At 69.5% G+C, this 111,733-nt stretch carries 110 protein-coding genes, 1 tRNA gene and 2 riboswitches (2 of these 113 only partly in view); of the genes, 39 read left to right on the top strand and 72 right to left on the bottom strand.

Features of this window, described 5'->3' with window-relative positions; genetic code table 11:
* Together ABFX55_RS38240 and ABFX55_RS38235 are read right to left on the bottom strand one after the other, a co-directional pair.
* A protein-coding gene (locus tag ABFX55_RS38240) for a 2-keto-4-pentenoate hydratase (RefSeq protein WP_346127978.1) crosses the window boundary here: on the bottom strand, positions 1 to 444 show its 5' portion. 351 nt of this gene lie to the left of the window's left edge; only the first 444 of its 795 coding nucleotides appear in the window; it begins with the start codon at positions 442 to 444; its stop codon lies beyond the left edge, outside the window.
* A complete protein-coding gene (locus ABFX55_RS38235) occupies positions 437 to 1,846 on the bottom strand; it encodes an aldehyde dehydrogenase family protein (protein WP_346127977.1) in 1,410 nt (469 codons plus the stop codon). Before ABFX55_RS38235 ends, ABFX55_RS38240 begins: the two co-directional genes overlap by 8 nt.
* Positions 1,847 to 1,927: 81 nt before the next feature.
* Here ABFX55_RS38235 and ABFX55_RS38230 point away from each other — a divergent pair, with 81 nt between their 5' ends.
* The 4 genes from ABFX55_RS38230 (at position 1,928) to ABFX55_RS38215 (ending at position 4,568) form a co-directional block, all read left to right on the top strand.
* Positions 1,928 to 2,650: an IclR family transcriptional regulator gene (locus tag ABFX55_RS38230; protein ID WP_346127975.1), complete on the top strand. Its 723-nt coding sequence runs from the start codon at positions 1,928 to 1,930 to the stop codon at positions 2,648 to 2,650.
* A 129-nt stretch (positions 2,651 to 2,779) separates the two neighbouring features.
* Positions 2,780 to 3,244, top strand: coding sequence for a VanZ family protein (locus ABFX55_RS38225; RefSeq protein ID WP_346127973.1), 465 nt, complete (start codon positions 2,780 to 2,782; stop codon positions 3,242 to 3,244).
* Positions 3,245 to 3,417: 173 nt separating this feature from the next.
* Positions 3,418 to 4,173, top strand: coding sequence for a GntR family transcriptional regulator (locus ABFX55_RS38220; protein WP_346127971.1), 756 nt, complete (start codon positions 3,418 to 3,420; stop codon positions 4,171 to 4,173).
* Between the two features lie 122 nt (positions 4,174 to 4,295).
* Entirely contained in the window at positions 4,296 to 4,568 is a 273-nt protein-coding gene (locus ABFX55_RS38215) for a hypothetical protein (protein WP_346127969.1), read from the top strand.
* Positions 4,569 to 4,653: 85 nt separating this feature from the next.
* Here the strand turns inward: ABFX55_RS38215 and ABFX55_RS38210 are convergent, their stop codons facing one another.
* Positions 4,654 to 5,913 carry an MFS transporter gene (locus ABFX55_RS38210; protein ID WP_346127968.1) on the bottom strand — a complete coding sequence of 420 codons (1,260 nt, stop codon included), beginning with the start codon at positions 5,911 to 5,913 and terminating at the stop codon, positions 4,654 to 4,656.
* A 69-nt stretch (positions 5,914 to 5,982) separates the two neighbouring features.
* On the opposite strand from ABFX55_RS38210, the gene ABFX55_RS38205 reads away from it, so the two are divergent.
* Complete coding sequence (locus tag ABFX55_RS38205) at positions 5,983 to 6,978, top strand: ArsR/SmtB family transcription factor (RefSeq protein ID WP_346127966.1); 996 nt, start codon at positions 5,983 to 5,985, stop codon at positions 6,976 to 6,978.
* A gap of 31 nt (positions 6,979 to 7,009) precedes the next feature.
* Here ABFX55_RS38205 and ABFX55_RS38200 read toward each other — a convergent pair whose 3' ends face one another.
* Positions 7,010 to 8,005: a DivIVA domain-containing protein gene (locus ABFX55_RS38200; protein WP_346127964.1), complete on the bottom strand. Its 996-nt coding sequence runs from the start codon at positions 8,003 to 8,005 to the stop codon at positions 7,010 to 7,012.
* Between the two features lie 441 nt (positions 8,006 to 8,446).
* Between ABFX55_RS38200 and ABFX55_RS38195 the strand changes: the two genes are divergently transcribed.
* Positions 8,447 to 8,968 (top strand): gamma carbonic anhydrase family protein, encoded by a 522-nt coding sequence (locus ABFX55_RS38195; protein WP_346127962.1) that lies wholly within the window; start codon positions 8,447 to 8,449, stop codon positions 8,966 to 8,968.
* Here ABFX55_RS38195 and ABFX55_RS38190 read toward each other — a convergent pair.
* A complete protein-coding gene (locus ABFX55_RS38190; RefSeq protein WP_346127960.1) occupies positions 8,940 to 9,833 on the bottom strand; it encodes a DUF1349 domain-containing protein in 894 nt (297 codons plus the stop codon). The genes ABFX55_RS38195 and ABFX55_RS38190 overlap by 29 nt on opposite strands.
* 44 nt (positions 9,834 to 9,877) lie before the next feature.
* Between ABFX55_RS38190 and ABFX55_RS38185 the strand changes: the two genes are divergently transcribed.
* Together ABFX55_RS38185 and ABFX55_RS38180 are read left to right on the top strand one after the other, a co-directional pair.
* The gene (locus ABFX55_RS38185; protein ID WP_346127959.1) at positions 9,878 to 11,671 is read left to right on the top strand and encodes a hypothetical protein; all 1,794 of its coding nucleotides are present in this window, start codon (positions 9,878 to 9,880) and stop codon (positions 11,669 to 11,671) included.
* Between the two features lie 195 nt (positions 11,672 to 11,866).
* On the top strand, positions 11,867 to 12,028 hold the full coding sequence (locus ABFX55_RS38180) for a hypothetical protein (protein WP_175589978.1): 162 nt from the start codon (positions 11,867 to 11,869) through the stop codon (positions 12,026 to 12,028).
* 87 nt (positions 12,029 to 12,115) lie between these two features.
* Here the strand turns inward: ABFX55_RS38180 and ABFX55_RS38175 are convergent, their stop codons facing one another.
* The 7 genes from ABFX55_RS38175 to ABFX55_RS38145 form a co-directional block, all read right to left on the bottom strand.
* Entirely contained in the window at positions 12,116 to 12,397 is a 282-nt protein-coding gene (locus tag ABFX55_RS38175) for a metal-sensitive transcriptional regulator (protein WP_183653791.1), read from the bottom strand.
* Between the two features lie 17 nt (positions 12,398 to 12,414).
* On the bottom strand, positions 12,415 to 13,479 hold the full coding sequence (locus tag ABFX55_RS38170) for a glycosyltransferase (RefSeq protein ID WP_346127956.1): 1,065 nt from the start codon (positions 13,477 to 13,479) through the stop codon (positions 12,415 to 12,417).
* A complete protein-coding gene (locus ABFX55_RS38165; RefSeq protein WP_346127954.1) occupies positions 13,476 to 14,348 on the bottom strand; it encodes a hypothetical protein in 873 nt (290 codons plus the stop codon). The genes ABFX55_RS38170 and ABFX55_RS38165 overlap by 4 nt, the downstream gene beginning before the upstream one ends.
* A gap of 109 nt (positions 14,349 to 14,457) precedes the next feature.
* Positions 14,458 to 16,551, bottom strand: a complete 2,094-nt coding sequence (locus ABFX55_RS38160) for a (Fe-S)-binding protein (RefSeq protein WP_346127952.1) — start codon at positions 16,549 to 16,551, stop codon at positions 14,458 to 14,460.
* Between the two features lie 79 nt (positions 16,552 to 16,630).
* Complete coding sequence (locus ABFX55_RS38155; protein WP_346127951.1) at positions 16,631 to 17,206, bottom strand: TetR/AcrR family transcriptional regulator; 576 nt, start codon at positions 17,204 to 17,206, stop codon at positions 16,631 to 16,633.
* A 2-nt stretch (positions 17,207 to 17,208) separates the two neighbouring features.
* Entirely contained in the window at positions 17,209 to 18,015 is an 807-nt protein-coding gene (locus ABFX55_RS38150; RefSeq protein WP_346127949.1) for a class I SAM-dependent methyltransferase, read from the bottom strand.
* 40 nt (positions 18,016 to 18,055) lie between these two features.
* The gene (locus ABFX55_RS38145; protein WP_346127947.1) at positions 18,056 to 18,865 is read right to left on the bottom strand and encodes a sugar phosphate isomerase/epimerase family protein; all 810 of its coding nucleotides are present in this window, start codon (positions 18,863 to 18,865) and stop codon (positions 18,056 to 18,058) included.
* Between the two features lie 39 nt (positions 18,866 to 18,904).
* On the opposite strand from ABFX55_RS38145, the gene ABFX55_RS38140 reads away from it, so the two are divergent.
* The 5 genes from ABFX55_RS38140 to disA all read left to right on the top strand — a co-directional run bounded on the left by ABFX55_RS38140 (position 18,905) and on the right by disA (position 23,321).
* Positions 18,905 to 19,603, top strand: coding sequence for a class I SAM-dependent methyltransferase (locus tag ABFX55_RS38140; protein ID WP_346127945.1), 699 nt, complete (start codon positions 18,905 to 18,907; stop codon positions 19,601 to 19,603).
* Between the two features lie 40 nt (positions 19,604 to 19,643).
* Complete coding sequence (locus tag ABFX55_RS38135; protein ID WP_346127943.1) at positions 19,644 to 20,018, top strand: MerR family transcriptional regulator; 375 nt, start codon at positions 19,644 to 19,646, stop codon at positions 20,016 to 20,018.
* On the top strand, positions 20,015 to 20,320 hold the full coding sequence (gene trxA / locus ABFX55_RS38130) for a thioredoxin (protein ID WP_183653773.1): 306 nt from the start codon (positions 20,015 to 20,017) through the stop codon (positions 20,318 to 20,320). The genes ABFX55_RS38135 and trxA overlap by 4 nt, the downstream gene beginning before the upstream one ends.
* Before the next feature lie 306 nt (positions 20,321 to 20,626).
* Positions 20,627 to 22,039: a DNA repair protein RadA gene (gene radA / locus ABFX55_RS38125; RefSeq protein ID WP_183653771.1), complete on the top strand. Its 1,413-nt coding sequence runs from the start codon at positions 20,627 to 20,629 to the stop codon at positions 22,037 to 22,039.
* A 196-nt stretch (positions 22,040 to 22,235) separates the two neighbouring features.
* Entirely contained in the window at positions 22,236 to 23,321 is a 1,086-nt protein-coding gene (gene disA, locus ABFX55_RS38120) for a DNA integrity scanning diadenylate cyclase DisA (protein WP_346127941.1), read from the top strand.
* A gap of 5 nt (positions 23,322 to 23,326) precedes the next feature.
* On the opposite strand, the gene ABFX55_RS38115 is transcribed toward disA, so the two are convergent.
* Complete coding sequence (locus tag ABFX55_RS38115) at positions 23,327 to 24,019, bottom strand: hypothetical protein (protein WP_346127939.1); 693 nt, start codon at positions 24,017 to 24,019, stop codon at positions 23,327 to 23,329.
* A gap of 184 nt (positions 24,020 to 24,203) precedes the next feature.
* On the opposite strand from ABFX55_RS38115, the gene ABFX55_RS38110 reads away from it, so the two are divergent.
* Positions 24,204 to 24,953 carry an HhH-GPD family protein gene (locus tag ABFX55_RS38110; RefSeq protein ID WP_379479085.1) on the top strand — a complete coding sequence of 250 codons (750 nt, stop codon included), beginning with the start codon at positions 24,204 to 24,206 and terminating at the stop codon, positions 24,951 to 24,953.
* A gap of 208 nt (positions 24,954 to 25,161) precedes the next feature.
* On the opposite strand, the gene ABFX55_RS38105 is transcribed toward ABFX55_RS38110, so the two are convergent.
* From ABFX55_RS38105 to ABFX55_RS38080, 6 genes are all read right to left on the bottom strand, one after another.
* Positions 25,162 to 26,037, bottom strand: coding sequence for a TIM barrel protein (locus ABFX55_RS38105; protein ID WP_346127935.1), 876 nt, complete (start codon positions 26,035 to 26,037; stop codon positions 25,162 to 25,164).
* A gap of 573 nt (positions 26,038 to 26,610) precedes the next feature.
* Positions 26,611 to 29,115: an ATP-dependent Clp protease ATP-binding subunit gene (locus ABFX55_RS38100; protein WP_346127933.1), complete on the bottom strand. Its 2,505-nt coding sequence runs from the start codon at positions 29,113 to 29,115 to the stop codon at positions 26,611 to 26,613.
* Positions 29,116 to 29,428: 313 nt separating this feature from the next.
* Positions 29,429 to 29,761, bottom strand: coding sequence for a histone-like nucleoid-structuring protein Lsr2 (locus ABFX55_RS38095; protein WP_183653762.1), 333 nt, complete (start codon positions 29,759 to 29,761; stop codon positions 29,429 to 29,431).
* Between the two features lie 390 nt (positions 29,762 to 30,151).
* Complete coding sequence (locus tag ABFX55_RS38090; protein ID WP_346127931.1) at positions 30,152 to 30,643, bottom strand: RDD family protein; 492 nt, start codon at positions 30,641 to 30,643, stop codon at positions 30,152 to 30,154.
* A gap of 97 nt (positions 30,644 to 30,740) precedes the next feature.
* On the bottom strand, positions 30,741 to 31,949 hold the full coding sequence (locus ABFX55_RS38085) for an RDD family protein (protein ID WP_346127929.1): 1,209 nt from the start codon (positions 31,947 to 31,949) through the stop codon (positions 30,741 to 30,743).
* 206 nt (positions 31,950 to 32,155) lie between these two features.
* Entirely contained in the window at positions 32,156 to 32,725 is a 570-nt protein-coding gene (locus ABFX55_RS38080; protein WP_346127927.1) for an amino-acid N-acetyltransferase, read from the bottom strand.
* 274 nt (positions 32,726 to 32,999) lie between these two features.
* Positions 33,000 to 33,149: riboswitch (cyclic di-AMP (ydaO/yuaA leader) on the top strand.
* A gap of 5 nt (positions 33,150 to 33,154) precedes the next feature.
* Here ABFX55_RS38080 and ABFX55_RS38075 point away from each other — a divergent pair.
* A complete protein-coding gene (locus ABFX55_RS38075) occupies positions 33,155 to 34,198 on the top strand; it encodes a C40 family peptidase (protein WP_346127925.1) in 1,044 nt (347 codons plus the stop codon).
* Between the two features lie 5 nt (positions 34,199 to 34,203).
* Here ABFX55_RS38075 and ABFX55_RS38070 read toward each other — a convergent pair whose 3' ends face one another.
* Both ABFX55_RS38070 and ABFX55_RS38065 read right to left on the bottom strand, forming a co-directional pair.
* Positions 34,204 to 34,416 carry a LuxR C-terminal-related transcriptional regulator gene (locus ABFX55_RS38070; protein WP_346127924.1) on the bottom strand — a complete coding sequence of 71 codons (213 nt, stop codon included), beginning with the start codon at positions 34,414 to 34,416 and terminating at the stop codon, positions 34,204 to 34,206.
* 224 nt (positions 34,417 to 34,640) lie between these two features.
* Positions 34,641 to 35,051, bottom strand: a complete 411-nt coding sequence (locus ABFX55_RS38065) for a winged helix-turn-helix transcriptional regulator (RefSeq protein WP_346127922.1) — start codon at positions 35,049 to 35,051, stop codon at positions 34,641 to 34,643.
* A 78-nt stretch (positions 35,052 to 35,129) separates the two neighbouring features.
* Here ABFX55_RS38065 and ABFX55_RS38060 point away from each other — a divergent pair, with 78 nt between their 5' ends.
* Entirely contained in the window at positions 35,130 to 36,059 is a 930-nt protein-coding gene (locus tag ABFX55_RS38060) for an NADP-dependent oxidoreductase (RefSeq protein ID WP_346127920.1), read from the top strand.
* 106 nt (positions 36,060 to 36,165) lie between these two features.
* Here ABFX55_RS38060 and lysX read toward each other — a convergent pair whose 3' ends face one another.
* Entirely contained in the window at positions 36,166 to 37,659 is a 1,494-nt protein-coding gene (gene lysX, locus ABFX55_RS38055; RefSeq protein WP_346127918.1) for a bifunctional lysylphosphatidylglycerol synthetase/lysine--tRNA ligase LysX, read from the bottom strand.
* A 137-nt stretch (positions 37,660 to 37,796) separates the two neighbouring features.
* On the opposite strand from lysX, the gene ABFX55_RS38050 reads away from it, so the two are divergent.
* Complete coding sequence (locus ABFX55_RS38050) at positions 37,797 to 38,291, top strand: hypothetical protein (protein WP_346127917.1); 495 nt, start codon at positions 37,797 to 37,799, stop codon at positions 38,289 to 38,291.
* 39 nt (positions 38,292 to 38,330) lie between these two features.
* Here the strand turns inward: ABFX55_RS38050 and ABFX55_RS38045 are convergent, their stop codons facing one another.
* From ABFX55_RS38045 to ABFX55_RS38025, 5 genes are all read right to left on the bottom strand, one after another.
* Positions 38,331 to 39,113, bottom strand: coding sequence for a type III pantothenate kinase (locus tag ABFX55_RS38045; RefSeq protein WP_183653741.1), 783 nt, complete (start codon positions 39,111 to 39,113; stop codon positions 38,331 to 38,333).
* Complete coding sequence (locus tag ABFX55_RS38040) at positions 39,113 to 41,563, bottom strand: L-aspartate oxidase (RefSeq protein ID WP_346127915.1); 2,451 nt, start codon at positions 41,561 to 41,563, stop codon at positions 39,113 to 39,115. Before ABFX55_RS38040 ends, ABFX55_RS38045 begins: the two co-directional genes overlap by 1 nt.
* A gap of 74 nt (positions 41,564 to 41,637) precedes the next feature.
* Positions 41,638 to 42,459, bottom strand: coding sequence for a pantoate--beta-alanine ligase (gene panC, locus ABFX55_RS38035; protein ID WP_346127913.1), 822 nt, complete (start codon positions 42,457 to 42,459; stop codon positions 41,638 to 41,640).
* Positions 42,460 to 42,507: 48 nt separating this feature from the next.
* Positions 42,508 to 43,398 (bottom strand): Rossmann-like and DUF2520 domain-containing protein, encoded by an 891-nt coding sequence (locus ABFX55_RS38030; RefSeq protein ID WP_346131378.1) that lies wholly within the window; start codon positions 43,396 to 43,398, stop codon positions 42,508 to 42,510.
* A gap of 272 nt (positions 43,399 to 43,670) precedes the next feature.
* Positions 43,671 to 43,901, bottom strand: coding sequence for a chaplin (locus ABFX55_RS38025; protein WP_346127911.1), 231 nt, complete (start codon positions 43,899 to 43,901; stop codon positions 43,671 to 43,673).
* A gap of 192 nt (positions 43,902 to 44,093) precedes the next feature.
* On the opposite strand from ABFX55_RS38025, the gene ABFX55_RS38020 reads away from it, so the two are divergent.
* Genes ABFX55_RS38020 through ABFX55_RS38010 form a run of 3 tightly spaced genes read left to right on the top strand, consistent with a single transcriptional unit; the run spans position 44,094 to position 46,716 of the window.
* Complete coding sequence (locus tag ABFX55_RS38020) at positions 44,094 to 45,056, top strand: SAM-dependent methyltransferase (RefSeq protein ID WP_346127909.1); 963 nt, start codon at positions 44,094 to 44,096, stop codon at positions 45,054 to 45,056.
* Between the two features lie 4 nt (positions 45,057 to 45,060).
* Positions 45,061 to 45,543, top strand: a complete 483-nt coding sequence (locus ABFX55_RS38015; RefSeq protein WP_183653725.1) for a cation:proton antiporter regulatory subunit — start codon at positions 45,061 to 45,063, stop codon at positions 45,541 to 45,543.
* Complete coding sequence (locus ABFX55_RS38010; protein WP_346127907.1) at positions 45,544 to 46,716, top strand: cation:proton antiporter; 1,173 nt, start codon at positions 45,544 to 45,546, stop codon at positions 46,714 to 46,716.
* Between the two features lie 36 nt (positions 46,717 to 46,752).
* Here ABFX55_RS38010 and ABFX55_RS38005 read toward each other — a convergent pair whose 3' ends face one another.
* On the bottom strand, positions 46,753 to 47,943 hold the full coding sequence (locus tag ABFX55_RS38005) for a cytochrome P450 (RefSeq protein WP_346127905.1): 1,191 nt from the start codon (positions 47,941 to 47,943) through the stop codon (positions 46,753 to 46,755).
* Positions 47,943 to 48,674, bottom strand: a complete 732-nt coding sequence (locus ABFX55_RS38000; RefSeq protein WP_346127903.1) for a TerC family protein — start codon at positions 48,672 to 48,674, stop codon at positions 47,943 to 47,945. The genes ABFX55_RS38005 and ABFX55_RS38000 overlap by 1 nt, the downstream gene beginning before the upstream one ends.
* Before the next feature lie 84 nt (positions 48,675 to 48,758).
* Positions 48,759 to 48,874, top strand: a riboswitch (SAM riboswitch).
* Positions 48,875 to 48,920: 46 nt separating this feature from the next.
* On the opposite strand from ABFX55_RS38000, the gene ABFX55_RS37995 reads away from it, so the two are divergent.
* Entirely contained in the window at positions 48,921 to 50,165 is a 1,245-nt protein-coding gene (locus tag ABFX55_RS37995) for an aminotransferase class V-fold PLP-dependent enzyme (RefSeq protein WP_346127901.1), read from the top strand.
* Here the strand turns inward: ABFX55_RS37995 and ABFX55_RS37990 are convergent.
* Positions 50,162 to 50,662: a DoxX family protein gene (locus ABFX55_RS37990; RefSeq protein ID WP_346127899.1), complete on the bottom strand. Its 501-nt coding sequence runs from the start codon at positions 50,660 to 50,662 to the stop codon at positions 50,162 to 50,164. The genes ABFX55_RS37995 and ABFX55_RS37990 overlap by 4 nt on opposite strands.
* Positions 50,663 to 50,755: 93 nt before the next feature.
* Between ABFX55_RS37990 and ABFX55_RS37985 the strand changes: the two genes are divergently transcribed.
* Positions 50,756 to 51,901: an NADH-quinone oxidoreductase subunit D gene (locus ABFX55_RS37985; RefSeq protein ID WP_346127897.1), complete on the top strand. Its 1,146-nt coding sequence runs from the start codon at positions 50,756 to 50,758 to the stop codon at positions 51,899 to 51,901.
* Positions 51,898 to 52,980 carry an acyltransferase family protein gene (locus ABFX55_RS37980; RefSeq protein WP_346127895.1) on the top strand — a complete coding sequence of 361 codons (1,083 nt, stop codon included), beginning with the start codon at positions 51,898 to 51,900 and terminating at the stop codon, positions 52,978 to 52,980. Before ABFX55_RS37985 ends, ABFX55_RS37980 begins: the two co-directional genes overlap by 4 nt.
* A 3-nt stretch (positions 52,981 to 52,983) precedes the next feature.
* Here ABFX55_RS37980 and ABFX55_RS37975 read toward each other — a convergent pair whose 3' ends face one another.
* From ABFX55_RS37975 to dacB, 11 genes are all read right to left on the bottom strand, one after another.
* Complete coding sequence (locus tag ABFX55_RS37975; RefSeq protein ID WP_346127893.1) at positions 52,984 to 53,445, bottom strand: DUF3180 domain-containing protein; 462 nt, start codon at positions 53,443 to 53,445, stop codon at positions 52,984 to 52,986.
* Positions 53,442 to 53,945: a 2-amino-4-hydroxy-6-hydroxymethyldihydropteridine diphosphokinase gene (gene folK, locus ABFX55_RS37970; protein ID WP_346127891.1), complete on the bottom strand. Its 504-nt coding sequence runs from the start codon at positions 53,943 to 53,945 to the stop codon at positions 53,442 to 53,444. Before folK ends, ABFX55_RS37975 begins: the two co-directional genes overlap by 4 nt.
* Complete coding sequence (gene folB, locus ABFX55_RS37965; protein ID WP_346127889.1) at positions 53,942 to 54,307, bottom strand: dihydroneopterin aldolase; 366 nt, start codon at positions 54,305 to 54,307, stop codon at positions 53,942 to 53,944. Before folB ends, folK begins: the two co-directional genes overlap by 4 nt.
* Positions 54,297 to 54,743: a nuclear transport factor 2 family protein gene (locus ABFX55_RS37960; RefSeq protein ID WP_183653700.1), complete on the bottom strand. Its 447-nt coding sequence runs from the start codon at positions 54,741 to 54,743 to the stop codon at positions 54,297 to 54,299. Before ABFX55_RS37960 ends, folB begins: the two co-directional genes overlap by 11 nt.
* Positions 54,740 to 55,582: a dihydropteroate synthase gene (gene folP / locus ABFX55_RS37955; protein ID WP_346127887.1), complete on the bottom strand. Its 843-nt coding sequence runs from the start codon at positions 55,580 to 55,582 to the stop codon at positions 54,740 to 54,742. Before folP ends, ABFX55_RS37960 begins: the two co-directional genes overlap by 4 nt.
* 152 nt (positions 55,583 to 55,734) lie before the next feature.
* Positions 55,735 to 56,313, bottom strand: coding sequence for a GTP cyclohydrolase I FolE (gene folE, locus ABFX55_RS37950; protein WP_183653697.1), 579 nt, complete (start codon positions 56,311 to 56,313; stop codon positions 55,735 to 55,737).
* Positions 56,310 to 58,307 carry an ATP-dependent zinc metalloprotease FtsH gene (gene ftsH / locus ABFX55_RS37945; RefSeq protein WP_183653695.1) on the bottom strand — a complete coding sequence of 666 codons (1,998 nt, stop codon included), beginning with the start codon at positions 58,305 to 58,307 and terminating at the stop codon, positions 56,310 to 56,312. Before ftsH ends, folE begins: the two co-directional genes overlap by 4 nt.
* 232 nt (positions 58,308 to 58,539) lie before the next feature.
* A complete protein-coding gene (gene hpt / locus ABFX55_RS37940; protein ID WP_312895753.1) occupies positions 58,540 to 59,097 on the bottom strand; it encodes a hypoxanthine phosphoribosyltransferase in 558 nt (185 codons plus the stop codon).
* Between the two features lie 10 nt (positions 59,098 to 59,107).
* Complete coding sequence (gene tilS / locus ABFX55_RS37935) at positions 59,108 to 60,106, bottom strand: tRNA lysidine(34) synthetase TilS (protein WP_346127884.1); 999 nt, start codon at positions 60,104 to 60,106, stop codon at positions 59,108 to 59,110.
* A 139-nt stretch (positions 60,107 to 60,245) separates the two neighbouring features.
* Entirely contained in the window at positions 60,246 to 61,352 is a 1,107-nt protein-coding gene (locus ABFX55_RS37930) for a zinc-dependent metalloprotease (RefSeq protein ID WP_346127882.1), read from the bottom strand.
* A gap of 151 nt (positions 61,353 to 61,503) precedes the next feature.
* Positions 61,504 to 62,667: a D-alanyl-D-alanine carboxypeptidase/D-alanyl-D-alanine endopeptidase gene (gene dacB / locus ABFX55_RS37925; RefSeq protein WP_346127880.1), complete on the bottom strand. Its 1,164-nt coding sequence runs from the start codon at positions 62,665 to 62,667 to the stop codon at positions 61,504 to 61,506.
* Positions 62,668 to 62,975: 308 nt separating this feature from the next.
* Here dacB and ABFX55_RS37920 point away from each other — a divergent pair, with 308 nt between their 5' ends.
* A complete protein-coding gene (locus tag ABFX55_RS37920) occupies positions 62,976 to 63,476 on the top strand; it encodes an inorganic diphosphatase (RefSeq protein WP_346127878.1) in 501 nt (166 codons plus the stop codon).
* A gap of 50 nt (positions 63,477 to 63,526) precedes the next feature.
* On the opposite strand, the gene ABFX55_RS37915 is transcribed toward ABFX55_RS37920, so the two are convergent.
* The 5 genes from ABFX55_RS37915 to ABFX55_RS37895 form a co-directional block, all read right to left on the bottom strand.
* Positions 63,527 to 64,708 (bottom strand): C40 family peptidase, encoded by a 1,182-nt coding sequence (locus ABFX55_RS37915; protein ID WP_346127877.1) that lies wholly within the window; start codon positions 64,706 to 64,708, stop codon positions 63,527 to 63,529.
* Positions 64,709 to 64,794: 86 nt separating this feature from the next.
* The gene (locus ABFX55_RS37910; RefSeq protein WP_346127875.1) at positions 64,795 to 65,436 is read right to left on the bottom strand and encodes a hypothetical protein; all 642 of its coding nucleotides are present in this window, start codon (positions 65,434 to 65,436) and stop codon (positions 64,795 to 64,797) included.
* A 5-nt stretch (positions 65,437 to 65,441) separates the two neighbouring features.
* Positions 65,442 to 67,085, bottom strand: coding sequence for a sigma-70 family RNA polymerase sigma factor (locus ABFX55_RS37905; RefSeq protein WP_346127873.1), 1,644 nt, complete (start codon positions 67,083 to 67,085; stop codon positions 65,442 to 65,444).
* Positions 67,086 to 67,387: 302 nt separating this feature from the next.
* Complete coding sequence (locus ABFX55_RS37900) at positions 67,388 to 68,191, bottom strand: hypothetical protein (protein ID WP_346127872.1); 804 nt, start codon at positions 68,189 to 68,191, stop codon at positions 67,388 to 67,390.
* A 64-nt stretch (positions 68,192 to 68,255) separates the two neighbouring features.
* On the bottom strand, positions 68,256 to 69,866 hold the full coding sequence (locus ABFX55_RS37895; protein WP_346127870.1) for an ABC-F family ATP-binding cassette domain-containing protein: 1,611 nt from the start codon (positions 69,864 to 69,866) through the stop codon (positions 68,256 to 68,258).
* Positions 69,867 to 70,053: 187 nt separating this feature from the next.
* On the opposite strand from ABFX55_RS37895, the gene ABFX55_RS37890 reads away from it, so the two are divergent.
* A complete protein-coding gene (locus tag ABFX55_RS37890) occupies positions 70,054 to 70,593 on the top strand; it encodes a dihydrofolate reductase family protein (RefSeq protein WP_346127868.1) in 540 nt (179 codons plus the stop codon).
* 32 nt (positions 70,594 to 70,625) lie between these two features.
* A complete protein-coding gene (locus ABFX55_RS37885; RefSeq protein WP_346127866.1) occupies positions 70,626 to 71,417 on the top strand; it encodes a hypothetical protein in 792 nt (263 codons plus the stop codon).
* 11 nt (positions 71,418 to 71,428) lie between these two features.
* Here ABFX55_RS37885 and ABFX55_RS37880 read toward each other — a convergent pair whose 3' ends face one another.
* Complete coding sequence (locus ABFX55_RS37880; protein WP_346127864.1) at positions 71,429 to 72,172, bottom strand: hypothetical protein; 744 nt, start codon at positions 72,170 to 72,172, stop codon at positions 71,429 to 71,431.
* Between the two features lie 137 nt (positions 72,173 to 72,309).
* Here ABFX55_RS37880 and ABFX55_RS37875 point away from each other — a divergent pair, with 137 nt between their 5' ends.
* The 3 genes from ABFX55_RS37875 to ABFX55_RS37865 are packed head-to-tail and all read left to right on the top strand — an operon-like array spanning position 72,310 to position 75,127.
* On the top strand, positions 72,310 to 73,419 hold the full coding sequence (locus ABFX55_RS37875) for a glycoside hydrolase family 183 protein (protein WP_346127862.1): 1,110 nt from the start codon (positions 72,310 to 72,312) through the stop codon (positions 73,417 to 73,419).
* On the top strand, positions 73,416 to 74,366 hold the full coding sequence (locus ABFX55_RS37870; RefSeq protein ID WP_346127860.1) for a DUF4432 family protein: 951 nt from the start codon (positions 73,416 to 73,418) through the stop codon (positions 74,364 to 74,366). Before ABFX55_RS37875 ends, ABFX55_RS37870 begins: the two co-directional genes overlap by 4 nt.
* Entirely contained in the window at positions 74,363 to 75,127 is a 765-nt protein-coding gene (locus ABFX55_RS37865; protein WP_346127859.1) for an SDR family NAD(P)-dependent oxidoreductase, read from the top strand. Before ABFX55_RS37870 ends, ABFX55_RS37865 begins: the two co-directional genes overlap by 4 nt.
* Before the next feature lies 1 nt (position 75,128).
* On the opposite strand, the gene ABFX55_RS37860 is transcribed toward ABFX55_RS37865, so the two are convergent.
* The 6 genes from ABFX55_RS37860 to ABFX55_RS37835 are packed head-to-tail and all read right to left on the bottom strand — an operon-like array spanning position 75,129 to position 82,878.
* Positions 75,129 to 76,349, bottom strand: coding sequence for an enolase C-terminal domain-like protein (locus ABFX55_RS37860; protein ID WP_346127857.1), 1,221 nt, complete (start codon positions 76,347 to 76,349; stop codon positions 75,129 to 75,131).
* A complete protein-coding gene (locus ABFX55_RS37855) occupies positions 76,336 to 79,308 on the bottom strand; it encodes a glycoside hydrolase family 38 N-terminal domain-containing protein (RefSeq protein ID WP_346127856.1) in 2,973 nt (990 codons plus the stop codon). Before ABFX55_RS37855 ends, ABFX55_RS37860 begins: the two co-directional genes overlap by 14 nt.
* Positions 79,305 to 80,117 (bottom strand): carbohydrate ABC transporter permease, encoded by an 813-nt coding sequence (locus ABFX55_RS37850; protein WP_346127855.1) that lies wholly within the window; start codon positions 80,115 to 80,117, stop codon positions 79,305 to 79,307. Before ABFX55_RS37850 ends, ABFX55_RS37855 begins: the two co-directional genes overlap by 4 nt.
* The gene (locus tag ABFX55_RS37845) at positions 80,114 to 80,959 is read right to left on the bottom strand and encodes a carbohydrate ABC transporter permease (RefSeq protein ID WP_346127853.1); all 846 of its coding nucleotides are present in this window, start codon (positions 80,957 to 80,959) and stop codon (positions 80,114 to 80,116) included. Before ABFX55_RS37845 ends, ABFX55_RS37850 begins: the two co-directional genes overlap by 4 nt.
* Positions 80,956 to 82,185, bottom strand: a complete 1,230-nt coding sequence (locus tag ABFX55_RS37840; protein WP_346127851.1) for an ABC transporter substrate-binding protein — start codon at positions 82,183 to 82,185, stop codon at positions 80,956 to 80,958. Before ABFX55_RS37840 ends, ABFX55_RS37845 begins: the two co-directional genes overlap by 4 nt.
* A gap of 15 nt (positions 82,186 to 82,200) precedes the next feature.
* Positions 82,201 to 82,878, bottom strand: a complete 678-nt coding sequence (locus ABFX55_RS37835) for a FadR/GntR family transcriptional regulator (protein WP_346127849.1) — start codon at positions 82,876 to 82,878, stop codon at positions 82,201 to 82,203.
* A gap of 38 nt (positions 82,879 to 82,916) precedes the next feature.
* On the opposite strand from ABFX55_RS37835, the gene ABFX55_RS37830 reads away from it, so the two are divergent.
* On the top strand, positions 82,917 to 83,057 hold the full coding sequence (locus tag ABFX55_RS37830) for a hypothetical protein (RefSeq protein ID WP_346127847.1): 141 nt from the start codon (positions 82,917 to 82,919) through the stop codon (positions 83,055 to 83,057).
* An 88-nt stretch (positions 83,058 to 83,145) separates the two neighbouring features.
* On the opposite strand, the gene ABFX55_RS37825 is transcribed toward ABFX55_RS37830, so the two are convergent.
* Both ABFX55_RS37825 and ABFX55_RS37820 read right to left on the bottom strand, forming a co-directional pair.
* Positions 83,146 to 83,661, bottom strand: a complete 516-nt coding sequence (locus ABFX55_RS37825) for a DUF305 domain-containing protein (protein WP_346127845.1) — start codon at positions 83,659 to 83,661, stop codon at positions 83,146 to 83,148.
* Positions 83,646 to 84,488, bottom strand: a complete 843-nt coding sequence (locus tag ABFX55_RS37820) for a lytic polysaccharide monooxygenase (RefSeq protein ID WP_346127843.1) — start codon at positions 84,486 to 84,488, stop codon at positions 83,646 to 83,648. The genes ABFX55_RS37825 and ABFX55_RS37820 overlap by 16 nt, the downstream gene beginning before the upstream one ends.
* 213 nt (positions 84,489 to 84,701) lie before the next feature.
* Between ABFX55_RS37820 and ABFX55_RS37815 the strand changes: the two genes are divergently transcribed.
* The 4 genes from ABFX55_RS37815 (at position 84,702) to ABFX55_RS37800 (ending at position 88,264) form a co-directional block, all read left to right on the top strand.
* Positions 84,702 to 85,607 carry an ABC transporter ATP-binding protein gene (locus ABFX55_RS37815; RefSeq protein WP_346127841.1) on the top strand — a complete coding sequence of 302 codons (906 nt, stop codon included), beginning with the start codon at positions 84,702 to 84,704 and terminating at the stop codon, positions 85,605 to 85,607.
* 137 nt (positions 85,608 to 85,744) lie between these two features.
* Positions 85,745 to 86,440, top strand: coding sequence for an ABC transporter permease (locus tag ABFX55_RS37810; RefSeq protein WP_346127840.1), 696 nt, complete (start codon positions 85,745 to 85,747; stop codon positions 86,438 to 86,440).
* Positions 86,441 to 86,442: 2 nt separating this feature from the next.
* A complete protein-coding gene (locus tag ABFX55_RS37805) occupies positions 86,443 to 87,642 on the top strand; it encodes a histidine kinase (protein WP_346127838.1) in 1,200 nt (399 codons plus the stop codon).
* Positions 87,635 to 88,264 (top strand): response regulator, encoded by a 630-nt coding sequence (locus ABFX55_RS37800; RefSeq protein ID WP_346127836.1) that lies wholly within the window; start codon positions 87,635 to 87,637, stop codon positions 88,262 to 88,264. Before ABFX55_RS37805 ends, ABFX55_RS37800 begins: the two co-directional genes overlap by 8 nt.
* A 112-nt stretch (positions 88,265 to 88,376) precedes the next feature.
* Here ABFX55_RS37800 and ABFX55_RS37795 read toward each other — a convergent pair whose 3' ends face one another.
* Positions 88,377 to 89,147 carry an SDR family oxidoreductase gene (locus ABFX55_RS37795; protein ID WP_346127835.1) on the bottom strand — a complete coding sequence of 257 codons (771 nt, stop codon included), beginning with the start codon at positions 89,145 to 89,147 and terminating at the stop codon, positions 88,377 to 88,379.
* 96 nt (positions 89,148 to 89,243) lie between these two features.
* Complete coding sequence (locus ABFX55_RS37790; RefSeq protein WP_346127833.1) at positions 89,244 to 91,778, bottom strand: LuxR C-terminal-related transcriptional regulator; 2,535 nt, start codon at positions 91,776 to 91,778, stop codon at positions 89,244 to 89,246.
* 95 nt (positions 91,779 to 91,873) lie between these two features.
* Between ABFX55_RS37790 and ABFX55_RS37785 the strand changes: the two genes are divergently transcribed.
* Together ABFX55_RS37785 and ABFX55_RS37780 are read left to right on the top strand one after the other, a co-directional pair.
* Positions 91,874 to 92,242: a hypothetical protein gene (locus ABFX55_RS37785; RefSeq protein WP_346127832.1), complete on the top strand. Its 369-nt coding sequence runs from the start codon at positions 91,874 to 91,876 to the stop codon at positions 92,240 to 92,242.
* A gap of 121 nt (positions 92,243 to 92,363) precedes the next feature.
* On the top strand, positions 92,364 to 92,678 hold the full coding sequence (locus ABFX55_RS37780) for a RidA family protein (RefSeq protein ID WP_346131376.1): 315 nt from the start codon (positions 92,364 to 92,366) through the stop codon (positions 92,676 to 92,678).
* Between the two features lie 120 nt (positions 92,679 to 92,798).
* Here the strand turns inward: ABFX55_RS37780 and ABFX55_RS37775 are convergent, their stop codons facing one another.
* From ABFX55_RS37775 to ABFX55_RS37765, 3 genes are all read right to left on the bottom strand, one after another.
* Positions 92,799 to 93,203, bottom strand: coding sequence for a hypothetical protein (locus ABFX55_RS37775; RefSeq protein WP_346127830.1), 405 nt, complete (start codon positions 93,201 to 93,203; stop codon positions 92,799 to 92,801).
* Positions 93,204 to 93,447: 244 nt separating this feature from the next.
* Positions 93,448 to 94,677 carry a serine hydrolase domain-containing protein gene (locus ABFX55_RS37770; RefSeq protein ID WP_428834794.1) on the bottom strand — a complete coding sequence of 410 codons (1,230 nt, stop codon included), beginning with the start codon at positions 94,675 to 94,677 and terminating at the stop codon, positions 93,448 to 93,450.
* Between the two features lie 465 nt (positions 94,678 to 95,142).
* Complete coding sequence (locus ABFX55_RS37765) at positions 95,143 to 95,529, bottom strand: VOC family protein (RefSeq protein WP_346127826.1); 387 nt, start codon at positions 95,527 to 95,529, stop codon at positions 95,143 to 95,145.
* 12 nt (positions 95,530 to 95,541) lie between these two features.
* Here ABFX55_RS37765 and ABFX55_RS37760 point away from each other — a divergent pair, with 12 nt between their 5' ends.
* On the top strand, positions 95,542 to 95,844 hold the full coding sequence (locus ABFX55_RS37760; protein ID WP_346127824.1) for a hypothetical protein: 303 nt from the start codon (positions 95,542 to 95,544) through the stop codon (positions 95,842 to 95,844).
* A gap of 252 nt (positions 95,845 to 96,096) precedes the next feature.
* Here the strand turns inward: ABFX55_RS37760 and ABFX55_RS37755 are convergent, their stop codons facing one another.
* Complete coding sequence (locus ABFX55_RS37755) at positions 96,097 to 96,993, bottom strand: LysR family transcriptional regulator (protein WP_346127822.1); 897 nt, start codon at positions 96,991 to 96,993, stop codon at positions 96,097 to 96,099.
* Between the two features lie 368 nt (positions 96,994 to 97,361).
* Positions 97,362 to 97,751, bottom strand: a complete 390-nt coding sequence (locus ABFX55_RS37750) for a hypothetical protein (RefSeq protein WP_346127820.1) — start codon at positions 97,749 to 97,751, stop codon at positions 97,362 to 97,364.
* A 309-nt stretch (positions 97,752 to 98,060) separates the two neighbouring features.
* Here ABFX55_RS37750 and ABFX55_RS37745 point away from each other — a divergent pair, with 309 nt between their 5' ends.
* Positions 98,061 to 98,366 (top strand): DUF7677 family protein, encoded by a 306-nt coding sequence (locus ABFX55_RS37745; RefSeq protein ID WP_346127818.1) that lies wholly within the window; start codon positions 98,061 to 98,063, stop codon positions 98,364 to 98,366.
* Positions 98,367 to 98,468: 102 nt separating this feature from the next.
* On the opposite strand, the gene ABFX55_RS37740 is transcribed toward ABFX55_RS37745, so the two are convergent.
* From ABFX55_RS37740 to topA, 9 genes are all read right to left on the bottom strand, one after another.
* Positions 98,469 to 98,545: transfer RNA gene (locus tag ABFX55_RS37740), tRNA-Thr, on the bottom strand.
* A gap of 56 nt (positions 98,546 to 98,601) precedes the next feature.
* Positions 98,602 to 100,080 carry an alpha/beta hydrolase gene (locus tag ABFX55_RS37735; RefSeq protein WP_346131375.1) on the bottom strand — a complete coding sequence of 493 codons (1,479 nt, stop codon included), beginning with the start codon at positions 100,078 to 100,080 and terminating at the stop codon, positions 98,602 to 98,604.
* A gap of 91 nt (positions 100,081 to 100,171) precedes the next feature.
* Positions 100,172 to 101,017, bottom strand: coding sequence for a PSP1 domain-containing protein (locus ABFX55_RS37730; protein WP_346127816.1), 846 nt, complete (start codon positions 101,015 to 101,017; stop codon positions 100,172 to 100,174).
* Positions 101,018 to 101,098: 81 nt separating this feature from the next.
* A complete protein-coding gene (locus tag ABFX55_RS37725) occupies positions 101,099 to 101,749 on the bottom strand; it encodes a permease-like cell division protein FtsX (RefSeq protein ID WP_346127814.1) in 651 nt (216 codons plus the stop codon).
* On the bottom strand, positions 101,746 to 102,258 hold the full coding sequence (locus ABFX55_RS37720; protein ID WP_346127813.1) for a SigE family RNA polymerase sigma factor: 513 nt from the start codon (positions 102,256 to 102,258) through the stop codon (positions 101,746 to 101,748). Before ABFX55_RS37720 ends, ABFX55_RS37725 begins: the two co-directional genes overlap by 4 nt.
* Positions 102,259 to 102,423: 165 nt before the next feature.
* Positions 102,424 to 103,599, bottom strand: coding sequence for a DNA polymerase III subunit delta' (locus ABFX55_RS37715; protein ID WP_346127811.1), 1,176 nt, complete (start codon positions 103,597 to 103,599; stop codon positions 102,424 to 102,426).
* 10 nt (positions 103,600 to 103,609) lie between these two features.
* On the bottom strand, positions 103,610 to 105,634 hold the full coding sequence (gene tmk, locus ABFX55_RS37710; protein ID WP_346127810.1) for a dTMP kinase: 2,025 nt from the start codon (positions 105,632 to 105,634) through the stop codon (positions 103,610 to 103,612).
* Positions 105,635 to 105,707: 73 nt separating this feature from the next.
* Complete coding sequence (locus ABFX55_RS37705) at positions 105,708 to 106,907, bottom strand: metallophosphoesterase (protein WP_346127809.1); 1,200 nt, start codon at positions 106,905 to 106,907, stop codon at positions 105,708 to 105,710.
* A gap of 56 nt (positions 106,908 to 106,963) precedes the next feature.
* The gene (topA, locus tag ABFX55_RS37700; protein ID WP_346127807.1) at positions 106,964 to 109,630 is read right to left on the bottom strand and encodes a type I DNA topoisomerase; all 2,667 of its coding nucleotides are present in this window, start codon (positions 109,628 to 109,630) and stop codon (positions 106,964 to 106,966) included.
* 177 nt (positions 109,631 to 109,807) lie between these two features.
* On the opposite strand from topA, the gene ABFX55_RS37695 reads away from it, so the two are divergent.
* Complete coding sequence (locus ABFX55_RS37695) at positions 109,808 to 109,993, top strand: DUF5703 family protein (protein ID WP_183653586.1); 186 nt, start codon at positions 109,808 to 109,810, stop codon at positions 109,991 to 109,993.
* 445 nt (positions 109,994 to 110,438) lie between these two features.
* On the opposite strand, the gene ABFX55_RS37690 is transcribed toward ABFX55_RS37695, so the two are convergent.
* Positions 110,439 to 111,733: the 3' portion of a chaplin family protein gene (locus ABFX55_RS37690; protein WP_346127805.1), read on the bottom strand. The gene runs 667 nt beyond the window's last position; 1,295 of the gene's 1,962 nt are visible here — the last part of the coding sequence; its start codon lies off the right edge, out of view; its stop codon occupies positions 110,439 to 110,441.

The raw sequence follows: 111,733 nt of genomic DNA, 5'->3' as shown, positions 1-111,733 counted from the left end.
GACGCGCGAGTCGACGATCTCGATCGCGGGCAGCGCGAAGTCCACGGCCCTGATCACCTCGGCGACCGTGAAGGGCCCGCCGACCAGGTCACGGCCGAGCACCAGCGCGACCTCCGCCTCCGCCTTCGGCTGCAGGAACCTCTCGTACGGCACCGGCAGCCCGTCCAGGTAGGCCATGTCGGCGAAGAGCATGCCGAAGTCGGGAGAGTCCACGCCCAGCTGCTTCTGCACGGCGAGGTTCGTCAGGCCGATCTTGCGCCCGACCAGCCTGCGCCCCTCCTCCAGCGCCCTGCGGGTGTTGATCTCCTGTACGGCGTAGCCCTCTCCGGCTGTCGCGACCAGGTCCCTGACGGGCGCGCATGGCTTGCCCGAGCGCACCGCCTCGAGCAGCCGGTCGGCCGCCTGGGTGCGCACGTCGACGGCCTCGGACCACTCGTCATTCATCGGAAGACTCCAGCTTGATCGTGATCGTGGTGGGCTCAGAGTAGAAGTCGAGCGACTGCGTGCCGCCCTCGCGGCCGATGCCGGACAGCTTGACGCCGCCGAACGGGGTCCGCAGGTCGCGCAGGTACCAGGTGTTGACCCAGACGAGCCCCGCCTCGAGGCGCTGGGCGACGCGGTGGGCCCTGTCGAGGCTCGTGGTCCACAGGGTGGCGGCCAGGCCGTAGTCGGAGTCGTTGGCCAGCGCGACCGCCTCCCCCTCGGTGTCGAAGGGGCTCACGTGGCAGACAGGTCCGAAGATCTCCTCCCTGTTGAAGCGCGAGCTCTCCGGCAACCCGGTCACCACGGTGGGCTCCACGAAGTATCCGGGCCCCTCGGGCGCGCTCCCGCCGGTCAGGAACTTCGCGCCCTCCTCGCGGGCGAGCGCGTAGTAGGACAGGACCTTCTCCCTGTGCTCGGCGGAGATCATCGGCTGCGGGGTCACCGACGCCGCCCTCTCGGCCAGCCTGGCGCAGAACTCCTCGAAGATCGGGCGCTCGACGTAGAGCCGCTCGGTGCACAGGCACACCTGGCCGCCGTTGGTGAACACCGACCTCACGCTGCCCTCGACCGCCCTGTCCAGGTCGGCGTCGGCGAAGACCAGGCCGGCGTTCTTGCCGCCCAGCTCGAAGGAGATCGGCTTGACCCTGTCGGCCACCGACTTCATGATCGACGATCCGGTGCGGGTGGAGCCCGTGAAGGTCACCCCGTCGACCCCCTCGTGCGAGACCAGGAGCTGCCCCGTCGTGCCGTACCCGTGGATCACGTTGACCACCCCGGGCGGCAGGCCCGCGTCGGCGCAGATCTGCGCGAACAGGGCGGCCGAGCCGGGGGTGTTCTCCGACGGCTTGATCACGACGGTGTTGCCCGCGACCAGCGCGGGCCCGAGCTTCCACGTCATCAGCAGGAACGGCAGGTTCCACGGGACGACGACCGCGACCACACCGAGCGGCCTGCGCACGGTGTAGCTGAGCACGTCCGTCAGGTGGAAGGCCTCGGAGGGACGCTGGGCGGCGATCTCGGCGAAGGCGCGGAAGTTGGCCGCGCCGCGCGGGATGTCGAGGGTGCGGGTCTGATCGAGGGGCTTGCCGGTGTCGGCGATCTCGGCGGCGACCAGATCGTCGAAGCGGGCCTCGATCCCTTCGGCCAGGCGGCGCATCCACGCGGCCCGCTCGGCGACGGGCATGGCGGCCCATCCGGGCGCCGCCTGCCTCGCCGCGCGCACGGCCCTGTCCACGACGGCCGAGTCCGCCTCGTGGACCTGCCTGATCACCCGACCGGTCACCGGGTCATAGGACGGGAAGGGCTCGCCCTCGGCCACCCATGTGCCACCGATGAAGTGGGCTACCTGCTCAAATGACATCATTCCTCCACCAAGGGGTATAGAACTTCCCGGCGGTTTGGGACAAGAATGCGTTCCGTGACACGGAACCCCGATCGTCTGTCGATGCTCGAGAAGTCGTGGCTGGTGCTGGACGCGTTCCGTCCCACCGGCGGCCCGCTCAGGCTCATGGACGTCGCCCAGCACTGTCATCTCCCCAAGACCACCGCCTTCCGGCTGCTCACCGAGCTGACCGAGATCGGCGCGGTCGCGCGCAAGGAGAACGGCTACTACCTCGGCCGCCGGCTGTTCGAGCTAGGTAGCATCGTCCCTCTCGAACGCGACCTGCGCCATGCCGCGCTGCCGTTCATGCACGATCTCTACGAGGCCACCAGGGAGACGATCCACCTGGGCGTGCGCGACGGGCTCGACGTGGTCTACGTCGAGAAGATCCGCGGCCACGAGTCGTTCTCGCTGCCCTCGCGGGTGGGCGGGCGGCTGCCGCTCACCTGCACGGGCGTGGGCAAGGCGCTGCTGGCCTACTCGGGGCCCGAGTTCATCGAGGAGGTGCTCTCGCGGCCGCTGCGCAGGCTGACCCCGCACTCGATCGTGGATCCCAAGCGCCTGGAGGAGGTCATCGGCCAGGTGCAGGCGTCGGGGCTGGCCTACGAGCGGGAGGAGGCGCAGCGCGGAGGGGCGTGCATCGCCGCGCCGGTCTTCAGCGGAGGGGCCGTGGTCGCCGCGCTCTCGGTGTCGGTGCCGCTGGCCCGCTTCCACCCGACCCGGCTGGCACCCGCGGTGAAGACGGCGGCCTTGGGAGTGTCGCGGGCGCTGACCCGGTCCATCTGACTTGTCCCATGGCACCCGAGATTTGGCTGTCCTTTCGGACAGTATTGCGTTTCCCTCAACCCGCATTATGGTCCGGTGGGCCAAACCTGGGAATTGTGGGGAAATATCGTCATTGCTGGGCTTTTGGGGGTGCCGCTGGCCGTCCTGACCGCCCTGACACTCGCCCGGACCCGCCGGCGCCGCGGACATCCCGCGCCCACGCGCACGGCGGTGGCCGACGTGGGCATCGTCGCAGGCACGGCCCCCTGGATCTGGATGATCCTCACGCCCTTCGACGGTCAGAGCGGTGTCAGTCTCGTCCCGTTCACCGACCTGGCCGCGCTCGCCTCCGCCGCGCCGGCGACGGTGTTCGTGCAGGTCGGAGGCAACCTCCTGGTCTTCGCCTGCCTGGGCGCGCTGCTTCCCGTCCGCTCTGTCCTGTTCGCCGGGCTCGCGCGGGTGGCGGCCGTGGCCGCGTCCGCCTCGCTGACCGTCGAGCTGCTGCAGTACGGCCTGCGCCTCGGCCGCCACTCCTCGATCGACGACGTGTTGATCAACACCGCGGGAGCGGTCTTGGCCGCTTTGGTTACTCGCCGCTGGTGGAGGTCCCTATAGCGGCCAGGACCGTTCCACAGTAACGGCCCGCGAAAACTCGCGAGGATCACCACACGGGCACGATCCACTCAAAAGAAGCACGGGACCAACCTGCGTATCTGTGCGATCGTGGACAAGGCGGGGCAAGTTCTCTGGAGACGCCAAACCCGGTTGGTGACAGAGGGTGATCAAACGTGTCTGAATCCTCCCCGGTACCCCACGAGCCCCCTATCTATCGCCGCATCGCCGACGGCCTGCGCGCCAGGATCCTGTCCGGCGAGCTGCGCGACGGGGACCGACTACCGGGCGAGAACGCGCTCATGGCAGAACACGCAATCGCTCGAGCCACCGCCCGCCAGGCGCTGGCCGTGCTGATCAACGAAGGGCTGGCGGTGCCGAAAAGAGGTTCGGGGGTTTATGTGCGACAGTTCAAGCCGATCCGCAGGCACGGATCGCGACGCCTGTCCCGTGAGCAATGGGGCCAGGGACGGGCTATCTGGGACGCCGACACGCGCGGCCGTCCCTTCACCGTGGACGAGGTGGCGGTCGTTCGCGAGCAGGCGAGCGAGGCGACCGCGGGCGTCCTCGACAGCACCGAAGTGTGGATCAGGCGCCGCCGCTACTCGGTGGACGCGAGACCTGTCCAGTTGGCCACCTCCTACTTTCCCGCCGACCTGGTGGAAGGCAGCGCGATCACGCTGCAGGACACGGGTCCCGGCGGTGTCTACGCGCGGTTGCGGGACCTCGGCCTGCCGCCGGCGCACTTCACCGAGGAAGTGCGCGCCCGCATGCCGCACCCTGCCGAGGCCCGGCTGCTCGAACTGCCCGCGGGCACCCCGGTGATCGCGATCTCCAGGACCGCCTACACGACCGGCGGCCTGCCCGTCGAATACAACGAGATGGTGCTCGACTCCGCGTCCTACGTACTCCAATACGACTTCGACGCTTAGGTCAAGCCGAAATGTCAAGCGATAGGTTGACCTGTCCCTTGCGATCATTGATTTCTCTAGAGATGTGACGCACCTTCTAGAGAGAGACAAGCACGAGTGGGGACCCCGGGAAGGGTGACCAGATGTCCTTTGACCGGCATCTAGCCGAGATCGCCCGGGAGTACCCCCACTGGACCATCTGGCGGAGCGACGCGGGCCGCTGGTGGGCCACGCGACACCACCCGCTCAGCGCCGCGCAGCGCGACGCCGGGTGCGCGATGACCATAGACGCCGACGACCCGGAGGGGCTTCGCGAACAGCTGAGAGACCAGGATCGGCGAACCGGGTTCGCCGGTCCCGACCACCTCCACGAAGAAGTGAATGACGAGGAGCGGCGGCCTGGGCCCGCCCCTTGACGCGCGTGCTGTGGATCGTTCTAGGCGGGGGATCCACGGCACGCGTCCGGCCTCTCGTGAGGCCAAGAGCAGCCCGGTGCCGGGTTCAGCGTCTCGGCGGCTCCGGCACCGGGCCCCCAGGCGCGGAAGTCTCCGACCCTATCGGGGGCGGGGGCTTCCGCCCTGAACGTTGCGGCGCCCCCTCCTCGGGGGAGTGGCGCAGCCGAGGCGCCAGAACGAGCGTCACGGCGACGGAGGCCGTCGCCATGACCGCCATCGCCGTCCCCGGCGAGGTGTGCTGGGCGACGGCGCCGGCGAGAGCCGCGCTCACGCCCTGCAGGGTGAGCACCCCCGACGACCCCAGCCCGAGCGCCTGGCCGCGCGCCTGCGCCGGCGTGAGCGCCACCAGCCGCTCCTGCAGCAGCAGGCTCGCCGAGTAGCCGACCGACGCCAGCGTGACCACTACCAGCGCGACGGGCAGCCCGGGTTCCAGCACCAGCACCAGATAGGGGACCGCGAGCAGCAGCCTGAGCGGTGCGCCGAGCCGCGCCCTCCACCGGTGCGGAACCAGCCTGCCGATCGCCGCGTCGCCCACCAGCATCCCGAAGGCGGCGAAGGCGAACAGCAGCCCGGCGTGCCGCGGGTCGTAGGCGACGAACAGCGACTCGCACCCGACGATCAGCCCGTTGGGCACCCACATCGCCAGGTAGACGTGCCTGCGCGGCGGCGACGACCACAGCCGCCCGTTGGCCCGCCAGGTCTCGGCCACCGAAGGCCGCCCTGCCGCCCTGGCAGGCCGCCCGCTGAGCCCGAACCTGGCCAGGCACGCCGCGACCAGGTAGAGACCCGCCGCCGCCACGAGCGTGCCGCGAGGCGACAGCACCGTCAGCAGCACCCCGCCGAGAGCGAACCCGCCGATCTGCATCGCGCCCGTCGACATGTTGAGCACCGAGCGGCCCAGCACGTAGCCGTTCTCGGGGAGGATCTCGTCCAGAAGGCCGAGCCGTACCCCGCCGCCGAGCGAGCCGACCATGCCCAGGGCCAGCAGGATGACGAAGATCGCCCACAGCGGCAGCCCCGGCAGCGCCTGCGCCGCCGTGCCGAGGCCCGACACCAGCGCTATACCTGTCAGCGCGAGACGCGGGGGCAGCCTGTCGGCGGCCGACAGCAGCACGGCCGCGCCCGCCACCTGGGCCAGAGAGGCGCCGAACATGCTGAGCGCGGACAGCAGCGGCGATCCCGTGGCCGCGTACACGAGCGTGCCGAGCGCGAGCCCGCTGGCCGTCGAGGCCGCCACCTGCGCCGAGGCGGTGAGGAAGAACGGCGTGAACTCCGGCGCTTCGAACAGTTCCCGATAGGTCCGCATGGCGGGAAGTCTCATGAGCCGCCGCGAGGGAACGTTAGAGTTTCGCGCCGGCGCGAAAGGAGGACCGCCGTGGGCTGGTGGCAGGTCAACGCCGACACCATGGCCGAAGGCAGGTTCGCGCTCTCTCCCCTGGCCGAGACGACCGCGGCCCTCTTCGCCCTGCAGGCGGGGCTCGCAGGGCACCCGGGCCAGCGCGCATGGCTCGACGCCCATCTGCCCGCCTACAGGAAGCGGCTGGCGACCGACCCGATCACCACTCTGCTCCTCGGGGCGGCGCTCGGCCGTGCCTGGACCGCCGACTTCCTGACCCCCGCCCCGACGGGCGAGGACGAGCCCTCCTTCGCCGACGAGCTGGCGAGGATCCGCGCCACCCCGCCGCAGACCGCCGTCTCGGACCTGGCACTGTCGGCGAGCGGCCCTGTACCGGCCGAGTTGCACCGCTCCGACCTGCCCGAGCGCGCGGCGGACCTGCTGGAGTGGGTGTGGAGCGAGACCGTGCTGCCGTCGTGGCCGCAGCGCAGGCGCGTCCTGCACGCCGACATCGTCGCCAGGACCAGCCTTCTCACGCAGGGCGGCTGGGCCGCGGCGCTGGACGGCCTGCGGCCGGGGATGCGCTGGCTCGGTGACGGCAGGCTGCGGATCAACGCCCTGGACAACCCGCCAAGGGAGATCTCGGGCGCTCGACTGCTGTTCGTCCCCGTCACCCCGCTCACACCGAGGCAGGGCTGGATCGGGTGGAGCCTGCCGAGCCGGTATGCCGTGGTGTACGTCTGCTCGGGTGTCCTGGCCGAGGCGAACACCAGCCCTGTTCCCCAGGCGCTGGGGGCGTTGATCGGAGCGGGCCGCGCCAGGGTGCTCGTCCTGCTCGACACCCCGAAGAGCACGACGCAGCTGGTGGCGCTGACCGGCCAGGGGCTGGGCTCGGTGGGCCGCCACCTGAGGATCCTGCTCGACGCCCACCTCGTACGGCGCCGCCGAGCGGGCCGTTCGGTGCTCTACTACCGGACGACCGCGGGGGACGCGCTCGTCGAGGCAGGAGCCGGGCAGCCCGCCGGATCACGGTGAACCGGCGGGCCTGCCGTACGGACGCTGAAGGTTACTTGTGGGCCAGCGTGCCCAGGTTGACGTCGGTGTCCTCGGAGACGTGGCCGTCGGCGGGCGGGGCCGGCTCGGAGGTCTCGGAGATCTCGGCGGGCTCGGTGGGCTCGGTGGGCTTGGTGGGCTCCTCCTCGATGATCATCCGCACCTCCTCGACCTCCTCCACCGCGGGCTCGGCGACGACCAGCGGTCCCGAGGAGTTCTCCCTTCGCATGAGGTCGCCCAGCACCGAGCTGATCTCGTTGAGCCTGCGCACGACCTCGCCGTGCGTGTCGGTCAGGTAGGTGACCCGCCTTCCCGCGTGCTCGTCCAGCGAGTTGACCCGCTGCTGCGCCGCCTCGAGCGCCGACTGCGCCTCGGCCCGCGCGTTGGAGAGCGTGGCCTCCGCCTCCGCGCGGGCGCTGTCCACGGTCTGCTCCGCCTCCGCCCTGGCGGTGGTGAGCAACCTGTCGGACTCGGCCCTCGCCGCGCGCAGGGTCTCGTCGGCCTCCGCCCTGGCGGTGGTGAGCGTCTCCTCGGCGTCCGCACCCGCCTGGGCCAGCATGCGCTCGGCCGCGCCCGTGGCCTCGCCCACGCGGCGCTCCGCCTCGGCCTGCGCGCTGGTGAGGATGTTGTCTGCGGTCTCACGCGCGGAGGTGACCATGCGCTCGGCCTCCGCGGAGGCCGTCTCACGGAGCCTGGCGGCCTCGGACTCCGCGTCCTCGCGCTTGGCGGCCGCCTCCTCCTCGCCCAGCCTGAGAATCTGCGCCAGCCTCGGGCTGAGGTCGTCGTAGCTCTGGGGAGCCTCGACCATGCGGCGCCTGGCCTCGGCCAGCTCGATGCGGCCCTGCTCGGCCTGGTCGATCGCGCGCGCCAGCCGCTCCTCCAGGTCCCTGATCTGATTGCGTGAGCGGATCATGTAGTCGTGTACCTGACGCCGGCTGTAGCCGCGCATGACGACTTCGAAGGAGTCTTCCTGCATCAGGTCGGGGAAGCTCTCGTGCTGGTTTGTCATCTGGTATGTGGCGCTTCCCCTCTGTCCAAGGGTCGAGGAAGGCCACCCCTCCTTTCGAAAACTCTACGGAAAAAACCGATCACTTTCAGTCATGTTCGACGCACGAGGTGAACGGGGCAGGCGGGGCGCGATGACGCTGGGCACATCGGCCGGCACGGGTACGGAGCTGCCCCCGTCGGTGCGGACACGCCTCACTCCACCGGGGGACGGGGCCGAGCGGTGGGCGCACGCTACCGGCCTCCCTTCAACCAGACGGGACCGTGGGAGCAAGCCGCCGGCTCCAGCCGGTGGCGGGTGATGCGGAGTGCCTGGGCGGAGGGCTTGCGGTTTGTGAGGGTCCGACAACGACGTGTCAGGGAATGACTTTCCTGCCATCTGCCCAAGTCCGCAACCCGAACGCCATACCTGCCCGGGAAATCTCGGACTACTACGATGTCCAAGATGTACATCGCAGCGCTGGACGAAGGCGCAGTTCCCGACATTCACCCCGATGCCTACATCGCCCCTGGTGCGGTGGTGGTCGGCAGCGTCAGGGTGGGCAGGGGAGCCAGCATCTGGTACGGCTCCGTCCTGCGCGGTGACGACGAACGTGTCGAGGTCGGCGAGGAGTGCAACATCCAGGACCTGTGCTGCCTGCACGCCGATCCGGGCGAGCCCGCCGTCCTCGAGCCGAGGGTGAGCCTCGGGCACAAGGCGATGGTCCACGGCGCGCACGTCGAGACCGGCGCGCTGATCGGCATCGGCGCGATCGTGCTCGGCGGCGCCAGGATCGGGGCAGGCACCCTGGTCGCGGCCGGCGCGCTGGTCGGGCCTGGCAAGAAGATCCCGCGGGGCGTCCTGGTGGCCGGCGTGCCCGGCAGGGTCGTGCGCGAGCTCACCGACGACGACAGGGCGAGCTTCGCGCAGACCGCCGACAGGTACATGGCCAAGGCGCTCAGGCACCGGCAGGCGTCAGCAGTTTGACCAGCACGCCGTCCGGGACCGTCATCAGGTCGGCGCCGTCGGGCGTGGCGGGACGCAGGAAGCGCGCGTAGTCCACGGTCATCCTGACGTCGGGCAGGCCCTTGACGGCCTTGGCGTTGGCCTTGGCCGCGTCCTTCTTGAGTGCGCCGTAGCTGTCCCAGTCGGTGTAGCCGGTGATGCCCCACTGCAGCACCTTCGGCAGGTCGTCCCTCACCCAGCGCTGGCCGACCTTCCAGGTGCCGCCCTCCTCCTTGTACAGGGCGGCCACCACCCCGCCCGCCCTTGCCAGCACCAGCTCCATCCAGCCCTCCTTGACGGCCACCTCCTTGGGCTTGGAGCTGCCGTTCAGCGTGCTCTTGGCCTCCACCCTCTTGGCGTCGTCGCCGGTGCCCGTGGTGACGGAGACCCAGTTCGGCTTGGCGTTCGACTGCGGCACGCGCAGCATCACGCCGCCGAGCGAGAACTTCCGCTCGGGCTGGCTCTTCTTCTTGCCCTCGACCTTGACCCGTACGTGCATCACGATGTCGCCGGCCAGTTCCTGGTAGACGAAGGGCCCGCGGAAGGCGTCGAACCAGGTGGAGGTCTTGGGCTCGAGGTAGAGAGCGTTCTTGGCGGTGGCGTTGACGTCGAGCTTCGCGATCCTGTTCAGGTCGCCTTCGGTGTCGCTCAGCTTGCTCCACACGCTCAGCTCCGCCGTGTCGGCGAACTCGCTCGACGCCGTGCCGATCTCGCCACCGGGGTCCGGCGGCCGCACCCCTGCGACCGTGAGCGCCTTGGCGGAGGCCTGTGGAGCCTGCCCGGACGCCGTCCCACAACCCGCCAGCAGTCCGGCGGCGGCCACGGACGCGGCAATCTTCGCTCTCATAACGGACATTCTGCCTCGTCTTTACCTCGGGCTACGATGCCGCCATGCGGTTCACGGCCATCGAGGCGGATGTCCGCGCGATGGTCACCGACCCGCGCTGGACGGCGCTCCCCCTCCAGTCGCGCGCCCATGCGATCGCGTCCAGGGCGCTGGCCACGCCTGACGGCGGCAGGTGGATCTTCGGTGCGCACGCCCGTTGGTACCTCCAGGATCCCGGTGACGGCCGCTGGCACCTGACCGCCCCTCCCCGCCACTGTCCCGCGCGCATCGAGCCGCACACCGGCGTCCTGCTGCCGCACCTGGTGCCGCGCGGGCCCGACTTCGCCTTCAGCGGCTGGTCCAGCCAGGCCTTCGTCGGGCCCGACGTGCCCTCGGCGCTCACCTCCGAGATCCGCGCCCTGGTCAGGGCGAACGGCAGGCGCTCGGCCGACGAGTTCCCCCTCAGCTCCTTCCGCGAGGTCTTCGCGGGCGACGTGCCGGGCACGGTGGCGGCGATCTGGGCCACGATCATGTGGTGCGCCTACGCCCCCGCCTTCGACGGCAACGAGCAGTTGCTGTCGGTGTTCGGCGAGTACCTCGGCCGCCCGCTGCCCGGTGACGAGTGGGTGCGCTGGCTGCCCTCTCCGCCGCTGACCGCCCTCGTCACCCTGTACGGCGAGCGGGTCAGGGCCGGCGCCCCTCGGGCCGCGCTGCGCCTGGCCGCCCTGATGGCCGACACGGCGGGGATCCTCGCCGCCGACGCCCGGTTCGCACCGAGGGCCCAGGCGCTCATCGCGATGCTGGAGCCCAGCCTGCGCAATCCCGTCCTCGACCACCAGACGGCCACAGGCCCCCTCCCCGCGTACCGGCCACCCCTGGCCCCGCAAACGCGCGGCACGGGCCCTCTCACCCCACCTCCGGTCCACAGGGACACCACCTTCCCCCCACCCACCGTGGGCGAAAGTCCTGGACGGGCCACCACCGGCCATTCCCACGACACCTCGGGGCGGGCCACCACCGGCCATTCTGGCGAGACCTCGGGGTGGGCGCCCGCCGGTCACTCGGGCGAGACCTCAGGCCGATCACCGCATCACCCGGGCGAGACCACGGGGCGGGCACCCACCGGTCACTCGGGCGAGACCTCAGGCCGGCCACCGCATCACCCGGGCGAGACCTCAGGCCGATCACCACGTCACTCGGGCGAGACCACGGGGTGGGCGCCCACCGGTCACTCGGCCGAGACCTCAGGCTGGTCATCGGGTCACTCGGGGGAGGCCACGGGGCGGACCGGTGCGGCCCGATCGCGTGCCGTCCCGCAGTGGGCGCCCTCCACCGACCCGCGTGAGGTCGCCCGCGCGGCCGCCGCCGACGACGCGCTGCGCTGGACCTGGCTGGCCAGGGTGCCCGACCGCCTGGCGCGGGCCGTCCTGGCGGAGACCGACCCCGGCGAGCACCTTCGCCACACGGTCGGCGACCTCCTGGAGGCGGTGGCGTTCTCCCCCGACCCGCACAGGACGGCAGGCGCCCTGCTCGCGGCCGACCACGCCGACACCCCAGAGGGCCTGCCCACCGTGGCGGCCTGGCTGGACCACCGCCTGCGCCACGCCCTCCACACCCAGCTCGCCACCCCGCGAGGCGACACCACCGAGCCCGACGGGTTCGAGGTGGGGCCGCGCTGGCTCGACGCCGTGCCGCCCACCCGGGAGGGAGCCGCCGCGGTGCTGGGCGCCGCGTACGCCTCAGGGTTGGCGTGGTGCCGGCTCACCGGCACGTCCGTGCCGGGCGACGGCTTTCCCGGAGCGGCCGCGATCGTTCACAGGCTCATCCATGAGCGCGACGATCCCCATCTAAACCACTAATGCCGTTATTTCACCCTTACTCGGTAAATATCGGCCCAGTGCGCGGATTCTCCGAATTGTGATCTCGGAAACGGGAAATGATCCGTGTGGGGGCAGGGCGGCGACGCAAGGAATGACCCCGATGGGCCATGTCGCCTGAAGGGCCCCCGCCGTAACCTCGAAGAGGGTGTGGGCTGCGGAAGGAAGGACGACGCGGTGGGGCACGACGACCTGGACTCTCGGGTCCACGACCGTGTCGCGTTGGACGAGATTGCGCTCTACGCCGAGGTGCTCACCGCTGTCGCGATCAGCGAGCGGCGGTTGACCTTGGACGAGCTCGACGACGCGCTCGGATTGCGGACTTCGGCGAGCCGCTGAAGACCATCACATTGACCTAGTCCCGGACTCCCGCGGGGTCCGGGACATGGTTTTTTCTGATAGCTCACCGAAGCTCGAGATGACTAGTCACGAACGGACGAGCCGAGCGATCGCCGCCGACGCCTCCTTGACCTTCGCCTCGGCCTCCGGGCCCCCGGTGTTGATCGCGTCGGTCACGCAGTGGGAGATGTGCTCTTCCAGCAGCCCGAGCGCCACCGCCTGAAGCGCCCGCGTGGCCGCCGAGACCTGGGTGAGGATGTCGATGCAGTAGGCGTCGTCCTCCACCATGCGCTGCAGGCCCCTGATCTGACCCTCGATTCGCCGCAGACGGGTCAGATAAGCCTGCTTGTCTCCGCTGTACCCATGCATGCATCAAAGGTACCCAGTCAGCGGAGGTCACCGATCAGTTGTTCCCACTGCGCCGCGACTTGGGCCGCCGCGTGCCCCGTCGCGGTCTCGAGCGCCCCGGCGGCGAGGGACCTGCGCCGACGGTCGTCGTCGACCAGCGCGAGCAGGGCCGCGGCGTACATCTCGATCTCGCCCTCGGGCACGAGGACGCCGTTGTAGCCGGTCACGATGTACTCCGCGGGCCCGTTGGCCCCGTCGAAGCCCACCACGGGCACGCCGCAGCCCATCGCCTCCAGGACGGTCATGCCGAGCGTCTCCGCGCGTGACGTGGTCGCCACGATCGACGCCTTGGCGAACTCCCCCGCCAGGTCGGGCGTGGTCCCCATGAAGTAGACGTGGTTGTGCAGGTTCAGGTCGCGGACCAGGTCGCGAAGCCTGCGCTCCTCCGGGCCCGAGCCGTACAGCCGCAGCCTCCAGTCGGGGCGCTTGTCGGCCACGATCGCGAAAGCCCTGATCAGCCGGTCGTAGGCGCGGGCGGCCACCAGGCGCCCGCCGGTCGCCACGATCCTGTTGTCCATCCGCGAGCGCGGCCACAGCCCGCCGGGCAGGGCGTCGGGCACCACGTGGACAGGCGGACCCGCCGTCTCCAGCAGCCGCCGCCAGTCGTCCCTCGCGCCCTCGGTGGAGGTCACCACCGCGTCCAGCCGGGGATAGAACCGCTTCACGGGAGCCGGTACGGCAGGCCGCCCCCACTCCCAGGCGATCTTCACCGACTCCCTGGGCGCCGATCTGGCCGCCTGGACACTGATCCCAGGCCGGGTGGTGATGAGAACATCACTCTTCAGTGTGCGCAACAGGCGCCACAGCGCCACCTCGGTGCGCATCTGCCCGCGCGGCAGCAGTTGCCTCGACCCCGGCCTCGCTTCGATCAGCGAGCGCATCGCCACCTGCCCGCTGACGGGGAAGAACGGCTTCTCCTTCTGCCGCCTGACGCTGATGACCTCGACCTCGTGCCGCTCGGCCAGGTCGGAGGCGAGGTTGAGGATCGAGCGCACGTCCCCGCGCATCACGTAGGCGGAGGGGAGGACGAGGCTGACCTTCACACGCCCACCTCGATCCGCAGTTCGTCGTCGGCGGTGTAACAGGGCCTGACGGGCACGCCGTCCACGCGCATCGCCGGATAGTGCAGGCGGCGGCGCTTGCCGTCGACGTCGTCGAGCCGCGAGGCGAGTCGCAGAGGCGCAGGCACGCCCTCCACCTCCAGCGAAGGCTCCCATGTGCCCGCGCCCTCGGGATCGGCCGCTACCACGTCGACCAGCGAGACGGCGGCGTGGAAGCGCACTCCCTGGACGGTCGCGACGGCGGCCACCGTGGTCTCCGCCGCCCCTTCCCCTGTGTCACCGCCCGGCCTGTCGGGAGCCTGCGCGGGGCCGCTGCGGTGCAGCGAGAGCGTGGCCTCGTGCCTGGAGTCGTCGTCGTCGAGCCCCGTGTAGGCCAGCAGGCCCGTGACCTCGAAGCGGCCCTCCCTGAACCAGACCGCGCGCACCTCGGCGGCCGGCTCGGCCGCGCAGATCTTCAGCGCGAGGAAGCCGTTCCTGGTGCGGTAGGCCCTGTAGGCGAGCGTGCGCCTGGACAGCGCGTAGGTGTCGAGGTGGTCGAGGGAGAAGCCGGGGTCGACGCTCCTGATGCGGGTGCGGCCCTCCTCGTCCCCCAGGTAGGCGTCCCATCTGCCCGAGGTCAGCGTCAGCGGAGACAGCGAGACCGCGAGGGCGGCGTCGCGCACCTCCACGCCCGCCGCGCTCAGCGCGATCTGGCGCTCCACCCCCGTCGCGCGGTGGCGCAGGACCAGCTCCATGCCGGGTTTCAGCGGTCTGTCGACGGCCAGTCTGAGGGAGAGCACGTCAGCCAGGGTGACTTCGGCGTCGGTCACGACGACGCGCATCCGCAGCCCCTCCCCGTCGAATGAAGCCATGCGACGTTGAGGTTACCGTGATTTTCCCGTTATGTGGAGAAAGCTTTTCGGCTTCGTCGCGCGTCTGACATGGGAAAGTCCGCAACACCAGGTGTTGCGGACTTCCGACTCAGCCCTTGACAGACTTGATCAGCAGCTGCGCCACGTCGACGACTTCCAGCGTCTCCTTGGCCTCGCCGCTGTTCTTCTTCTCGTTGATCGCGTCGCCCAGCATCACCATGCAGAACGGGCAGGCGGTGGAGACGGTGTCCGGATTCGTGGTCAACGCCTCGTCCACGCGCTCGGTGTTGATGCGCTTGCCGATGCGCTCCTCCATCCACATGCGCGCGCCACCGGCTCCGCAGCAGAAGCCCCTGTCCTTGTGCCTGTGCATCTCCTGCGTCTGCACGCCGGGCACCTTCGACATGATGTCGCGGGGCTGGCTGTAGACCTTGTTGTGGCGGCCGAGGAAGCACGGGTCGTGGTAGGTGATCTTCTCCTCGATCGGGGTGATCGGGGTGAGCAGGCCCTCGTCCACGAGCTTGGCCAGCAGCTGCGTGTGGTGCACGACCTCGTAGGTGCCGCCGAGCTGCGGGTACTCGTTGGCGAGGGTGTTGAAGCAGTGCGGGCAGGTCGCGACGATCTTCTTGACGCCCGCCTCGTTCAGCGTCTCGATGTTCTGCTGGGCGAGCATGTTGAACAGGAACTCCATGCCCAGGCGGCGGGCCGGGTCACCGGTGCACGCCTCGGCTGGGCCGAGCACCGCGAACTTCACGCCGGCGATGTGCAGCAGCTCCGCGACCGCCTTCGTGGTCTTCTTCGCCCGGTCCTCCAGGGCGCCCGCGCAGCCGACCCAGAACAGGTACTCGGTGTCCTCGGGCATCTTCTCGTCGATGAGCGTGACCTCGAAGTCGAGCTCCTCGATCCAGTCGGCCCGCTTCATCTCGGACATGCCCCACGGGTTGCCCTTGTTCTCGAGGTTCTTCACCATCACCCCCGCCTCGGACGGGAACGACGACTCGACCATCACCTGGTAGCGGCGCATGTCGAGGATGTGGTCGATGTGCTCGATGTCCACGGGGCACTGCTCGACGCAGGCGCCGCAGTTGGTGCACGACCACAGCACGTCGGGGTGGATGACGCCGTCCTCGCCGACCAGCGGCTTCTCCAGCAGCGCCAGCACGTCGGTGTCGGCGTGGCTGGTGTCACCCTGCAGCAGGTACGGCGCGACCTTGAAGGCGTGGTCGCGCTGGTCGAGGATGAGCATCTTCGGCGACAGCGGCTTGTCGGTGTTCCACGCGGGGCACTGCGACTGGCAACGGCCGCACTCGGTGCAGGAGTAGAAGTCGAGGAAGCCCTTCCACGTCGTGTCGCCGATCTTGCCCCTGCCGAGCTTCTCGGGGTCGAGGTCCTCGTCCTCGAAGTCGACGGGCTTGCCGTCGACCGTCATCTCGGGCGCGGCGCCCAGCCCGTCGGGGCGGCGGGAGAACAGCACGTTCAGCGGCGCGGTGAAGATGTGCAGGTGCTTGGAGTTCACCACGATGACCAGGAACACCAGCATGAAGCCGATGTGCAGGAGCAGGGCGATCTCTTCGAGCAGCGGGCTGGCGGGCAGGACGTTCCCCAGAGCCAGCGAGACGAAGGCGCCGCCGTCGTAGGGAAGGTTGCCGTTGGCGGCCGCGGCGCCGCGCGCCAGGAACAGCGTCCAGATGATGTTGAAGATCATGAACAGGACGAGCCACGCGCCACCGAGGTGGGAGCCGGAGAAGCGCGACTTGCGGCCCAGCGTCTTGGGCGAGTTCCTGACCCTGATCACCGCGAACGCCACGAGGCCGAGCAGACAGGCGACCGCGATGAAGTCCTGGAGGAAGCCCAGCACCGACCACTGACCGATCAGCGGGATGTGGAAGTTCGGCCGCCCGGTGATCGCGCCCTGGATGATCGAGCCGTAGGCCTCGATGTAGACGGTCAGCAGGATGAAGAAGGCCCACATGACGAAGAAGTGCGCCACGCCCGAGGGCGTCCACTTCAGCAGCTTCTTCTGGCCGAACACCTCGACCAGCTGCGCCTTGGCCTCGGCACCCGCGTGCGTCTTGGCGTACTCGATCCGTTCGGGCGCCGGTGGACCGACCGTCGCCAGCTTGAACAGGAACTGCGCTCGACGGCCCGCCACGGCGACCGCAGCGACGGTCATCGCGAGCCCGATGATGGCTACCCAGAGCACGATTCCTCCCACAGACGGCGTCAGGCCAATCCTACCGGTGAGTAACTTTGCACCGATACGGCCATATTAGAACATTGCTCTACGGAGTCAGATAGCGCTGCACCGTCGGCGCGAGCAACTCCACCAGTTCCTCCAGATCGGCGGAGGCCAGCGGCTCGAGCGCGAGCACGTAGCGTGCCAGCACCACACCGATGAGCTGGGCGAAGGCCGCCTCCATCCGCAGGTGCGGCACACCGAGCCCGTCGGCCACCTTATACAGCAGCGCGTTGGTGATGAACTCCCGGATCGTGCTCACGACCTGCTCGTTGGTCATGGCCGATCGCATCAGCGCGAGCACGGGCTCCCTGGCCTGCGCGTCGGACGTGACTGTCAGGATGATCCTGACGAGCCGCTCGCCGACCTCCTCGCGTGGGCCCTCCAGCAGCCTGGGCAGCACCTCCACCGGGTCGATCGGCAGGCGCATGGCCGCGACGAACAGGCCCTCCTTGGTGTCGAAGTAGTGGTGGACGAGCGCGGGATCGACCGCGGCCTCACGGGCGATGCCGCGGATCGTCGCCTTGTCGAAGCCCTTCTCCGCGAACACCTGCCTGGCCGCGGTGAGGATCTCACCGCGTGTGTCGCCCGCTCCCGGTCTGCGTCCCGTGCGCCGCTTCACGGTCACCTGCCGACCGCCAGGTAGACGCGCATCGGCACGGAGAGCAGGCCGTCGGGGAAGACCCTCATCAGCTCGGCCCGCTGCCTGGCCACCAGTTCGTCGGCGGCCTCCTGGGTCAGGGCGGCCATGTAGGAGTGGGAGCGCAGGTCGAGCAGGAACTCCTCGACGGCCACCAGGCGGGTCCAGTGCAGCCAGCGCTCCTCGACCCGCAGGGCGGCGGCGATCTGCGGCACCCGCCACTCGGGCAGCGCGGGCCCCCAGTAGGTGGGGCAGGACTCGGCCAGGCGCACCTCGTAGGCGGCCAGCCAGTCGGCCTGGCCCGCGTCGGTCGTGTTCCACCAGGCGGCGATCGCGCCCCCGTCCCGCAGGGCCCTCCTCGCCTCGGCGACGGAGGCCACGGGGTCGAGCCAGTGCCACGACTGGGCGTAGGTCACGAGGTCGGCGCCGCCGTCCCTGATCGGCAGCGTGTTCCCGTCACCCTGGACCGCGGCGAGGCCGTCGCTTCCCGCGCGTGCGGCCTCCGGGGGCTCTGCCGTCCTGGCGGGACGGCCGCGCGCCACGAGCCTGGCGAGCATCTCGCGCCCCGGATCGACCGCCACCACCCTGGCGCCGCGGGCGCGCAGCGCGCGGCTGGAGATGCCGGTGCCCGCGCCCACGTCCACCACCGTCGCGCCTGCCAGCGGGACACCCGAGACCTCCGACAGCGCGCGGAACAGGTCGTCGGGGTAGCCGGGCCTGCCGGCGTCGTAGGCATCGGCGACCCGGTCGAACACCCTGCCAAGCGCGCGAGAGGGGCCAGTGACACTCATGAGAACACTTTGCCCCACACAATGACCATCTAGACGCCGCTCACCGGGTCGCCGCGAGATGCAGTCTGGCGAAGGCCAGCCCCTCGGCCAGATCGTCGATCCTCTCGGTACGGCTGGTCGCCTTGCGCGTGTTGACCTCCAGCACGACCAGCCCGTCGAACCCGGTGTTGGCCAGCCGTTCGAGGACAGGCGCGCACGGCTGGTTGCCCCTGCCAGGCACCAGGTGCTCGTCCTTGTTGCTCACCCCGAGGCCGTCGGCCAGGTGCAGGTGCGAGAGCCTGTCACCGAGCTTGACCGCCATCTCCATCGCGTCGGAGCCCGAGACGGCCGTGTGCGACAGGTCGAGCGTGACCTGCGGGAAGGCGTAGTCCATCGGGTTCCAGTCAGGTGAGTACGGCACGACGTCGTTGCCGCGCGCCTTCAACGGGAACATGTTCTCCACCGCGAAGATCACGTCGGTCTCCTCGCGCATCCTCGCCAGGCCGTCCTCGAAGTCACGCGCGTAGTCGCGCTGCCAGCGGAAGGGCGGGTGCACCACGACGGTGCGCGCGCCGAGCCGCTCGGCCGCCTTCTGGGCCTTGAGCAGCTTGGCCCACGGGTCGCGGCCCCACACGCGCTGGGTGACCAGCAGGCAGGGGGCGTGGATCGCGAGGACGGGCACGCCGTAGTGGCCGGACAGCCGTTCGATCACGTCGATGTCCTGGCTGACTGGATCTGCCCCCACCATGATCTCGACGCCGTCGTAGCCGAGGCGCGCGGCCAGCTCGAAGGCGTCCGGAGTGCGTTCCGGATATACCGAAGCCGTGGACAATGCGATCTTCGCATTGGGCACGCGGATGACATCTGCCACGCTGCCAGCGTATGCCGCCGGACCTCGTACCGTTGAACCATGCCGCGCATAGCGAATGGGGCGATCCCCAGCCCCAACATCTGGAACGCCCCGAAGGTCTACGAGCTGGAGAACCGCGCGGTCGATCCCGAGGGCAGGGCGAACGCGGCCATGCGAGCCATCCGCCCATGGGACGGCGCGACCGTCCTCGACATCGGGTGCGGCGCCGGTTACCACCTGCCGATCTTCGCCGCCTCCGCGGCGAGCGTGACGGGCGTGGAGCCGCACGGCGACCTGGTCGAGCTGGCCAGACGCCGCTGCGCGGGCCTGCCCAACGTGAAGATCCACGCGGCCACCGCCCAGAACCTGCCGCTGCCCGACGCGAGCGTCGACGTCGCCGTCGCCCGCTGGGCCTACTTCTTCGGCCCCGGCTGCGAGCCCGGCCTGCGCGAGCTCACCCGAGTCGTACGGCGCGGCGGCGCCGCCTTCGTCATCGACCTCGACGCCACCCGCGGCGCCTTCGGCCGCTGGTTCCAGCGCACGGTGCCCTCCTACTCGGCCAGGGCCGTGGAGAACTTCTGGTCACGACAGGGCTGGCAGCGCGACAAGCTCGACCTTCGCATGGTCTTCCAGCGCAGGGCCGACCTCGAGGACGTGCTGCGCATCGAGTTCGCCCACGACGTCGCGGAGGAGGCCATCGCCGAGACCCCCGGATTAGAACTCCCCTACCCGAACGTCCTGCGCTGGCGCTACTTCTGAGCTTGACCTTGTCACCGGTGTCAGGGTTTAGCGTGGAAACATGCGGATCGGAGAGCTTGCCGAACTGACCGGCGTGAGCGCCCGCTCCCTGCGCTACTACGAGCAGCACGGACTGATCAAGGCACGCAGGGAGTCCAACGGCTATCGCCACTACGACCCTTCGGACGTCGAGCTGGTCAGCGAGATCCGCGCGCTGCTGACCGTCGGCTTCACGCTGGAGGACGCCAGACCGTTCGTCGACTGCCTGCGCGCGGGGCACGCCACGGGCGCCTCCTGCGCCGAGTCGATGGCCGTCTCGCGGCGCAAGCTCGCCGAGATCGACGAGGAGATCCGCGTCCTGCTGACCCGGCGCGCCGAGGTGGCAGGCCAACTCGGCCAGACCTGCTCTGGATGCTTCGCCAAGGGAGAATCATGATCAAGCTGACCACCGACAACTTCGAGGAGCTCGTGCTCAAGAGCTCCGAGCCCGTCCTGGTGGACTTCTGGGCGGAGTGGTGCGGCCCCTGCAGGATGGTCGCTCCCGTTCTCGAGCAGATCGAGGCCGAGCGGGGGCTCAAGATCGGCAAGCTGAACACCGACGAGAACCCGGAGATCATGACCCGCTACGGCATCATGGGCATCCCCACGCTGCTGCTGTTCGAGAACGGCGAGCCGGTCAAGCAGGTCGTCGGCGCCAAGCCCAAGCGCCTGCTCGAGGCCGAACTCGGCCTCTCCTGACCAGCACTACCTCTCCTGACCAGCACTGCCCGTTCCTGACCCGTCGATCATCCGTCCGCCCTGACGCGCTCGGCCCGCCTTGACGCGCTCGACCTGGTCTGAGGTGCTCAAGTCTGCTGAGGTGGCCGGGCTGCCGAGGTGGCCGGGCTGCCGAGGTTCCCGGGTCGCCGAGGTTCCCGGGTCGCCGAGGTTCCCGGGTCGCCGAGGTGGCCGGGTCTCTGAGGTGCCCAGGTCGCCGAGGTACCCGGGTTGCCGAGGTGCTCGGGCTGCGGCGGATTGTCGGCGGCTCAGGCTAGCCTGCTCGGCATGGCACCCAAGACCGCACAGAAGCCCGGTTACCGCTGCGCCGAGTGCGGCTGGCGCACCACCAAGTGGGTCGGCAGGTGCGGCGAGTGCCAGGCATGGGGCACGGTCGACGAAGAGGGCGCGAGGGCCGGCGTCCACGTGGTGCAGGCCGGGGCCACCAGCGGCCCGGCCGTCCCGATCGGCGACGTCAAGGCGGAGATCGCGACCGCCCGCACCACGGGCGTGAGCGAGCTCGACCGCGTGCTGGGCGGCGGCCTGGTCCCCGGCGCGGTCGTGCTGCTGGCGGGCGAGCCCGGCATCGGCAAGTCCACCCTGCTGCTCGAGGCCGCCGCCCGCATCGCCGAGCGCACCACCGTCCTCTACGTCACGGGCGAGGAGTCCTCCGCCCAGGTCCGCCTGCGCGCCGACCGCATCGGCGCGATCCGCGACAACCTCTACCTCGCCGCCGAGACCGAGCTGTCGGCGCTGATGACCCACGTGGAGAAGGTGCAGCCGCAGCTGCTCGTCGTCGACTCCGTGCAGACCGTCGGCTCGGCGCAGACCACCGGCGTCCCCGGCGGCGTGACCCAGGTGCGCGAGGTCGCCGCCAACCTCGTACGGCTGGCCAAGGAGCGCAACATGGCCACCGTGCTGGTCGGCCACGTCACCAAGGAGGGCTCGATCGCGGGCCCTCGTACCCTCGAGCACCTGGTCGACGTCGTGCTCAGCTTCGAGGGCGACCGTCACTCACGCCTGCGCATGGTCCGCGCGATCAAGAACAGGTTCGGCCCCACCGACGAAGTGGGCTGCTTCGACCTGCACGAACGCGGCATCGAGGGCATCACCGACCCCAGCGGCCTGTTCGTCTCGCGGCGTAGCGAGCCCGTCCCCGGCACCTGCGTCACCGTCACCGTCGAGGGCACCCGCCCGCTGCCCGCCGAGGTGCAGGCGCTCGTCGCCCGCACCGAGGCCCAGCAGCCGCGCCGCAGCTCCTCGGGGCTCGATCCCTTCCGGGTGCAGATGATCCTCGCCGTGCTCGAACGCAGGCTCAACGCGCGGCTCGGCGGCTGCGACGTCTTCACCGCCACCGTGGGCGGCATCAAGCTGGCCGATCCCGCGGTCGACCTCTCCGTCATGCTCGCGGTGGCCAGCGCGGCAGGCGACAAGCCGCTTCCCTCCGGCCTCATCGCGCTGGGCGAGGTGGGGCTGGCGGGCGAGCTCAGGCCGGTGCGCGACGTCCGGCGCCGCCTGTCCGAGGCGGCACGGCTGGGGTTCAAGAGGGCCCTGGTGCCGCGCGGATCCCTCGAGGAAGGCGGCCGCCGCCGCCCCGACGAGGAGCGCGCTCTGGTCCCCGTCGGGCCCGTCGCCTTCGCGCCCGGGTTCGAGGTCATGGAGGCCGAGAACGTGTGGGACGCGCTCACTCACGTCACCTGAGCTGGGCTTCTTCAGGAAAAGCTGCCGTAACGGCGCCCCGCCACGTGGGCCCGCAGTAGCGTGATGGACGGGGGTCAGCCTTGGTGCATCCTTGGCCTATCGTTGGCTTGCCGTAGACGATGGAGAAGGAAAGCTTCAGCGGCGGACGCCGGAGGTCGGCCGGTAAGCTGGGATTTGACTAGGACACGGGGGTCAGGTGGCAAACGACAGGAGTCTTGACGACCGTCGTCGCACGGCCCTTGCCTCGGTCGCTCCGGGCACGGCACTGAGAGACGGCCTGGAGCGCATCCTGCGCGGCCAGACCGGCGGTCTCATCGTGCTGGGCTACGACGGCGTGGTCGAGGAGCTGTGCAGCGGCGGGTTCGAGCTCGACGTGGAGTTCTCCGCCACGCGGCTGCGCGAGCTGGCCAAGATGGACGGCGCCATCGTGCTGCACTCAGGCGACCACAAGATCGTGCGCGCGGCCGTCCACCTCGTGCCCGATCCCTCCATCTCGACCGACGAGTCAGGCACCAGGCACCGCACGGCGCAGCGCGTCGCCAGGCAGACCGGTTTCCCGATCATCGCGATCAGCAAGTCGATGCGCATCATCGCCCTCTACCTCGACGGCATCCGCTACGTGCTGGAGGAGTCGGCGGCGATCCTGTCCAAGGCCAACCAGGCCCTGGCCACGCTCGAGCGCTACAAGCACAGGCTCGACGAGGTCTCGGGCACCCTGTCGGCTCTCGAGATCGAGGACCTCGTCACCGTCCGCGACGTCGCCGCCGTCGCGCAGCGCCTCGAGATGGTGCGCAGGATCTCCGAGGAGATCCAGGGCTACGTCGTCGAGCTCGGCACCGACGGGCGGCTGCTCTCCCTCCAGCTCGACGAGCTGGTGGCGGGGGTCGACTCCGACCGCGAGCTGATCGTCCGCGACTACCTGCCCTCCTCGGCGGCGCGCGGCAAGCGCAAGGTCACCGACGTCCTGCAGGGCTTCGACGCCCTGTCGGGCAGCGAACTGCTCGACCTGTCGTCGGTGGCGAAGGTGCTCGGACGCGGCGCCAGCGAGACCCTCGACAGCCCCGCGAGCCCCCGAGGCTTCCGCCTGCTCGCCAAGGTGCCCAGGCTGCCCGCCACGGTCGTCGACCGGCTGGTCGACCATTTCGGCGGGCTGCAGAAGCTCCTCGCTGCCAGCATCGACGACCTCCAGGCGGTGGGCGGCGTCGGCGAGTCCCGCGCCCGCAGCGTCCGCGAGGGGCTGTCCAGGCTGGCCGAGTCCAGCATCCTCGAACGCTACGTGTAAGCACTTCAGCGCAGGTGGAAGACGGCCTTCGGACTGCGCAGCCCTCCGGTGAGCACCACGGCCACGTACGTGCCGGGCAGCGCCGCGGCCTGTGTGCCCCCGCACGCGCCTCCCGAACGGCGGCGGTCCCAGTCGAGGGTGCGAACGTAGGGGATCCCTCGCTCCAGCTTGCGCATGTCGACGCCGTCGCCGCTGACGCAGTCGGAGGTGGACCACACCCTGTCGTCGCCCGAGGTGATCCTGATCTCCATCGCGCGCGCCCCCACGTCAGCCATACACATGACGGGGCCCGTGTTCACCAGCGTGACCAGGAAGTTGGGACGGGCGCCCGCGCCGTAGACCTCCTGACGCCCCTGGAGGTTGAGCACCAGGTCCTTCTCCTCGCACGGCATGCCGGGCCTGCGCGGCTGCGCCGTCGGCTTGGGTGACGGTGGCAGCGCGGCGCGCGGCTTGGGCGGCTTCGGCGTCGGGGTGGTCGTGGGCGTGAACATCACTGTGGGCAACCCCGCCAGCACCGACTCCGCCGCCGAGGACGAGCTCGGCGCCGACTTGGCGCTCGACGTGCTCTGCGGTCCGTCGGGGCCGCTGGAGCACGCCCAGGCCACCACGGCCACGACGACCAGCACTGCGACCAGGACGGTCATCCGCCGTCGCCAGTAGACATCGCCAGAGCCGCCACGCAGAGTATCCGGATCCATACGCACAGCATGCTTATTCCTTGCGCACGGAGGGTGACGACACGCCGTAACGCACTACGCTGGGCGGGTGGCCGACCCGAACCTCCTACGAGAGCCCATTCTCGACTGGTACGCGGACAATGCCCGCGATCTTCCCTGGCGTCGCCCCGACGCCACCCCCTGGGGCATTCTCGTCAGCGAGATCATGCTGCAGCAGACCCCCGTCGTGCGGGTCCTGCCGGTCTGGCAGCAGTGGATGGAGCGCTGGCCCACCCCCGCCCATCTGGCCGCCGAGCCACCAGGCGAGGCCGTACGCCACTGGGGACGCCTCGGATACCCGCGCCGCGCCCTGCGCCTGCACGCCTGCGCCAGGGCCATCACGGCCGAGCACGACGGCGAGGTGCCCGCCGACCACGCGACGCTGCTGGCGCTGCCCGGCATCGGCGAGTACACCGCGGCGGCCGTCGCCAGCTTCGCCTTCGGCGGCACGCACCCGGTGCTCGACACGAACGTCCGGCGGGTGCTCGGCAGGGCGGTGCGCGGGGAGGAGTACCCCCCGAACGCCACCACGGCCGCCGAACGCCGCCTGGCCCAGGAGCTGCTGCCCGCGGTCGGCGCGCCGGTCTGGGGCGTGGCGGTCATGGAACTCGGCGCCCTCGTCTGCACGGCCCGCGGCCCGCAGTGCGGGCAGTGCCCCGTCCAGGAGCAGTGCGCGTGGCGGCTGGCGGGCAAACCGCCGGGGGTGGCCCGCAGGGGACAGACCTACGACGGCACGGACCGCCAGTGCAGGGGGCGCCTGCTGGCGGTCCTGCGGGCCGCGCACGGGCCGGTGCCGAAGACGGCGCTGGACGTGGTCTGGGACGAGCCGGTCCAGAGGGAGCGCGCCCTGGACGGCTTGGTCGCCGACGGCCTGGCGGAGGTCCTGGACGACGGCACCTACCGCCTCCCCATCTGACCCCCGCTCACCGTGACAGGCTTCACGCCCCCGGCCCCGCGAGCTCCTCAGGGCCGCACCCTAAGGAACACTCAGCTCGGAACTTCAGCCCTGAGACCCTCAGCCAGGACCTTCCTGCCGACGCTCCGTGGCTGGAATCGTCGGCGAGGCGGTCGAGTCGGGGGCGGCGCCTTGGCTCCCCCGAGATCGCCAGGTGATTCGGGGTGGTTCAGGCAGCCAGTTGGAGGCCTAGGGCGGTGAGGTTGGTGCGGGCCCAGTCGAGCTCCTCGGCCAGCAGCGACACCAGCGCTCCAGGCCCCTTCGCCCGGCCCGGCACCATCAGGTTGTGGGTCTCGACCTCGATGTGGGCGGTCCCGTTGACCGCCCCCGACAGGATCGCGTTGAGCGTGTCGTGCAGCACCGCACCCGTGTCGGTGTGGTTGTGGACGTGGCCCAGCTTGACCACCGGCGCCCCCACAGCGGCCAGCCCGCGCAGCGCCGCCCCAGACTCCTCGCCGTTCCCGCAGGCCAGGTGACAGGCGTCGAGGCAGACCCCGAGGTGTTCGGAGTCGAGGCCGCCCACCCGCTCGACGGCCTGCTCGGTCGTCTCCAGCACGCATCCGGGCCAGGGCTCGAACCCCACCCTGATCGTCTTGCCGGTCACGCTGTAGATGCCGCGCAGCTCCCTGGCCAGCCGCTCGAGCCTGCGCGTGGCGATGGAGTGGAGGTCGGCGGGCCAGTCGCGACGCCACCCGATCGGGATGGTGGAGATGCTGCCGAACCTCACGTCCTCGGGAAGGAGGAAGGCGAGGATCTTGGCCAGGGCCATCGTGTAGCGATAGCGCTCGGGCTTGGCCCAGTCGGGGCCCGGCACTTCCTGGTTACGTCCGCCGGTGCCGTTCAGGCTGACGACCTCAAGCCCGCGCTCCTCCAGCGAACGGCGCAGCCGTACCAGCTCGATGCGGTCGGCGGTCAGGTGGTCGGCGACCGCGGGCGACAGCCACAGCCCCACTCCCATCCGCTCCACCCCGAGCCGCTTGCGCACCGGGACCGCATAGCGGGTGAGGTGCGCGATCAGGTTCTCAAGGTCTTCAGCGGGGTGCACGCCGGCGTTGTAGGCCAAGTGAACGAGCGTTCCGTCATCGTGACGCAGGCGCATCGGCTTCCTCCACGGCTTGCACTGAGTGTGTGTGTCCATCGCCTCGGACATTGCCGAGCTTGCCCGCCCGATGGGGGCCTGCGCGTCCGCCCTGGGTTGATTCCTTCGTACGCCCCAGGGATGAGTCCAACGTAGGGACGCCTTCTTGTGCGTCACTTGCGCGGGACTGGCGACTCTTTGCTCTACAGATTGTAGTACTACTTCAGGTGGCGGTATAGCCGATCTCCACCTGGAGCCCCCAATCCGACACCGAACCGATGCAACCTCCCTCTTCGACCGTCAGGGAAGGTGGCTGGAAACTCCGACAACGACCGTCCGGGGGTGCTCGGCCCGGAAACTCGGGGGGCGTCGGGTTGGCCGTTGCGGGGGGCGACGCGGGTGCTCGGGGAGCGTTCCCTGGAGGGAGGTCGGCCGGTGACCAGGGTGGCGCTTACGTCGGCTTGCCGTACAAGGATCAAACGGTCGGCGGACAGCGCAAAGGGCCCGCGGGGGAATCCCCGCGGGCCCTTTGGTGCAGTGCTACTTCTGAATCGGCTCCGCGATGGACGCGGCCGAGTCGGGCACCGGCGAAGGTGCGGTCTCGCCGACGAAGGTGAACTTGGCGTTGTCGCCCTCACCCTCGATGTCGATCTTGACCACCTGGCCGGGACGCAGCTCGCCGTACAGGATCTTCTCGGAGAGAGAGTCCTCCAGCTCGCGCTGGATCGTACGGCGGAGCGGACGAGCGCCCATGACCGGGTCGTAGCCACGGTCGGCCAGCAGCTGCTTGGCGGCAGGGGTGACGTCGAGGCTCATGTCGCGGTCCTTCAGTCGCTCATCCACCTGCGCGAGCATCAGATCGACGATCTTGATGATCTCGTTCATGGTGAGCTGGTGGAAGACCACGATGTCGTCGACACGGTTGAGGAACTCGGGCCGGAAGTGCTGCTTGAGCTCCTCCTGCACCTTGGACTTCATCCGGTCGTAGTTCGACTCGGCGTCGTTGTTCTTCGCGAACCCGACCCCGATGCCCTTGGAGATGTCGCGGGTACCGAGGTTGGTGGTCATGATGATGACCGTGTTCTTGAAGTCGACCACCCGGCCCTGGGCGTCGGTCAGGCGACCGTCTTCCAGGATCTGCAGCAGCGAGTTGAAGATGTCGGGGTGGGCCTTCTCGATCTCGTCGAACAGGACCACGGAGAACGGCTTGCGCCGCACCTTCTCCGTCAGCTGGCCGCCCTCTTCGTACCCGACGTAGCCGGGAGGCGAGCCGAACAGCCTGGAGACGGTGTGCTTCTCCATGAACTCCGACATGTCCAGCATGATCAGAGCGTCTTCGTCGCCGAAGAGGAACTCCGCCAGAGCCTTGGACAGCTCGGTCTTACCGACACCTGACGGGCCGGCGAAGATGAACGAGCCGCCGGGACGGCGCGGGTCCTTCAGACCGGCGCGAGTGCGCCTGATGGACCGCGACAGGCCCTTGATGGCGTCGTCCTGGCCGATGATCCGCTTGTGGAGCTCGTCCTCCATGCGGAGCAGGCGCTGCGACTCCTCCTCGGTCAGCTTGAAGACCGGGATGCCGGTGGCGGTGGCCAGGACCTCGGCGATGAGCTCCTCGGTGACCTCGGCCACGACGTCCATGTCGCCGGCCTTCCACTCCTTCTCGCGGCGCTCGCGCTTGAGCTGGAGCTGCTTCTCCTGGTCGCGGAGGGCAGCCGCCTTCTCGAAGTCCTGCGCGTCGATCGCGGACTCCTTGTCGCGACGGACGTTGGCGATCTTCTCGTCGTACTCGCGCAGGTCCGGCGGAGCGGTCATCCTGCGGATACGCATCCGGGAACCGGCCTCGTCGATGAGGTCGATCGCCTTGTCGGGCAGGTAGCGGTCGCTGATGTAGCGGTCGGCCAACTGCGCGGCGGCGACCAGCGCGCCGTCGGTGATCGAGACGCGGTGGTGCGCCTCGTAGCGGTCGCGCAGACCCTTGAGGATCTCGATCGTGTGGCTGAGCGAGGGCTCGGCCACCTGGATCGGCTGGAAGCGTCGCTCCAGGGCGGCGTCCTTCTCGAGGTACTTGCGGTACTCGTCGAGAGTGGTGGCGCCGATGGTCTGCAGCTCGCCACGGGCCAGCATCGGCTTCAGGATGCTGGCGGCGTCGATCGCGCCCTCCGCGGCGCCCGCGCCGACGAGCGTGTGGAGCTCGTCGATGAACAGGATGATGTCGCCGCGCGTGCGGATCTCCTTGAGCACCTTCTTCAGGCGCTCCTCGAAGTCACCGCGGTAGCGGGAGCCCGCGACCAGAGCGCCGAGGTCAAGCGTGTAGAGCTGCTTGTCCTTCAGCGTCTCGGGAACCTCGCCCCTGACGATCTTCTGCGACAGGCCCTCGACGACGGCGGTCTTGCCGACGCCGGGCTCGCCGATGAGAACGGGGTTGTTCTTGGTCCTCCTGGAGAGGACCTGCATGACCCGCTCGATCTCCTTCTCACGGCCGATGACCGGATCCAGCTTGCCCTCGCGGGCGGCCTGGGTCAGGTTGCGGCCGAACTGGTCGAGCACCAGGGAAGTGGAAGGCGCGGACTCCTGCGGACCACCCGCGGCGGCCGGCTCCTTGCCCTGGTAGCCGTGGAGCAGCTGGATGACCTGCTGCCGCACACGGTTGAGATCGGCTCCAAGCTTGACCAGCACCTGGGCTGCCACACCCTCACCCTCACGGATGAGCCCGAGCAGGATGTGCTCGGTTCCGATGTAGTTGTGACCCAGCTGCAAAGCCTCACGGAGCGACAGCTCAAGAACCTTCTTGGCCCGCGGGGTGAACGGAATGTGCCCCGACGGAGCCGACTGGCCCTGGCCGATGATCTCCTCGACCTGCTGGCGCACACCCTCAAGGCTGATGCCGAGGCTCTCCAGAGCCTTGGCGGCTACGCCCTCACCTTCATGGATCAAACCAAGAAGAATGTGCTCAGTGCCGATGTAGTTGTGGTTGAGCATCCTGGCCTCTTCTTGGGCCAGGACGACAACCCGCCTTGCTCGGTCGGTGAACCTCTCGAACATCTCGTCGCTCCTCACAGAGCGGTCAGTCAGGCCGGTAAATCCGGTCCCGTCCTCCCGCATGCTAGCCCTGGCTCGGCGAACCATGCCTCTTGCCGCTGACACGCTCTATAGCAGAGACGTTCCCCGAGAGCAGGGCGTTCACCCTCCATCCAACTACTGTCTGGGGGTGCTGTGTTCCCGATACGCCGCAAGCGAACGACGTTTAGAGCGCTGACGCGCGGCTGCGCGACACGCCCGGTTTTCATCAGGCAAACACGATCATGCGCTTATGGCGATCTCCGGGGTTCTAGGCGATCGTCATAAGCGCATGATGTCAGTGAGCCGCTTGGTACTTCTCCACGACGGTGGAGGCGATCCGGCCGCGCTCGCTGACGGGAAGTCCGTGAGCCTTGGCCCACTGCCGAATCTCCGAGCTCTGCTCACGGCTCATCGAACGCGTGCCACCCCGCGCCCTGCGACGCGTGGCGGCCGCACCCGACTTGCGTGCGGCCTGCTGGAAAGGCGACAGCGCGTCCCGCAGCTTCTTGGCGTTATCGACGCTGAGGTCAATCTCATAGGACGCCCCGTCAATGGCGAAGCTGACCGTCTCATTGGCCTCGCCCCCATCGAGGTCATCGATGAGAATCTCCTGGATCTGCTTGGCCATCTACGGAATCCTTTCCCGGAGCATTGTTTCATTCGCCTGCCAAACATATACCCGAAAAGGCAGCGAGACAATTCAGCGCTTCGCGGATTCCGCTGACTAGTGAGCCAGGTCTGGTTCTCCGGTGGATCCGCCCGGTTTGGACGATGTCCAGCGGCTGCATTCCGTCCCCACGGCGCCTCTTCGGGTTTGTAGGGACGAGCCCTTTATGCACAAGCTGCCGTCGACACCCACGGACGGCTGATGACCACAGTCCGCCCCGACCATAGCGCCCCATAGACGGCCGCTACCTGGCGGGGGTGTCACACCCAGCCTAATGCCAGTCTCTCCAGACTCCTTACCCGATCGCCCGGAAAATCCCAAAAAAAACCGGATCTGGGGCGGATGCACACTTCAGCGAGCCTCTTTGATCACCCGCGAACCCGCCGCCTTGTCATGGATGCCCTGCTGGAGTGGCCTGTCGATCAAGATGGACAGGCCCACGGCGAAGGCCAGGATTCCCGCCAGGAGATTGACGCCTGGAATCCCCACAAGCACCATCGCTCCGGGATAGAGGGCCGCCCGTTTAGCCAGATCCGCCCTCGTCAGCGCCCTGCCGGGAGCGGGCGCCAGCCTAATCTTCATGATCACCTTACCGAAGGTGCGACCGCGCCGGTAATGCGCGAGGCAGTCATAGGCCGCATAACCCGAGCCGACCACGAGCCAGGCGAACAACCCGGGTAGCCGCCCCTCGAAGCTGTCGAGAAGCCCTACAGTCCGCAACAAACCCCAGGCCGCGATGAACAGAATGTAATAGAAGACGCCGATGACCAGCGCCTCAATACTTCGCGCCGCGAGCCGTTCCCACCAATCCGCGGGTACGGCGGGCACTCCGGACGCGACCATAACGCCCATTGTGTACGGCGGGCGACCACGATTACAGGTCCCACGCGCGAAAACAGGGGCCGGCGTCGAGCCGGCCCCTGATTCTTTAGGATTCCGCTTACTTGATCTTCACGACGACGGTCTTGGCCACCTTGTCGGCGAAGGTCTGCTGAAGCGGCTTGTCCCAGAACTGCGAGACACCGTTCAGGATGATCAGCAGGCCGCCGAGCAGACCGCCGAGAGTGAACGGAAGCACGCCCAGGATGTTGCCACCCCAGGTGACGCCCGCGCGCTTCAGCGCGGCGTCGCTCCTGAGCCCGCCCGCGGTCAGCGGCGCGCCCACTTCGGTGATCTTGATGCCCATGACCATCTTGCCGACGGTCTGCCCCTTGGACTTCGTGAGGAAGAACTCGTAGGCGATGTAGAGCAGGGTGACGATCACCACGGTGATCACGTTGAGGATCCAGTAGCCGGAGGGCTGCGTGATCGTCCCCGTGTTGAGGTCGTAGCTGGCCTGGGTGATCAGGATCGCGCCCAGGATCAGTCCCAGGACGATCCCGATGACCACGCCGGCGAGACCGATGATCAGACCGTCGATGATGCGGGCGACCAGCCGCTGCCACCATTCGGCGAGCGGAGCGGGAGCGCCGGGAGGCTGCACCCCCGCGGGCGCGCCGTACGGCTGGCCGTAGCCGGGCTGCTGCCCGTAGGCCGGCTGCTGCTGCTGGCCGTACGCCTGCTGCTGGCCGTAGGGCGACTGCTGCCCGTAGCCGGGCTGCGACTGGCCCTGCTGGCCATAGCCCTGCTGGGGCTGCTGGCCGTAACCGGGCTGCTGGCCGTAGTCAGGCTGCTGGCCATAGGACGGTTGCTGCTGGCCGTAACCGGGCTGGCTCGGCTGGCTCTGGCCGTAGCCCGGCTGCTGCTGGCCGTAACCGGGCTGCTGACCCGAGGAAGGCTGCTGCTGGCCGTAGCCGGGCTGGCTCTGCTGACCATAACCGGGCTGCTGGCCGTAGCCGGGCTGGCCGTACTCGGGCTGCTGACCCGAGGCGGCCTGCTGACCGTAGCCCTGCTGCCCGTAGGACGGCTGCTGCTGGCCGTAGCCCTGCTGCCCGTACTCGGGCTGCTGGCTCTGGCCCTGCTGGCCGTAGGAAGGCTGTCCGTAGCCTGGCTGCTGACCGGAGGAGGCGGCCTGCTGGCCGTACCCCTGCTGGCCGTAGCCCTGCTGCTGTTGCTGACCGTAAGGCTGCTGACCGTAGCCCTGCTGGCCGTAGTCGGGCTGCTGCTGGCCCTGGTGACCGTAGCCGCCGCCGTCTTGGCGATAGCCCACGATCGTCGCGTCTGGATCGGGGTCGCCCTGGCGTCCCGCGTTCTGCTGACCGTATCCATGAGTCCCAGCGGAATTGTCTTCAGGCTGGTCCTGTGGATACGGCGGCTGTCCGGTGCTCACCGTGTCACCTCGCTTCGATGGCGCATGTGGCACATGTCAGGACACATGCTTGCTGTTGCCCAACGTATCGACATGAGTATCAACAATCACCTTTCCCCTTGGTCAACGTCTGAGTCAACCGTGTCCAGATGGAGCAACATCCGGGTGTTGCCAAGGGTGTTGGGCTTCACATGTTCAAGATCGAGAAACTCCGCGATCCCTTCGTCGTAGGAAGCCAGCAACTCGGCATAGACCTCGGGTGATACAGGTGCGCCCTCGATCGGGACGAAGCCATGGCGTGCGAAGAAGTCGACCTCGAAAGTCAGGCAGAAGACCCTGCGCAGACCCAGGTCACGGGCCGTCGCGACCAGTGCGGTAACAATACGGTGACCGATTCCCGCACCCCTGTATTCGGGGTCGACGGCGACCGTTCGGATTTCCGCCAGATCCTCCCACAGCACGTGGAGCGCGCCGCAGCCCACGACCTCGCCGCCGCGATCGGCGACCCAGAACTCCTGGACGTCCTCGTACAGCGTGACGGTGGCCTTCTCCAGCAACCGGGGGCCCGCCCCCGCGTACGTGTCGACCAGGCGCCTGATGGCTCTGACGTCGGGCGTGCGGGCGCGCCTCACGACGATCTCGGTGTCCTTCGGGGTGCGCTCGGCGACCTGCTCCATGGCCCTTCAGCGTACCCAGCCCGTTTCGGCCCATCCTTAACTACCGTCACATGACGCGCTGTAGCAAGTCGCACACAGTGCGCAGCGCTGGAGTAACAGTCCGACAAATCCACCTAAAGCCGGGCAATACGCTTGCAATGCCCTGGTAGATCGGGCTTTCGCGTGATCACGCCGTGACGCTTCGGTTGCACAACCTCTACGGGATTGGCAGTTCTGGTTGAGCAGGAACCTGGCTTGCACTAGTGTCCAGCGACGATGTCCCCCACGCGACACGCGTGGAGACGCGCCTAATCCCCGCAACCCGGGGAGCCGGGGACCCGCCGGCGGCCAGCACCGCCAATGGGGTGAGTCCGAGCACGTGCTCGGTAGGGCTGCTCCGGCCCGAACCCGTCAGCTAACCCGGTAGGCGGCAACGAGAGGAGCCGGTTGGTGAAGCGCACGCGTACCCACGAGGGGAAGACCGCGGGCAAGCACGCCCGCCCCCACGAACCCGGCGCCCTGCGCAAACGGTTCGCCATCGTGGGCGCGGCGATGGTCGTCCTGGCTCTCACCGTCCCGCTCGGCTCGGCCGCCGCCGACCCCAAGCCGACGCTGAAGGAGCTCTCCGAGCAGGTCGAGAAGCTCCACAACGACATCGAGACGCTGACCGAGCAGTACAACGGCCAGCGCGAGAAGCTCAAGAGCGTCAAGAAGTCCGCTGAGGTGGCCAAGAAGATCCTTGCCACCAGCGAGGCCGACCTGGCCGCCAAGCGGGCGCGCGCCACGCTCCTGGCCGAGAGCACCTACATGAGCGGCGGCTTCACCGACGGCCTGGCCTTCGCCACCTCCGCCGACCCTGACTCCTTCCTTGACGGAGCCGCCACCTTCTACGCCCTCGGGCAGCAGCAGGGCCAGGAGGTCAAGGAGCTGGCCGACTCCATCGCCGCCGCCGAGCGGGCCAAGGCGACGGCCAAGACACGACTGGCCGAGGTGCAAAAGCTCGTCGACGACCTCGGCGAGAAGCGCAGCAAGATCACCACGATGGTGACCAAGGTCGAGAGCAACCTGTTCAAGCGGGCGATCGGCGAGGCCGGTCAGCCTGGCACCAGGGCCACCAGGGTCAACCTGCCGATCATCGGCAGCGGCAAGGCGGCCGAGGCCGCGCGTTGGGCTCTCACGCAGCAGCTCAAGCCGTACGTGTGGGGCGCGGAAGGCCCCAACTCCTACGATTGCTCGGGCCTGGTGATGGCCGCCTACCAGCGCGTCGGCATCAGCCTGCCGCACTACACGGGCGACCAGTGGACGGCGGGCACCCACATCACACGCGAGCAGATGCGCCCCGGTGACCTGGTCTTCTTCTACAACGACCTGCACCACGTGGGCATCTACATCGGCGGCGGGATGATGGTCCACGCGCCCCGCACCGGCGACGTCGTCCGCATCGCCGCCCTCGGAAACCGCCCGTTCGCCGGAGCCGTGCGCATCGCGGACTGACGCGCCTAGATCAGTCTTCGGCGCGCGGCCCAGGCCACCGCCTCGATCGCCGTGGCGACGCCGATCCTGTCGCAGATGCCGCGCAGGCGGCGGCGCACGGTCCGTCCGCTGATCTCCAGGGCCCGCCCCACGCGGTCGACCGTGACACCCTTGGCCAACTGCGCGAGGAGATCCAGGTCGTCCTGGCTCAGCTCGACGCCTTCAGTGAGCACATCCATCGGGAGCCCTCCCCCCAACAGCACAAACTCGGAGACGTCTCGGCTCAAGCAGGCTGCTCGTCTCGCAGAAGGTAAACGCAGACTGGAAAGGTCGTCAAGGTCGTTTCGTTCCATACTTGACGACCGCCATTGACTTGATCGTTTCTATACGACGAACATTCCTCGCCTGGAGTGCCGAGAACGGTCCACAGGCCCCTTACTGCAATCCGCCCGTCTCATGAATTTCACGGCGAATTCTCAGAATCGGCGTCATATCGAAGGCGCGCCGCCTCCACGTCGTCGATGTGACTCTCGGCCCACTGCTTGATGGCGGCCATGAGCGGAAGCAGGCTCTCTCCGAGCGACGTGAGCCGATAGTCGACCCTTACCGGCACCGCCGCCGTCACCGTCCTGGTGACCAGACCATCGCGCTCGAGCCCGCGAAGGGTCTGGGTGAGCATCTTCTGGCTCACGCCGGCGATCGTCCTCGCCAGGTCGCTGTAGCGCTTCGACCCGTCGGCCAGCGCGTTGAGCACCAGGCTCACCCACTTGTCGCTGAGCGTGTCGAGCAGCTTCCTCGAAGGGCAGGCCGCGACGTAGGCGTCATAGGCCCGCTTGGCCTCGGCCCTGCGCTCGGCCGCAGTGACGGTCGCCATATGGGCTCCCTCCGGTTGGTTACGCACTTCCAGGTGCCTTCTTACCCGAAGAGAGTAGCTCTCCCTAGATTCGATGACATGACGACCATGCGTGCACTCATCGGCGGCTCCGGCTCGCCTCGGCTCATCGAGGCCCCACTCCCCCAGGCGGGCCGCGGCCAGATACGGATCAAGGTCGCCGCCGCGGGGGTGAACCCCTTCGACCTGGCGGTGGCGGCGGGAACGCTCGCCGACTACGGCGTCGCCAGGAAGCTCGACGCCTACGGGCTCGGCTTCGACGCGGCGGGCGTGATCGACCAGGTGGGCGAGGGCGCCGCCTTCGCCCTTGGGCAGGAGGTCATCGCCCTGGCGAGCAGGCTGGAGTCGCCTACCAAGGCGCAGGCGGAGTACGTGGTGGTCGACGCCCGCGCGGCGGCGCTCGCGCCGCGGGGCGTCTCGGCGGCCGAGGCTGCCACGCTGCCGCTCAACGCGCTGACGGCCTGGCAGTCCCTCGACAGGGCGCACCTGCGCCAGGGCGACACCGTGCTGGTCACCGGGGCCGCGGGCGCGGTCGGAGGGTACGCGGTGGAGCTCGCCGCGGCCAGGGGCCTGCGCGTCGTCGCCACCGCCGGACGGCAGGACGAGGAGCTGGTGCGCGGCTTCGGAGCCGAATGGTTCGTCTCGCGCGAGGAGAACCTCGCCGAGGCGGTCAGAAGGCAGGTGCCGGGCGGCGTGGACGCGGTGATCGACGCCGCGATCACCGGGCTGGCAGGGCTGGACGCCCTGCGCGACGGCGGCGCCTTCATCGCGCTGTCGGCGGGCGTCGCCCCCGTCCCGCTGCGCGGGACGGACGTGGCGACGGTGTTCTTCAGGGAGGAACCGCGGCAGCTGGCCGAGATCGTACGGCTGGCGGAGCTCGGCCGCCTCACCACCAGGGTCGCCGGCACCTACCCGCTGGAGAAGGCCGCCGACGCCCACGCGCGCCTGTCCTCCGGCGGCGTCCGCGGCCGCCTGGTCCTCCTGCCCTGACCCCTGACGGCCTGCCCGACGATCGGTGAGATCATCCACGGCCCGAGCCGACGCCCGCCCGCCACCCCTGGCCTCCTGGGTGCGCCCGTGCCCGCCCGGCCACGCTCTAGTGGGAGGAGGGCTTCACCAGGGGGAAGAGGATGGTCTCCCTGATGTTCTTGCCGGTGAAGGCCATGATCATCCGGTCGATGCCCGCGCCCATCCCGCCCGTCGGCGGCATCGCGTACTCGAGCGCCTGCAGGAAGTCCTCGTCCAGTTGCATCGCCTCGGGGTCGCCCCCCGCGGCGAGGATCGACTGCTCGGTGAGGCGGCGGCGCTGCTCGATCGGGTCGACCAGCTCGGAGTAGGCCGTGCCCAGCTCGGTGCCGAACCCGATCAGGTCCCACTTCTCCGTGAGCAGCGGGTTGTCGCGGTGCTGGCGGGTGAGCGGGGAGGTCTCCAGCGGGTAGTCCATGACGAACGTCGGCTGGACGAGCGTGTGCTCGACGAGCTCCTCGAACAGCTCCTGGACGAGCTTGCCCTGGCCCCACTTCTGGTCCCAGTGGATCTGCCGCTTGTCGGCGAGTTTGCGTACCTGGTCGAGCGGGGTGTCGGTGGTGATCTCCTCGCCGAGGGCCGAGGAGACCGAGCCGTACAGCGTGATCCTGGGCCACCGCTCGAGCCCCAGGTCGACCTCGACCCCGTCGTGCACGACCACGGTGGTGTCCAGCGCGGCGACGACCGCCTTCTGGTACATCCGCTGCGTGAGATCGGCCATGTCGTTGTAGTCGAGGTAGGTGCCGTACGCCTCGAGCATCGTGAACTCGGGGTTGTGCGTGGAGTCGGCGCCCTCGTTGCGGAAGTTGCGGTTGATCTCGAAGACCTTCTCGATGCCGCCGACCACGAGCCGCTTCAGGTAGAGCTCGATCGCGATGCGAAGGTAGAGCTCCATGTCGTAGGCGTTGATGTGCGTCCTGAAGGGACGCGCCGCGGCGCCGCCGTGGATCGGCTGCAGCATCGGCGTCTCGACCTCGAGGTAGCCCTCCTCGTGCCAGAAGTCGCGCACCGCGCGGACCGTGGCGCTGCGGACATGGGCCATCCTGCGCGCCTCGTCGTTGACGATGAGGTCGACGTAGCGCTGCCGTACCCGGGCCTCGGGGTCGGTGAGGCCGACGTGCTTCTCCGGCAGCGGGCGCAGGCACTTGGAGGTGATCTGCCAGCTGTCGGCGAGGATCGACAGCTCGCCGCGGCGGGAGGTGATGACCTCGCCCTCGATGCCGACGTGGTCGCCCAGGTCGACGTCGCGCTTCCAGGCGGCGAGCGACTCCTCGCCCACCCGGTCGAGGGAGATCATGACCTGCAGGTCGCCGCTGCCGTCACGCAGAGTGGCGAAGCAGAGCTTCCCGCCGATGCGGTTGAGCATGACGCGACCCGCGACGCCGACCCTGTCGCCCGTCGCGGTGTCCGGTTCGAGGCCCTGGTATTTCTCCCTGACCTCGGCATTGGTCGCCGTACGGGGAAAGGACACCGGGTAAGGATCGACACCCTCGTCGCGAAGGCGGTCGAGCTTCTCCCTCCGGATGCGCATCTGCTCGGGAAGTTCGTCGGTCACAACCCCCAAGGGTACCGATTTGGCGAACTGCAAGAGCTCGTCGGTCCTCTGCAGGGGCCGTGCAAGCACGGACCGTTACCAATGACTCACAGAGCCCAGGGGGGATCCGGCAAGGAGCCGGAACCGTAGGGGCTCAAGGAGAGATCATGATGAAGAAGCTCGCGACAGGCTTCCTCGCAGTGGCCGCCACCGGCACACTGGCCCTGTCGCTCCCCGCCACCAGCGCCGGCGCCTCGACGAGCTCCTCGTCCACCACCACCGCCTCCGACTGGGACGACTACTGGGGCCCCTACTACGCCAAGCACGGTCTGGCCAAGGCCAGCGGCTGGATCGGCGTCGAGGGCGACTACGAGGACGGCAACTCCGTCCACGTCAAGGGCCGTCTCTACGACCTCGACAACCGCACCTACAAGCAGGGTGGCAAGTGCGCGTACGTGAAGTTCCAGGCCGCCGACGACGAGTACGACTGGCACCACGTCTACGCCCGCTACTACTGCGGCTACCCCGGCTACAAGACGTTCCAGTTCCACGAGGACGACGTCTACGCCGTGCGTGCCAAGGTCTGCCAGTACAACCCCTACACGCACAAGGTCAGCAAGTGCGGGCAGTGGTGGGACGTCTACGACGCCGAAGAGGTGTGATCGGCCGAAAGGAGGGCCCCTCGAGAGAGGGGCCCTTCGTCATGTCGCGTTGCGGTTGTAGATCAGCCTGAGCCCGATCAGGGTCAGCCACGGCTCGTGCACGTCGATCGAGCGCGACTCGCCCACCACGAGCGCGGCGTGGCCGCCGGTCGCCACCACGGTGACGTCGTCGGGGTCTTCCGCCAGCTCGGCCGCCATCCGCTCGACGATGCCGTCGACCTGGCCCGCGAAGCCGTAGATGATGCCGGACTGCAGCGCCTCGACGGTGTTCTTGGCGATGACCGAGCGGGGCCTGATCAACTCGACCTTGTGCAGTTGCGCGCCCGCCGCGGCGAGGGCGTCGACGGAGATCTCGATGCCGGGGGCGGTGACCGCTCCGACGTACTCGCCCTTGGCCGACACGGCGTCGAAGGAGGTGGCGGTGCCGAAGTCGACGATGATGCAGGGCCCGCCGTACTGGTCGATGGCCGCCAGCGAGTTGACGATGCGGTCGCTGCCGACCTCCTTGGGATTGTCCATCCTGACCGGCACGCCGGTGCGGATGCCCGGCTCGACGATGACCGCGGTGACGTCGCCGTAGTAGCGGCGGCACATCTCGCGCATCTCGTTGAGCACCGAGGGCACGGTCGAGCAGAGCGCGATGCCGCTCACGTCCGCGCCCTTCAGCAGGGGCGACTGGGCCAGCAGCCCCTGCAGGACGACCGCGATCTCGTCAGCGGTACGGCGGGCATCCGTGGCGATGCGCCAGTGTTCGATGACCTCCTCGCCCTCGAAGAGGCCGAGCACCGTGTGCGTGTTGCCGACGTCGATCGCGAGCAGCATCAAATCCCCCGGAGGTCCAATGCGATGTCCAGCGCGGGAGCAGAGTGCGTCAGCGCTCCCACAGCAACGTAGTCCACGCCAGTGTCGGCTACATCACGGGCCGATTCCAAGGTCAGTCCCCCGCTGGATTCGAGTCGCGCCCTTCCGCCGACCAGTCGGACGGCCTCAGCCAGCTCCTCGACGGTGAAGTTGTCGAGCAGGATCTCCTCCGCTCCCTCGGCCAGGACGGGCTCGATCTGGTCGATCCTGTCCACCTCCACCTCGATGGGCAGTCCCGGATACATGTCTCTTACCTTACGGAAAGCCTCGGCGACCCCTCCAGCGGCGACGACGTGGTTGTCCTTGATGAGCGCGGCGTCCGACAGCGACATGCGGTGGTTGACCCCGCCTCCCGCCCTGACCGCGTACTTCTCCAGCGCCCGCAGCCCAGGGAGCGTCTTACGGCTGTCGCGCACCCTGGTCCCCGTCCCCTCGACCGCCTCGACCCAGCGGGCGGTCAGCGTCGCGATGCCCGACAGGTGGGTGAGCAGGTTCAGTGCGGTGCGCTCGGCGGTGAGCAGGCTCCTGGTGGATCCGGTGACCGTCATGAGCACGTCGCCGCCCTTGACGCGCTCGCCGTCCTTGGCCAGCCGGTCGATCCGGGTCACGCCGAGCCTGCGGAAGACGGCCTCGGCGGCGGCCAGCCCCGCGACCACGCCGTCGGCCCTGGCGACCACGTCGGCGACCGCCTGCTGCCCCTCGGGGATCGTGGCGAGCGAGGTGACGTCGCCGGCCTCCTGCAGGTCCTCGGCGAGTGCGCGCGTGACGACCTCCTCGACCACGTCGGGGTCGAGGCCCTCGATCTCGTCGTGCGGCGTGTAGGTCATGTGCAGCCCCTCCCTGGTGAGCGTGATGTCGAGGTGACCGAGCCAGTTCTCGTCGTCGCGGTCGGGGAAGTCCTCCCGCCAGTGCGATCCTCTGGTCTCCAGCCGCGCGTGGGCGGCGGCGACCAGCACGGTGGCCACGGTGAGCAGGTTCGTGGTCTCCCACGACTCCACGCAGGGCTGGACCGCGACAGGGGTCCACCTCGCGTCCCTGAGCGCCGCGCCGGTCTCGGCCACCGTCGACCGGCTGCGCAGGACGCCCGCGCCCCTGCTCATGTGCGCCTGGATCCTGCTCCTCGCCCTCGGGTCGATCAGGGTGGGAGCCAGGTCGTCCGTGACGGGCTCGCCCGGCGCGTGCCGCGCCTCGTGCAGGTCGGCGGCGATGCGCTCGGCGAAGACCAGCCCTTCGAGCAGCGAGTTGGAGGCCAGCCTGTTCGCGCCGTGAACGCCGGTGCAGGCGACCTCCCCACAGGCGTACAGGCCCTCGATGGAGGTGCGTCCGCGCAGGTCGGTACGGACGCCGCCGCTGGCGTAGTGGGCGGCGGGCATGACGGGCACCAGGTCGAAGGCGGGATCGATGCCGTGCTCCTGGCAGATCGCGTAGATGGTCGGGAAGCGTGACTTCCACTTGTCGAGCCCGAAGTGGCGGCCGTCGAGGTAGACCTGGCCCGGCTGGCGCATGATCGCCTTGGCGACCACGTCGCGAGGGGCCAGCTCGTCGGTGAACCTGTTGCCCTCGGCGTCGACCAGGTAGGCGCCCTCGCCGCGCACGGCCTCGGAGATCAGCGGCTGCTGCCCCTTCGACTCCTCCCCCAGCCAGAGCACGGTCGGGTGGAACTGCACGAACTCCAGGTCGCGCACCACCGCGCCTGCCCGCAGTGCCAGGGCCACGCCGTCGCCGGTGGAGACGACGGGGTTGGTGGTGGAGGCGTAGACCTGGCCCATGCCGCCCGTGGCCAGCACCACCGCCCTGGCCCGCACCGCGCCCACGCCGTCGCGCGCGCCCTCGCCCATCACGTGGAGCGTCACACCTCGGGCCCTGCCCTGGGCGTCCTTCAGCAGGTCGAGCACGAGCGCGTGCTCGACCACCTCGATCGTGCCGTGCGCGAGCACCGCCTCGATGAGCGCGCGCTGCACCTCCGCGCCCGTCGCGTCGCCGCCCGCGTGCACGATGCGGTCGCGGTGGTGGCCGCCCTCGCGGGTGAGCTGGAGCTCGCCCCGCTCGTCGGTGTCGAACCTCGCGCCCCTCGCGATCAGGTTCCTGAGCGCGCCAGGCCCCTCGGTCACCAGAGTCCGTACGGCCCGCACGTCGCACAGCCCCACCCCTGCGACCAGCGTGTCCTCGAGGTGGTCGGCGGGCGAGTCTGCGGGGTCGAGGACGGCCGCGATGCCGCCCTGCGCCCACCTGGTCGAGCCCGACGACAGCACGTCCTTGGTCACGACCAGGACCTTGGCCTCGGGTTCGAGCTCGGCGTAGCGCAGGGCGACGGTCAGGCCCGCCACTCCGGAGCCGACGACGACCACATCGGCCTCGACCGTCCATCCGGGGGCGGGGGCGAGTTTCATGGGGATCGCCGGTGCAGTCATGGGGGGCCTCCTCACAGGCTTTCGTCAACATGACGATAACGCCCCCGACGCAGTGCCCTCTTCCCGCCCCCGCCCTAGAACGTCAGCGGGAGATTGTCGATCAGCCGGGTGGACCCGACCTTGGCAGCCACCGCGAGGACCGCCTCACCCCTGTAGGAGTCGGGGACCTCGGCGAACGTGGCCGGATCGACCAGCACGAGGTAGTCCACCTCGAGCGCGGACGAGGCCAGCACCTCGAGCGCGGCCGCCCTGACCGCGGCGGGCTCCTCCTCGGCCGCTCCCGCGCGCAGGGCACGCGACAGGGCGAGCGCGGCGTGGCGGTCGTCGGACGTCAGGTACCTGTTGCGGCTGGACAGCGCCAGGCCGTCCCCCTCGCGCACGGTGGGGGCGCCGACGATCTCGATGGGCAGGTCGAGGTCGACGACCATCCGCCTGATCAGCGCCAGTTGCTGGGCGTCTTTCTGGCCGAACACCGCGACGTCCGGCCTGACCAGGTTGAACAGCTTGAGCACGACGGTCAGCATGCCGTCGAAGTGTCCGGGGCGGACGGCGCCCTCGACGATCGTGCCCATCTCGCCCGCGGAGACGCTCACCTGGCGGTCGGGCCTGTACATGTCGTCGGGCGAGGGGGCGAAGACGACGTCCACCCCCTCCTCCGCGCAGATCTCGAGGTCGGCGGCGAGCGTGCGGGGGTAGCGGGCGTAGTCCTCGCCGGGGCCGAACTGCAGCGGGTTGACGAAGATGCTGACCACCACCTGCTCGCCCATGGCGCGCGCCATGCGGATGAGCGAGCGGTGTCCCTCGTGCAGGGCGCCCATGGTCGGGACGAGAGCGACGCTTCCCGAGGAGCGCGCCTTGTCCAGTCCTGCGCGGTCGTGCGCGACGATCAGTTCCATCGGTGACCTCCTAGACTGATCAGGTCCAGGCGGAACGTCCCGGCCCGATCAGGTCCAAATGTTCCCCCCCAGCGCGTCGAGCAGTCGCTCGGCCGCCTCGGGCTTGAGCAACCCGGCGGCGAGCGCCCGGTCCGCCGTGAGCCTAGCGAGTGCCACGTATGCGTCGGCCGCCTCGGGTGCCGCCAGGATCAGCGCGTCGACGTGCCTGCGCACGGTGGTCGCGTCGCCGCGGACGACAGGGCCCGTGAGCCCCGAGATGCCCAGCCTGAGCACGTTGTCGAGCGCGGCCCCCAGGAGCGGGCCCAGCATCCTGCCCGGGTGCTCGACGCCGATGCGCTCCAGCAGCTCCGAGGACTCGGCGATCAGGGTCACCATGTGGTTGGCCGCCCCCGCCAGGGCCGCGTGGTAGAGGGCGCGGTCGGCGTCGGCGATCCAGACGGGCTCGCCGCCCATCTCGATGACGAGCGCCTCGGCGATGGGCCGCAGCGGCTCGGGCGAGGTGACGCCGAAGGAGATGCCGGTGATTTTGTTGAGGTCGTCGTCCCTGCCGGTGAACGTCATGACCGGGTGCAAGGCGAGCGGGAGGGCGCCCTTCTGGGCGGCGGGATCGAGGACGCCCAGGCCGTAGGCGCCGCTGGTGTGGACGAGCAGCTTGCCGCGCAGGTCGGCCCCCGTGGAGGCGAGACCGGCGACCAGTCCGGGCAGTGCGTCGTCGGAGACGGTGAGCAGGATCAGCTCGGCGGCGCCGACGACCTCCTCGGGGTTGCGCGTCCGCACGCCGAGGCGCTCCGCGGCCCAGCGCTGGGAGGTGTCGGAGACGCCGCTCGCGGCCACGACCCTGTGGCCGGCCTGAGCGAGCGCGGCGCCGAGGACCGATCCGACCTTGCCCGCGCCCAGCACGCCGACGGCCAGCCGACCCGGGCGATCTCCTGCGTCCATGACGTACTGCCCCCCTGTCAACGACACTGTTGAACAGGGTAACTGCCGCTGGTTCACGGCCCGGGTCATGGCTCTTTTGCCGCATGTTGAGATGACACAAAGCCGGACAAGGGGACGTAAAAGGTGCACCCCCTGCCAGAAGCGGGCGCCGAGCCTTTGTGACCCGACGCCCGCCCTGTAATGAGGAGGCCGACCCACCGCCGACGGGCCGGCCAAGGTGTGTCCGGTGCGCGCCCGCAGGCTCCGTCGCCAGCGGGCGCGCATCAAGCGCGTCAGTGCTGGTGGACGTCCACCGAGGCGCCGCCCTTGCAGCCGGCCACGGCCACGCCGATCACCGCGATGGCGTTTCCGCACACGTTCACGGGAATCGAGATCGGCGCGAAGATCTGGTTGCCGGAGAGCACACCGTTCCTGCCACTGGTGACGTTGTCCGCGTGGGCGGCGGGGGCGCCGAGCGCCATCATGGCCATGACGCCGGCGACGACGACAGACTTCTTCAGCATGAGGGTCTCCTCTCGTTGCGCGGCCTGAGGCCGCTGTCCGGGGTGTTTGCGCCGGGGACCGGACCGCGCCCACTGGGGGTAGGGCCGGGCGATCATCCGGTGACGGTCCGTAACGGTAGCGCAAAACATAGACAGTACGTAGTCATCCCGTCACTTGGCGTGTCAACGGAACCTCATGAGATAGTCCGTGGCATGTGGCTCACCTGGCGGGCGGCGATGGAGCGGGCGCTTTACGGGGACAACGGTTTCTACCTGCGCGAACGCCCTTCAGGGCACTTCCGCACCTCGGTGGTGGCCTCCCCCGTCTTCGCCGAGGCGGTCACGAAGGTCCTGCTCGCCCTCGACGAGAAGCTCGGCGGGCCCGAACCGCTCGACTTCGTCGACATCGGCGCGGGCGACGGAGCGCTCTCCGCCCACGTGCTGGAACTCGCCGAACCCGGCCTGCGCGACCGGCTGCGGGTCACCGCCGTCGACCTGTCCTCCCGCCCCGCCGGCCTGCCCGAGCGCATCGTCTGGAGCCCCGCCGCGCCCGAGGCGATCACCGGCCTGGTGATCGCCAACGAGTGGCTGGACAACATACCGTTCGACGTGGCCGAGCAGACCCCTGAAGGGCCGCGCCTGGTGCTGGTCGACACCGAGACCGGCGACGAGCGGCTGGGCCCCGCCCCAGAGCAGGAGGATCTGCTCTGGATGGAGCGGTGGTGGCCGCTGCGCAGCGTGGGCCAGCGTGCCGAGTTGGGCAGGTCGCGCTGCATGGCGTGGGCGAGCGTGGTCGAGCGGCTCGCCAGAGGCCAGGCGATAGCCATTGATTATGCACACCCTGTGGATAACCGGCCCGCCCAAGGGACGCTCGCCGGATACAGGGACGGTTCGGTCGTTGCGCCCATACCTGACGGGACCTGCGACATCACCGCGCATGTCGCACTTGACGCGTGTGCGGAGGCAGGCGAGCAAGCCGGTGCGATATCCACAAGGTTGTCCACACAGCGCGACGTGCTGCGCTCTCTCGGCATCACGGGAACCAGACCCTCGCTCGACCTGGCCCGCACCGATCCGCCGGGCTATCTGAGAGCTCTGGCGCGCGCCTCGCACGAGGCCGAGCTCATCGACGGCGAGGGCCTGGGCGCATTCGGATGGCTTAGCCAGATACGTTAATCATGTGGAGATCGAACAGACCTCGCTTCCAGGCATCGGGCTCAAACACGAGTTCACGACCCATTCGGGTCGCCGCGTCGCCGTCGTCTCGCACCGCTCGGGACGGCGGGACCTGATCATCTACGACCGGTCGGATCCCGACAGGGCGTGTGAAGCCATACAGCTCAACGACGAAGAGGCCGACGCGCTGGTCGAACTGCTCGGCGCGCCGCGCATCGTCCAGCGGCTCAACGCCCTCCACAGCGAGATCGAGGGGCTGGTGAGCATCCAGCTCCCTGTCCTGCCCGGCTCGCCGTACGACGGCAGGACACTGGGTGACGCGCGCATCCGCACCCGCACCGGCGCCTCCGTGGTGGCCGTCGTGCGTGGTCCGCAGGTCAACGCGAGTCCGACCCCCGACTTCAGGTTCAGCGCGGGAGACGTCGTGGTCGTCGTCGGCGACGACGAGACGACCCGAGCGGTCGCCGACATTCTCACGGACGGGTAAGTGCACGACACCGCGATTGTCTTCCTCGAACTCGGCGGCATCATCCTCGCTCTCGGCGTGCTCGGCGCGCTGGCGCTGCGAGCGGGCATCTCCGCCATCCCCCTCTACCTCCTGGCCGGCCTCGCCTTCGGGCAGGGCGGCATCCTTCCCCTCGCCACCAGCGAGGACTTCATCGCCGTCGGCGCCGAGATCGGCGTCGTGCTCCTGCTTCTCACGCTCGGACTCGAGTACAACGCCGGCGAGCTGGTCTCCAGCCTGCGCAGCAACGCCAGGGCGGGCCTGGTCGACATCGTCCTCAACGCGGCGCCAGGCGCGATAGCCGCGCTGCTGCTCGGCTGGGGACCCGTCGCGGCCGTCGCCATGGCGGGCGTCACCTACGCCACCTCCTCGGGCATCACCGCGAAGGTGCTGTCCGATCTCGGGTGGATCGGTAACCGCGAGACACCCGTGGTGCTGTCGCTCCTCGTCTTCGAGGACCTCGCGATGGCCGTCTACCTGCCGCTGCTGACCGCCATGCTGGCAGGCGTCTCGCTGGTGACGGGCGCGATCTCACTGGGCATCGCCCTCGGCACGGTGACCATCGTCCTGGTGATCGCGCTGCGCTTCGGCAGGTTCATCGAGGCGTTCGTCTCCAGCCCGAACAACGAGGTGCTGCTGCTGAAGGTGCTCGGCCTGGCGCTGCTGGTGGCGGGCATCGCCCAGGAGCTGCAGGTGTCGGCAGCGGTGGGCGCCTTCCTGGTCGGCATCGCGCTGTCGGGGGAGCTGGCACACGAGGCGCGGGCGCTGCTGATGCCGCTGCGCGACCTGTTCGCCGCGGTCTTCTTCGTCTTCTTCGGCCTGCAGACCGATCCAGGGAAGATCCCGCCCGTGGCGCTGCTCGCGCTCCTGCTCGCGCTGGTCAGCATCGTCACCAAGCTCCTGACCGGCTCCTACGCGGCACGCAGGGCCGGCATCGCCAGGGCGGGCCGCATGCGCGCCGGCATCGCGCTGGTTCCACGCGGCGAGTTCAACATCGTCATCGCCGGTCTGGCCGTGGCGGCGGGGGCACACCCCGATCTCGGCCCTCTCGCCGCCACCTACGTGCTGATCCTCGCGGCCTTCGGCCCTCTCGCCGCCAAGCTGGTCGAGCCGATGCTCACGCGACTCACGCGGCCTCCTTCGCCGCCCGTGTGAGAGAACCCGCTGGTCCTCCTGGCTCACTCGCTTCGCTCACTCGCAGGAGACGTCGAGCGAACGGAGCCCTCGAATGATGTAGCCGGGGTTCCACTCGGGCTCCTCGACGAGGGCGATGTCCGGCGCCCTCCTCAGGAGGGCGCCGAACGACTCCACCAGCTCGATCCTGGCCAGCGGCGCGCCCAGGCAGAAGTGGATGCCCGCGCCGAAGGAGATGTGCGGGTTGTCCGCCCTGCCGACGTCGAGCGCGTCGGGGCGGTCGAAGACCTCGGGGTCGCGGTTGGCCGAGCCGAACAGCAGGGCGATCTCCACGCCCTTCGGGATGGCCACCCCGCCTACCTCGATGTCCTCGAGCACCCAGCGCTCGAACATCTGCAGCGGGGTGTCGTAGCGCATCAGCTCCTCGACGGCCGTGGGCAGCAGCGAGAGGTCCTGGCGCAGCCGTACGAGCTCGGAGGGGTTGCGGAACAGCGACCACCAGCCGTTGCCCGTGACGTTCACGGTCGCCTCGTGACCGGCGTTGAGCAGCAGCACGCAGGTGCCGACCAACTCGTCCTCGGTCAGCTCCTCGATCTGGGCGAGCGCGCTGATGAGGTCCTCGCCCGGAGCGGCCCTGCGGGCGCGGGCCAGGCCCTTGAGGTAGTCGGAGAACTCCGCCGCGGCCGTGACGGCGGTGTGCTGGGCCTCCTGCGAGGGGTTCAGCTCGTACATGCCGCAGATGTCGGCTGACCACGGGCGCAGCAGGTGCCTGTCGGCGTCGGGCACGCCGAGCATCTCGGCGATGACGGTGACGGGCAGCGGCTCGGCCACCTCCGCGATGAGGTCGCCGCCGCCCTTCTCGACGAAGTCGTCGACCAGGCCCTCGACGATCGCGCGGACCCTCGGGCGCATCGACTCGACCATGCGAGGAGTGAACGCCTTGGAGACCAGGCGGCGCAGGCGGGTGTGGACGGGTGGCTCGACGTCGAGCATGCCCGCCCTGATCACCCGCCAGAAGGGCTCCTGGAAGTCCGGCTCGGGCTCGCGCCCGAACTCCTCGTGCGTGGCCAGGTGCAGGTAGGACCTGCCGAGCCTGCGGTCGCGCAGCAGCGCGTTGACGTCGGCGTGCCTGGCGATCAGCCACTGACCCGTGGGCTCGAAGAAGCTGACCGGCGCCTCACGCCTCAGCTCGTCATAAACCGTGTACGGCGAGGCCACGAAATCCGGATTCCAAGGATCAAAGCGCACTAGTTCATACTAGATTCCGCCTTCGCATGCCTGCTCCGCATCCTGATGTTGAGCAGCTCCACGACCACCGAGAACGCCATCGCGAAGTAGATGTAGCCCTTCGGGATGTGCTGGTCGAAGCCCTCGGCCAGGAGCACCACCCCGATCAGCACCAGGAACGACAGCGCGAGCATCTTGATGCTCGGGTGCTTGTCGACGAACCTGCTGATCGGCCCCGACGCGAACAGCATGACCAGCACGGCGACGATGACCGCGGCGACCATGACGCCGAGCTCGTCGACCATGCCGACCGCGGTGATGACCGAGTCGAGCGAGAACACGATGTCGAGCACCATGATCTGCAGGATCACCGAGGTGAAGGAGGTGACCTTGCGCTCCTTGCCGTCCTTGCCCTTCAACTCCATGCTCTCGCCGATCTCCAGCACGCTCTTGGCCAGCAGGAACAGGCCGCCAAGGATGAGGATCAGATCTCGGCCCGAGATCTCCTGACCGAGGACCTCGAAGAGCGGTTCGGTCAGCCGGACCACCCATGCCAGGGCGAGCAGAAGCAGGAGCCTGGTGACGAGAGCGGCGCCCAGACCGAGCACCCTGGCCCTGTCACGCTGTTCGGGCGGGAGCTTGCCCGCCAGGATCGAGATGAAGATGATGTTGTCTATGCCCAGCACGATCTCGAGGGCGACCAGGGTGAAGAACCCGATCCAGATCTGAGGGTCTGCCACCCAGTCCCACATCACATACCTCCTTGGTTAGTCGTCCCAAACCCCAACGAGTCACCTGTGCAAGAAGTTCGCGTCTTGGGTTATAGTTCCGGCGTAGGTCATGAGTGCCAGCGCTTAGCCCCGGCTTGCTGGCCGGCAACCCTCGCGTCCGCGGCGGGGTGCCCCGGGTGAAGACCTGGTCCGTCACGAGGTGTGGCGGGCAAGCGCGGGCTCCGAGGTGCCACAGCCGGGGTCCGATGACCCCAGGAGGGCTGTGCCATGTCCGTAGCGACGATCTCCCACCCCGTTCAGGTCAAGGTGCTCGGCGAGGACCTCGAGGTTCCCGTCAAGGGCGGCCGTCTGGTCTCCTACGCCAACCTCGACTACGCCGCCAGCGCCCCGTGTCTCGAGCCGGTCAGCGCGGCCGTCGCCGCCGCGCTCCCGGCCTACTCCAGCGTGCACCGCGGCGCGGGCTACGCCTCCCAGCTCACCACCGCCCGCTACGAGCAGGCGCGCCACACCGTGCGCGCCTTCGTCGGCGCCCGCACCGACGACGCGGTCATCTTCACCCGCAACACGACCGACGCCACGAACCTGCTGGCCAGGTGCCTCCCCGAGGGCACGACCGCCGTGGTCTTCGACACCGAGCACCACGCCTCCCTCCTTCCCTGGCCGCGGGCCGTACGGCTGGCGCCGCCCGCCTTCCCCGGCGAGGCCGTACGGCAGGCCGACGAGGCCCTCGCCGCGATCGAGGGCCCCAAGCTGCTCGTGGTCACCGCCGCCTCCAACGTGACGGGCGAGCTCTGGCCGATCGCCGCGCTCGCGCACATCGCGCACAGGCACGGCGCCCGCATCCTGGTCGACGCGGCCCAGCTGGTCCCGCACCGCAGGCTCAACCTGACCGCGCTGGACCTCGACTACGTGGCCTTCTCCGGGCACAAGCTCTACGCTCCCTTCGGCGCCGGCGTGCTGGTCGGACGGCGGGACTGGCTGTCTGAGGGCGAGCCGTACCTGAAGGGCGGCGGCGCGGTGAAGGCGGTCGCCGACACCGTGGAGTGGCACGAGGACGCCGAGCCCAGGCACGAGGCGGGAACCCCGAACGTGCTCGGCGCCATCGCGCTGGCCGCCGCGTGCGACGCGCTCACCGCCACCGGCTGGACCGCGCTGGTCCGCGAGGAGGAGCGGCTCGTCTCGAGGCTGCGCGAGGGCCTGGACGCGATCGAGGGCGTCCACGAGCTGTCGCTGTGGGGCCCCGACCACCCAAGGGTCGGCATCGTGTCGTTCGTCGTCGACGGCTACACCGCACGAGAGGTCGCCGAAGCGCTCTCCGGCGAGTACGGCATCGGCGTGCGTGACGGCAAGTTCTGCGCGCACCCGTTCGTCCGTCACCTGCTCGGGGCCACCGACGGCGGCTGCGAGGACGGCACGGCCTCGGCCGTCAGGGCCTCCATCGGCATCGGCAGCAACGAGGAGCACATCGACCGCCTCATCGGCGCGCTGCGCGACCTGGCCGCGCGGCGCTAGGGGCTCGACAGCTCGCGGTGGTGCGACACGCCGTCCACGTCGATGGGCGCACGGGCCGCGGCGTGGGCCTCGGCCCTGCGCTGGGCCCGTCTGGCGAGGACGGCCTTGTGGATGCCGTCGATGCCGAAGCGCCCTCCGCCCACCGCGGCGAGCACCAGGCACCCGGCCCCGAGCGCGCCGACCAGCTCCCAGCCTCCGTCGCCGACGAAGACCCCGTTCGGCGCGTGAACGAACAGGAACGCCCCCGCCGACACCGCCACCAGGGCCAGCGCCGCGACCGGCACGAACAGGCCGATGATCAGCAGGGCGCCGCCCACCAGCTCGGCCGTCATCGTGAAGCCCGCGGCCAGCCCCGGTTGCGGCACCCCCATCTTGGTGAACATCTGCGTGACGGAGTCGATGCCGGTCTGCCACTTCTGCCAGCCGTGCGAGACGAAGACGAGACCGATCGCCACCCGTGTCACCAACGCCGCCAGATCGAACAAGACTCTTTTCATGCCCTTCTATCTCCCCTGGCTCACCAGCGGAAATGCGCAAACAGACCATTCCTTGACTGGATCACCCTCACCGCCAGTGGCAGCATGGCGGTTATGGAAGAACGCGTGGTCGGAATCGGGGCAGGCGCCAAGGAGCTGGCCACGGAGGACATGATCCTCAACATCGGGCCGCAGCACCCCTCGACGCACGGCGTCCTGCGACTTCGCCTGACGCTCGACGGCGAGCGCATCGCCACCGCCGAGCCGATCATCGGCTACATGCACAGGGGCGCGGAGAAGCTGTTCGAGGTCCGCGACTACCGGCAGATCATCATGCTGGCCAACAGGCACGACTGGCTGTCGGGCTTCGCCAACGAGCTCGGCGTGGTGATCGCCGCCGAGCGGATGCTCGGCATGGAGGTGCCCGCCAGGGCGGTGTGGACGCGCACGCTGCTCGCCGAGCTCAACAGGGCCCTGTCGCACCTGATGTTCCTCGGCTCCTACCCGCTCGAGCTGGGCGCGATCACCCCGATCTTCTACGCCTTCAACGAGCGCGAGCGCATCCAGGCCGTCATGGAGGAGATCTCCGGCGGGCGGATGCACTACATGTTCAACCGCGTCGGCGGGCTCAAGGAGGAGCTGCCCGCGGGCTGGCTCGACCGTGTCAGCGCCACCGTCTCCGCCACCAGGGCCAAGGTGCCCGACATCGAGAACCTCATCCTCGGCAACGAGATCTTCCTGGCCCGCACCCGCGGCGTCGGCGTCCTCGACCGCGAAACGATCATGCAGTACGGCGTGAGCGGCCCGATCGCCAGGGCGTCGGGGGTCGACCTCGACCTGCGGCGCGACCAGCCGTACCTGGCCTACGAGCAGCTGCCCGTCAAGGTCGTCACCAGGACGGCGGGCGACTGCCACGCCCGCTTCGAGGTGCTGCTCGAACAGCTCAAGGTCTCCCTCGACCTGGCCGACGCCTGCGTCGAACGGCTGCGCTCGCTGCCCCCTGGCCCGATCAACCAGCGCCTGCCCAAGGTGCTGAAGGTTCCGGAGGGCCACACCTACGCCTGGACGGAGAACCCGCTGGGCATCAACGGCTACTACCTGGTCTCCAGGGGCGACAAGACACCGTGGCGGATGAAGCTGCGCTCGGCCTCCTACAGCAACGTGCAGGTGCTGCGCGAGATGCTGCCGGGCCACCTGGTCGCCGACATGGTCGCGATCCTCGGCTCGATGTTCTTCGTGGTGGGTGACATCGACAAGTGAGGGACAAATACGTCGACTGGCTGCGCGCGCTCAGCCTGATCACCGTCGTGGTGTGGCACTGGGCGTTCACCATCCTCCGGTGGTCGCCCGAAGGGCCCTCCCCCACCAGCCCGCTGGGCTTCACCTCAGGGCTGTGGATCCTCACCTGGCTCTTCCAGGTGCTGCCGCTGTTCTTCTACGTCGGCGGCTACGTCCACCTGCTGTCGTGGAACAGGGCGTGCGAACGCGGCACCGGCATCGGGGCCTTCGTGTGGCGGCGCATCAAGGCTCTGGCCATCCCCGGCCTGACGCTGACGGGCATCTGGATCGGCATCGGCGCCGTCGTGACCATGCTGTTCGACATCCCCTGGATGTGGCGCGTGGTGCTGCTCGTGCTCAGCCCCCTGTGGTTCCTCATCGTCTACCTGGTGCTGATCGCGCTCCTGCCCGTGGCGCTGTGGCTGCACCGCCGCTACGACGTGCTCGCGCTCATCTGGCTGGGCGGCGCCGCGCTGGTCGTCGACGTCATCAGGCTGCGCTACGGCGTCGACTGGGTCGGCTGGCTCAACATGATCCTCGTCTGGGGCCTGGCCCACCAGGCGGGCTTCTTCTACGAGCGCGTGGTCGTCCTGCCCCGCCGCTACGACGTGGCCATCCTCTGGACGGGCCTGTTCGGCCTGTTCGGGCTGGTCTACTCGGGCCTGTACCCGGGCTCGATGGTCGGCGTGCCGGGCGACAAGCTGTCGAACATGGCGCCGCCCACCTTCGTCATCGTCTGCCTGCTCATCTTCCAGATCGGCCTGGTCGAGGTGCTGCGGCCGACCATGGAGAGGGTGCTCGAAGGGCCTCGCTGGAAGCGCGTCAACGAGACCATCAACCGGTTCGCGCTGCCGCTGTTCCTCTTCCACACCACGGGGATGGCGATCGCCCTGGGCCTGTGGTGGGGTCTGTTCGGCTTCCCCTCAGCCGATCCCAGGCCCAACCTGATGTGGTGGCTGGAACGCCCCTTCGCCATCCTGGGCCCGCTGCTGTGCACCCTTCCGGTCATCTACCTCTTCTCCCGCAGAAAACGGGTGGATCGCACACCGGCGCCCACCTAGGCGCTACCCGAAGTCCTGACGCTCGTCGTCGGGCTTCTTGGGCACCCTGCAGGAGTTCTCGAGGTAGAGGGCCGCGCAGATCAGCACCACGAACGCCAGGAACGAGCCCGTCGCCACGAAGAACTCCTGGCCGGGCGTCTCGCTGGTCAGCAGTTGCACCGTGGTCAGCGAGAACCCCGCGAACAGGCCGGCGAAGACCGCGCCCACGTAGGCCGAGGCCTTCGCCAGCGCCGCCAGGCGGGCGACGGCGAGCGGCTCGACGGGCTTGGTGTCGGGCTTGCGGGCGATGCGCGCACGCGTCATCCAGCCGCTGTAGCCCTCACCGACCGCCAGCAGCAGCACGGTGGGGATCGCCGTCCACGGCAACCGAGGGAGCTCGGAGTAGATCTGCCTGACGATCAGCCAGGCCAGCAGGGCGACGACAACGAGAATGCCGACCAGGACGGCCGGGCGGGTGGGCTTCAATCCGGCCCCTGCAGCTTGAGGTCTTCGCGCAGCCGTACGCCGCTTCTGTCGAGCCCTGCCAGCAGGTCGGCGACGGGGCCGCGGCCGGGCAGCACCGCGTCAGGGTCGGCCTTGGACCACGGAACCAGCACGAAGGCCCGCTCATGGGCGCGAGGGTGCGGCAGCGTCAGCGCGGGGTCGTCGGAGACGATGTCTCCGGCGACGATCACATCGACGTCGAGGGTGCGCGGGCCCCAGCGTTCGGCCCTCACCCTGCCGAAGGCGTTCTCGACGCTCTGCGCGCGGTCGAGCAGGGTCTCGGGGCTGAGCTTGGACTCGGCGACGACCACGGCGTTGAGATACGGCTTCTGCCCGTCGGGACCGCCCACCGGGTCGGTCTCGTAGACCGGAGACACGGCGACGAACCGCAGCCCCGGCGCGTCGAAGAGGGAGTCGAGGGCGCCCTGGAGCGTCTCGAAGCGCGGCCCGAGGTTGCTGCCGAGAGCGAGGACGACTCTCATGACCGGCTCCGCAGGATGGTGACGGCCACGTCGTCGAAGGCGAGCGGGATCGGCGCTGCCGGTTTGTGCACGGTGACCTCCGCCGCCTGGACCAGCTCACTGGCCAGGCAGACCTCCGCCAGGCGCTCGGCGAGCGTCTCGATCAGGTTGACGGGCTCGCCCTCGACGACCTTCGCCAGGTCGAGAGCCAGCTCGCCGTAGTGCACCGTCTGGGTGACCTCGTCGCTGTCGGCGGCGGGCCTGGTGTCGAGGAACAGGGTGACGTCGATCACGAACTCCTGGCCCAGCTCACGTTCGGCGGGCAGGACGCCGTGGCGGCCCCTGAAGCGCAACCCCTTGAGGGTGATCCGATCAGCCGTCAAGATCGCCTTCCTCCTCCTCGTCATCGTCGCTCTGGAGCACGGGCGAGCCGTGGTGCATCCACAGCCGCCAGCCCTGGGCCGACCTGACGTAGACGTTGCTGGCCACCACCTTGCCCGCGGCGAAGCTGGCCTCGCCCTCCTCACCCGCGGTGAGGATGTTCTCCACGCAGGTGAGCACGGCGAGATCGCCGAGCACTGTGGTGCGCACGTCGGTGAGCACGAACTGGATGTAGGTCGTGTTGGCCATGATGAGCGCCCACGAGCGCAGCACCTCGCCTCTGCCCGCCAGCATCGTCCAGCCAGGGTGCACGCAGCTCACCTGGCCGTCGGTGGTGTCCTCGGCCCAGATCTCGGTCATCTTGTCGAGATCGGCGTCCTCTATGGCGGTGTAGAAGGACTGGTTGATCGTCTCGATCGCAGCGGTGTCGACGCTCATCGGCCGCCTCCTCGCTTCCAGGCGGCCGCCACACGGACGGCATCGGCGTTGGGGCCCACCTCGTGCACCCGCACGCACCACGCGCCCGCGTGGGCGGCCAGCGCGGTGACCGCGGTGGTGGCGTGGTCGCTGCGGCTGAACGGGCGGGGAGTCCCGTCGGAATCGGCCAGCAGGCGACCGAGGAACCTCTTGCGCGAAGCCCCGATCAGCAGCGGATAACCCAGCTCGTTCAACTCCTCGATGCCGTTGAGCAGCGCCCAGTTGTGCTCGGCGTTCTTGGCGAACCCCAGGCCAGGGTCGAGGACGATCTGGCTCTCGGAGACGCCCTCCGCCAGCACCAGGTCGACCCGCTTGGCCAGCTCCTCACGCACCTCGGTGACGACGTCGGAGTAGACCGCCCTGCTGTCCATGTCGTGGCTGTGACCGCGCCAGTGCATGACGACGTAGGGCACACCCGTGTCGGCGACCACCCTCGGCATCTCGGGGTCGGCCAGACCGCCGCTCACGTCGTTGACCAGCTCGGCGCCCGCCTCGACCGCGGCCTTCGCGACCTCGGCCCGCATCGTGTCGACGCTCACCCGAACACCCTCGCCGCTCAGGGCGCGGATCACCGGCACGACCCTGGCCAGCTCCTCCTCCAGCGGCACCCTCGCGGCGCCTGGCCTGGTGGACTCGCCGCCGACGTCGACCAGGTCGGCACCCTCCTGGACCAGCTCGAGGCCGTGGCGGACGGCGGCGCTCTCGTCGAACCACAGGCCGCCGTCGGAGAAGGAGTCGGGGGTCACGTTGACCACGCCCATGACGAGGCAGCGCTCTTCACGTGGCAGCCCCATCTTCATATCCCCAAGCCTAGGTGCATCACTCGCGTCGCCTCCCCAGGGGGTGTCGGGTAGTGGATAACGATCCTGTACGGCACAGCGGCCCCCGGACGAACACAGGCCCCACGCCGTGGTGGCGTGGGGCCTGTGTGCCGTACAGGGGAGCGGACCGATCAGCGGCCGATGATGAGGGCCATCGCCTCGGCCCTGGTCTTGTCGCTGCTGCGGAAGTCACCGCGGACCGCGGAGGTGAGCGTCTTCGCCCCCGGCTTGCGTACCCCGCGCATGGTCATGCACAGGTGCTCGCACTCCAGGACCACGATGGCCCCGCGCGGCTCGAGGATGCGCATCAGCGCGTCGGCGATCTGCGAGGTCATCCGCTCCTGCACCTGCGGGCGCCTGGCGAAGACGTCCACCAGGCGCGCCAGCTTGGACAGGCCCGTGACCTGGCCCTTGTCGTTCGGGATGTAGCCGACGTGCGCCATCCCGAAGAAGGGGACCAGGTGGTGCTCGCACGTCGAGTAGACCTCGATGTCCCGCACGAGGATCATCTCGTCGTGGTCGACGTCGAACACCTTGTTCAGCACGTCCTCGGGGCTCTGGTTGAGCCCCGAGAACTGCTCGGCGTACGCCCTGGCCACCCGGCCAGGAGTGTCGATCAGGCCGTCACGGTCAGGATCCTCGCCGATCGCGTAGAGGATCTCCCTGACGGCCTTCTCGATCCGAGCGTGGTCGACGTCGCGCGGTTTCACGCACCCTCGCCGGAGGGAAGTGCGTTGTCTGCGTGACCCGGGATCAGAGCGCCGTTGCCGGACTGCTCCTTCGGGGTGAGAACCGGCGGGCGGTCCGAGGGGAGCCGCTTGCCGTAACCCGCGTAGGACGGGCGGTGCTCCCTGACGACCACCGAGGAGAAGATCTCCACCACCTGCTGGCGGGAGAGGGTCTCCTTCTCCATGAGCTCGAGCACCAGGTTGTCGAGAACGTCGCGGTACTCGACCAGGATGTCCCACGCCTGGTCGTGCGCCGTCTCGATCATCCGGCGGACTTCCTCGTCGATCGTGGAGGCGATCTTCTCGGAGTAGTCGCGCTCGTGGCCCATCTCGCGGCCGAGGAAGACTTCGGCGTTGCCGGTGCCGAACTTGCGGGCGCCGAGTTGCTCGCTCATGCCGTACTCGGTGACCATGCGGCGGGCGACGGCGGTGGCCTTCTCGATGTCGTTGGAGGCGCCGGTGGTGGGCTCGTGGAAGACGAGCTCCTCCGCCGCGCGGCCGCCGAGCAGCATCGCGAGCTGGTCCATCATCTCCGACCGCGTGGCGAGGAACTTGTCCTCCATCGGCAGGGTCATGGTGTAGCCGAGCGCGCGCCCACGGGAGAGGATCGTGATCTTGTGCACGGGGTCGCTGTTCGGCAACGCGTGCGCCACGAGCGCGTGACCGCCCTCGTGGTAGGCGATCATCTTCTTCTCCTTGTCGGACATGACCCGGGTCTTGCGCTCCGGGCCCGCCATGACGCGGTCGATCGACTCCTCGAGGATCTCCATCGTGATCAGCTTCTGGTCGGCGCGTGCGGTGAGCAGCGCGGCCTCGTTGATCACGTTGGCCAGGTCGGCGCCGGTGAAGCCCGGCGTACGGCGCGCGATGACGTCGAGCTCGACGTCGGGCGAGAACGGCTTGCCGCGGCCGTGAACCTTGAGGATGCCCTTGCGGCCCTCGAGGTCGGGCCTGTCGACGGTGACCTGACGGTCGAACCGGCCGGGACGCAGCAGCGCGGGGTCGAGGATGTCGGGCCTGTTCGTCGCGGCGATGAGGATCACGCCGCCCTTGACGTCGAAGCCGTCCATCTCGACGAGCAGCTGGTTCAGCGTCTGCTCGCGCTCGTCGTGACCGCCGCCGAGGCCCGCGCCACGGTGGCGGCCGACGGCGTCGATCTCGTCGATGAAGATGATCGCCGGGGCGTTCGCCTTGGCCTGCTCGAACAGGTCGCGCACGCGGCTGGCGCCGACACCCACGAACATCTCGACGAAGTCGGAGCCCGAGATGGAGTAGAACGGCACGCCCGCCTCACCCGCGACCGCGCGGGCGAGCAGGGTCTTGCCGGTGCCGGGCGGGCCGTACAGCAGCACGCCCTTGGGGATCTTGGCGCCGATCGCCTGGAACTTGGCCGGGGCCTGCAGGAACTCCTTGATCTCCTGGAGCTCCTCGATGGCCTCGTCCGCGCCTGCGACGTCGGCGAAGGTGGTCTTGGGGGTGTCCTTGCTGATCAGCTTGGCCTTGGACTTGCCGAACTGCATCACCCGGCTGCCGCCGCCCTGCATCTGGTTCATGATGAACAGGAAGATCAGCACGATGATGACGATCGGCAGGAAGCTGACGAGCAGGCCGAGCAGGAAGTTCTCCTGCGGCACCTCGACGGTGAAGCCACCCTTGAGCTTTCCTGCGGCGTCCTGCTTCTGCAGCTCGTCGACGAGCTGCACACCCTGACCGGTCACCCAGTTCGACTGGATGCGGTCGGTGGAGGTCTCGCCAATCCTGACCGGGCTGTTGAGCGTGAGCTCGATGCGCTGCTGGTCCTTGTCCACGAGCTTGGCGTTGGATACGTTGCCGTCGCGGATCTGCTTGAGCACCATGGACGTGTCGGCGGTCTTGAAGTTGCCCTCGCCGCTCCACATTGTGGTGACAAGCAGGAGCAGCACGACGATGCCCAGGATCCACAGCAGTGGCCCACGTGTAAATCGCTTGAGATCCATCCGATGCGGAACCCCTGCGGGCCCGTCCCTTCCTGACCAAGGCCTGGAACCCCGGTATGACCCGGGGCTGCGGCATCCGTCACCGCTCCTTCTGACTACCCGAGGGCGACACTGGGTCACCCCCCGCGTGTCAGAAGGTACACCGGGGGAGGCGCAGGGTCACTGCCCGCTCCTCCGGCCTTTGCCCTACCAACGTACGTCAGGTCACTCGATGTTCCCGGCCATTCCAGGTCTATGAGCCGCCGTAGACGTGGGGGGCCAGGGTGCCGATGAAGGGAAGGTTGCGGTAACGCTCCGCGTAGTCGAGCCCGTAGCCGATCACGAACTCGTTGGGGATGTCGAAACCGACGTACTTCACCTCGATCGGCACCTTGATGGCGTCGGGTTTGCGCAGCGCCGCGCAGATCTCCAGCGAGGCGGGGTTGCGCGACTTCAGGTTGTCGAGCAGCCAGCTCAGCGTGAGGCCCGAGTCGATGATGTCCTCGACGATCAGCACGTGGCGGTTGGTGATGTCGGTGTCGAGGTCCTTCAGAATCCGCACGACGCCCGAGGACTTGGTGCCCGCGCCGTAGGAGGAGACCGCCATCCAGTCGGTCTCGACGGCCAGGTGAAGGGCCCTGGCCAGGTCTGCCACCACCATCACCGCGCCCTTGAGCACGCCGACGAGCAGCAGGTCCTTGCCTGAGTAGTCTGCGTCGATCTGAGCGGCCAGCTCCTTGATCTTCGCCTGGAGCTCGTCTTCGGAGATGAGGACCTTCTCGAGGTCCTTGCCCATGTCGGCTGCGTCCACCTGGGTGTCCTTACGCTTGGTTCTCTTGCGCGGGGGCGAACACAAGGGTGCCATACCGCCGAACCACGCCAACTCCCCCGGGTAGGTCGGCCCTTCCCTGCCCCCGCCATGCCGTGATCAGCCGATCCGCCGTCAGCACGTGGCCCGCCGACAGCGCGCCGGCGGGTGCCCCCGCCGCGATCGCCGCCCGCCGCAACACCCGCCGCCTGACGGCGTCAGGGAGGCCCTCGAGCCCCGGTACGGCCAGCGCCACGCCCCCGTCGATATCGCTTAGAGCGCAATCGGCGAAGGCTCTCTCGGCCCATTCGTCGAGGGCGTCGGAGTCCTCCCGCGCCAGATCCGCGGTCCTCGCGAGCGCCTGGGCGATGCCTGGGCCGAGTTCGGCCTCCAGCATCGGCATGACCCTGGTTCGCACCTTCACCCTGGTGTAGCGGGGATCGGCGTTGTGCGGGTCGTCCCAGAAGAGCAGCCCGAGCGCGCGGCAGGCGCTCTCGGTGGTGTCCCTGCCCAGATGGAGGAAGGGCCTGCGGTAGCGCCCCGCCCTCGACGCCATCCCCGACAGCGACCTCGGGCCGCTGCCCCTCGCCAGGCCGAGCAGGACGGTCTCCGCCTGGTCGTCGCGCGTGTGGCCGAGCAGGACCGTGCGGGCGCCGAGGCGGTCGGCGGCCGTGGCGAGCGCCTCGTAGCGTGCCTCGCGCGCGGCGGCCTCGGGACCGCCCACCGTGCCGACGCGGACCGTCAGCGTCTCCGCGGGGGCCAGACCCAGCGCGGCGGCGTGCCCGAGTACGTCGGCGGCCCGCCCGGCGGAGCCGTCCTGAAGCTGGTGGTCGACGGTCAGCAGGCCCGCCCTGAGGTTCGCCCTGGGCGCGACGAAGGCCAGGGCGGCGGCCAGCGCGAGGGAGTCGGCCCCGCCGCTGCACGCGGCCAGCACGAGGTCGCCAGGGCTCAGGTCGGCCAGCGCCTCGCGTACGGCACGCCGTACGTCGGCGACGGCGGGGTGTGGACCCATACCCGCCATTGTCCCGCCCGGGAAGAAGGCGGCGGCACCTTGCCCGCCGACTCGCCCCGGCGCACGCCGAGTCGCATGGCGTACGCCGAGTCGCTCGGCGGCATCCGGCGACCCGCCCAGCCGTGCCGCCGGGGAGCGGTCAGGCCTCCGGGTCGGTGGCCTGCGGGGGGATGGCCGGCTGGTCCTGCGGGACCACGCGGGCGATCCAGCGGTCGGGCGCGGCGATCTCGTCGGAGGAGGGCAGGGTCTCGGGTGAGGTCCAGACGCGGTTGAACCCGTCCATCCCCACCTTCCCGACCACCTCACGGACGAAGGCGGACCCTTCGGCGTACTGCTTCATCTTCATCTCGAGGCCGAGAAGCTTGCGCACCGTGCGGTCGAGGCGCGAGCCGCCCTCGCGGCGCTGGCTGAACTTCGACCTGATGTCGGCCACGGACGGCACCACGGTGGGCCCGACGGCGTCCATCACGAAGTCGCCGTGCCCCTCCAGCAGCGTCATCACCGCGGTGACCCTGTCGAGGATCTCCTTCTGCTCGGGCGTCTGGATCGCGTCGATGAGGTTGCCCTCGCCGGTGCCGCGCACGACGTCCGCCACGGTGTCGGCGGCGTTGCGCAGCCGTTCGAGCAGGGTGGGCAGGTCGAGATCGGAGGCGAGCAGGAACTCGGTCATCTGCGACCTGACGTACTCGCGCAGCCACGGGACCCCGGTGAACTGCACCCGGTGCGTCTCCTCGTGCAGGCACACCCACAGGCGGAAGTCGCGCGGGTGCACCCCCATCTCCCGCTCGGCGTTGACGATGTTGGGAGCCACGAGGGTGAGGCGGCCGATCGGCTCACGTCCCGTGGGGTCGGGCGGGAGGAACAGCTCGTACTGGCCGAGCACGCGCGAGGCGAGGAAGGCGAGCACGGCGCCCACCTCGACGCCGGTGATGCGCGAGCCCACGGCGCTGACGATCGCGGGTGGAGGGTTGTCGCGGCTGGCCATCCGCTGGGTGAGCGGTTCGAGCACGACGCGGAAACCCTCGACGTTCGCCCTGATCCAGCCTGGTCTGTCGACGATTGTCGCGGGCTGCGGCGGAGTGGCCGCATCTATTCTGGTGAACTCGCGGACGTGGCCCTCCGCCTCTCGGGAGAGGGTGCGCAGTTCGGTGACGGCGTGGCGGGCCTCCTCACGACTCACCTGTGGGCCGGGGCGCACCAGGCGCGTGCCGGTCGAGACGGCCAGATCCCAGTCGATCACCTGCATAACGTCCACCGTACGTGGTTCCCTCCCCGCCTGCGAAGAACTGGCCACAGGGGTTAGGGACAGAGCCCGGGGAAGCGCGGGAGGACGGGTGGCCTGCGAAGAACCGGACGCGGGGGTTCCTGGACGGGCCCGAAGGCGGGGCAGGCGGCCGTCAGGAGCGGGCGACGATGGCGGCGAGGCGGTCGAGGACGGGCTCGGCGTTGACGGGCACCTTGTCGGCCATGAAGGCGAAGGTGACCAGCCGGCCCTCGGCCGTGGTGGCGAACCCGGCGAGAGTGTTGACGTTGTTGAGCGTGCCCGTCTTTCCGCGCACGAGGCCGACCTCGCCCTTGCTGTCGTCACGGGTGAACCTGTGGCCCAGCGTGCCGGTGAACCCCGCGATGGGCATGCCGGAAAGGATCGGCCTCAGCGCAGGATCCTTGCTGGCGATGGCCAGCACGCGGGCCATGCCGTCCGCGCTGATGCGGTTCCTGATGGAGAGGCCGGAGGCGTCGGAGAGCATGACGCCCTTGGCCCCGCCGATCCTCTTCAGCGCGGTGACCATGGCCCGGGTGGCGCCCTCGAAGGAGGCGGGCTCGCCCTCCTTGATCGCCACGTGCCGCGCCAGCGCCTCGGCGAGGTCGTTGTCGCTCATCGTCAGCGTGCGCTCGACCAGCGCGTAGACGGGCGCCGACTCGACCGTCGCCAGCGAGGCGGCCCCCTGTGGCGCCTTGGCGGGGCGCACCTTCTTGCCGACGCTGATGCCGTACCTGTCGAGGAGCCCGGCGAAGGCGGCGGCCGCGAAGGCGGAGGGGTTGGAGACGCGCGGCGCTCTGGAGGAGGGGTGCTGGCGGCCCACGTCGATCGTCAGGGCGTGGACGGGGGCCACCTCGCCGTCGGGGATGTAGTTGGACTTCCAGCCGGGGGCGCTGGTGGGGCCGGTGAAGAGGGAGGCGTCGTAGGAGAGCGTGACCTTGGTGACGCCCGACGACTTGAGCGCGGCAGCCGTACGGGAGGCCAGCTGCGCCAGCGAGGCCTGTTTCGGGTAGGCGCCCGCCTTGGCGAAGGGACCCGCGAGAGTGGGGTCGCCGCCGCCGACCAGGATGATCGAGCTCCTGTTCGCGCCCTGGACCACCGAGGTCTTCAGGCGCGCGTCGGGCCCGAGGGAGGCCAGGGCCGCGACGCAGGTGACCACCTTCGTGGTGGAGGCGGGGGTGATGCCCGTCGCTGGGTTGGCGGCGAAGATCTGCTGGCCCGTGGCGGCGTCGAGGACCACGGCGCCCACCCTGCCGCCGAGCGCTTCGTCCCCCAGGGCGTCGGTGAGCTGCGAGGTCAAAGTACCCTTAGTCGGGAGAGGTCCGTTCCCACCCGTGGCCAGCACTGGCCCCGCGGTGATCACCGGAACGGGAGAAGGCTCCGCCGGCACGGTCGGTTGTGACTCTGGCCTCGTCAGCGCGCCCAGGCTGAAGTCGTTCGTGACGGCGTAAGCGCCGGTCACGATTGTGACGGCCTGGAGCACGGCGAGTGTGGTCAACGTCACCCACCGCTCGCGCCTTACCACGTCGCCGACCCTCTCTCTCAGTTCGCCTACGAGACACTAACGCCCATCCGGGGGTGCCCGGGGGCTCGAGCGGAGGAACCGCGGTGGAGTTCGACGTTGTCGTTGAAATTCCGAAGGGGCAACGGAACAAGTACGAAGTGGACCACGAGACCGGCAAGATCAGGCTTGACCGGCTCCTGTTCACCTCCACGCAGTACCCCGCCGACTACGGGTTCATCGAGAACACCCTCGGTGAGGACGGCGACCCCCTCGACGCGCTGGTGCTGCTGCAGGAGCCGACCTTCCCCGGCTGCTACATCACCTGCCGCGCCGTCGGCATGTTCCGCATGACGGATGAGAAGGGCGGCGACGACAAGGTCCTGTGCGTCCCGGCCACCGACCCGCGGATGGAGCACATCCGCGACATCCACCACGTGCCCGAGTTCGACAGGCTGGAGATCCAGCACTTCTTCGAGGTCTACAAGGACCTGGAGCCCGGCAAGTCGGTCGAGGGCGCCAACTGGGTGGGCAGGGTCGAGGCCGAGGCCGAGATCGTGCGCTCCTTCCAGCGCGCCAAGGACGAGGGCTACGGCGCCGCCCACTGACGCCGCTTCCGAGAGCCGCGCTCCCCGGCAGGGGTGCGCGGCTCTCGGGGTCAACGGGGCCTGGTCGCGCCGACCAGGTCTCTGCGCCACATCGAGGCGACGCGGACGACGTCGCCCGTCTGCGGGGCGTGCACCATCAGTCCCCTGCCGACGTACATGCCCACGTGGTGGATGTCGCCGGGGTTGCTGGTGAGCTTGCCGAAGAACAGCAGGTCTCCCCTGCGCAGCTGGTCGAGCGGGATGTGCGGGCCCGAGGTCCACTGGGTGCCCGTCCAGTGGTCGATCCGGACCCCGGCCTGTTCCCACGCCCGCATCGTCAGCCCCGAGCAGTCGTAGCTGGACGGCCCCGCGGCCGCCCACACGTACGGCTTGCCGAGCTGCGACAGCGCCCAGTCGGCCGCGACGTCGCCCATGGTGGCGCTGGAGCCGCCCGCGGCCCAGCCTCCGGCGGCGGCCCCTCCCCTTTGCGCCAGCCGGGTGGCCAGACGCGCCTCGCGTTCGAGCCTGGCACGTTCCAAAGCCTCCTCGCGCTGCCTGGCCAGACGTTCGGCCTCACTGCGCGCGGCGTCGACCCTGCTCTGCAGCCGCCTCTTCTCGGCCTCGATCAGCTTGGCCTCCCTGGCCTGCCTGTCGACCGCCGCCCGCGCCGCCGCCTTGGCCTCCTCGGCCTGCCTGAAGGCGTCCTGCTGCTCGGCGTAGGCCTCCTGGGTCTGCGCGCGAAGGACGGCGGCGACCTCCTGGGTGTCGCGCACCAGCTTGAGCATCTCGCCCTGCTCATCGCCCATGGAGGCGAGCATGCCCGCCCTGTGCAGGTACCCGGGGACGCCCCCTTCGTCGCTGAGCAGGCCGACCATGGGGTTGCTCAGATCCATGCCGCCGTAGGACTGCGCCGCCAGCATGGAGACGGCGGCGCTGGTCTCCGCCACCTTGGCCTCGGCGGCCTTCAGCCGCACCGTGGCCGCGGCGTGGCGGGCCTTGGCCTGCTCCAGCCGTACGAGCTGGCCGTTGTAGGCCTCCACCTTCCGCCCTGCCTCCGCGGCCAGCGCCTCGAGGCGGGTGTGGGCGGTCGCCAGCCGTACGCTCGCCGCTCCGAGGGCCTCGGCCCTGTGCCGTACGGCGGCGCGCGCCTCGGCGACCTCGCCCGCGGAAGGGGCGGGTTCGGCGGCCGCGGGCGGGCAGGTCGCCACAAGCAGACAGCAGGCAACAAGCAGCCGTTTCTTGACGGTGTGCATAGACTCCCCTCCGCGCATGCGTAGTCACTCTATGCACACAGTTCCCTTACCTCACACTCCGCACACATGTACCTCACGTACCGTCATCATCGCAGGCGAAACAGGCGTTCTATCCAGGGCCGGACGGACACGGCGGCAGGAATCGTCCCTCGGGGATAGGTGAAGACCGGGGTCTCGCTCCCATACGCAGCGTGAAGTTCGGCGGCCTTGCACCAGTCGGCGGTGACGCGGGCGGCGGCCCACGCGGCGGCGATCGCGGGACGCGACTCGGGATAGCGGTCGTAGGTCTGGTAGAGCGTCATGGTGGCGTGGGCCGCCTGATGACCGTCGCGCGGGTAGGCGCTGCCCGCGAGGTAGGGGGCGGTGACCCTGCCGCCGTAGGGCGTGCCGAGCGCCCAGGTCCAGTCGGCGACGACCAGCGCCAGGACGGGGTCGGGCACGGTCGCCGCCGCGCCGTACATGCGCTCCTGGCGGGGGCCCGTCAGCCTGCGCTGGGTCCAGAGCCACTCGAGGTCGGAGGGGAGGTCGCCGGCGGCCAGCCACGAGAGCGTGGCCAGGGCGCGGGCGGTCAGCAGGCGGCACTGGTCGAGGACGTCGCGCAGCATGCGAGGGCCCGGGTCGAGCCAGGTCGGCCAGTCGACCTCATGAATGCGGGGCACCAGGTCGGCCAGCTCTCCCCTGAGAGGGAGCGGGCAGACCCTGTGCCCCTTGACGGTGAAGCGCTCCACCCGACCTACGCGTTGTCCTGGGTGCTCGACTCCACCAGGACCGGCGGCTCCTGCGCACCCATGTCCGAGGGCGTGCCCGCGCCTCCGCTGCCTGTGCCGTCGCCTGACCCGCCTCCGGAGCCGCCCTGCGCCGAGCCGCCTCCCGAGCCGTCTCCCGAGCCGCTGCCCGGCGCGGTGGACCCGCCGTCGGAGCCCTGCTGGGGGTCCTTCGTCGGCGCGGGCTCGGTGGGTGCGGTCGTGGGGGTGGGCTCGGGCTTGGGCGGATCGGTCGGGGTGGCGGTGGGCGTGGGGGACGGCGTCGGCTCGGGGTGGGTCGTCGGCGTGGCGGTGGGCGTGGCCGTCGAGGTCGGCCTCGGCGTCGGCTTCTTCGTCGGGCACGGCGACTTCGTGGGGCTGCCCTGGTGGTCACGCGGCGGCTTGGGGCCCTGCGTCTCGCCCGGCGACAGCGTCTGGGACGGCTCGCCCGGCCCTGTCGGCGTAGGCCCTGGCCCCGTGCGCGTCGGGACGGGGACGGGCAGGTCTCTGCGCGTCGGCACCACGTCGGGCGTCGTCACGGTCACCGGCGCGGTCGAGCGGTAGGCCCCGATCGGGTACGTCGCCGAGCTGTCGAGGATGGGCTCCACCGTGATGGGTGTCTCGTGCGGGTCGGGCAGCCACGGCAGCCTGATGCCCGGCGGCTCTCCGGCCGCGGGAAACGCCCCCGAGGCGATGCCCGTGAGTCCGTCACCGTCGTGGCCGAAATAGCTGAAGATCATCCCGATGGCCGCGACGGTGGCCACCGCCGCCAGCGCGCCCGCCAGCGCCTGCGACCAGCGCCGCCCTCTGCCGTCGCCGGACTGGGGAAACCCCTCGGCGTCGAGCGCCGCCGACCTGCGCGCCACATACCTCCTGTACGGCAGCAGCTCGGGGTCGACGAAGCAGCTCATCACCCTGACCCTGAGCGTCTCGGGCAGCACCACGGTCGGCAGCAGCTCGAACACCTTCGCCGTCGAGACCTGACCCGCCCTGTGCGAGGCGCAGGTCTCGCACCTGGGCAGGTGGGCCACGACCTCCTCGCGCATCTCCGCCGTGAGCTCGCCCGCGAAGCCGGAGAGGATCGCCGCTCGCTGGGCGCAGTCGTAGGGCCCCTTCCTCGCCAGGACCTCCGCGGTGATCGCGTCGCCGAGCCGCTCTCGGGCGCTCTCGTGCGCCGTCTCGACCTGGCGCGGCGTGACCCCGAGAACCGCCGCGACGTCGAAGGTGGACAGTTCGTGCCTGGCGGTCAGCTCCAGGAGCTCGCTCTCGGCGTCGGTGAGGGCGCGCACGGCGTTCCACGCCATGAGCCGCAGGTCCGCGTCGGCGGCGGCCACGGCGGGCACCGCGACGAGTGTCTCCGTGACGTCGTCGGCCACGGCGGCCGACCGGCGCCGCAGGCACTCCTGCCGGGCCAGCGCGTAGAGCCATCCTCGCAATCGGTCCGGATCGGCCAGCGCGCCGACGTGCGCCTCCGCCGCGATCAGCGTGTCACGCAGGGCGACCTGGGCACTGTCGGGGCTTTTGAGGACGGACCAGCAGTATCGGTAGATGCCCTCGGCGTGCGAGTCGTAGAGCGCGGTGAGGGCACCGGGGTCGCGGGAACGGAGAGCTTCGACCAGGACGCGGTCATTCATGTGACCGAAGGTAATGGATTGGTAACTAGTAGTTCTACCGATTCATTCGCGCGCGCAGGAAAAGCCCTCACTCGATTACCACCAATGACCGATTTATCGCCTTATTAGTGGGCGGAAGAAATAGAGAGCGCCCGAGAAAGACCTTCCGGTGTCCGGCGAAGAGCCCGATGGCCTGCGGGGAAGCACGGCAGGCGGGCGAGCGAGGGCAACGGTGAAGGAGGCGAGCGTCGGAACGCGGGGCGACGCTCGCCCCATAGTGGAGACCCTCAGCGGAGTCCGGATATTTCGTTCGACAAATGCGATCAGGGCTTGCCTTCGCCCGGGACCGCATGACGTCCCTTGTCCTTCGCGAACGGCGCGGTGCGGGGCTTGACCGTGTGGACGGGCACCGCTCCCCCCATCGCCAGCTCCTCGTACGGCCGGCCAGTCGAGCCCCAGGTCCGCGCCACCACCTCGGTCGCGCCCACCTGCGTCGAGGACGGCAGCCCTTCGACGGTGAGGATGAAGCGCGGCGTCTTGCCCGCCTGCACGTCGTCCACGAACGTGCTGGCGCCGCCCAGCAGCTTGCCCGACTTGTCGCGCAGCAGCGCGCTGACCGCCAGGCTGCTCGCGGGAAGCACGTAGGGGTTGCCCACGTCTCCGGTGACCAGGTAGGTCCCGTCCTTCTGCTTGACGGTCTGCACCCTGGAGACAGGGAACTTGCGCAGGGACGAGGGAACGCGCGCGGTCTGGCGCCACTGCGCCGACCTGTGGCTGATCGTCACCTTCTCCGGCTTGGCGCCCGTCACGGCCTGGCCCGTGAAAGCCAGCGTCCCCGCGGGCGGGATCGCGTCGAGCGGCTGGTCCATGCGGAACACCTCGGCGCCCTTGGCGTCGACGCCGACGATCGTGGCCACGACGTTCTCTCCGAAGTGCCACGGATTGCTGTTGCCGAGCACGCCCGCCCAGCTCACGACGTACCCGTGGTCGCCCTTGGCGACCGACGACGCCTGCTCCTTGAGCGCTAGCGGGCGCATCTGCTGCGGGGACGGCTCGTCGGGCGTGGAGGAGCAACCCGCCACGAGGATCAGGGCGAGGGCGGCGAAAATACGGCTACGCGGGATCACTTTGCCGTGATAGCCCGTCAGACAGGTGCGGCAGGCATGGACACGCGCCTGCCGTACCAAGTCTTTAACGCTGGCGCACCACGCGAGCCTCGTCCCATACGGGTTCGGGCGATTCGTACACGTTCCCGTCGGAGCCGAACACCAGGAAGCGGTCGAAGTCGTCGGCGAACCACCTGTCGTGGGTGACGGCGACGACGGTGCCGTCGAAGGCGTTCAGACCGTCCTGGAGCGCCTCGGCGCTGGCCAGGTCGAGGTTGTCGGTCGGCTCGTCGAGCAGCAGCAGAGTCGCGCCCGACAGCTCGAGCAGGAGGATCTGCAGGCGCGCCTGCTGCCCGCCCGACAGCGTCTCGAAGCGCTGGTCGGCGATCAGCCCGGCCAGCTCGTAGCGGGCGAGGATCTTCATGGCCTCGTTCTTGAGCCTGGCGTGCTCGGTCATGACGATCTCGCAGGGCGTGCGCCCGTGCAGCTCGGGACGGGCGTGCGTCTGCGCGAAGTGACCCGGCACGACACGGGCGCCGAGCCTGGCGACACCGGTGTGCCTCACGGGCTCCTCGGCGAGCAGGCGCAGGAAGTGTGACTTGCCCGAGCCGTTCGAGCCGAGGACGGCGACGCGCTCGCCGTACCAGATCTCCAGGTCGAAGGGCTTCATCAGCCCGGTGAGCTCCAGTTGCTCGCAGATGACGGCGCGCTTGCCCGTACGGCCGCCTCTCAGCCGCATGCTGATCCGCTGGTCGCTCGGCGCCTCCTCCGGCGGGCCCGCCTCCTCGAACTTACGCAGGCGGGTCTGCGCGGCGTGGTAGGCGGCGGCCATGCCGTCGTTGTACCTGGCCTTGTTCTTGAGCATGTTGACCAGGGCCCTGAGCTTGGCGTGCTCTTCGTCCCACCGCCTGCGCAGCTCGTCGAGGCGGGCGTTGCGGGCCCTGCGCGCCTCGGCGTACGTGCCGAACCCGCCGCCGTGGATCCAGATGCCGCCCGACTCTACGGTGACGATGCGGTCGGCGGCGTTGGCCAGCAGCTGCCTGTCGTGGCTGACCAGCAGGACCGTCTTGGGCGTCTCCCTCAGCTGCTGCTCCAGCCAGATCTTGCCCGGCACGTCGAGGTAGTTGTCGGGCTCGTCGAGCAGCAGGGTCTGGTCGGGGCCGCGCAGCAGCGCCTCCAGGACCAGGCGCTTCTGCTCGCCGCCCGACAGCGTGGCCGTCTCCCGGTACTTCACCCTGTCGTACGGCACGCCGAGCGCCGCGATCGTGCAGGTGTCCCAGAGCACCTCGATGTCGTAGCCGCCCGCGTCGGTGTAGTCCGTGATCGCCTGGGCGTAGCGCATCTGGGTCTTCTCGTCGTCGCGCTCCATCATGGCCAGCTCGGCCTTGTCGAGCTTGTCGGCGGCCTGCCGTACCGCGGGAGGGGCGACGCTGAGCAGCAGGTCGTGCACGGTGCTGCTGTCGCGGACGCTGCCGACGAACTGGCGCATCACGCCGAGCCCTCCCGAGCTGGCCACGCCGCCCTCGACCGGCTGGATGTCGCCCGCGACCAGGCGCATCAGCGTGGTCTTGCCCGCGCCGTTCGGCCCGACGAGCGCCGCCTTGACGCCCTCGCCGATGCGGAAGGACACGTCGTTGAGCAGCGGCCTGCCGTCAGGCAGGACGTAGGTGAGATGCGCGACCTCGACGTGTCCCATGACGTTTTCCCTCCGTGTGGCCCTCGCGCAGGGTACAGCCCGGTTTCCGCGGCGAGCACGCGAATATTGGCCGTCCGCCGTCCATGGGGGTTCTTACGAAGGGGGGCGGGCTGACGGTAAGAGAACGGTAAGCGCCTCGCGTCACAGTGAACCCACGCGGTCAACCGGAACCGAAAGGACAGGAACCATGAGGAAGCTCATCGAGTCGACGTTCGTGACGCTGGACGGATCCATCGGGTCGCCGGAGAGGTGGGGCGTCCCGTACTGGGACGAGGAGTACAACGGGCACGCCAGCGAGCTGCTCTTCTCCGCGGACGCGCTGCTGCTCGGGCGGGAGACCTACGAGAGCTTCGCCGAGGTGTGGCCGAAGATGGAGGGGGCCGAGGGCGAGTACGGCGCCAGGATGAACAGCCTGCCGAAGCACGTCGCCTCCAGGACTCTCAAGAGCGCCGAGTGGAACGCCACCGTCATCGAGGGGGACGTCGCCGAGGAGGTCGCCAGGCTGAAGGAGCAGCCAGGGCAGAACATCCTGAAGTTCGGCACCGGCGAGCTCGACCGCACGCTGCTGGAGCACCGGCTCGTCGACGAGTACCACTTCTGGATGTTCCCCGTCATCGCCGGCGGCGGCGAGCGCCTCCTCGACGGCATCGACACGACGCACCTGAAGCTCGTGAAGTCCACGCCGTTCGCGTCGGGTGTGATCGTGCTCACCTACGCTCCGAAGTAGGAGCGGGGAGCGCCGACGACAGCGGGGTGAGCATGGACGGTCTCGAGCCCGTCGCGGACGTGTCAGCGGGCGACTGGATCGCCGACAGGCTGGGCGGACCGCTCGGATCGGTCGGTTCGGTGGTGCCGGGGGGCTTCGCGGCCTATGCCCGCGTCCTGCACCCGGTGGAGTTCGACGACGACCGTCCACCGCTGACGTGGGCGCGGGTCGCCCGGCTCACGGGACGCGTCCCGCACGCCCTGATGCAGTGGGCCGCCGTCGCGAGCCCTTCGAGCGGGGCGGCGACATGGGACGAAGGCGACGTGCGGGTGGGCGGCCTCGCCCCCGCCGCGCTCGCCGCGCTGATCGACGTCCTCGCGCCCTTCACCGGCGAGCGGGACTGCTTCCACGCGCTCTGGGAGGGCTGGGGCTGGGTCGACGGCCGCGGGGTGCGGATCTTCTCCGTCAGCGACGACGGCCGGTTCGAGCCCGCCCGCGCGCCGGAGCCGGGCGTGCCCGCCGAGGTGTGGGCGCTGCCTCGGCTGCGCCTGCCCGACCGTGACCACCTGCTCTTCCGCGGGCCGTTGAGGGCGGCGCTCGACATGGGCTGGCACGGGTCGCCCCTCGGCTTCGAGCCGCAGTCCCCCAGCCTGCTGTGGCCGGCCGACCGTTCGTGGTGCGTCGGAACGGAGATCGACTTCGACTCCACCCTCGTCGGCGGGTCGGCCGAACTCGTCGCGGCCGTGCTGGCCGCGCCGGGTCTGGAGGCGTGGCCGGTACAGCCGGGCGACGACCTCAGCGCATCGGGCGACCTGATCAACCCCGCATCCGCGGTGGACGGCTGACGCGGCAGCTCTCAGGGGGCGAAGTAGACCATCACGAGCGTCACCACCGCGCCGACGAGCGCCAGCGCCACCATCGGCGGCGGCGCCTCTCGCGGGACGGCCGGACGCCAGTGGGCGAGCAGCAGGGCCACCCCCGCCACCCCGTACGGCACGGCCTGCCAAGAGGGCCAGCAGGAAGCGGCCATGATCGCCGGCAGGGGGACGGCCATGAGGGCCACGAGGCGACGACCGGTGAGGTGGGCCGCGGTCACGGACACAGCGACGAGCATCGCCCAGAGGAACCCGGGGTCGAACACGAAGGCCGGGTCTTGGTAGACGACCTCCAGAAGGCGGCCTTCCTCGCGCCCCCACTCCCAGGAGAGGGTGTGGACCAGGCGTTCCAGCGGATCCCACGCCGTGGCGGTGACCGCTACCGCCCAGGCGAGGCCGGTGAACAGCGCGGGCCGCTCCCCACGGGAGCCGCGCCGCCACCCCAGCGCCAGGATCGCCAGGACGGCCACGTGGCAGGCGATGGAGAACCACGTTCCTTCGCCGGTCACCAGCGTCCCCACCGCGAGCGTCGCGCAGGTGGCCGCCACCCCGACGGGACCCAGCAGCCGGGGCGCCCACAGCGCCAGCCCGCACAGGACGAACGGCAGCCACGGCACATCGGGCAGGGGCGCGGGCGCGTACGCGAACCAGCCGAAGCTCTCCTGCGAAGGAAGCACCCCGGCCAGCACGGGGAGCGCAGACAGCAGGATCGCGAGCAGAGGCATTGCGGTATTTCACCAGAAACGCCTGGATAACCGGAAAGTCCGCACAGCGCGAAGTAGGTCTTTGCCCGAACTTCTGGACAGCAAGTGATCTGATGACTAGAACTATTAGCAGATCCCCCAGCCGATAAGGGGCTGCGATGCGGCGTCTCCTGCTCTCCTTCCTCCTCGTCCTCGTCTCCCTGGTCGCTCCCCAAGCGGCCGGCGCGACCACGACCACCACCTGCGACCTGCCCACCTTCCGCGCCACCACCACCGATGCCAGGCTGAGCGCCCTGTTCACCGATCAGGGCAACGACAACAGCCGCACCGACGACTGGACCGGCGCGGACGGCACCTACTCCGTGAGGCTCCCCGGCGGCAAAGAGCTGTGGATCTTCTCCGACACCTTCCTCGGCCAGGTCAACCCGGACGGCTCTCGCCCGCCGGTCAGGGAGGAGGGCGGCACGACCGTCTTCCTCAACAACACCTTCGCCGTCGAGAAGGACGGCAGGCTGTCCACCATCTACGGCGGCACGTCCGAGAACCCCAAGGCCGTGATGCCGCCGCGCGACAAGGACCACTGGTACTGGGCCGGTGACGCGACCGTCGCGGGCGGCATCGTCGAGGTGACCTACCAGGAGTACGAGCGCTACGGCACCGGCGCGTGGGACTGGCGCTGGCACCGCAACGTGGTCGCCCGCTTCGCCCCAGGACGGCTCGACCGGCCGATCAGCGTGCACGACCTGCCCTCGGGCCACAAGGTGGCGTGGGCCTCCGGCATCCACAGGGACGGCCGTCACACCTACGTCTACGGCGTGGAGGACCTCGGCGGGACCAAGTACATGCACCTGGCCAGGGTGCGCGGCGCCAGCCTGCTCGGCCGCTGGGAGTACCTGAAGGCCGACGGCACCTGGTCGGCCGACCAGGCCGACTCCGCGCGGCTGATGGACGGCGTGGCCAACGAGTACTCGGTCAGCCGCGTCAAGGGCGGGTACGTCCTGATCACCCATGACACGACCGAGATCCTTAGCTCCAAGATCGTCGCCTACACGAGCTGCACGCCGTACGGGCCCTTCACCAACAAGACCACGGTCTACACGACCCCGGAGACCGGCGGGAACATCTTCACCTACAACGCCCACGCGCACCCGGGGATCGCCGGGCCGGGGCTGGTCGTCTCCTACAACGTCAACAGCTTCGTCAACACCGACCACTACCGCGATGTGACGATCTACCGGCCGCGCTTCCTGGACCTGGCCTTCGAGTGAGGCGCAACTGGGCCGCCAGGCTGCGGGAGATCACGATCGAGGGCATGCGCGCGCTCGTGCTGGAGAACGAGCGCCTGCGCGTGACCGTGCTGGCCGACAAGGGCGGCGACGTCGTGGAGTTCCTGCACAAGCCGTCCGACACCGACCTGGTGTGGCTGTCGCCCCAGGGGCTGCGCAGGCCGCTGCCCCCGCAGGCGGCCGACGACGTGGGCGCCTTCGTCGACCACTACGAGGGCGGCTGGCAGGAGGTCTTCCCCAACGGCGGCGCGCCCAGTGTCTACAGGGGCGCCAGGCTGGCCCAGCACGGTGAGGTCGCGGGGTTGCCGTGGTCGGTCGAGGTGCTGACCGACACGGCCCGCGAGGTCGCGGTACGGCTGGCGGTGCGCACGCGGCGCCTGCCGTACCGGGTGGAGAAGAGGTTCAGGCTCGCCTCGGGAACGGCCGCTCTGGAGGTCGAGGGGCGGGTCACGAACGAGGCGCCGGTGGCGCTGCACGCGATGTGGGGCCACCATCTCGCCTTCGGCAGGCCGTTCCTGCGGCCGGGCGCGCGGATCAGCGTGCCCGAGGGGGTGCGCGTGATCCCGCACGCCACGTCCATAGATCCGCGGGGACGGCGGGCCGAGGAGCTGTTCACGGTGCCGCCGCCAGGCTCGCCGAGCGAGATCGTCTACCTGACCGGCTTCGACACGGGCTGGTACGAGGTGGAGTCGCAGGTCGGGCTGCGCGTGGAGTGGGACGCTGAGGTCATGCCCTACCTGTGGCTGTGGCAGGAGCTCGGCGCCTCGACGGACTGGCCGTGGTGGGGCGGGGCGTACGTGGTGGGGCTGGAGCCGTTCTCCAGCATGCCGACGGACGGGCTGGCCGCCGCGGTGGACAACGGGACGGCGATGCTCCTCGGCCCCGCACAGTCGAGGACCTCGCGACTGCGTGTGGAGGTGATCGCGTGAGCGAGTTCGAGGGCAAGGTGGCCCTGGTGACCGGCGGAACGCTGGGCATCGGCAAGGCGGTGGCCGAGCGGCTGGCCGCGGACGGCGCTTCGGTGATCGCCTGCGGGCTGGAGGCGGGGGACGGCGCGCCGGGCGTCACCGAGGTGGCGGCCGACGTCCGCGACGAGGGGCGGATGCGCGAGCTGGTCGACCTGGCCGAGACCCGGTACGGCGGGCTCGACATCGTGGTGACCTGCGCGGGCGTGCAGCGCTACGGCACCGTGGAGGACACCCCCGTCGAGGTGTGGGACGAGGTGCTCGACATCAACCTCAAGGGCGTCTTCCTGACCTGCAAGGCGGCCGTGCCCGCGCTGCGCAGGAGGGGCGGCGGGTCGATCGTGCTGATGTCGTCGGTGCAGGCGTTCGCCTCGCAGACCAGGGTGGCCGCCTACACCGCGAGCAAGGCCGCGCTGAACGGCCTGACCAGGGCGATGGCGCTCGACCACGCCCAGGAGGGCATCAGGGTGAACGTGGTATGCCCCGGCTCGGTGGACACGCCGATGCTGCGGTGGGCGGCCGACCTGTGGCGCGGGTCGCTGTCGCAGGAGGAGCAGGTCGAGCAGTGGGGCCGCACGCATCCGCTCGGGCGGGTGGCGAGGCCCGAGGAGGTCGCCGAGCTGGTCGCCTTCCTCGCCGGGCCGCGCTCGTCGTTCATCACGGGCGCCGAGCACCGGGTGGACGGCGGCCTGCTCGCTCGCAACCCCGCCGCCCTGCCCGACTAGGTCACGGCGCCGCGTAGGGGTCGGCGAAGCGCTCGTTCGGCACCTGGGCGTACCAGCCCGGCCTGCCAGGGTCGCGGTCGTAGGGGTAGCCGCCGAGCTCCTTGTAGAGCTCGGCGTAGCGGGCCAGCCGCTCCCTGTCCAGCCGCACCCCGAGCCCCGGCCCTTCGGGTACGGCGATGCGTCCTTCGTGGTAGGCCAGCTTCCCTCCCACGATGACGTCGTCGCGCAGCTGGTGGTAGTGGGCGTCGGCGGCGTAGGTGAGGTTGGGCAGCACCGCGCCCAGGTGCAGCATCGTCGCCAGCTGGATGCCCAGCTCGCCCGAGGAGTGCACCGCCACCCCCAGCTGGAAGGTCTCGCACACCCCCGCCGCCTTGATGCAGGGCCTGATGCCGCCCCAGAACGTGGTGTCGAGCAGCACGACGTCCGCCGAGCGGCGCAGCACGTTGGAGGCGAGCTGCTCGAAGTTCACCACGACGGTGTTGGTCGCCAGCGGGACCCTGACCTGCTCGCGGACCAGACGCAGCCCCTCCAGCCCGAAGACGGGGTCCTCGAGATAGTCGTTGTCCAGCCCCTCGATCGCGCGGCCGAAGCGCAGGCCCTCGGCCATGGACAGCACCGCGTTGGGGTCGTAGCGCAGCCGATCGCCGGGGAAGGCGGCCGCCAGCGCCCGGTAGCACTCCAGCTCGTAGTCGGGAGGGAACACCCCGCCCTTGAGCTTGTGAACGGTGAACCCGTGCTCCCGTTTCAGCCGCCTGGCGTGCTCGACGAGCTGGTCGGGCGTGCGCACCTCGGCGAAGCCCTCGCCCTCGTAGCGGAAGAAGAGGTAGGAGGCGAACGGCACCTGCTCGCGCAGCCTCCCGCCCAGCAGGTCGTGGACGGGCACGTCGAGGTGCTGGCCCATGAGGTCGAGGCAGGCGAACTCCAGGGCCGCGAGCAGCTGGGTGCGGTTGTTGTAGAGCGACGCCGTCGGATTGGCGATCTTGAAGCGGAGCGCCTCCAGCTGGAACGGGTCGTGCCCCGCCAGGTACGGCAGGAGCGCGCGGAAGGCCGCCTCCGCGCTCTCGCCCCCGCCGCCCATCTCGCCGAGCCCGACCAGGCCGTTGTCGGCCTCGACCTCGACGATGGTCCTGACGAAGCGGCCCCAGTGGGCGCCGTTGCTGTGTCTCAGCGGCGCCTCCAGGGGAACGGCGACCGTCGTGGCCCGGATGTCAACGATCTTCACAGGTCCCCCAAACGGCGGCCACTCCGCAGGCGGGCAGCCGTACCCTGACCTTCTCCGCACTGACCTCCAGCGGCCTCCTTCCCCGTGCCAGGCCCGGACTCACCTGCGCGGACCGCAGCCCCCGCAGGCCCACCTCGACCTCCACGGGCACGTCGGCGAACGACTGCAGCCTGACCACGACGCCCTCGTCGAAGCGGCCCAGCGAGGTGACCTGCACCTCGGGATGGTCCACGGTCACGAAGACGCCCTCCTTGGAGGGGGCGGCGTCGCCTGTGGCGAGGATGCCGAGGAAGGGGTCGGTGAGGCCCGAGGCGGCCAGCGCGCCCAGCGCCGTGCCCTTCACCTCCGTGGAGGAGGTCACCGCGTAGCGGAAGGTCGTCTCGCCCTGCTGCTGCGTGGGGAAGTTGGTGTCCCAGATGTTGTTGAGCGCCCAGGAGTAGACCGTCGCCTGCTCCTCGTCCAGCGTGGCGGGGAAGGGCGCGTAGGGCATGTGGATGGTGCCGAGCTGCACCAGCGGCGCCTCCAGCGTCGCCCACGCGATGGACAGGCCGGGGTCGTCGAAGGTGATCCAGTGCCTGATCGGCAGCATGTAGGCGGCCGAGCCCGGCACGCTCGGGCCTCCTCCGACGCCGCCGGTCAGCTCCCATGCCGAGGGCGGGCCGTCGCCGGCGAAGGGGAAGGCCACGAAGACCGCCTCCTTGGCGGGTGTGCCCTGCTTGGCCAGCTGGTAGGTCAGGTCGAGCCTGGGCACGCCCGCGTGCAGCTCGAGGGTCGTGCGCACCCAGTCCGCGCCCTTGGCCTGCAGCTCCACGACCAGCTTCTCGCCGATCGCGGTGCGCTCGGCCTTGACGACCGCCGCGTGGCGGCCGATCGCCCTGTCCCCGAGCAGCGTCCTGTCGTGCGCGCCGACATGGCCCGACATGTGGTTGAAGTGGGGGGCCGTGGCGTAGCGGTCGTAGACGTACTGCCCGAAGCCGGCCGCGGCGTCGGCGTTGACCAGTTCCCTGCCCGCCACCTTGTCGAAGATCGAGCGGATGTAGCCCTCGCGGACGTCGTAGCTCACCCGGTAGAACTCGTTCTCGATCGTCTCGTCGATCTCCTGCGTCTCGACGGCCTCGCCCGGCTGGATCGACACGAACGCGTAGCCGTACCCGGGAAGATCCCTGACGACCGCGCTGACGTGCCGGCCGATCGGCCGCGTCGGCCAGTCGACGGGGTGCACGACCTCCTCGTGGTGCGCGATCCGCTCGCCCGTCCGCTCGTCCACCAGCGCGATCGGCTGCTCCAGCGGCACGATGTCCCGCGGCAGGAAGGCCCGCACCACGTCGGTCCTGCGCTGGGTGCCGGGGTTGACGACCACGAATCCGGTGCCGCCGAACCGCCGCCCGAACCTGCGCATGCCCGCCTGCAGCAGGTCGGCCGAGTCGTCCTGCGCGTCGTAGGCGCCCGCCGACTTGCGCGTCCACTGCAGCCCGCCGGAGTCGCCCGCCTCCTCGGCGTCCTCCCACGGGTTGGCCGCGCCCCAGGTGTGCTCGTTGAACAGCGCCACCTTGTCGTAGGCCAGGTCGATCTGCTCGGTGGCGTCGGCGCCCGCCAGCGTATGGAGGGTCTCGGCGGCGCGCAGCGCGCTCTGCGCCCGCCGTACGTAGCCGAGCGGACGCGCTCCCGACCCGAGCCCGTCGGCCCACCAGTCGGTCCAGTCACCCTCGTGTACGGCGAGGCGGTCGTGGTAGCGCTCCTCGACGTGCGCGAAGAAGTCGCTGTTGATCGCCGAGCGCAGCCGGGGGAAGGCCCACATGGTGTTCCACTCGCGCACGATCGAGGCGGGGACGATCGAGGGCCCCGCGTTGTCGGCGTGCGCTCCCTGGACCCGCAGGTGCAGGGCGTCGAGCTCGTAGGGCGCCCTGTCGGCGTCGGGCCCCTGCCAGCCGAAGGTGCCAGGGCCGTACGGGTAGCCCCTGCCCGCGAGGGCGGACAGGTAGCGCGGCAGCAGGTCGTCGGCCAGCTCGAAGGAGTCGGCCAGGCCGACCGTGTTGCCCTCCATGTAGGCCATGCCGTGCGGCGTGTCGGTGAACCACACCAGCAGCTCGTTGCCGCTGGGGGCGCGCCATCTGAAGGGCCGTGTCAGCTTGTCGCCTCCGTGCAGGTACGGCACCGACCGCCCCGCCCAGTTGTGCGCCGCCGCGAGGTAGCGCACCCCGGCCGCGTTCAGCGCGTCGACCAGCCCGACGACCGCGCCTGGCACGTCGGTGTGCATCGCCGAGCGGGTCGGCAGCTCCTCGGTGAAGCGCAACTGGCGGTAGAGCTCCTCCGTCGAGCACGCCTCGGTGTGCAACTGGAACGGCAGCGCGGTGACCTCGATCAGCCCTTCGCGCACCCGCTCCTTGAACGCCTCCACCAGGTCGCGGGGGCGTGCGGCCAGCCAGCGCAGCGCCGGCATCGACGACTCGACCGTCCAGCGGAACTTCGCGTCGTCGGGCCAGTCCTCGCTCTCCTGCGTCAACCGCAGCGCCGCGTCGAGATAGTCGAGATGGTGACGCAGCACGGTGCCCTGAGGGTCGGTGTAGCCGATGTCCAGATGGGAGTGGTGCACGACGAAGACGTCCCAGTGGCGCTGGGGCGTGACCGTGATCGTCGCCTCGCCGATCAGCCCCTCGCCGTCGCTCAGCCGCAGGGTGAAGTCGGTCGGCTGCGACACCTCGGGCACGAGCAGGGTCACGTCCGCGCCCTCGGCCCTGTCGACGCCCACCAGCTCGTGTTCCATGCGGGCCGGCACCAGGCCGGTGACCGAGACCCTGACCGCCTGGCGCCCGTCGTGCGTGATCAACGGCAGCACGGAGGCCCTCGCCTCCAGGCCCCTGACGGAGATCACCGGGGTGGAGGTGTCCTCGCGCAGCGCCTGCCGTATGCCGTCGTAGTCGGGGGAACCAAGGCTCGGCTGCAGCAGCCGACTCGTCATGAAAGTCCTCCTAGGGCGAGTCCACGGGCGAACATCCGCTGGGTGGCCACGAACAGCACCACCGTGGGCAGTGACACGACCAGCCCCGCGGCCAGTCCGACGGGCACCGGCGTGCCCGCGTAGACGTCGGTCACCAGACCGGCCAGCGCGGTCATCACGGGCCGTACCTCGGCGGTCTGGGTCAACGTCAGGCCGAAGAGCAGGTCGTTCCAGATGAAGGTGAAATTGAGGATGAAGACCGCCGCCAGGGCGCTGGTGGCCAGCGGCAGGTAGACGCGCCAGAAGATGCGGAAGGTGGAGGCGCCGTCCATCCTGGCCGCCTCGAAGATCGAGAAGGCGACCCCGGTGAAGAAGTTGCGCAGCACGAAGGCCGACAGCGGCACGCTGATCGCGGTGTAGACGAGGATCATGCCGAACCTGGAGTCGTACAGACCCGCGTCGCTGAAACCGACGAACAGCGGCACCAGGAGCATCTGCGAGGGGAAGATCGTGCCGCCGAACAGCAGCATGAACCACCAGAAGCCGTACCGCAGGCGCAGCACCACGATCGTGTACCCGGCCATCGCGCCGATCAGCACGCCGAGCGCGGGCGAGACGACGCTGTAGAGCGCCGTGCTGGCCAAACTCTCCTGGAGGTTGGCCGACTCCCACGCCCGGGCGAAGTTGGTGAACAGCGCCATGTCGGGCGAGGGGATCCAGGCTCTGGAGGAGTCGTAGCTGTCGGGCGGCCGCGAGGCGTTGACGAGCAGCAGGTAGGTGGGGCCGAGCCAGATCAGCCCGAGCACCACGAGGAAGGCCCTTCTGATCACTTGCGCCCCCTCAGGTAGAGGTAGGAGGCGAGCCCCGTGACGACGGTGAGCATCACCGCGACGGCCGAGCCGTAGCCGTACTCGCTGGCCACGAAGGTGTCGCGGTACATGGTCACGGCCAGCGTCTCGGAGTTGCGGCCTGGGCCTCCCTGCGTCATCACCCACACGATGTCGAAGCTCTTCAGGCTCGCCACCAGCGCGAGGCCCACCACGACCGCGGTGAGCGGCGCCATCAGCGGCCAGATGACATGGCGGAAGAGCCGCCATCCCGACGCCCCGTCGAGCCGCGCCGCCTCGATCGGCTCCTTGGGGATCGACTGGAGGCCGACCGCGAACAGCAGCGTGTTGACGCCGAGCTGCTGCCACGTCCAGACCAGCAGCATCGCGATCGTGTTGTGCGGCGCCTCCTGCAGGAAGGCGGTGTCGACGCCGAGCAGTTTGTTGGCGATGCCGTCGTGGGACAGGATCGGGCTCCAGACCAGGCCGAGCCCCGCCCCGCTGAGCGCGTAGGGCAGCATGAACGGCACGCGGAACCACGCGCCACCCCTGATGTCGTAGGACAGCACCGCCACCAGCAGCCCGAGCCCGACGGGCAGCACCATCGTGCCCGCCACCCAGATGAGCGTGTTGCGGATCGCGGTGAGCAGCGCGGGGTCGTCGAGCAGCTTGACGAAGTTCTCGAACCCGACCCACTCTGGCGGGATCAGGCCGTCGTAGCGGGTGAGGCTGAGGTAGGCCGTCCACACGAAGGGCGCGTAGAGCAGCCCCGCCACCAGCAGCACCGAAGGGGCGACGTACCCTGCGCGGAACCTGCCCAGCAGCGGGGCCGCTCTGCCTGTCACTGGTGCGTGCTCCAGTACTCGTCGGCCTTCTTCTGGATGTCCTCGAGCACCTGCCGGTAGCTGTCCGGCTTGGTGACGAAGAGCCCGAAGCCGTCGAGGGCGGCCGTCAGGATCGGCGGAGGGGTCGCCTCGAAGTAGCGGTTGACCAGCCGGTACTTCCCGCTGCCCGCGTCCTTGGTGACCTGGCCGAGCACCTCGCTCTTGATGGTGACCTTGGGGTTGGCGCTCACGTCGCCGCGCGCGGAGGACCACTTCTCCTGGGCCTGCGCGGTCGTCCACCACTTGAGGTACTTCATGCTCGCCGCCGGGTCGGGCGCCTTGGCCAGCGAGCACAGCGGGCCGCTCTCGAAGATCATCGAGGTCTTGGGGAGCGAGGCGTTGACGTTCGGGATGACGAAGAACCCGGCGTCAAGATTGCGCTGGGTCATGCTGGTGTTGAACCAGGTACCGAAGGAGACCATCGCCACCTTGTCGTTCTTCAACGCGTCGGCGGGGTCGGTCTTGTCGCCTGGGTTGCTGAAGTATCCGGCGTCGATGAGCGACTTCCACTTCTCCATCACCTGGACGACGCCGGGGTCGGTGTACTTCGCCTTGCCCGTCGAGAGCCGGTCGTACAGGTCGGGGTCGGTCCCCGCGAGGAGCTGCTCGAACCAGACGAAGGAGAACAGCACGGAGGTGTGGTAGAAGGCCTTGATGTCGGCCTTCTTGAGCGTCTCGGCCACGGTGACCAGCTCGTCCCAGGTCGTGGGCGGCTTCAGGCCGTGCTTGTCGAAGATCTTCTTGTTGTAGAACATGCCCCAGTAGGCGACGTTCAGCGGGACGCAGTACTGCTTGCCGTCCACGGTGTAGTAGGTGGCGACGTCCTCGGACAGGTCGCCGTTCTTGATGGCCTCCTGCCAGATGGCCGTGGTCTCGGCGACCTGCTTCTGCCCGACGATCTCCTTGAGCAGCCCCCCTGTCTGCCAGGTGAACAGGTCGGGTTTCACGTCGGTGCGGAAGGAGGCCTTGATGAAGGCCTGGTAGGTGGGCTCGTCGGTGTAGCCGACCGGCTTCATGCCGAGGCCGATCTGCTGCTTGGACAGCGCGCCCATCTCGGTGAAGTACTTACTCCATGCGCCCTTGTCGTTGTAGAGGGTGAGCTCTGTCTTGGGCTGGCCCGTGGGAGTGCTTCCACACGCGGCCAGAAGGACTGATGCGGCAATCAGGATGGGGGTACGCCGGATCATGACCGGCCTCCTGTTCTACATGAGCCGTTGCTGGACCACCGTTTTCACGTCAATCAGATGCGCGCGCATGAGCTCCTCCGCAGCCCGTGCGTCGCCTGCCTCGATGGCCTCGAGGATCGTCAGGTGCTCGTCGTAGTCGCGGCGCCTGTCGTCGTAGATGCGCAGGATCTCCCGCTGCTCGGGGGCGTGCACGCTCAGCAGCGAGTCGACGACCTCCTCGAGCACGCTGTTGCCCGCCAGCCTGGCGCTGACCCGGTGGAAGGTCATGTTCGCCTCGTGCAGCTCGGCGTCCTGGCCGCTCAGGTGCCTGGCGGCCTCGCCCAGCACCTCCCTCAGCTCCTCCGCTCCCGGACGCCCCGCGGCGAGCCCCGCCAGCGGCGGTTCGATGAGGATGCGCGCGTCGAGCAGGTCGAGCAGCTGCCCTCCCGGCATCGAGCGCATGTTGGGGTTGGGCAGCACGATGCGCTCGATGTCCGCGCCGACGTACAGCCCCGACCCGTGCCGCATCTCGATCGCGCCCGTGGCCTCGAGACGGCGCAGGGCCTCCCTGAGAGTGGGCGTGGTCACCGAGAACCGCTGAGCGAGCTCGCGGGTGGTGGGCAGCCGGTCGCCAGGCTGCAGCCCGCTGTCGCTGATCAAGCCGAGCACCTGCTCGGTCAGCACGCCGGAAAGGGAGGGCCTGACAACCATCATCTAATGATTAGATCACTTATCCGCCGACTTTTCACCCCATGAAAAGAATCGTCGGTGCCGGCGTCTACCTGTGCGGCTGGTCGATGGGCCGCGGGATCGTCGCGATGGCCGCCAGGCGGCTCGTCCTCGGCAGTCCCGTCGTTGACTGGACCTCGCCGATCGCGCTGGGCGCCAGGTAGCAGGGAGTGCCAAGCGGCCGGCCTCAGCGGGAGAGTCGTGGTCGGGGCTGTCCTTCGACGACCAACGCGCGGGTCGTGACCGAGTTCGTCAGCGCTCCAGCACGCTGAGCATCAGGTCGATCTGGGCCTCGCGCGACGCCTCGACCTGCTTGGCCCACTCCTTCACCTTGGGGCTCTCGCCGTTGTAGACCTCGACCCTGGCCATCTGGACGGCGTCGTCCTGGTGCGCGATCAGCAGGTTGACCAGGTCGCGCTCGTTCTTCACGGCGGCGATGCGCTCCCTGTCGGTCTCGGGTAAGCCGCCGTGCCCCGCGTGGGCGTCGGTCGGGGCGGTGAGCGGCTGGTCCCATTCGGTCAGCCACCTGGTCATCGTCTGGACCTCGGTGGTCTGGGTCTGCTCGATCGCCGCGGCCAGGTTCCGCACCGCGGGGCTGGTGGCCTTGGGGCCGGCGAGCCGTACGATCTCGATACCCTGCTTGTGGTGCGGGATCATCATCTGCAGGAACATCACGTCGTCGGCGTTGACCTGCTCAGGTGGCGGCTCGCCGCAGCCCGCTCCGAGGAACAGGGCCGCGGCGAGGGCTGCGATCAGACGCGCTTCCACAGCGCGGGGACGTTGGGCGGCTCCCACCCGGCGATGGCCGTGTGCGGCTGCAGGCACTCGTAGGACAGACCGGCGTAGGTCACGCGGTCACCTCCCTTGTAGGCCTTGCCAGCCTGCCACGTGCCCGAGGGGACTGTCGAGGTCGGCGTGGGGGTCGGTGTCGGGGTCGGTGTGGGAGTCGGCGTCGGGGTGGGCGTCGGGTTGCCTCCTCCGCCGCCGAAGTCCACGTCCGAGCAGGTGTAGAAGGCCTCGTTGCTGCCGACGACGCGCTGCCAGATCGAGTAGAGGATGTGCCGCCCCGAGCGCTGCGGCAGGTTGAGCGTCCAGTTGGTGAACGTGGTGGGGTTCTGGCCGTTGAACGTCCTGAGGTGGACCAGGTCCGACCACCTGAGGGGCATGGTCGGGTTCCAGCCGTCGCGGGTGATGTAGAACTCGAAGTTGCTGTTGGAGTGCGGCGCGGTGGCGTGGTAGGTGAGCGTGAAGCTGCCTGGCCGTACCGAGGTCGCGGGCCAGTCGGCGCGCTGCAGGTCGAGCCCGCGGTACTTGTCACGGCCCGCGCTGCAGAGCTTGCCGTCGGGGATGATCTCGCGGTGCCGTCCGCCCGCTTCGAGCAGGGAGACCTCGTTCCAGTCGTAGAAGGCCTGGGTCCCGCCCGCGGCCACGGCCGCCTTGCAGGCGGCCGACTTGGGCGCCTCGGGGCCTTCGTTCTTACAGACGTAGACGCGGCTCGGCGGGTTGGACATCGTGCCGTGGGCGTTGGCGGCGCCGGCAGGGAGGAGGACGAGGGCGGCTGTGCCTGCGGCTAAGGCGGCGGTTCTCTTGGTCACGGGAGCTCCCGGGGGGTAACTAAAAGGAAACCTTCCTAAGAATTAACTCCTGATGACGTCCGGCGCAAGGGCCCCCAGTCAACGGTTCACTTATCGCGCCCGCCCCAGGGCCCGCCATCAACCGAACGGTGGATCTCAGCGTCAGCCGCATCCACGACCGATCATGGCCGGAGGGGCGATTCGCCGGAAGAGCCCACGCACGAGGCTTGAGCCATGGCAGTCATCGAAGTCACCGACCTCACCAAGAGGTACGCGGGCCAGACGGTTCTGGACGGGATCTCCTTCTCCGTGGAGGAGGGCGAGATCTTCGGCATCCTCGGCCCCAACGGCACGGGAAAGACCACCGCCGTGGAGTGCGTGGAGGGCCTGCGTCGCCCCGACGGCGGGACGATCAGGGTGCTCGGGCTCGACCCGATCAAGGACGGACGCGAGCTGCGCGAGCTGATCGGCGTCCAACTCCAGCACACGCAGCTGCCGGAGAACATCAAGGTCTGGGAGGCGCTCGACCTCTACGCCTCCTTCTACGCCAACCCGCGCGACTGGCGCGAGCTGCTGGAGCAGTGGGGGCTGGCCGCCAAGCGCAACGCCCGGTTCGGGAAGCTCTCGGGCGGCCAGAAGCAGCGGCTGTTCATCGCGCTGGCACTGGTCGGCAACCCCAAGGTGGCCTTCCTCGACGAGCTCACCACGGGGCTCGACCCGCAGGCCCGCCGCGCCACCTGGGAAGTGATCAAGCAGGTCCGCGCGTCCGGCGTGACCGTGGTCCTGGTCAGCCACTTCATGGACGAGGTGGAGGAGCTCTGCGACAGGGTCGCCGTCTTCGACCGCGGCGACATCGTCGCCATCGACACTCCCGCGGGCCTGATCGACGGGGTCGACGCCGAACACCAGATGCGGTTCAGGCTGATGACAGGAGACGCCTCGCTCCTGAGCGAGGTCCCCGGCGTGACCGGCGTGACCACGAAGGGAGACCAGGTGGTCGTCACGGGCAGGGGCGACTTCGCCACCGCCGTCACCGCCGCCCTGGCCCGCAACCACGTCATGGTCGCCGACCTGCGCATCGACAAGCGCACCCTCGACGACGCGTTCGTCGCCCTCACCGGCCGCTCCCTCCACCTCTGAGCCCCTCCGACCAGCCGCCTCCACCTCCGAGTCGCCCTGACTCGCCCCTCGCCCACCTCCCGGTCGCCCTGACTCCCCTCGCCCCACCTCCGAGTCGCCCCGACTCGCCCCTCGCCCCACCTCTGAGGAGAACCACCATGACCAAGCTCACCGTCGTCGAGTTGAAGCTGCTGGTGCGCGAGCCCGGCTCGATGTTCACGATCCTCCTCCCCCTCTTCATCCTGGTGATCTTCGGAAGCTCGATCCCGCCAGGAGACACGGTGCTCCTGCCGATGACGCTGGCGATCGCCGTGGGACTCGTGGGCCTGTACCTCCTGCCCACCACCCTGGCCACATACAGGGAGAGGGGCATCCTGCGGCGGCTGTCCACCACCCCGGTGCGCCCGCGAAGCATGCTGATCGTGCAGCTGCTCCTCCAACTCGTCCTCGCCGTCACCGCCTGCACGCTGCTGCTCGCCGTCGCCGGCACCGTCCTCGGCGCCCATCTGCCCACCAGGGTGGTGCCCGTCGTCGTCGCCTTCGCGCTCGGCACGGCCGCCATGTTCGCCATCGGCCTGCTCATCGCGGCCGTCGCCCCCAACGGACGCACCGCCAACGGTGTCGGCGTGCTGCTGTACTTCCCGATGGCCTTCCTCGCCGGGCTGGTCCAGCCCGCCGACAAGATGCCGGTTATCCTGGCCGCCATCGGCGAGTACACCCCTCTGGGCGCTTTCAGGCAGACCCTTCAGGACGTCTGGGCGGGCGCTTCGCCGAGCCCTCTGCTGCTGGGCGTGATGGCCGCGTACGCCGTGATCATCAGCGTCGCGGCCGCCAAGTTCTTCCGCTGGGAGTGATCGTGCCGACGCGCCTCGACACATGGGAAGGGCGCCTCGAACGCCTCATGGCGGCGGTGCCGTACGTGCTGCTCGCTGTCTCCACCGCGCTGTTCCTGCTCACCGACTCCCACTCGGCGGACTACCGCCTGGTCACGCTCGGCCTGGCCGTACTGACCGCCGGGTGGGTCGCGCTGATGACCAGGTGGCCCGCGCTCTACATCGCCGGCCTGGTCATCCTGATCGCGGCGCTCAGCACGCGCGGGATCTGGTTCGCCAGCTTCTTCGCCTTCACCGGATACCTGCACTCGTGGCAGTTCCTGCGCGGGATGTGGAGGTTCGTCGGCGTGAGCGCCACGGCGGCGATCAGCATCGTCGCCTACGGGGGCGGCCCGCCCGAGCCCACTCCCACCGCGATCCTCACCTACCTGTTCTTCGTCGCCGCCATCGTGGCCCTGGTCGGGCTGTTCAGCTTCGTCGGCGAGGTCACGGCCGAGCGCAGCGCCGAGCGGAAGCGCATGGTGTCCCAGCTCGAGGCGACGATGAGGGAGAACGCGGGGCTGCACGCCCAGCTGCTGATCCAGGCGCGGGAGGCTGGCGTGCTCGACGAGCGCCAGCGCATGGCGGGCGAGATCCACGACACCCTCGCCCAGGGACTGACCGGCATCATCACCCAGCTCCAGGCGGCCACCCACGCCAGGGAGGGCGGCGAGTGGCAGCGCCACATCGACAACGCCACGCGACTGGCGCGCGAGAGCCTCGCCGAGGCGCGCAGGTCCGTGCACGCCATCGCCCCGGGCCCGCTGGAGTCGGCGCGCCTGCCCGACGCGCTGGCGGAGGTCGCCTCCGCGTGGTCGAACCTCAACGGGGTGCGCGCCGATCTCACCACGACTGGTACGGTCCGCCCCATGCATCCCGAGGTCGAGGTGACGGTGCTCCGTACCGCCCAGGAGGCGCTCGCCAACGTGGCCAAGCACGCAGAGGCCACGCGTGTCGGGCTGACCCTGTCGTACATGGACGATCTGGTCACCCTGGACGTCCGCGACGACGGCGCCGGTTTCGACCCCGCGCGCGCCAAGGACGGCGGCGGCTTCGGCCTGACGTCGATGCGCCGGCGCGTGAGCCGCCTGGCGGGCACCCTGGAGATCGAGTCCGAGCCCGGCGCGGGCACCGCGATCTCCGCGAGCCTCCCCGCCATCCTCAGGGAGAACCCCAGTGCCTGATTCCCCCATCCGCCTGCTGATCGCCGACGACCACCCCATCGTGCGGGACGGCATCCGCGGCATGTTCACCGGCGATCCGCGCTTCGAGGTGCTCGGCGAGGCGGGCGACGGCGCCCAGGCAGTCGAACTGGCGCGGGCGCTGGGGCCCGACGTGATCCTCATGGACCTGCGCATGCCCAGGATGGACGGCGTCTCGGCCATCAAGGAGCTGGTCAGGCTGGGCATCGCCGCCCGCGTCCTGGTGCTCACCACCTACGACACCGACAGCGACGTCCTGCCCGCCATCGAGGCCGGCGCCACCGGCTACCTGCTCAAGGACGCCCTGCGCGACGAGTTGATGCGCGCGGTCGAAGCGGCGGCCCGCGGTGAGGCCGTGCTGTCCCCCTCGGTCGCCACCCGCCTGCTCACCCAGGTGCGTACGCCCGCGGACCCGTTGAGCGCGCGGGAACGGGAGATCCTCGAGCTGATCGCCCAGGGCGCCACCAACCGCGAGGCGGCCGCGCGGCTGTTCATCAGCGAGGCCACGGTCAAGACACACGTGCTGCACATCTACACGAAGCTCGGCGTCAACGATCGGGCTGCGGCAGTGGCCGTGGCATACCAACGCGGCCTGCTCACCTGACCGGGCCCACGCCTCCCCCACACGCCTTCCCCCGGCACATCCCGCATTCCGCCTCGCTCCGCACCACTGCTCGGCCGGACCCCTTTCCCCCGGTCTGCGAGCGGCCCAGCGGTCAGATGTCGCTGAAGCCGTACTCCCTGGCAAGGTCGGCGACGGGAAGGGTCAGGCCCGCGTGCCGCCCCACGTCGGGATCCTCCAGCAGGGCGCGGACGGCGCGGCCGGGGAACTCGACCGAGTCACCGCCCGGCACGTCGTCGCCGATCGTCGCGATGATCGCCTCGGTGCGGGTGAACCCGGGAGAGACGGCGAGCGCCGTGACCCCGTGCGGGCGCAGGTCATGAGCCAGTGAGCGGGCCAGGCGACTGACGCTCGTCATGGCCAGGTCGTAGAAGAGGTGACCGGCGATCACCTCGGCGTCAGGATCGGTGTACCCGGTCAGGACGACCAGCCCTCGCCGCTCGATCAGCAGGGGCGCCGCGTACCAGGCCGTCACGAGGTGACTGCGGACCCCGATGTCGATCATGTTGTGCCAGTGTTCGAGCGGCAGCGTCCAGAACGGACCACCGGCGAAGGGCAGCGCGTTGCCGTTGCAGGCGTTGGCCACCAGCAGATCGATCCCGCCCTGCTCGACGCGCACCCGCTCGAACAGCGACTCGACGGTCTTGTCGTCATCGTGGTCGACGCGCACGGGAATGCCGATGCCGCCGCGCGCGGTCACCTGCTCGGCGGTGTCCTCGATGGTGCCCGGCAGCGCGGAGTGACGATGGTCGCGGCTCTCACGATCGGCGGCGTAGACGATCGCCCCTGCCTCGCCGAGCACGAGGGCGATGCCCCGCCCGATACCGCGCGCGGCCCCGGTCACGACAGCGACAGTGCCATCCATCAGAGCTCCGTACGAGAAGGCTGCCCGGTCACGCTCTTTCGTCCAGCCTCACCAGCCGGACCCACCCTGTCAACGCCGCCGCGCCGGCCGAGGGACTTACGGGGCGAGTACGTCGGGGAGCTGGCTGCGATGCTCTATGTTCAGCTTGCGATAGATCCGGTACAGGTGACTGTGCACGGTCCGCACCGACAGATGCAGACGCTCAGCGATCTCCCGGTCGGAGAGCCCTCGAGAAGCGAGCCCTGCGACCTCGTACTCCCTGCGGGTGAGGATCGCAGGCGGTGAGGAGAGGCCGGGGGTGCGGGCGCCTTCACACGCCCCGGACAGCTCACTGAGCCGGGTCGATGACGCCAGCGCCGACCCGAGGCGGCCCTCGGCCCGATGGATCAGGCTTGCTGTCGCCGCCGCCTCGGCGGCCCACAGCACGCAGCCGGTCGCCGCGGCCTCGCGGGAGACCTCGTCGAGAGCCGCCGCGTCCCGCCGGGACAGGGCGGCGGCGTTCCTGGCCATGAGCGACTGCAGAGCACTCTGGCTGGATGAGGCGAGACGCTGGAGATCGCCGGCCACGGCCGCGGCGGCGCCCAGCCGCGCGGCGTCGTGCAGCACCCAGGAAGCCATCAGCAGCGACCCGACCTGTTCAAGCTCTTCGGCCTGCCTGAGGGCCAGCTGCACGGCGGCCGTGAGATCCCCCTCGGCGTACCGGGTCCAGACCGAGCCGCTCCTGCGCGGGGCCGCGAGCCCTCCGGGAAGGGCCGCCCGCAGCCGCTCCATGGCCTTCCCCGCCCGGTATGCGTCGCCGAGCAGTGACTCCGCCTCGCTCAGCGCGTCCAGACCCCACATCTGCGGACTCGCCGCGATGCCGTGGATCGGCATCACGGCGAGCGCCTCCCGCAGCCAGCGCCGGGCAGTGGCCGGGCGGCCGGAGAGCAGCAACACCTGCCCGAGATCGTGCGCCCAGTAGGCGCGCCACGTCGCGGCGGTCCCCGTCGCCTCCGCCGCCAGGGCGGATCGGCCGAGTTCGATCGCCTTGACGATCTGGCCATCGAGAGCCAGGGCCTGCAGGAGGGCCATGCGGGTGAGCTCCGCGCGCGGCCCGCCCATGCCGTCCAGCGCGACATGGGCGAGTTCGATGGCGTCCCTGGTCTGTCCCGCGCACGCGAGCGCGCGTACCTGGGAGAAGGCGAGCGCGGCGAGCACCTCGGGATCCGCCGGGTGCCGCCGGAGGATCCGATCAGCGAGCTCCACCGACTCGTCGATATGCCCGACCGCGAACGCCTGGGCGGCCCGGCCGAGCTCCAGCCGCAGCCTGACCCCTGGGTCAGCCGTCGTCAGCGCGGCGGACGCCAGTGTGTCCTTCGCCTCCCCTACCTGGCCGCGGATGAGGTGGACGCGCGCCCGCGCCGAGAGCGCCCTGGCACGCGACGCGTCGTCCGGCGCGTCCGCCTCGAGCGCCCTGGCCAGGTCGAGGGCGCGCGTGGCCGCTCCGAGGTAGGGCAACTCGGCGACGAGCGCCAGACGCGACTCGAAGGAGCCGTCGGCATCGACCGCGACCTGGAGCAGGCGCCCGGCGAGCTGGTGGTCCAGCGCCTCTGACGCCTCCCAGGCCGCTTCGCGGAGCAGCGCCGGGTCGGCGGGCACGCCCGCCTCGACTCGCCACACCGCGATCCTGACCCGGTCACGCCGCCTGCGCGCTCCCACGGCCTCGACCGCGTCGGCGAGCCTCCTGCGGTGGTCGCGGGCCCGCAGCGGAGGGAGCGTCGCCCGCAACGCCTCGCCGTACAGGGGATGGACGAGGGCCACGAGGTGTCGCCTGCGGTCGGGAATCGCGGTCAGCAGCCGCTCGGACTCGAGCTCCAGGATCACCTCGGGGGCGATGAGACGTTCCAGGATCTCCGCGCCGACCGGTTCGGCGAGGGCCACGAGCTCAGCCGCGGCCCGTACGGCAGGAGCGAGCCGGTCAAGACGGGCGGCGATGGTGGCGGGCAGGTTCGTGTCCCCGAAGACAGGCTGAAGCAGCCGCCAGACACCGTCCTTCTCGGTGAAGGTCGCGGCATCCACTAGCTCGCGAAGCAGGAGTGGGTTGCCACCGCTCAGCCGCAGGAGATGGGCGGGCAGCGTCGACTCCACCTGGCCGGCGAGCGCCGTCGAGAGCAGCTCGGCCGTATCGCTTTCGGTCAGCCCCTCCAGGGCCATGCGCTCGAGGTCACGCCACCACCCTGCGGTCTCGTCGCCTCGCACCGCCAGCACGACGGGAACCGAGGCGCCGGCGACAAGATGCCGCGCCAGGGCGGCCGACGCCGGATCGAGCAGGTGGGCGTCGTCGATGACCAGCGCGCCCGAGCCGGCGATGTGGGCGGCCGCCGCCGTCAACGTACGCGTGAGCTCGCCCTCGCCTGCCCACGCAGGCAGCAGGTGCGCGAAGGGCAGCAGCGGGATCCCGCCCGGCGTGGCGAAGACCCAGTTCACCTCGACCCCACCGGCCTCGGCTCTCGACCGGGCTTCGGAGAGCAGCCGGCTCTTGCCGATCCCGGCCGGGCCGGTGACCACCAGACCGGAGCCGGCGCGTCCGGTCATCACCGCCGTCAGGCGATCGAGTTCGCACTCGCGCCCCACCAGCGGCCATGAGCTCATGGCCGCAGGGTACTGCGCATGCCGTTCGCCGAGAATGCAGTAATCCATTACCGATGTGATGGCGTAAACGCGAGCCGGCTCCGAGGCCCGGGCTCGTGCTGGTGGGTGATGCGGCCATCACCGGCGATCCCACACCGGCCGTCGGCTGCGGCTGGGCGTTCCGCGCCGCCGAGTGGCTGGTGGACTCCACGGCTCCCGCGCTGCTCGACGGTGGGGACCTCGAGGCCGGTATCGCGGCCTATCGCAGGGCGCTCGGCTTCGTCGCGGGGCATGACAGGCTCGGCCGGCGGGACGCCATGGCCCGTCCCGTGAACAGGGTGCAGAAACTGGTCACCCGAGGAGCTCACCGCGATCCCGAGCTCGGCCGCCGCGTCTATCTGTTCTCGATGCGAGCCATTCCGGTGGCCGAGTTGATCAACCCTCGGACTCTTCTCCGGGCCGTCTGGGCCGCGACCCGTCCGTGATTGCCCTACCGCCAGGCGGCGCGCACACCCGCGTGGCAGCTGCGGGCGCTCCACCCGTCAGGCGTCGAAGCGGCGGCGGGAGGCGTCGATGTGGCCGAGGTAGCGGTGGGTCCAGTCGCACATCCCATGGACCGTCTCTCGTAGGGCCTGGCCCACGGTCGGCGCGGGCGACCTGGCCGCCCAGGTCGAGCAGTGCTACCTCAACATCGGCACCGCTCTCGCCGAGGTCGGCGGTTCCTTCGACGACGTGGCGAAACTGACCGTTTACGTCGTCGGCTGGACCCCCGACAAGATGCCGCTGCTCCTGGAGGGGGTCACCCGTGCGGCCGCGAAGCGGGGGGTCACCCCGGTACCGCCGGCCACCCTGCTGGGCGTCGCGGCACTGGACGTACCCGACCACCTGGTCGAGGTCGAGGCCACCGCGATCCTCGACTGAACAGGCGCTCTTCAGCGGGCCGACCTGGCCCGGTTCGGACTCTGCCTGATGCACGACCGGCGTACGGGTCCGCGGTGCTCAGCCCCGTGACAAGCGGGAGCTGCGCAGGCCGACATCCGATCAAGCGGCGTCGAGGGCCTCGGTGATCTTGCGGGCCATCTCCGCCATGGTGGGGCTGGGCTCGCCCTTGTGGGTCTGGGCGGCTGCTTCGACGGCGACGCTGACGGTGCGGCGGAAGTTGTCGGCCTCTGCCGGATCCTGCTGCTTGAGCAGGCTCATGGATTCCGTCAGCGCCGGCAGCACCTGGTCGGCGAGTTCGGCCACGGACTTGCCGTACTTCACGCCCTTGGGCGCCTTGGTGAGCACGTGCCCGACCGGACCGGTCGCGGAGGTCAGGGCGATGGAGCCTTCGGTGGCGGCCTTGTGGGGCGAGCCGGCGGCGCCGGCGGCGGACATCAGCGAGACGGCGCCCCACGCGGCGGTCCGCAGGGTGAGCTTGTCCTGGTCGGTAAGGGTGATGGACATGGTGGCGTGCTCCTTCAATAAGAATTCAACGGAACGGGCGGATGGTGGAACGCGGTCCTGTGGGGGCCAGGGGTGTCGGGATTGCTCAGGTCGGGTCGCCCGAAGGGATCTCACCCTCGGGCGACCCGGCCTCAGGCGAACAGGGCCAGATGTCGACGGTTTCGGCCGCCAGGGCCGCCCGTCGGGTGTCGTGGGTTGAGGCCGGGCATACCAGGCACCGGGCGTACCGGGCGCGGGCGTGGTCTCAGTCGTCGATCGCCTGGTAGGTCGTGGTCCAGAAGTCGTGGATCAGCCGCGCCGAGTTCGGGGCGGACATCCCGACCTGGGTGAGCACGATTCCGGTGAGCTGCTTGTCCGGGTCGGCATACGTCGAGGTGCCGCTTCCGCCGTCCCAGCCGAACTGGCCGATGGGCGCGTAGTCGCCGCGGTAGGTGCGCACCGCCATCCCCATGCCCCAGCCGCCGTGCTGACCCTGACCGAACGACAGGTGGACGCTGTCGGCGGCCATGGCGTTGCGTGCGGCGTTCTGCTCCGGCGTGAGGCGATTGGTGGTCATCAGCTCGACGGCCGGCCGGGACAGGATCCGCTCACCCTCGTGCATCCCGCCATTCAGCAGCATCCGGAAGTAGGCGTGGTAGTCATCGACAGTGGAGACCAGCCCACCGCCGCTGCCCTGGAACGCCGGAGGCTTGCTCCACCGTCCACCCGCGGCCTCGTCCCACACATGGAACTCTCCGCTCTGCGCGTCCGGGGCATACAGGGGCGGCAACCGGTCGATCTTGTCGGCGGGCACGTGAAAGGCGGTGTCCTTCATCCCCAGCGGATCGAAGATGCGCTCACGCAGGAACGTCTCGAACGACTGGCCCGTGACCCTGGCGACCAGCACACTGAGGACGTCGTGGCTGATCTGGTACTGCCAGCGCTCTCCAGGCTGGTACATCAGCGGAAGCGCGCCCAGACGGCGCATCCACTCATCCGGCCCGGGCATCGGCTCCGGCAGGTCCGGCGTGAGCCCCTGCTCGAAGATCGCGCCCATGATCGGAGCGCCCAGCGCCGTCATATCCATGCCGAGCCCGAACGTGGAGGTCAGCAGGTCCCGCACGATGATCGGCCGACGCGCCGGCACCGTGTCGTCCAACGGGCCGTCGATCCGCGTCAGCACCCGCCGGTCGGCCAGTTCCGGCAGCCACGGATCCACCGGGTCATCCAGCCGCAGCCTGCACTCATCCAGCAGCACCATCGCCGCCGCCATCGCGACCGGCTTGGTCGTGGACGCCATCCTGAAGATCGTGTCCCGGCGCATCTGCGCGCCACCCTCGTGGCGCATCGTCCCGACCGCTTCGACATGCGTCTCACCGCCACGGCTGACCAGAGCGACAAGCCCGGGAATCTTCCCCGACTCGACATGCCGTCCCAGCACCTCGCGCAGCCTACGCAGCCCCGTCTCGGAGAAGCCGCTGTTGCCCTTTTCCATCATGAATCTCCTTACGCACAGTGTTTTTCGATCTGCGAGACCCGTCCCGGCGTGACGCCCATGGCCTCGGCGAGCTGGGCCTGGTGAGCCCGTGGCGCTTATGCTCCGGCTCGACTTCCCCGCCGGACATCCAGGTCGATGCCGTCGAGCACGACCTTGTCCTTGTATGTCTTTCGCGGCCCCGAGGCCGCGATCGCTGAACCGCTCATGGCATTAACCATCGCCGACCGACCTGATACCGGGCCGTCGCCGTCCTGACGCCGCAGCTGACACGACACCGCATGGTCAGCGCGAGGCTGGTCAACTGGGTCGTAGGCTCCGGTGATCTCGCAGTCCGTCTCCGAGAAGCGGGATCACCACCGTCAGCACCCCGCTGCCCATCCACCTCAGACGAGCGGGATCACCACCGTCAGCACCCCGTTCCGATCGCCAGCACCCCGCGTGCACAGGCGTGGCACGCCAGGATCAGCCGACGTCGGGATGGCCGCCGGGCGCGATCCATTCGGTCAGCTCGACGACGATGCCGTTGGGGTCGGTGAGACGCATCAGCGACTCACCCCACGGGTTGCGCCACAACTGCCTGGAGATGGGTGCGCCCTCGACGCTCAGGCGCGCGTACTCCTTGGCCAGATCGGTGACCGCGAACGCCACCACCGGCTGCGCGATCCGCTCTCGCGGCTGTTCGAGGTCGCGCTGGCGCAGCAGGATGTCGGCGGCCGCGTCGTCGCGGCTCAGCCAGGTGAAATCCGGAGTGTCGAGCACCTCGCGGAAGCCCAGATAGGTGGTGAAGAAGTGGCGGGAGCCTGCCGGATCGTCGACGGTGAAGACGACTGTCGAGGCGACGATGTTCATGTTTCTGCTCGTATGCGGTTGTTTGCCATGATTCCCCTCCTATGTGGTGATTCGTCCTGGATCAAGGGTGTCGGTACGGCCGGGCCGGGGCAACACCGGATCTTGCAACGCTGCGTTAACCTCAGACTTCACGCCGGGGAGAACACGCTGGAGATCCGCGACGTCGAGATCTTCCTGACGCCGGCCGAGGGGCTGCATGCCGGCCGTACGGCGGAGCGGTTGCACATGTCGGCCGCGCGTCAGCCAGGCGATCAAGAAGCAGGTACGCAACGTCGGCGCCCCTCATCGAGCGCACCTGCCGAGCCGGACGGCTGACACCAGTCGGCGGACACCCTTCGCCAGGCGCCAGTCCACGTTGAGCTCCAGGACGAGGGCGGGACCCTCGGAGACGCTGGACTCGGTGAAGCGACGGAGCTGGGTCTGCGCGGGGGCGCCAGGCTCCGGCCGATCCACGAAGGGTTTCGCATCAGCACGGATCGGGCCCGATCAGCCGCTCAGGGGAAGACCGACGTGCTGCGCATCGGCATGGTCGGCGACAACACGACAGCCGACGAGGGCTGTGGACGATCAGCCGGGCAGCGGTCCCAGGCCGCGCACGACGCGGGCGAAGGCGCGCATCATGTCGTTCTCCGCGGCGCTGAGCCACACCAGCCCGTACGGCAGCGCATCCATGTCCTTGACAGGCAGGTAGGCGATGTCGGGACGGCCGTAGTACCGGGTCACGTGGACAGGGAAGAGGGCGACGGCCTCTCCCAGGACCGTGTGCATGAAGATTTCCTCGACGTTGGTCACGTTGGCGGTGCGCTCGATCAATCGGCCCTTGGGCGTGAGCTCCGGGACGTAGTGGTCGAACCAGTAGCTGGGCATGGACTTGACCGCGATGTGCTGGAAATCGCTGACCGCCTCCAGGGAGACCGAGGACCATCGGGTGAGCGCATGGTCACCGGCCACGGCCAGCACCCTCGGCTCGGCGAAGAGCAGCGGACCCACGGTCAGGTCGGGCTCCTCGACCGGCAGCCACGTGACCAGGATGTCGACCTCCCCGTTGCGCAGCTGGGCGAACGGATCCTGGTAGGCCGACACCCGCAGGCGCAGCTCCCACTGAGGATGCCGGGCGCGGAAGGTCTCGAAGTAGCGGCGCAGTTCCTGGATGTTGACCGGGAAGAGGCTCACTCGGAGCGTGCCTGTCTTGCCGCGCGCGGCCAGCCGTGCCCGCTCCAGGCTGTGCGTCAGGTTCTGGTGGAGTTGGCGCAGATCGTCCCGCAACTGCTCACCCAGCCGCGTGAGCCGGACGCTGTGGCTGTTCCTCGCGAAAAGCTCGGCACCGATGGCCCGTTCCTGCTTCTTGATCGCCTGGCTGATCCGGGCCACAGAGACGTGCAGCCGCTCGGCGGCGCGGCCGAAGTGCAGCTCCTCGGCCAAGGTCAGGAAGATCTCGATGTCCCGTAGCTCCACAAGCCCCATGCCGCCGATCTATGCCAGGTATGGGGGAGTTTGGCATATCGGGACTAACCGGACCTCTCTTGCGGTCGCCCCCGACCTGCGGAGGGTCCTCACCGTCCGGCACCCTGAGGACCGGGATCAGGCGTGGCATCGCTCACCTGAAGAACTGGCGAGCCCTGGCCCGCCGCCACTGCCGCCGCGACCACCTGCCCGAGATCGTCACCGCCATCGCGGGACTCCCGTCCGACCAGCAGACCGCATAAGAGAACGTGACCACAGGCCACCGCGCCTCAATCCCAACTATGCACGAGGTCGTTAGACGCTCCTGCCCATGAAGCACATAAACGGAGGCCATCCCCGAGCCGCGGGGATGGCCTCCACTGACGATCTCACGCGTGGGCCATCTGCATGTCGCCTCCCCAACTTCGGGCGATGACAGTTCCATCCTCGAACTCGAAGTCCAAACGCATGCGTTGGCCCGACACCTCGTCGAACTCCTCGACCAGGCGCAGCAACCGCTGACCGATGTGCCTTACGAAGGGAACCTCATCGGGGGCGATGATCACGTCCACGCGACTGCCCAGTTCCTCCATCACGTAGCTCTCCCCCGGTTCCTCAGGCGTGATCCTGAGTTCCCAGTCAGAGGCGACGCCTAGATTGACCGTCAGCGCATCGAATCCGAGCCACACCTCACCGATAACCGGGGCGTCAGATCGATGCGTGAACTGGCTTGCCGTCACAGCGACCAGGCGCTGACTTTCCAGGGCAGTTACATCCACCGAATCAGCCTAGTCCGTGGCCAGTCAGCCGCCATCGGCTATGCGGGTTGCTGCACGGCGCTGCTGTACGGAGATCAAAAAGGCCCTCCCGGATCATCCGAAAGGGCCTTTTATTTGGGAGCCGCCTTCGGGATTCGAACCCGAGACCCCTTCATTACGAGGAGATCTCCCGTTTGGTCGGCCACAGCAGTACGGCAGTGACAGAGATGGTCTACCGGAAGCAGATCCGCCCATTCCTGCAGGAGGGCGCGACGGCCATGGATCGGATTTTCAAGACATGAGTTCGGCTCGCCCACTCGATAATGGGCTGTGGCCAAGCTTCCCGAAGAAGTCCGATCCAGCCTGCGCTTTTTCGCCTTCTACCTCGCCAACGGAACCCTAGACATGGAGTTGCTCGATGGCATCGACTACAGGCCGGTCTTGGTTGACTTCGGCTCCACGCTGGAGATGGTCTTCACCATCTACACCAACGTGCTGGAGATCGATGAAGATGGTCTAGTAGACGACGGACACGCCCAGTATCGGGTAGCCCAATGGATCCGCCGATACTGCGATCCCAGCTACGTGGTCGACCCCCCGTTCGAAGAATGGGAGACCCGTTTGATCGGCCCTTGATGGCACCAGCGGTCCCGGCCCGTGCTCACTTCGAACCTTCAGGCAATAGACACCCAGTTAGACCCCAAAGGCCCCCTGAGATCTCTCAGGGGGCCTTTGACCTGGAGCCGCCTTCGGGATTCGAACCCGAGACCCCTTCATTACGAGTGAAGTGCTCTGGCCGACTGAGCTAAGGCGGCGCGCCATACGGCGTGTTGAAGTCTACAGGAGCTTGAGGGGTCCTCGCGCCCTCTGATCACTCGATCTCAGGACACCGCATGCCATCCTCCGGAATGCGCCCCCACACCAGGTACGCGTCCACCGTGGCGTCCACGCAGGACGAGCCGTTCAGGTAAGCGGTGTGTCCGTCACCCTCGAAGGTGACGAGGACTCCGGACTCCAGTTGCGAGGCCATCGCGCGGGCCCAGCCGTACGGCGTGGCCGGGTCGCGGGTGGTGCCCACGACCAGGATCGGCGGTGCGCCGCGAGCAACCAGTGGCCGGTTGTGCTCGCTCGCGGGGACGGGCCAGAACGCACACGGCAGCGTGCTCCACATCACGTACGCCCCGAACCCGGGCGTCCGCTGTTCGGCCTGCTTCGCCGCCCTCGCGAAAGCGGACAGCTGTCGGGGATAGGGGCTGTCGACGCAGTTGATGGCCATGTTGGCCTCGGTCTGGTTGGAGTAGGTGCCGTCCTGGGAGCGGCCGACAAGCTGGTCGGCGCTGTGCAGGAGCAGGGTGCCGTCGCCGGTCGAGGCCTGGCGCAGCGCCTCGGTGAGCACGGGCCACGAGCGCCGGTCGTAGAGGGGCGTCAGCGCGCCCAGCGTGGCGAGGGGCTCGGTCACCTCGCGCCCTTCACCCCGCAGGGGGCTGCCGTCCGTACGGCGCAGCAGCCCCGACAGCTCGGCCATGGCCCCGTCCACGGTACGGCTGGTCAACGGGCAGTCAGGGATGGTGAAGCAGTCCTCCGCATAGGCCCTGAAGGCGACGGCGAAGCCCTCCGCCTGTCCCTCGTTCATCTCCACGCGGCTCAGGGCGGGGTCGACCGCCCCGTCGAGGACGAGCGCGCGCACCCTGGCGGGGAACAGGTCGGCGTACATGGCGCCCAGGTGGGTGCCGTACGACTTGCCGAGGTAGGTCAGGCGCTCGTCGCCGAGAGCGGCGCGGAGGACGTCCATGTCGCGCGCCGCGTTCGCCGTCCCGATGTGCGGGAGCAGGCGGGGGGACATGGTCTGGCAGCCGTCGGCGAACCGGCGGGAGGCCTTCTCCAGGGCGGTCAGTTCGACCGGAGAATCGGGGGTCGCATCGAGCGCCAGGAAGGCGTCGAGCGCCTTGTCGCTGAGGCACTCCACCGGCGCGGACTCGCCGACACCGCGCGGATCGAAGCCGACCACGTCGAACCGGTCGCGCACCTGGGGGCTGAGCACGGAGCGCGCCGCCCTGCCGTAGTCGATGCCGGATCCGCCGGGACCGCCGGGATTGATCACGATCGAGCCGATCCTGTCGCCGGTGGCGGGCAGGCGGATCACGCTGATGGACAGCTCTTCGCGCTGTGGTTCGCGGTAGTCGAGGGGCACCCTGAGCTTGGCGCACTCGAACCCGTCGCCGCAGTCGTCCCAGGCCAGGCGCTGATCGTAGACGTTCGGGGGCGGCGGGTCGGCACCGCACCCGATGGGCGTCAGGGTCACGCAGACGGCCATGACGACCGCGCGACGCCATGGCCGTCCGCGCCGCATCCTCACGTCACTCCCTCGCGCCTCCTCGTCACTCCCTCGCGCCTCCTCGGCCTGACCCGGCGTTCACCGCACGCCGTTCGTTCGTCTGTCCTCAGGACTCACCGGCTGGGGGCTGGTCGTCGGGGCCGTAGGTCGAGTCGTACGCCTTACGGGGGCCGCACACGCTCGCCTTCGAGCACGAGCATCTCCGCCCGCCGTCGTTGAGCCTGACCACCACCGAGTCGCTGGGGACGTTGTGCCCCACCACGGTCCCCGCGCCTTCAGGCGTGTCGACCGCCAGGCCGACGCGCGGCGCGGTGGCCCGGAACTCCTGGTAGAGCGGGTGCTCGTACTTCAGGCAGCACATCAGTCTGCCGCAGGCCCCCGCGATGCGCAGCGGGTTGACCGGGAGGTCCTGGTCCTTGGCCATGCGTACCGAGACGGGCTCGAAGTCCTTGAGGAAGGTGGCGCAGCACAGGTCACGCCCGCACGGCCCGATGCCGCCCTGCAGCCTGGCCTCGTCGCGTGGGCCGATCTGCCGCAGCTCGACCCTGGCCCGCAGGTTGCGGGCCAGGTCTCGGACGAGCGCGCGGAAGTCCACGCGGTGCGGGGCGGAGAAGTAGACCGTGTAGACGTTGTCGTTGTCGAGGTAGTCGACGCCCACCACCTTCATCGGCAGCGTGTGGCGCTTGATGAGCCGCTTGGAGACGCTTCGGGCCTCGGCGCGCCTGCGTTTGTTGGTCTCGTCGCGCGTGAGGTGGTCGTCAGCGGCGAGCCCTGCGCAGACGGGCAGGCCGTCGATCTCCTCGCTGGTGTACTGCGGCGCCCACACACATTCGGCGACCTCCGGGCCCGAGTCGGTGGGCACCAGCACCTTGTCGCCCACCTTGGGGGTGTGCCCGCCGGGATCGAGGTAGTAGAGCCTTCCGTAACGGGTGAAGCTCACGGCCATGATCATTCCCATAGGCTCGCGCTCGCCTCCTGACGGCCTCGGGGTTCGGACGGCCTTCGCCCCCACCCTACGAGAGGCTCTGCCCCGTTAGGGAGTCACGCAGACCTCGTCATCCGGTCCGAAGATCTTCTCCTTGATGATCGCGAGCAGCTCCGCCCGCTTGGCCGCGCACACCTGGTTGATCACCCTGGAGACACCGTCGAGCTCGCTCGCCGCTGCCATCGCAGCCGACCAGTCGGTCCCCTGGCGCATGTTCAGGCGGAACGCTTCGGGCATGTCGTCGACTGTGACGGCCTGGAGAAGCTTGCCGTCCCTGCCCACTTGAGACTGCCGGAACCTTTTGTAGTTGACCTGCTGATCTTCGTACACCACGGACTCCACCTCCGGTCTCGCGCGGAGCGCCTGCTCGATGGCTCCGCGGTCAGGGGGCACATCGTCCGCGCAGGCGGGGAACGGGGCGTCGGGCTTGCACAGGAACACCGAGATCTCCGGCTCTCCCTCGCTCCAGTTCATCGGCACCATGCCCGCCGCCAGCACGGGAGCGTCATGGTGCGTCGGCCTGAGCATGAGGAACATGGCCACACCGGCCACCGCGGCGGCCACCGCCACCAGGCGCAGATCGACCCGGAAACGCCGGTGCCGGTCGGGTGTCCGCAGCGGCGTCAGAGTCTCGGGCTCGACCGTGGCGCCGGCCGAGACGAGGGCATCGCGAAGGCGGTCCTCCATCGGGCTGTTCATGCGTCCTCCCCAAGCGCGCGGGCCAGGGCGGACAGGCCCCTGGCGATCGTGGATCTGGCGGTGCTTCCGCTGACGCCCATGGCGTCGGCCACCTCTTGATCGGTGAGGTCGAAGTAGTAGCGCAGCGTCAGCGCCTCACGTTGGCGTTGCGGCAGCCCCCGCAGCGCCACGAGCACCTCCCTGCGCTCCTCACCGAGCAGTGCGGCGCTCTCGGCCGACCAGACCGGCGGCTCGTACGGCACCGCGCGCCTGAACACCGTGGCCCGCCGCCGCAGCACGGACCTGCAGCCGTTGAGCACGGCCGAGCGGACGTAGGCCAGCGCACTGTCCGGATCTCGCAGCCTGGCCCGCCCCGCGTGTGTGCGGGCGAACGCCTCCTGGACGACGTCCTCGGCCGTCGCCCGGTCGCCGACCATGATCAGCGCCAGCCGTACGAGGCCCAGGTGGTGCTCGGCGAAGAGCGTCGCCACATCCACGAGCTCCCGGCGAGGGAGCAGTTCGACTTCCACATCACAGAGACGCGTGGGGACGGCATCTGCTGCTCGGGTCATGCGGCGAGTTTGGCTGCCCGGCCCTTCGACGAAGGCGGAAACCCTTCAACCGAGTCCGAGGACGAAAAGCCGGAAGACGAGGAACCGGAAGATGACGGGCCGAGGACTTCCGGGGAGCCGAGCTCAGGGGCGGCGCAGGCCCAGCATCATCGCCTCCACCGCGATCTGCGGGTTCACGTTCGCCGCCAGCCGCTCCCTGCACTGCATGATCACGTCGATCCGCCGCAGCGTCTCCTCGGCCGTCGACCCTCTGGCGATCGAGTCGAGCTCGAACCGATGGTCGTCGTTGGCCAGCTCCACCGTCGCCCCGAGCTGCATCGCCAGCACGTCGCGGTAGTACGACACCAGCTCGAGCAAAGCGCCGTCCAGGGAGTCGCGCTTCACGCGGGTGGCGCGCGACTTCTGCCGGTCCTCCAGCTCCCTCAACGCCCCGGCGCCGCCCCTGACCAGCCCCCTGTTCAGGCCCTTGCCCGTGGACCCCTCGCCGTAGAGCCTGCGCAGGTCCGAGGTCTCACTCTCGTTCAGGAGCGTGGTGGCCGCGGCGGCCTCCTCCTCGGCGGTCTTCACCAGCCGCTCGGCCGCCGTGATGCACTCACCCACCCCGCTCAGCGAACGGGGGATCGCCAGCACGGCATCGCGGCGCCGCCGTACGCCCTCGTCGGAAGCGAGCAGGCGGGCACGGGCGAGGTCGCCCTGGGAGGCCCGCGCGGCGAAGGTGGCCATCTCCCACGGCACACCGTCGCGGGTGGCCAGCACGTGCGCGACGGCCTCGCCCGAGGGCGTGACGAGGCTGACGACCCTGCACCTGGACCTGATCGTGATGATCATGTCGTCGGGAGCGGGCGAGCACAGCAGCCAGACCGTGCGGGGAGGCGGCTCCTCGATGGCCTTCAGCAGCGCGTTGGCCGCCGACTCCGTGACCCTGTCGGCGTTCTCGAACAGGATGACCCGCCACCGGCCCTGGGTGGGGGCGCCCGCGGCGCGCAGGATGAGTTCGCGGGTCTGCTTGACGCTGTAGGACAGCCCCTCCGGCTTGACCGCCTCGAGGTCGGGGTGCGAGCCGATCAACACCTGATGGCACTGGTCGCAGTGGCCGCAGCCGCCCGAAGGGCACATCAGCGCCGCGGCGAACGCCCGCGCCGCGTCCTCGCGGCCCGATCCTGGCGGCCCCGTGAAGAGCCAGGCGTGCGTCATGCCCGCGCCCCGCCCACCCGCGACCGCCTCCGCGGCGGCGTGGGCTGCCCGCGAGAGTACGGCTGAAGCCTGCTCCTGGCCCACCAGGTCGTCGAAGACGCTCACCGGCCCAAGGTTAGTCGCGGATGGCGGGCATGGTGCCGGTGATGTCCTCGGACTCGCTCGGCACCGGGTCGGGCAGGATCTCGCGCACTCTGTCCTGGACGGTCCTGCTGATCTCATCCTGCGACAGCGTGCCGTCGACCATGAGGTAGCGCTCGGGCGCGGCCGCCGCCAGCGAGCGGAACTCCTTGCGCACCCGCTCGTGGAAGTCGAGCGGCTCGGACTCGATCCGGTCGGCCGCCCCACCCAGCCTGGTCAGCCCGACCGAGGGCGGGGTGTCGATCAGCACGGTCAGGTGCGGCACGAGGCCGCCCGTGGCCCAGGCGTTGACCTTGGACACGTCGGAGGGATCGAGCGCCCTGCCCGCCCCCTGGTAGGCGAGCGAGGAGTCGACATAGCGGTCGGTGATCACCAGCGCTCCTCTGTGGAGCGCGGGCCTGATCACCTTCTCCACGTGCTCGGCCCTGTCGGCGGCGTAGAGCAGCGCCTCGGCCCTGGCCGAAAGCCCCTTCTCCGCCGCGTCGAGCAGGATCGCGCGCAGCCGCATGCCGACCTTGGTCGAGCCGGGCTCTCTCGTCTGCACGACATCGAAGCCCTGGTCGCGCAGCCAGATCGCCAGCAGCCTCGACTGCGTCGTCTTCCCCGAACCCTCGCCGCCCTCGAAGGCGATGAACACCCCCGGCACTTCTTCCACGACCCCCGGCGCGTAATGCTCGCCGCGCAGCGCGGCGAGCAGGTCCTCCGAGAGTGGCACACCTCGTCTGTCGTCCATGTGGCGCAACGCCAGCATGCCGACGACCATCGCGAGCACTCCGCCGACCAGCAGCACCAGATTAGCGCCGTCGAAGACGTAGGCGCCCACCAGGTGGGTGCCGAACAGGCCGGCGACAGGGCTGGCCACCGCGACCACGAGCAGGAGCGTGACGCGGGCGGTGGACTGCAGGAAGGAGAACGTCCGCCCGCGCAGGGAGTCTTCGACCTCCAGGCCGATGAGGGTGTAGCCGATGATCCAGGCGATACCCGCGCAGGCGCCGAGCGCCACGGTCAGCATGACCACGATCACCAGGTTGTGGATGAGCGCGATGGCCGCCAGCGCCAGACCGGCCACGGTGATCGCCAGCCCGAACAGCCGCCGCCGCGACAGCCCGGCCAGCAGTCTCGGCCCGAAGAACATGCCCACGGCCATGCCGACGAAGACCGCGCCGAACACGACGCCGTAGGCCGCGTCGCCGCCGCCCAGCGAGACGACATAGACCTTCGCCACGCCGATGACCGCGCCGCCCGCGGCGAACGCGCCCAGCATGCCCACGATCAGCCCGCGCACCAGCTGGTTGCGGCCCACGAAGCGCCAGCCCTCGACGATCTGCTTCAGCACCGAGGGCGTCGAGATGCCGCCGTCGCGCCTGGGCAGGTCGCGCAGCGTGAAGATCAGCGCCGCCGACACCAGGTAGGCGACCGCGTTGATGCCCAGCGCCAGATCCGTCGGCTGCAGCCACGACAGCGCGGGCACGGTCGAGCGCGCCAGGTCGCCCGTCAGCGAGAGCACGGCGAACAGCAGCGCCGCGACGGGTGCCGTGCCGTACGTCACGAGCAGGTTGAGCTGGTTGGCCTGCTCGAGCCGCTCCTTGGGCACCAGGTTGGGCACCGTGGCGTCCTTGGCCGGCACCCAGAACAGGTTCACGCACTCGACCAGCAGAGTCGCGACGATCACCCACTGGTAGACGCCGATCAGCGGGATCGTCAGCACCAGGGCGAAGCGCGACAGGTCGGCGACGACCATGGTCAGTCGCCGGTCGAAGCGGTCGGCGAACGCCCCCGCCAGCGGCCCGAGCAGGATCGCGGGCAGCATCTTGGCGAGGAAGACGCCGCCGACGGCGAGGGACTGGGTCTGGAAGCCCTGCCCGGCGGTCAGGTTTCCGGCCAGAGCGGTCAGGGCGAGGATGTTGAGCCAGTCGCCGAGGCTGCAGACGGACATGGCCATCCACAGCCGGCGAAAGGGAGCGATGGCCAGTACATGGGCCGGTCTGCGGATGGTCATGGTCGTAGCGTATCCAGGGGGGTTCGGGGGGCGAGCCGGAAATGCCCGGCTGCTCGTGGCCTGAGGGTAATACCTAGGAACCCCCCTCGTGGGTGAGTTCGGCCAGCGTGATCTCAGGAGGCGCACCCACGCGCACCGGTGGTCCCCAGAATCCCGCGCCTCTCGTGACGTACACCTGAACGCCGTCGACGGTCGCCAGCCCGGAGACCACCGGCTGCTGCATCGGGACGATCAGGTTGAAGGGCACCATCTGGCCGCCGTGGGTGTGCCCCGACAGCTGCAGATCGACCCCGTATCCGGCGGCCTTCGCCACCTGGACCGGCTGGTGCGCCAGCAGGACCGAGGACCTCGACCGGTCGCGCCCGCCCAGCGCCCGCTCGAAGTCGGGCTCTCCTGTGACGTCGTCGACGCCCGCCAGGTCGAGCACCGCTCCCCCATGGATGATCTCCACCCGCTCGTTGCGCAACGGCCGCACGTCCAGCCGCTCGAGCTCGGCCATCCACTCGCCGGGACCGTTGGCCGTGTAGAACTCGTGGTTTCCCGTCACGAAGTAGGACCCGTAACGCGACTGGAGCTCCTTGAGCGGCTCGGCCAGCGGCCCCAGCTCGGCTACCGTGCCGTCGACCAGGTCACCGACGATCGCCACCACGTCGGCGTCGAGCTCGTTGATCATGCGGACGATCCGCTCGGTGTGGCGCAGCCCCGTCAGCGGCCCCAGATGGATGTCGCTGACCACCGCGAACCGCAGCCCGCTCAGGCGCGGGTCGAGCCTGGGCAGGGCGATCCTGACCGGCTCCACCACCGGCGCGCCGAGCGCGGTGCTGATGCCGTACCCGACCGTGGCCAGCGCGCCGACGCCCGCTACCGCGGCCGTGGCGCGCCCCAGGAACAACCGCCTGCTGACCAGGTCGGGCTCGGTCGCGGGCACCTGCGGTACGGCAGGCGGCACGGTAAGCGCCTGGACCACCGGCGCCCTACGGCGCAGCAGCAGCACCGCCGCCACGCCCCGCGGGATCTCCAGCAGCACCAGGAAGATCACGAGGTAGAACATCAGCGCCAGCCACAGGAAGCCCGGCCAGGCCAGCCAGTGACCGAACTCTGACCTCGAAGCCACCTGCGTGACGGGCACCAGCACGCCGAGCCCGACCAGCGACCAGGTGAGCACCCTGCGTGCCCGGCCTGGGCGGGTGGTGCCGCGCACCAGCCGCCGCCACAGGTAGTAGTGCACCCCTGCGACGGCGAGCGCCAGCGTCAGCACGAATCCGAAGACCACGGCGCCATGCTACGAGCCATCACCGACAACCCGGGCGAGTGCCCCTGAGAGCCCTCTCAGGACTTGGCGGCGGGCTTCTTCCTCGTCGTGGTCGCGGCCTTCTTGGCCGGAGCCTTCTTCTTCGGCGCGGGAGCGCGCTCGCGCCGCTCGGCCAGCAGCTCGGCGGCCCGCTCGATGGTGATGTCCTCGACCGTGTCGCCCTTGCGGAGCGAGGCGTTGGTCTCCCCGTCGGTGACGTAGGGCCCGAAACGGCCCTCCTTGACCACGACAGGCTTCTTGGAGTTGGGGTCGTCGCCCAGCTCGCGCAGCGGCGCGGCGGCGGCCGTACGGCGACCGCGCTGCTTGGGCTGCGCGAACAGCTCCTTGGCCTGCTCGATCGTGATCGTGAACAGCTCTTCCTCCGAGCCGATCGACCGCGAGTCGGTGCCCTTCTTGATGTAGGGCCCGAACTTGCCGTTCTGCGCGGTGACCTCCTCGCCGTCGAGCTGGCCGACCACGCGCGGGATCGACAGCAGCTTGAGCGCGTCGTCCAGCGTGATGGTGTCGAGCGACATCGACTTGAACAGCGAGCTGGTGCGCGGCTTCGGAGCGTCGGCCTTCTTCGTCCGCTTCTTGGGAGCCACGTCTTCCTGCTCGGAGGGCAGGAGCTCGGTCACGTAGGGTCCGAAGCGGCCGTCCTTGGCGACGATCATGTTCCCGCTCACCGGGTCCTTGCCCAGCTCGCGGTCGCCCGTCGGACGGGAGAACAGCTCCTCGGCCTTGTCCGAGGTCAGCTCGTCGGGCGTCATGTCCTCGGGGATGTTGACCCGGACGCCCTCGCGGTCGAGGTAGGGACCGTAGCGGCCCACCCTGATCACGATGTCGCTGCCCCTGATGGGGAAGGAACTGATCTCCTTGGCGTCGATCTCGCCGAGGTCGGTGACCATCTCCTTCAGGCCCTCGTCGCCCTCCTGGCCGAAGTAGAAGCGCTGCAGCTCGGGAACGCGCTCGGCCCTGTCGTTGGCGATGTCGTCGAGGACCTTCTCCATCTCGGCGGTGAAGTCGTAGTCGACGAGGTTGCCGAAGTGCTGCTCCAGCAGGTTGACCACCGCGAAGGCCAGGAAGGAGGGCACCAGCGCGGTGCCCTTCTTGAACACGTAGCCCCTGTCGAGGATCGTGCCGATGATCGACGCGTAGGTCGAGGGACGACCGATCTCGCGGTCCTCCAGCTCCTTGACCAGCGACGCCTCGGTGTAGCGGGCGGGCGGCTTGGTCGAGTGCGAGGAGACGTCGAGCCTGCTGAGGTCGAGCGGGTCGCCCTCGGCCAAATTCGGCAGCCGCTTCTCCGAGTCGTCGCGGTCGGTGGAGGGATCGTCCGAGCTCTCCACGTACGCCTTCAGGAAGCCGTAGAAGGTGATCGTGCGACCGGAGGCGGTGAACTCGGCGCCGCCGCCGTCGACCTTCACGGTGACCGACTCGCCGACCGCGTCCTTCATCTGCGAGGCGACGGTGCGCTGCCAGATCAGCTCGTACAGGCGGAACATGTCGCCGCTCAGCCCTGTCTCGCCAGGCGTGCGGAACTCCTCGCCCGAAGGACGGATCGCCTCGTGCGCCTCCTGCGCGTTCTTCACCTTGCTGGCGTAGGAGCGCGGCTTGTCGGGCACGTACGCCGAGCCGTACAGCTTGATGGCCTGTGACCTGGCGGCGGCGACAGCGGTCTCCGACAGCGTGATGCTGTCGGTACGCATGTAGGTGATGAAACCGTTCTCGTAGAGCCGCTGCGCCACCTGCATCGTGTACTTCGCCGAGAAGCCCAGCTTCCTGCTGGCCTCCTGCTGCAGCGTGGTCGTCCTGAACGGCGCGTACGGCTTGCGGGTGTACGGCTTGCGCTCCACCGACCTGACGGCGAACGACGCGCCCCTGAGCCGCCCGGCCAGCTCGCCGGCGGCCTGCTCGGAAAGGTGGAGCACGTTGGCGTTCTTGAGGCGCCCGTCGGAGCCGAAGTCGCGGCCCTGCGCGACGCGCTTGCCGTCGACGCCGGTCAGCGTGGCGGTGAAGTCGCGCGGTGTCTCCTCGGGCTTGCCCGAGTCGAACAGCGCCGAAAGGTCCCAGTAGTGGGCGGCGGTGAACGCCATGCGCTCGCGCTCACGCTCCACCACCAGGCGAGTGGCCACCGACTGCACGCGGCCGGCGGACAGACGCGGCTTGACCTTCTTCCACAGCACGGGGCTGACCTCGTAGCCGTAGAGACGGTCGAGGATGCGCCTGGTCTCCTGCGCGTCGACCAACCGGAGGTTGAGATCGCGCGGGTTGGCCACGGCGTCGCGGATCGCCTGCGGGGTGATCTCGTGGAAGACCATGCGGTGCACGGGCACCTTGGGCTTGAGCACCTCACGCAGGTGCCACGCGATGGCCTCGCCCTCGCGGTCCTCGTCAGTGGCGAGGTAGAGCTCGTCGGCGTCCTTCAGCAGCTGCTTGAGCTTGTTGACCTGAGCCTTCTTGTCGGGATTGACGACGTAGAGCGGCTCGAATTCGTGGTCGACGTTGACGCCGAGGCGTGCCCATGCCTCCCCCTTGTACTTCTCGGGGATGTCATCTGCCTTCTCGGGCAGGTCGCGGATGTGGCCGATGCTGGACTCGACGATGTAGCCGCGCCCAAGGTAGCCCGCGATCGTCTTCGCCTTGGCCGGCGACTCGACGATCACCAGGCGGTTTCCGCCGGCGCTGCCGTTGTTGGCTGGCACGCTGCTTCCTACCTCGCTGTTCGCTTGCGTATCCCCCTGCCGGGAGCGGGCACAGATCTGAAAGGTAACCCCTGTCGGGGGATTTTCCTTCCCCCGGGGTCACTGTCTCACTCAAGGACGCAGAATAAGGCCGAGTGAGTGCCGTCGCTCCCTAACTCACCCTGGAGACTAATCGCTGTGCTGGCCTACTCCTACATGGATGTCTATATCCCTCGCGACACGTCGCGTGAAGCCGCACGTCAGATGCTGACCGAACATGCTGAATACGGGCAGTGGGAACTGGCCAGGGTGCGACTGTACCCCGACGGCAGCAGACATGTACGGCTACGCCGCAAGATCATCCGTGTCCGACGAACTCTCTGACATGGCTTTGCCCGTTCCGGGGCCGCGCCCCCCCAGAACGGGCAAAGCGTCTACCTTTGCCCGTTCTGAGGAGATCACGGCCAGAGCCGCGACCACCACACCAGCACGGGCAAAGCATCCACCTCCACCCGCACTGAGAAGATCACGGCCAGAGCCGCGACCACCACACCAGCACGGGCAAAGCATCCACCTCCACCCGCACTGAGAAGATCACGGCCAGAGCCGCGACCACCACACCAGCACGGGCAAAGCATCCACCTCCACCCGCACGACGCAGTCACGGTCAGGGTCGCGACGAGTCGCCGGGTGCGGGCGGAACGTTTGTGCTCCCTTTGCGGGAAACGGGCTTTGCCCGCCCCCTGGATGGGAGCGGGCAGAGGGTCCTCGGCTACTCACCCGCCGGCTGCGGGCGGTGCCGTACCGTGGTCAACCGGTGCCGCGCCGCCTACTTCTTGCCGAAGCGCAGACGGCGGGTCGTCGCGAACAGCGTCGCCGAAGCGGCGAACATGGCGCCCATGACCAGCGCGAACAGCGAGTTGGAGTTCATCCCCGTGACGCCGGCCGGCTGAGCGGCGCTCATCAGGCCGAGGTCACCGACGGGCAGGGCGCCGGTGGCGGAGCCGACCGCCCCGCCGACCGGGGTCGAGGAGACGAGGTCGGTGGCGGGACCGAGAGCCGAGACGGGGCTGTTCGAGGCGGGAGTGGCCTTGCCCTGACGCTCGGTCGGCGTGGCGGGCTGGCCGGGCAGACCGGGCAGGCCAGGCAGCGCGGGCAGGCCGAGCGTGCTGGTGAGGTCACCGACGACGGGCAGCGCGGGCAGCCCCGAGCCGCGCATCTGCTGGGTGACGTTGCCCACATCCTTCAGCCCTGCCATGGCGGGGACGACGGGAAGAGCGGGGAGCAGACCGCTGGCCTTGGAGTTGGCGACCTTGCCGCTGGAACGCGTCCAGTGGTCGTATCCGTGGTCGTGCTCGTCGACCGGCTTGCCGACCCGGGCGCCACCGAGGCACCCTGCGGCGGCGTCACCCAGGACGGCCACCGCGTTGCCGCAGACGTTGATGGGAGCGGTGATCGGCGCGACCACCTGGTTGCCCGCGAGGACACCGGACCTGCCTGAGGTGGTGTTGCCGCCACCGCCCACGCCGTGCTTCGGAGAGACGCTCGCCCCGCCCTTGCAGTGGGCCTCGGCCAGGCCCAGCGCCGCCACGGCGTTGCCGCAGGCGTTGATCGGCGCGGTGATCGGCGCGATCACCTGGTTGCCCGAGCCGACGCCCGACTGGCCGGAGGTCCTGTTGCCGCCCGCGCCCTTGCCGCCGTTCTTGACCGAGACGCCGCCCTTGCACCCGGCGAAGGCCTGACCGGCGAGCGCGACCGCGTTGCCGCAGACGTTGACGGGGGCGGTGATCGGCGCGATCACCTGGTTGCCCGACAGGACGCCCGAGCGGCCCGAGGTGGTGTTGCCACCGGCGCCGCTGCCCGCGGCGGTGTTCTCGACCGTGCTGCCGCCCTTGCACCCGGCGGGGGCGTTGCCCACGGCGTTGCCGCAGGCGGTGATCGGCAGGCTGATCGGCGCGATCACCTGGTTGCCGCTGCCGGCGCCGAAGCGCCCGTCGGTGTCGTTGCCCGAGGAGGCGAGGTGCCCTGGGCCGCGGTGATAGCCGTGACCCGGCCTCCCGCCGCCGTTGGTGACGCTGGAGCCGCCCTTGCACCCGGCGAAGGCCTGGCCGAAGACCGCGATCG

It is taken from the genome of Nonomuraea roseola, from assembly GCF_039535395.1.
Lineage (GTDB): Bacteria > Actinomycetota > Actinomycetes > Streptosporangiales > Streptosporangiaceae > Nonomuraea > Nonomuraea roseola.
This window is presented reverse-complemented; position numbering and strand designations above follow the sequence as displayed.

What these genes read in the sequence shown, in the direction of transcription:
- ABFX55_RS38235 (WP_346127977.1), bottom strand. Translation starts at nt 1,846, where the DNA reads ATGATGTCATTTGAGCAGGTAGCCCACTTCATCGGTGGCACATGGGTG.
- ABFX55_RS38230 (WP_346127975.1), top strand. Translation starts at nt 1,928, where the DNA reads ATGCTCGAGAAGTCGTGGCTGGTGCTGGACGCGTTCCGTCCCACCGGC.
- ABFX55_RS38215 (WP_346127969.1), top strand. Translation starts at nt 4,296, where the DNA reads ATGTCCTTTGACCGGCATCTAGCCGAGATCGCCCGGGAGTACCCCCAC.
- ABFX55_RS38210 (WP_346127968.1), bottom strand. Translation starts at nt 5,913, where the DNA reads ATGCGGACCTATCGGGAACTGTTCGAAGCGCCGGAGTTCACGCCGTTC.
- ABFX55_RS38200 (WP_346127964.1), bottom strand. Translation starts at nt 8,005, where the DNA reads ATGACAAACCAGCACGAGAGCTTCCCCGACCTGATGCAGGAAGACTCC.
- ABFX55_RS38195 (WP_346127962.1), top strand. Translation starts at nt 8,447, where the DNA reads ATGTACATCGCAGCGCTGGACGAAGGCGCAGTTCCCGACATTCACCCC.
- ABFX55_RS38190 (WP_346127960.1), bottom strand. Translation starts at nt 9,833, where the DNA reads ATGAGAGCGAAGATTGCCGCGTCCGTGGCCGCCGCCGGACTGCTGGCG.
- ABFX55_RS38185 (WP_346127959.1), top strand. Translation starts at nt 9,878, where the DNA reads ATGCGGTTCACGGCCATCGAGGCGGATGTCCGCGCGATGGTCACCGAC.
- ABFX55_RS38175 (WP_183653791.1), bottom strand. Translation starts at nt 12,397, where the DNA reads ATGCATGGGTACAGCGGAGACAAGCAGGCTTATCTGACCCGTCTGCGG.
- ABFX55_RS38165 (WP_346127954.1), bottom strand. Translation starts at nt 14,348, where the DNA reads ATGGCTTCATTCGACGGGGAGGGGCTGCGGATGCGCGTCGTCGTGACC.
- ABFX55_RS38150 (WP_346127949.1), bottom strand. Translation starts at nt 18,015, where the DNA reads ATGAGTGTCACTGGCCCCTCTCGCGCGCTTGGCAGGGTGTTCGACCGG.
- ABFX55_RS38140 (WP_346127945.1), top strand. Translation starts at nt 18,905, where the DNA reads ATGCCGCGCATAGCGAATGGGGCGATCCCCAGCCCCAACATCTGGAAC.
- ABFX55_RS38135 (WP_346127943.1), top strand. Translation starts at nt 19,644, where the DNA reads ATGCGGATCGGAGAGCTTGCCGAACTGACCGGCGTGAGCGCCCGCTCC.
- trxA (WP_183653773.1), top strand. Translation starts at nt 20,015, where the DNA reads ATGATCAAGCTGACCACCGACAACTTCGAGGAGCTCGTGCTCAAGAGC.
- radA (WP_183653771.1), top strand. Translation starts at nt 20,627, where the DNA reads ATGGCACCCAAGACCGCACAGAAGCCCGGTTACCGCTGCGCCGAGTGC.
- ABFX55_RS38115 (WP_346127939.1), bottom strand. Translation starts at nt 24,019, where the DNA reads ATGGATCCGGATACTCTGCGTGGCGGCTCTGGCGATGTCTACTGGCGA.
- ABFX55_RS38110 (WP_379479085.1), top strand. Translation starts at nt 24,204, where the DNA reads ATGCTGCAGCAGACCCCCGTCGTGCGGGTCCTGCCGGTCTGGCAGCAG.
- ABFX55_RS38100 (WP_346127933.1), bottom strand. Translation starts at nt 29,115, where the DNA reads ATGTTCGAGAGGTTCACCGACCGAGCAAGGCGGGTTGTCGTCCTGGCC.
- ABFX55_RS38095 (WP_183653762.1), bottom strand. Translation starts at nt 29,761, where the DNA reads ATGGCCAAGCAGATCCAGGAGATTCTCATCGATGACCTCGATGGGGGC.
- ABFX55_RS38090 (WP_346127931.1), bottom strand. Translation starts at nt 30,643, where the DNA reads ATGGTCGCGTCCGGAGTGCCCGCCGTACCCGCGGATTGGTGGGAACGG.
- ABFX55_RS38080 (WP_346127927.1), bottom strand. Translation starts at nt 32,725, where the DNA reads ATGGAGCAGGTCGCCGAGCGCACCCCGAAGGACACCGAGATCGTCGTG.
- ABFX55_RS38070 (WP_346127924.1), bottom strand. Translation starts at nt 34,416, where the DNA reads ATGGATGTGCTCACTGAAGGCGTCGAGCTGAGCCAGGACGACCTGGAT.
- ABFX55_RS38065 (WP_346127922.1), bottom strand. Translation starts at nt 35,051, where the DNA reads ATGGCGACCGTCACTGCGGCCGAGCGCAGGGCCGAGGCCAAGCGGGCC.
- ABFX55_RS38060 (WP_346127920.1), top strand. Translation starts at nt 35,130, where the DNA reads ATGACGACCATGCGTGCACTCATCGGCGGCTCCGGCTCGCCTCGGCTC.
- ABFX55_RS38050 (WP_346127917.1), top strand. Translation starts at nt 37,797, where the DNA reads ATGATGAAGAAGCTCGCGACAGGCTTCCTCGCAGTGGCCGCCACCGGC.
- ABFX55_RS38045 (WP_183653741.1), bottom strand. Translation starts at nt 39,113, where the DNA reads ATGCTGCTCGCGATCGACGTCGGCAACACGCACACGGTGCTCGGCCTC.
- ABFX55_RS38040 (WP_346127915.1), bottom strand. Translation starts at nt 41,563, where the DNA reads ATGACTGCACCGGCGATCCCCATGAAACTCGCCCCCGCCCCCGGATGG.
- panC (WP_346127913.1), bottom strand. Translation starts at nt 42,459, where the DNA reads ATGGAACTGATCGTCGCGCACGACCGCGCAGGACTGGACAAGGCGCGC.
- ABFX55_RS38030 (WP_346131378.1), bottom strand. Translation starts at nt 43,398, where the DNA reads ATGGACGCAGGAGATCGCCCGGGTCGGCTGGCCGTCGGCGTGCTGGGC.
- ABFX55_RS38025 (WP_346127911.1), bottom strand. Translation starts at nt 43,901, where the DNA reads ATGCTGAAGAAGTCTGTCGTCGTCGCCGGCGTCATGGCCATGATGGCG.
- ABFX55_RS38020 (WP_346127909.1), top strand. Translation starts at nt 44,094, where the DNA reads ATGTGGCTCACCTGGCGGGCGGCGATGGAGCGGGCGCTTTACGGGGAC.
- ABFX55_RS38000 (WP_346127903.1), bottom strand. Translation starts at nt 48,674, where the DNA reads ATGTGGGACTGGGTGGCAGACCCTCAGATCTGGATCGGGTTCTTCACC.
- ABFX55_RS37995 (WP_346127901.1), top strand. Translation starts at nt 48,921, where the DNA reads ATGTCCGTAGCGACGATCTCCCACCCCGTTCAGGTCAAGGTGCTCGGC.
- ABFX55_RS37990 (WP_346127899.1), bottom strand. Translation starts at nt 50,662, where the DNA reads ATGAAAAGAGTCTTGTTCGATCTGGCGGCGTTGGTGACACGGGTGGCG.
- ABFX55_RS37985 (WP_346127897.1), top strand. Translation starts at nt 50,756, where the DNA reads ATGGAAGAACGCGTGGTCGGAATCGGGGCAGGCGCCAAGGAGCTGGCC.
- folK (WP_346127891.1), bottom strand. Translation starts at nt 53,945, where the DNA reads ATGAGAGTCGTCCTCGCTCTCGGCAGCAACCTCGGGCCGCGCTTCGAG.
- ABFX55_RS37960 (WP_183653700.1), bottom strand. Translation starts at nt 54,743, where the DNA reads ATGAGCGTCGACACCGCTGCGATCGAGACGATCAACCAGTCCTTCTAC.
- folP (WP_346127887.1), bottom strand. Translation starts at nt 55,582, where the DNA reads ATGAAGATGGGGCTGCCACGTGAAGAGCGCTGCCTCGTCATGGGCGTG.
- ftsH (WP_183653695.1), bottom strand. Translation starts at nt 58,307, where the DNA reads ATGGATCTCAAGCGATTTACACGTGGGCCACTGCTGTGGATCCTGGGC.
- tilS (WP_346127884.1), bottom strand. Translation starts at nt 60,106, where the DNA reads ATGGGTCCACACCCCGCCGTCGCCGACGTACGGCGTGCCGTACGCGAG.
- ABFX55_RS37930 (WP_346127882.1), bottom strand. Translation starts at nt 61,352, where the DNA reads ATGCAGGTGATCGACTGGGATCTGGCCGTCTCGACCGGCACGCGCCTG.
- ABFX55_RS37915 (WP_346127877.1), bottom strand. Translation starts at nt 64,708, where the DNA reads ATGCACACCGTCAAGAAACGGCTGCTTGTTGCCTGCTGTCTGCTTGTG.
- ABFX55_RS37905 (WP_346127873.1), bottom strand. Translation starts at nt 67,085, where the DNA reads ATGAATGACCGCGTCCTGGTCGAAGCTCTCCGTTCCCGCGACCCCGGT.
- ABFX55_RS37895 (WP_346127870.1), bottom strand. Translation starts at nt 69,866, where the DNA reads ATGGGACACGTCGAGGTCGCGCATCTCACCTACGTCCTGCCTGACGGC.
- ABFX55_RS37890 (WP_346127868.1), top strand. Translation starts at nt 70,054, where the DNA reads ATGAGGAAGCTCATCGAGTCGACGTTCGTGACGCTGGACGGATCCATC.
- ABFX55_RS37885 (WP_346127866.1), top strand. Translation starts at nt 70,626, where the DNA reads ATGGACGGTCTCGAGCCCGTCGCGGACGTGTCAGCGGGCGACTGGATC.
- ABFX55_RS37880 (WP_346127864.1), bottom strand. Translation starts at nt 72,172, where the DNA reads ATGCCTCTGCTCGCGATCCTGCTGTCTGCGCTCCCCGTGCTGGCCGGG.
- ABFX55_RS37875 (WP_346127862.1), top strand. Translation starts at nt 72,310, where the DNA reads ATGCGGCGTCTCCTGCTCTCCTTCCTCCTCGTCCTCGTCTCCCTGGTC.
- ABFX55_RS37855 (WP_346127856.1), bottom strand. Translation starts at nt 79,308, where the DNA reads ATGACGAGTCGGCTGCTGCAGCCGAGCCTTGGTTCCCCCGACTACGAC.
- ABFX55_RS37840 (WP_346127851.1), bottom strand. Translation starts at nt 82,185, where the DNA reads ATGATCCGGCGTACCCCCATCCTGATTGCCGCATCAGTCCTTCTGGCC.
- ABFX55_RS37835 (WP_346127849.1), bottom strand. Translation starts at nt 82,878, where the DNA reads ATGATGGTTGTCAGGCCCTCCCTTTCCGGCGTGCTGACCGAGCAGGTG.
- ABFX55_RS37830 (WP_346127847.1), top strand. Translation starts at nt 82,917, where the DNA reads ATGAAAAGAATCGTCGGTGCCGGCGTCTACCTGTGCGGCTGGTCGATG.
- ABFX55_RS37815 (WP_346127841.1), top strand. Translation starts at nt 84,702, where the DNA reads ATGGCAGTCATCGAAGTCACCGACCTCACCAAGAGGTACGCGGGCCAG.
- ABFX55_RS37810 (WP_346127840.1), top strand. Translation starts at nt 85,745, where the DNA reads ATGACCAAGCTCACCGTCGTCGAGTTGAAGCTGCTGGTGCGCGAGCCC.
- ABFX55_RS37795 (WP_346127835.1), bottom strand. Translation starts at nt 89,147, where the DNA reads ATGGATGGCACTGTCGCTGTCGTGACCGGGGCCGCGCGCGGTATCGGG.
- ABFX55_RS37790 (WP_346127833.1), bottom strand. Translation starts at nt 91,778, where the DNA reads ATGAGCTCATGGCCGCTGGTGGGGCGCGAGTGCGAACTCGATCGCCTG.
- ABFX55_RS37775 (WP_346127830.1), bottom strand. Translation starts at nt 93,203, where the DNA reads ATGTCCATCACCCTTACCGACCAGGACAAGCTCACCCTGCGGACCGCC.
- ABFX55_RS37770 (WP_428834794.1), bottom strand. Translation starts at nt 94,677, where the DNA reads ATGGAAAAGGGCAACAGCGGCTTCTCCGAGACGGGGCTGCGTAGGCTG.
- ABFX55_RS37765 (WP_346127826.1), bottom strand. Translation starts at nt 95,529, where the DNA reads ATGAACATCGTCGCCTCGACAGTCGTCTTCACCGTCGACGATCCGGCA.
- ABFX55_RS37760 (WP_346127824.1), top strand. Translation starts at nt 95,542, where the DNA reads ATGCGGTTGTTTGCCATGATTCCCCTCCTATGTGGTGATTCGTCCTGG.
- ABFX55_RS37755 (WP_346127822.1), bottom strand. Translation starts at nt 96,993, where the DNA reads ATGGGGCTTGTGGAGCTACGGGACATCGAGATCTTCCTGACCTTGGCC.
- ABFX55_RS37735 (WP_346131375.1), bottom strand. Translation starts at nt 100,080, where the DNA reads ATGCGGCGCGGACGGCCATGGCGTCGCGCGGTCGTCATGGCCGTCTGC.
- ABFX55_RS37730 (WP_346127816.1), bottom strand. Translation starts at nt 101,017, where the DNA reads ATGATCATGGCCGTGAGCTTCACCCGTTACGGAAGGCTCTACTACCTC.
- ABFX55_RS37725 (WP_346127814.1), bottom strand. Translation starts at nt 101,749, where the DNA reads ATGAACAGCCCGATGGAGGACCGCCTTCGCGATGCCCTCGTCTCGGCC.
- tmk (WP_346127810.1), bottom strand. Translation starts at nt 105,634, where the DNA reads ATGACCATCCGCAGACCGGCCCATGTACTGGCCATCGCTCCCTTTCGC.